Raw genomic sequence first — 115343 nt, forward strand, 5'->3', positions numbered from 1 at the left:
TGGTCAAGTACCGCGGCGGCGTCAAAGATGTGCACGTGATCACTGACCGATCGTCCTCCGACGCCTCGCCACCCGACGCTGAGCGGCTCCGGCTCGCCCAGGCCGACTCGGGTGAGCAGGACTGGCGCGCATGGGGTCCCTATCTGTCCGAACGGGCGTGGGGGACGGTACGGGAGGACTACAGCGAGCACGGTACGGCCTGGGACTACTTCCCACACGACCATGCGCGGTCCAGAGCCTACCGGTGGAACGAAGACGGGATGGCGGGCGTCTGCGACGAACGGCAGACATTCGCGTTCGCCCTCGCGCTCTGGAACGGCAAGGACCCGATCCTCAAGGAGCGGATGTTCGGCCTCGGTGGCGACGGCGGCAACCACGGGGAGGACGTGAAGGAGTACTGGTGGTACCTCGACAGCACCCCCACCCACTCGTGGATGCGCTGGCGCTACCACTACCCGCAGGCCGCCTTCCCGTACGACGAACTCGTCGCGGTGAACGCGCTGCGCGGCCGGGACGACACCGAGTACGAGCTGGTGGACACCGGGATCTTCGACGACGACAGGTACTGGGCGGTGACTGTCGACTACGCCAAGGCGTCCCCTACCGACCTGTGCATGGTGATCACCGTGGCGAACCGGGGGGACCGGGCGGCCACCCTGCACGTGCTGCCCACCCTGTGGTTCCGCAACACCTGGTCCTGGGGCCTGCCCGGCGGGGACCGGATTCCCCGGCTGGCCGGCGAGGGCGCCCGGCTGGTCGGTGATCACCGGGTGCTCGGCCAGCTGCTGCTGGAGGGCGACGGTGACCCGGTGCCGCTGCTCTGCGACAACGACACAAACGCCGAACGGCTCTGGGGGCTGCCCGGCCGGTCGCCGTACCCGAAGGACGGCATCAACGACCACGTGGTCAACGGCGCGGCCACTGTCAACCCGGCCCGGGAGGGCACCAAGGGCGCACTGCACTACGTGCTCGACGTGCCGGCCGGTGGGCAGCGGCAGATCCGGTTGCGGCTGACCCGTACCGGGTCCCCGCCGGCCGCCGCCCCGCCGCCCCGGGCCGACCTCGGCGCGGGGTTCGAGGCCGTGGTGTGGGCCCGACGGGCCGAGGCGAACCGCTTCTTCGCCGGGGTGATCCCGCCGGCCGCCAAGCCCGACGAGGCGCTTGTCGCCAGGCAGGCGATCGCCGGGCTGATGTGGGGCAAGCAGTTCTACCACTTCGACGTCAAACGCTGGCTGGAGGGCGACCCGGGCTCGTCGCCCCCGCCGGCCGGTCGCCGGCACGGGCGCAACAGCGCCTGGTGGCACATGACCAGCTTCGACGTGATCTCCATGCCCGACCCGTGGGAGTACCCCTGGTACGCGGCCTGGGACCTGGCCTTCCACTGCGTCAGCATCGCCCGCGTCGACCCGGGCTTCGCCAAGGACCAGCTGCTGCTCCTGCTGCGCGAGTGGTACCTGCACCCCAACGGGCAGATCCCCGCGTACGAGTGGGCGTTCGGCGACGTGAACCCGCCGGTGCACGCCTGGGCGGCGCTGAAGGTGTTCGAGATCGACGGCGGTCGGGACTTCGAGTTCCTGGGCCGGGTGATGCACAAGCTGCTGCTCAACTTCACCTGGTGGGTCAACCGCAAGGACACCGGTGGCAACAACGTGTTCGAGGGCGGCTTCCTCGGGCTGGACAACGTCGGCCCGTTCGACCGTTCGGCGGCGCTGCCGGTGGCAGGTGTGCTGGAGCAGTCCGACGGCACCGGCTGGATGGCCATGTACGCGCTCAACCTGCTGGACATGGCGATCGTCCTGGCCGAACACGACCGGACCTGGGTGGACACCGCCACCAAGTTCTTCGAGCACTTCGCGTACATCGCCGCCGCCGCGTACGAGCAGGGGCTCTGGGACGACGAGGACGCCTTCTTCTACGACGTGCTGCGCCTCGCCGACGGCACGAAGGTGCCGCTGAAGGTCCGCTCGGTGGTCGGGCTGCTGCCGCTGGCCGCCACCACCCGGCTCACCGCGAAGACCCTGCACCGCCTACCGGAACTCGGGGCCCGGCTGCGCTGGTTCCTCACCAACCGCCCCGAGTACGCCCAGGTGATCGGCACCCGCCGGCTCGGCCCCGACGGGCGCCAGCAGCGGCTGCTGTCCATGGTCGGCCCGGAGCAGGTGGTCCGGCTGCTCGCCCGGATGCTCGACTCCGACGAGTTCCTCTCCGAGTTCGGCCTGCGTACGCTGTCCCGCGCCCACCTGGACAAGCCGTTCTCGGTCACCCTCGGCGGGCAGGAGTTCTCCGTCGGGTACGAGCCGGCCGAGTCGACGAGCGGCCTGTTCGGCGGCAACTCCAACTGGCGCGGCCCGATCTGGATGCCGACGAACTTCCTGCTGATCAGCGCGTTGCGCGACTACGCGGCGTTCTTCGGCGACGACCTCCAGGTGGAGTATCCGACCCGCTCTGGTGTGAAGCGCACCTTGGACGAGATCGCCGACGACCTGTCCGCCCGACTGATCTCGCTGTTCACGCAGGACGACTGGGGGCGGCGGCCGATCTACGGCGCGTGCCGTATCTTCCAGACCCATCCGGACTGGCGGGACCTGGTGGCCTTCCCCGAGTACTTTCACGGTGACAACGGGGCCGGGCTGGGCGCCTGGCACCAGACGGGTTGGACGGCACTGGTCGCCGACCTGATCCTCACCCTGCGCCGCTGAAAGCGCTCGCGATCGCGCCCTCGTTACGTGGACACACCGCTCGAGAGCATTGATATTCGTCACGCTCGTGACAGCCGTTCCCCTGTTGTTACGTGCGTGACCTCCACCTAGCCTGAGCCCGCTCAAGTTCAACGGGGGAGCGGCGCGATGCAACTACAGATCAGGCTTTTGGGCACTGTGGAGCTGTGTGTCGACGGTCAGACCGTCACACCCGGCGCGGCAAAGCGGCGAGCGGTCCTCGCCGGCCTGGCCATCGAAGCGAACCATGTCGTCTCGCTGTTCCGACTGGCGGAGATGGTCTGGCCGGAAACCCCGCCGACGTCCGCCGTGGCGAATCTGCGGACCCACGCCGCCGCGCTGCGCCGTGCGCTGGGGGACCGCCTGGTCGCCCGGCCCAACGCGTACGAGCTGCGGCTGGCGCCGGGCGAGCTGGACGTCGCCGAGTTCCAGCGGCTGGCCGGGGAGGGGCGTGCCCTGGCCGCCGTCGAGCCCGCCGACGCCATCGCCACGTTCAGTGCCGCCCTGGCCTGCTGGCGCGGCCCCGCCGGTGACGGTCTGCCCCGGGGTACCGCGCTGGACAACCGGTGGACCACCCTTGACGAACAGCGGCTCCAGGTGTTCGAGGAGTTGGCCGAAGCGCGGCTGGCCGCCGGGCAGCACGGTCACCTGCTGCCCGAACTGCGGGGACACCTCGCCACTCATCCCCTGCGGGAGCGGGCCTGGGGGCAGCTGATGCTGTCGCTCTACCGCTGTGGGGACGTGCCTGCCGCACTCACCGTCTTCCGGCACGCCCGCGCGACCCTGCACGAGCAACTCGGTATCGAACCCGGCGAGGAGCTGGTCGGCCTGCACCGTGCGATGCTCGACCGGGCGCCGGAGCTGGCGTACGTCCCGGTGGCCGTGCCGACCGTCCTGGCGCCATCCGCGCCGACACAAGCCGCCCCCGGGTGGGCGGTGCCCCGCGAACTTCCCGCCACTCCGGCGACGTTCGTGGGCCGTGCCCGGGAGACGGCCGAGGTCGTGGCCGCGCTCACTGCCGCGACGCCGGCCGCCGTGGTCGTCGCGGGCGCGGCGGGCAGCGGCAAGACCGCGCTTGCGGTACGCGCGGCGCACACCGTCGCCTGTGACTTCCCGGACGGGCAGGTCTTCGTCGACCTCGGCTACGACACCGCGATGACTCCGGGCGAGGTGCTGGCCCGGGTGTTGCGCGCGCTCGGCGTCGCCCCGGCCGAGGTACCGGCCAACACCGACGAGCGGGCCGGCTGGTTCCGCTCCCTCGTGGCGAGGCGGCGGTTGCTGCTGGTCGTCGACGGGGTCACCCGGGCGGCCCAGGTGCGACCGCTGCTGCCAGCCGGCCCCGGTCCGGCCCTCATCGTCGTCGGTCAGCGGCACCTCGGCAGCCTGGACGGCGTACGCCGGGTGACGCTGCACCCGCTCGACGGGGTTCCGGCGCGCGACCTGCTGGCCGCGTTCGCGGGTCCGGAGCGGCTGGTCGCCGACCCGGCGGCCACCGTGGAGCTGGCACGGCTCTGCGCCGGGTCGGTCCTGGCGCTGCGGATCGCGGGCAGTCGCCTGGCCGGGTATCCGGCAATGCCGGTGGCCGGTCTGGTCACGCAGTTGCGCGACGGGTCGGACCGGTTGGACCTGCTGGCCTATGAGGATCTTTCGGTGCGGGCGAGCCTCGCCGCCGGTGTGGCGGCGGTCCGGTCCGATGACGAGCTGGCCGGGCGGCTCCTCGAACTGCTCGCCACCCAGCCGGACCACCCGGCCCTGCTGGACTGGGCCGCGGCGCAGCTCGGGGTCTCCATCCAGCGGTTGCACCGGGCCCTGGAGGGCCTGGTCGACGCGTACCTCGTTCATCGCGCCGCCGGTCGCTACACACTGCCCGCACTGGTCCGCGACTACGCCGCCGAACTGGCGCTGCCGCCCACGCCGACGGGCCCACTGGGCAACCGACGGGTGCATCCGCCAGCGGCGGCATGACCCGGGCGGTGCCACTGATCGTGCTCCACGGAGGCGTCGCCGCGAAGTATGCGCGCGGTATGCGGCCGGCGGGCCAGTGCGTTCGCGCTGCTCCACGGTGGGTGGCACGGCAAACCGTGAAGGTATCTGGGAGATAGCCGGCTGAGTATTCCTCGTTTCTAGCCTTCACCCGTTGTGCACACGAACGGGCGGAGGGTTACGGGTGAAACGACGATCACGAGGTCCCCTGATCGGGGGACTGGCGCTGGTCATGGTGGCCACGCTGGGCGGGATGGAGGTCCTACCGGACCGCACTCCCGAGCGCGCCCCTCAGGCGGCCGACGCGAAGGACGACGAGGGTCTGCTGTCCCGGCTGGGCGGGGCGGCCCGGCAGATGGTGAACGGCGGTCCCCGTGACGCGGAGCCGGAGGTGGTCAGCGCCGGGCTGTCCGTGAACGAGCAGCCCCCGGCGGCGAAGAAGCTGCCGGCGCCGAAGCGGGTGCGGGAGGTCCCGAACCGGCGGACCGCCAACGGGCGGGTCTTCCAGCTCTCCGACGGACGGCTCCAGGCCGAACTCTCGGCGCTGCCGGTGAACTACCGGGACGCCAAGGGTCAGTGGCAGCCGATCGACACGAAGGTCAGGCCCGTCAACGCGGGTGGCTTCGTCGCGGCCAACACCACAAACAGCTTCACCAGCCAGTTCGGCGCCAAGAGCGACAACCTGGTGCGCTTCGAGCGGGACGGCCGCGCGATCGAGCTCGGTCTGGCCGGTGGCGCCAAGGCCGCCGCGCCGACTGTCGACGGCTCGACGGTCACCTACCCCGGCCTGGCCGGTGGGGCGGACCTCGTCTACGACGTCACCGCCGGCGCGCTGAAGGAGGAGATCGTCCTGCGCCAGGCCCCGAACGGCCCGGTGTCGTACACCTTCACGCTCGACACCAAGGGTTTGGTGGCGCAGCAGCGGGCGGACGGCTCCATCGCGTTCGTCAGACCCGACGGCGGTGATCCGGAACTGGTCATGCCGCCGCCCTACATGTACGACAGCGCCAAGACCCCGGTCCACAGCACCGCGGTCAGCCAACGGGTCCAGCAGGCGTACGGCCAGACCACTGTGACCGTCTCGGCGGACGCCTCGTGGCTGCGCGACAAGGCCCGGACGTACCCGGTGGTGATCGACCCGACCATCAAGATCCAGCCGGTGCCGATCGACGGCCAGGACGTGCAGATTTCTTCGGGCGCGCCTGACACGAACTTCGCCACTGAGTACCAGCTCAAGGTGGGAACCGGCAACGATGCGACCTGGCGTTCGCTGCTGAAGTTCGACGTGAGCCAGATCCCGGCGAACACGACGATCGACGACGCCGAGGTGATGGTCTACTACGACCAGAGCCTGGACGGCATCTACGCCAACGACGTGCCGATGGAGGTCCAGCGGGTCAAGTCGAGCTGGACCGAGGGCTCGGCGACCTGGAACCTGATGAAGACGGCCGGTGACACCGCGCTGCCCGGCACCATCGTCACCGTGGACGACGGCGACACCAACGCCACGGCCAAGGGCACCTGGACCGCCTCCACCAGCAACCTCACCGCGTACGCGGTGGGCAAGGACTACCGGACCAACGGCGACGCGACCACCGGGGACACGTACACGTACACGCCGACGATCACCGAGGCGGGCGAGTACAAGGTCGAGGCGCACTATGTGGGTGCCTCCGACCGGGCGGATGCGGCACCGTACACCGTGTACCACAAGGGCGGCAGCAAGACGGTTCCGGTCGACCAGCGGACGCCGACCGGTACGGGCGGATGGACCACCCTGGGCTTCTACCAGTTCGACGCCGGCACCACCGGCAAGGTCGTGCTCGGTGACCAGGCCAACAAGGCAGTCATCGCCGACGCCGTGCGGTTCAGCAAGAACGGCGCGCTCAAGGAGGCGTCGCACTCCAGCACCTGGCTGTCGTTCCCGGTGCGCGGCCTCGTGCAGCAGTGGGCGAGCGGCACCCAGCCCAATTACGGCGTGATGCTGAAGGCCAAGAACGAGTCGCTGGCGAAGCAGGGCGGCGCGATCTTCGAGGCCTCCGAGTACAACTACATGAACGACAGGCGGGACTACAACCTGCCGAAGCTCGTCGTCACGTACGGCCGACCCGGCGTGGCGGTGAACCCGCCGACCACGATCACGTCGACCGGCGCGGTACTGGACTGGCCGAAGTACAAGGACCCGGACGGGCAGACCGGCACCGCCGACGACGTCGTCGAGTACCAGGTGCACCGCAGTCCGAACCAGACCTACACCCCGAGCGCGGCGACGCTGATCGCCCCGGTCTCGACAAGCACGTTGTCCTTCCAGGACACCACCGCCACGCCGACGCCGGCGGACAAGACCAACCCGATGGACCGGCAGTTCTACTACTACATGGTGGTGGCCAAGACGGCAGACGGGCAGCTCGTCGCGGGACCGACGGTCCCCGCCATGCTGCCCAAGGCCGGTCAGATCACCAAGGTGTTCCGGACCGGGGTCACCGACACCACCCTGTCGAAGACGTTGGACACCAAGAACGTCAACGTCTACGACGGAGACCCGTACGTCGGGGTGGGCAACAACTCGCCGACCTACGGCGTCACCCGTGGCGTGGTGAAGTGGTCCAGCTTGGCCGGGGCTATCCCGACCACCGCCCAGGTCACCGGGGCGCAGCTGCGGATGTGGAACATCTCCCTTCAACCGGGCACCGACAAGAGCCAGTACGTCGACGTCTACAAGCTCAACCGGAGCTTCGTCGAAAGTTCCGCCACCTGGAAGACGTACGACGGCACGAACGCGTGGACCGAGGGCGGTGATTACGACACGTCGTGGAAGGCCGGCTTCAACGGCTTCACCAACGACCCCGAGTGGGAGACCTGGGACGTCACGAGCCCGGTCAAGGGCTGGGTCGCCTTGCCCAACACCAACAACGGCCTGCTGCTGCGGATGCGCGACGAAACCAACCAGAACGCGCGGATGATGATGCTCGCCTCCGAGGCCGAGGACTCGATGTTCGAGCCGACGTTGGAGGTCACCTACCTGGAGCAGACTCCCGAGTCGACCTACTACGCCGCCAGGACGCCGACGAACCTGGCCCCGGCGTCGACCTACACCGCCCCGGTGTCGGTGTCCAACCCGACCCAGGCGACCTGGAAGACCAGCGACTGGGAGCTGGCGTACCAGTGGACCCGGGCCAACGGTGAGGCGGTGACCGACGCCAACGCGATGGTCGCCACCCCGCTGCCGGCGGACATCCCGGCCGGCGGCACCGTGGACCTGACCGCGCAGGTGAAGACCCCTGCCAGCACCGCCGAGGGCAACAGGCGCACCGACTACGTGCTGAACTGGCAGTTGCGCAACAAGCTGACCCAGCAGTGGCTCTCACAGGTCGCGCCGATCGCGGCCCTGGCGCAGAACGTGGCGGTGGTGGAGCCGACCTCCGATCAGCTCGGTCTGGAGAAGTTCTACTCGTACGTGGGGAAGAACACAGGTGCCGGCGGCACCCTGATGAACAACCTGTTCTCCGGCAACACGGTGTGGTCGTACGACGCGTTAAGCAACCCGTCGCGGGGCCTGTCGACGTTCGTCCGGATGTCCTACAACTCGTTGGACACCTCCGACACCGTCGCCGGGTACGGCTGGTCGTTGCAGGCCTCGTCGCTGATGCGCCTCGGCAGCCCGCTGGACTTCCACCCCAACCCGAACCCCACCAAGATCACCATGACCGATGGTGACGGCACCAGCCACTGGTTCACCTGGGACTCGACGACCTCCACGTGGAAGAGCCCGAAGGGCGTGCACCTCTACCTGGAGAAGATCACCACCTCGGACTGCAAGCCGAACACCCAGCAGCCGAAGGCCTGGCGGCTGACCAAGCCCGACCGCACACAGTTCTGGTACGACTGCGAGGGCTTCCTCACCAGCACGGTGGACAAGAACGGCAACACGATGACGTTCACCTACGAGGAGCGGAAGTCGAACAACAAGCCGACCAAGTTCCTCCGGTACATCACCGACGCGGCCGGCCGGAAGACCCTGACGATTGACTATTACGCCAAGGGTCAGACCTTCGACTACATCAACGACACCACCTGGGCCCGGGTGTCCGGGGCGACAAACCTGACCAACCAGAAGATCATCGACCACATCTCGCAGATCACCGACATCTCCGGTCGGAAGATGACCTTCACCTACACGGACAAGGGTCTGCTCGGCGAGATGGTCGACGGGTACGGCTCGAGCGGCACCATGGGCGCGCCGAAGACGTTCAAGTTCGCCTACGACATGACCCAGGGCAACAAGAACGTCAAGCTCGTCAAGGTCACCGACCCGCGCGGCAACGCCACCGAGTTGCAGTACTTCTCGCCGTCCGCCGGCGACGACCCGACGTGGCACTGGCGGACGAAGAACTACACCGACCGGATCGACAAGACCAACCTGACCCAGTTCGCCTACGTCGACCCGGATGCCACAAGCAACATCCGCACGACGGTCACCGACGCGGAGAACCACTCCACCGTCTACCTCCAGGACGGCTACGGCCGGCCGATCGAGACCACAAACGCGAAGAACCAGACCACCAAGCTCGAGTGGGACGGCGACCACAACGTCACCAAGCTCACCGAGGACAACCAGGCCGTGTCGACCTGGGCGTACGACGCCAAGACCGGTTACCCGACGGAGATCAGGGACGCCGAGGCGGTCAAGAACGGCACGGCGGGCACGGTGCTGACCTACCAACGTCAGCTCAACGGCTACGTCGCCGACCTCACCGAGAAGACCAGCCCGGAAGGCCGGAAGTGGATCTTCGCCTACGAGCCCGACGGTGACCTGGCGAGCGTCACCGACCCGGCGGGCAGCACCACCACCAACACCTACGACGCCTGGGGACAGCTCGACGTCGCCAAGGACGCCAACGAACACAGCACCAAGTACAGCCGGTACGACGCCAACGGCTACCCGCAGACGATCACGGACGCCCTGACCAGGGCGACCACCTTCGTCTACGACGTCCGCGGCCAGGTCACCAAGGTCACCGACGCGCGGGGCAAGGACATCACCCAGACGTACGACACCTTCGGCCGTCCATTGGTCAGCAAGACGCCGAAGGACCAGGCCGGCGGGCTGTTCATCACCACTCCGGCGCCGACGTACGACGCGAACGACAACGTCACCCAGTCGATTGCGCCGAACGGGGCCGTCTCCACGGCCTCCTACGACGCCGCCGACCAACTCACCTGGACCAAGGCGCCGATCGACGTGGCCGGCGACCCGGAGCGCATGACGTCGTTCACGTACGACAAGGTCGGCAACCTGCGCACCACCACCGAGCCGAAGGGCAATCTCCCCGGGGCGAACCCGGCCGACTACCGGACGACGAACGCGTACGACGAGATTTACCAGCTGGTTTCGGTTACGAACGCCAAGGGCGACAAGATCACCTACCAGTACGACAACGTCGGCAACGTGCAGAAGGTGGTGGACCCGCGTAAGAACGCGACGACCGACACCCTCGACTACACGTCGACGATGGCGTACGACCTCGCGCACCGGGTCACGAAGACCACGGACGCGCTGGGCAAGTTCACCAGCAGCACCTACGACAAGGACGGCCTGGTCACCGGCAGCACCGACCAGCTCGGCAACACCACGCTGGTGTCCCTCGACCGGCGGGGCAAGCCGACCGAGGTCAAGGTGCCGTACAAGAACGTCTCCGGCACCATCTCGTACCGGATCACGAAGTACGAGTACGACAAGGTCGGCAACACGACAAAGGTCATCAGCCCGCGGGGCGTGGCGACCAGCGACGACCCGGACGACTTCGCCCAGGTCGCGGTCTACGACGAGCTGAACCGGGTCAAGGAGACCCACTCGGCGTACGACAAGGACGACGCCCGCTACACCACTGCCGACAAGACCACCTACACGTACGACGAGGTGGGCCGGTTGGCGACGTTGTCCGCGCCGCCGTCGGCGGGGCAGTCGGTGCGCAACGACACCACCTACAGCTACTACGACAACGGGTGGACGAAGTCCTCCTCGGACCCGTGGGACATCGTCACCTCGTACGACTACGACGCGCTGGGCGCGCAGACGGCCCGGACTCTCACGTCCGCCGGCGGCTCCTCGAACCGGACCATGGGCTGGTCGTACTTCCCGGACGGAAAGCTGAAGTCCCGCTCGGACGACGGTGTGCCGGTGGGCAAGCACGTGGTCCTGGTCGACAACTCCGAGTTCAACAACACGAGCGCGACGGGCACCTGGCCGACGGCCAACACGGCCACCAACAGGTACGGCATTGACTACGCCACCCACGCGGCCGGCACGGGCACCAACGTGTTCACCTGGCAGTTGAACGTGCCCCAGGCGGGCAGCTATGAGGTGTACGCCCGCTTCCCGACGGTGTCCGGGGCGGCGACCGACGCGAAGTACACGGTCACCTCCAGCGCCGGCCCGACGGTGAAGACGGTCAACCAGACCGCCAGCGCCGGCACGTGGGTGAGCCTGGGCTCCTACAGCTTCGCCGAGGGCAACGCCCAGAAGGTGACGCTGTCGGACCAGGCCACCGGCACTGTCGTCGCGGACGCGGTGAAGCTGGTCCGGGACAACTCCACCGACGTCGACAACGAGAAGCACGACTACAGCTACCGGTACGACGCCAACAGCAACCTGACCACGATCACGGACGCCTCCCCGGGTGCCCGGGTCAACAGCTACGCGGTGACGTACACGAAGCTGAACCAGGTTGAGAAGGTCACCGAGTCGAAGTCGGGCGCGGTGGTGAACTCGACGTCGTTCAGCTACAACGAGAACAGCGCGCCGCTGACCACGACCCACGACAAGCAGTACGCGTCCTACGCGTACGACGAGCGTGACCTGGTGTCGAAGGTGACCAACGGCAAGTCGGCCGCCGACACGTCGGCGAAGGTGACGACGTACACCTACACCGACCGGGCCGAGAAGCTCAAGGAGGTCAAGGCCAACGGCAACACCGTCGACTACACGTACTTCCTCGACGGGCGGTTGAAGTCCCAGACGGAGAAGAAGGCCAACGGGACGACAGTGGTCTCCGAGTCGACCCTCGACTACGACCTCAACGGCAACCGCTCACACGACGTCACGAAGAAGATGAACGCCGACAACCACGGCGCCTATCTGACCACCACCAGCGACTTCACCTACGACCCCCGAGACCGGTTGGCCTCGCTGACGAAGACCGGTGACGGCGCCGGCACGGAAACCTACGTGCACGACGCGAACAACAACGTCACCAGTCAGACGGTGAAGGGCACGCCGACCACGTTCAACTATGAGCGCAACCGGCTGCTGACCGCGGTGACCGGGGGTGCGAAGGCGTCGTACAACTACGACCCCTTCGGCCGCCTGGACACCATCACCGCCGCCGGGACGGTGATCGAGCGGAACGTGTACGACGGGTTCGACCACATCGTCGAGAACCGTAAGAACAACGGCACCAGCACCTCGACGACGAAGTACACCTTCGACCCGATGGACCGCACGACGACCAAGACCACGGACGCCGGCGGTGCCAAGGCCAAGACCACCACGTTCAACTATCTCGGCCTGTCGGGCGAGGTCCTGGACGAGGAGGTCGCCGGGAAGCTGACCAAGTCGTACCAGTACTCGCCGTGGGGTCAGCGCCTGTCGCAGATCACTCACAACGCCGACGGCACAACCGAGGACGGCTACTACGGCTACAACCCGCACACCGACGTAGAGACAGTCACCGACAAGGCCGGGGACACCAAGGCGACCTACGGCTACACGGCCTACGGCAAGAACGACGACGCCCAGTTCACGGGCATCGACAAGCCGGACACGGCGGACCCGACGAAGGAGCCGTACAACGCGTACCGGTACAACGCCAAGCGGTGGGACCAGGCATCCGGCAACTACGACATGGGCTTCCGCGACTACAGCCCAGGTCTGAACAGGTTCCTGTCCCGGGACAGCTACAACGGCGCCCTCGCGGACATGAGACTGGGAACCAGCCCGTTCACCGGCAACCGGTACGCCTTCGGCGGCGGTAACCCCATCAGCGCTATCGAGATCGACGGTCACTCGTGGCTCAGCGATTTCGGCAAGAACCTCGTGGACTTCGGCAGTGGGTTCGGCGGAGGGGCCAAGGACACGGCCAGCGGCCTGGGTCAACTCGGCTACGACGTGTTCATCGGCAGCAGCCCCTTCGTGTCCGAGGAGACCCGCAACGAGACGAAGGCACGGGCGGAGGCACGCGGCGACGCGGTCAAGAACCCCAGCCAACTATGGAACGCGGTGAAGCAGCCCTACGAGGAGGACATCAAGAACGGCAACGATGCTCATGCGGCAGGCCGCGCTGTCTTTGACCTGACTACGCTGTTCCTCGGCGGCGGAGCGTCCAAGGGTGGTGCTGCAAGTAAAGCTGGAGTTGCCGGACGCGGTTCTCGCGTCCCGGCAATGGGTGCAGAGGCGGCTGCCCCGTTCGAGAACGGTCTGCCAGCTACTTACGGCAAGACCTATACCGCGATTGGCAGTGACAAGGCGACCACCGCGAATGCTCGCGGGCTGGTCAACGAGGGTGAACACGATGTGATCCACCATGGTGCCACGGACGGCCGGGCGATCATCGGCAACAGCCCTGTAGAGGCAGGCCAGATCGCGGACTTGGTTCGGTCGAACCCGTCCTTCACCGGACAGACGTGCAGGCTTCTGGTGTGTCACGCGGGAAGTTCAGGCTTCGCCCAGGAGATGGCGAACCTGCTGGGCGTTCCGACCCGTGGCGCGACGGACCGCGTACGCGGTGTTCCTGGAGGTGGAACCGTAGTCGACAATGGCGGTTACTGGCGCATGTTCCTGCCCATCGTCGGAGGTTGAGGTGCTGAAGAAGGTCGGATTTTTTCCGGAGCTGGACCCGAAGCGAGCTGGGGAGACGGGCGAGCCCAGCATCCACGCATCGGTGCGCGCCGTCGGGGAGGCAGACGAAGAGAGGATTCTGCAGTACCTGGATTCTGGCCACATGATCATTCCGGTCATGGAGGGTGGGCCAGACGTCATCACTGGAGAGTACGGTTACGAGGAGGCTTCAGGGTGTTCCTCGTGGATCAGCGACGGGGCTTGGGTGTGGCGCTATGACCTTGCGCATTACCTGAGAAGACATCACGTTGAACTATCAGCGGATTTCCTCTCGCACGTCAGGTCCAGTGGTTACATCGTTCCCCCGCTCAGTGACGAGGAAATGCTGGAGCTTGCAGACCAACTGGCCGCTGATTGGAAGCGCTGATTAAGTAACCACTGCGAGGCGCAACTCCGCTGTTCTCGCTTATCACAAGTAAATAATCCCGAACGCTGTGGCCCGCCGACTGCCGGCGGGCCACAGCGAGCTTCCGAGCCGAAGAAAGCACGGCGATCCTGCGGGGAGCGGAGGAGCGCGATCGAAATCGAGGTTGACTGAAATCGGTGACTGCCGCTCAACCCCGAATGTCCGAGTTGAGCGGCAGGACTTTCCGTCGGTTCGACGCCCGTAATGCTGAAGACGTCGGCCGGAGGTCGACCATCAGTGCGCCTCGTCAACGGCGCCCGGATCGGACAATCCCGTCCAGGGTCTGCTCGACATCCTGGCACCGGATGTCGTTCTGCTCGGCGACGGCGGTGGCGTCAAGCAGGCGGTGCTGCGGCCCATCGTCGGGGCGGACAAGGTGGCCCGTCTGATGGCGTCCCGCAGGGTCGAGGTCGCCGCCCTGTCGCTGCATCCGGCTCAGGTCAACGGCTGCCCGGCGCTGATCGTCCGGATCGACGGCGAACTCGACACCGTCCTGACACTGCGCATCGACGACGGCCTGGTCAGCGGGCTCTACGCCGTCCGCAACCCCGAGAAGCTGTCGCACATGCGGCACGCGACGGCGTTACGTCGCTGGGCGCGCCCCTGACCGGACGGCAAAATCCAGACGCGTACAGTCACCAATCCGTCACCCAACGACTGCGTGCGGTGTTCGCCCTTACGCTCGTGAGCGTGTCCGGACCTGCCGAGAAGGCCACCGAACAGGACCGGCGCGACCTCATCGTCAGGGTCGCGCGAGAGTTGGCCGAGACGGAGGGCTGGGCGGGGTTGAGCACCCGCCGGCTGTCCGAGCGGGCCGAGATCGACATCGGGGACATCTACCGGCACTTCGCCGATCTGGAGGCGCTGCTCGCCGCCGTCGCGGTGTGCGCCTTCGCCGACCTGGCGGCCGATCTCGCGGAGGCGCACGCCGAGGCCGCCGACGAACCCGAGGGCCCCTGGGCGGCGGTCGCGGGCGCGTACCTCGATTTCGCGTACGCGCATCCGGAGGTCTACGACGCGATGCTCGCGCTGACCCCCGACCTGGCCCTCGGCGCGGACGGGGTGCCGGCCGCGCCGCGCGCGGTCTTCACGGAGCTGCGGGCGGCCCTGGCCCCGCTCGCCGAGGGGCGGGATCCGGACACCCTCGCCGAGGTGGGCTGGAGCCTTCTGCACGGGGTGGTGATGCTCACCCGGGGCGGCCGGCTGCGACCCGAGGGGCAGGAGGAGCGGGAGGCGATGATCGCCGAACGGTTGCTGCGGTGGCCCTGCCCGGCGGGCGGAAACTCACTGGGTCCGTCGGCCGACATGCCCTAGAGTTCCGGACCGCAGTGCGCATGATCGCGAGGGGGGCGGCATGACGGTGGACGGGACGGCCCGTCGAGGGGCGCAGGTGCTGATCTTCGACGCGGACGACACCCTGTGGGAGAACAACGTCGTCTTCGAGCGGGTGATCGACGACTTCCTGGACTGGCTCGACCATCCCACTCTGGACCGGGCGCAACTGCGGGCCGTCCTCGACGACATCGAGCGCGCGAACACAGTGGCGCACGGGTACGGCAGCAAGGTCTTCCTGCGCAGCCTCGCGGACTGCCTGGAGCGGCTGCGTGAGCGACCGGCCACCGACGCCGAGCGTCAGGACATCGACAGGCTGGCCCTGGCGCTCGTCGAGCACCGGGTGGAGCTGATGCCGGGGGTGGCCGACGCGCTCGACGAGCTGGCCGGCCGGCACGAGTTGCTGCTGCTGACCAAAGGGGACCGGTCGGAGCAGCAGCGCAAACTGGACGCCTGCGGCCTGCTGCACCACTTCTCCGCGGCGCACATCGTCGCGGAGAAGAACGCCGACACGTACCGGTGGCTGGCCCGGGAACACGGCTTCACACCCGACAGCGCCTGGATGATCGGCAACTCGCCGAGGTCGGACATCCTGCCGGCCCGGGCGGCCGGGTTGAACGCGGTGTTCATCCCGAACGAGAACACGTGGGTGCTGGAGGACGACGAACTCGACCCGACCGACGGTGGGGTGCTGCGGCTCGCCGCGTTCCGGGACCTGCTGCGGCACTTCTGACGGTCCCGCACCCGAACAGCGCCCTAGATCATTGTCGCGTTACGCCGACATGCCTGTTTTTCACCTTGAGATCAGTCACGCCGCCTGACGTCCGGCAAGCCTTGTCCGGCCCGCCGGAGCCCGCCTAACCTGGGCCGGCGCTCACGGTCCTTCGGGGTGTGCCGGGGGCGCGGCGGCGTTCGGCGGGGGCACCGTGGAGCTGAGTGCACGGCGGCCGGATCGCCGGTCACCCGCGTGTGGCGTCGTGCCACGCCCGCGCGGCAGGGTGCCGGAGCTGTCCGCTCCCAAGCCGGGCAGCCGAGGGTCAGGGCCGGGTAGTTGCGGACCCGGTCCTGATCCGGCCGCTGCCGGTCACGGGGCAGACCAACAGACCAGTCAGTTGTCAGGATGGGCGGCATGAAACGCAGAAATCTCCTGCTCGGTGCGGCGGGTCTGGCTCTGCCGGCGGCTGTCGCCCCGACGATCCCCGCGCTCGGCGCGGGCGGACCGTCGACGCCGGCCGTGGGGCTGGCCTCGCTGCCCACTTCGATCCCGCCGAACCACCGGCTGGCCGCCCGGCTGGCCATCCTGCCCGCCGACACCCGACAGGCGATCATCGTCAGCGCCACCAACTACACCACCACGTACGCCACCCTTGAGACGTACGTGCGGGTCAACCGCGGCTGGCAGCCAGCCGCCGCGCCGATGCCGGCCCGGATCGGCTCCCAGGGGTTCAGCGACAACCACGTGGAGGGAGTGCCCACCACCCCCACAGGTGTCTATTCGATCGGCCCCACCATGTACGGCATCGCCGCGAACCCCGGTGTGCGGTACCCGTATCACCGGCTGGTCAGCGGCGACTGGTGGAACGAGAACCCGTCGTCCCCGCTGTACAACACCTTCCAGCACAGCTCGACCAACCCCGGTGGGGCAAGCGAGGCGCTGTGGCAGGAGGTGCCCGCGTACACGCATTTCGCGGTGATCACCTACAACATGCCGCCGAACGTGCCGACGCCGATCCCGAACGCGGGCAGCGGCATCTTCCTGCACGAGTTCAGCACCAGCGGCGGTAACGCGACCGCCGGCTGCGTCGCCCTCGCACACGACCACCTCGTCAACGTGCTGGCCTGGCTGGACCCGGCGCTGTCACCGCGGATCATGCTCGGCCCGTACGGCCAGATCGGCAGGTACTGACCGCGGGGCCCCGCGCTCAGGAGCCGTCGCCGCGGACGATCGCCACCGCCACCCGGCAGAACTCGTCCATGTCCGGGTTGAACCCGGCCGCGATGTCGGGGTGCAGCCCGGACCGCGTCTCGTCCAGCAGCCGCTGGCAGACCTGCTCGACCGGCTCGCCGGCGTAGTCGCCGCGGACCCGGTCGATGGCAGCCTGGAGCGCCGAGGTCAGCTGATCCTCCAGCGGGCCGCGCAGCTTCTGCTGCACGGGGTCGAGCCCGCGCGGGTCGAGCGTGACATGTGGCTCCGACATCGGTGCTCCCTTCGTCGGCGTCCGCGATACCCCATCGCGGACGTCGGTCAAACCCCTGTCGGTACGGCGGCGACCCGCACCTGGTACGAGAAGTCCTCCGCCGGCTCCTCGTGGTACGACAACCTGCGGATCTGCCTGTCGTCGTCATAGAGGGCGACGTCCACCAGGACGCCGAGGTGGGCCAGGCCGATGCTCGACACGCGCTTCTTGTCCTGCAACACCGCACAGACGCCGCCGAGCAGTGTGCTGGCGTCGGACGTGCGGTGCCCGGGCGGGCAGCGCAGCACCAGATCGACCTCGACGGGCCCGGGCAACGGCGTCCAGCCGGTGCGCTGGGCCGCCGTCAGGGCGGCCTGGAGCAGGGTGCGGACCCTCGTCGCCTGCCGGTGCCCGGCGGCGAAGATGGACAACGCTTCGGTCTTGACCGGTGGCAGGCCGCTCACCTCGAACGTCAGGGCGAGAGCGCGGGTGTCCTGCACGACGGCACCTCCTCGTTGGGACGATCCTGCCGAACCGGGGGAGCGGCGGTGCGACGAACCCGCGATTACCAACCGATCGGGCAGGCTGGGGTCGGCCGGAGGCGTGTCGACGGCGGCGGCGAACGCGCCGGCTGCGGCGCTGGGGAAAACGCTAGCGGACGCCGCCCGCGCTGGGTAGTCGGTCGTTCACCCGGTGGGACGGGGTGCGAAGGCGCAGAACTCGTTGCCCTCCGGGTCGGCCAGCACCCACCAGTGGGCCTCGTCGATCGGTTCGCGTAGCAGCGTCGCGCCCGCGTCGAGCAGCGCGGTCGGCTCCTCGTCGACCATCTCGACGTCCCAGTGCATCCGGTTCTTGACCGTCTTGGGCTCGGAGACCGCGACGAACACCCAGTACTCCCACGGGAACCCGGCGGCGCCGAGCACCGACGAGGCGGTCGAGTCGTCCTCGACGGCGCCGCCTGTCACGCCGGCCCACCAGGTCGCCTGCGCGGTCGGGTCGGTCGAGTCGACGACCAGCTCGAACGGGCCCGGCCGGGCACCGTCGCGAGCCGGGAACGCGCAGAACTCGTTGCCCTCCGGGTCTTCCAGCACCCACCAGGTCGCCTCGCCGCCCGGCTCGCGGACCAGTCGGGCGCCGTCCGCGAGCAGCGCCGCCGGGCCCGCGTCGGCCAACCGCAGATCCAGGTGTACGCGGGTCTTGCCGACCCGAGGCTCGGGCACCCGGTTCACCCAGATCGACTCGGCGTCGGAGCGGGCGGAGCGGGGATCGACGCGGGTGTCGCCGTCGCCGGCGTCGGCCACGTCGCCGTTGAGCATCCGCGCCCAGAAGCCACCGAGGGCGAGCGGGTCGGCGGCGTCGAGGCAGAGGTCCTTGAAGCGTGCGATCACCGCCCCAGCATGCCTGGTCCGGACGGGGTACCCGTGGAACAAGCGCCGCGTGGCGGAGTCATTGCGGCTCGAGGCCGCGTCCGGACCCTGGCCGCGATCTTGCACTTACCGTCCCGACGTAGGGGGCATTCGACGCTTTTCGGCGACAGAAACTGCAAGATCGGCGCAGGTGGTCGGGCGGGTGCCTCCGGGGTTCGCGTCAGTGCTGTTTGGCGTACCCGACGAAGGCCTTCCAGGCCGCCGGGTCGACGCGCAGGGTGCCGCCGTCGCGGTCCTTGGTGTCGCGCACCAGCACCACGGTCGGCAGGTTGTCGGCGACCTCGACGCAGGACCCGCCGTTGCCGCCGGACCGGGTCGACTTTCGCCACTGTGGGGTCAGCATGCCCATGACTTCGCCACTTCCTTGATCAGGTCGATTGACTGCCGGCGGGGGAGCGCCTCGTTCCGCACGATCTCCCACGTCTTCGCCAGCTTAGCGACGTCGGTCGGTGCATCGACGAACTGCGCGGTGAGCTGGTTGTCGGCGTGAGCCACCCGCTCACCGTCGGGCATCTCGGCGATGATGAACTGACCGGCGAGCCCCAGGTACATCCCAGCATCCACCGGCACGATGTGCACCTGGATATGCTCCGCCGTCGCCAACTGGGCCAGGTGTTCGCACTGCTCGACCATGAGACCCGGCTGGTCGAGTACCGGCCGGCGCAGCACCGCCTCGTCCAGCACGGCGATGAGCTGCGGCGGGCGCGGGCGGTGCAGGATCGCCTGGCGCTCCAGCCGGGAGGCGACGATGCGGTCCACGTCCTCGGCGTCGAACCGGCCACCGGCCAGCGTCGCGCGAGCGTACCGCTCGGTCTGGAGCAGGCCCGGGACGTACGCCAACTCGAACCAGCGCAGCGTCGTCGCCTCCCGCTCGAACTCGATCCACTCGCGCAGCCAGGCCGGCTCGGCGTCGAGCCGGGCCAACCCCTCCAGCATGCGCAGGAAGCGCCCGCCGGTCTGGTGGTGGGTGTCGACAACCCTCATGTACTCCTTCGTGGGTGGCCGCCCGCCGGTCTCCACCGAGCTGACGTGTGAACCCGAATAGCCGATGCCCCGGCCGAAGTCGTCCTGACTGAGCCCGGTTGCCGCCCGGAGCAGACGCAACTCCTCCAGCACGTAGTCGGTGACAGTCCCCATCGGTTCCCCAACCTTCGCTCAGTCTGGCTCGGCGTGTCCCTCATGAGTGCTCACCTGGACCGCTGAGCTGCACGGATGGCGCGAGCACGTATCGACGGTAGTCGCGTCATCACCAGACTGTCACCAGTGGCGGGTCCGCCGGTGGCCGGAATGGCGGCGGTGGGCTCTGCACCCGGGGTCGCTCCCGTTCCCCCCTTGCGGGAGCGGCCCCATCCCCGTTCCCGAGGAGGTCACTGTGCTCACTGCGATGGTCAAGCCGCCCTCGGCGCGGTGGCGGTGATGGTGGTCCGGCCGCCCGTCCCGCACGTCGCCATGCGCCCGCTGTGGCGGTGCCGGAACTGTGGCATCGAGTGGCCCTGCCAACCGGCCAAGCTCGCTCTGCTGACGGAGTACCGGACCGACCGGACCGCACTGCTGATCTATCTGGGCACTCTGATGCACGAGGCGACGAACCAGCTCACCCAGCTCCACCCGGATCATCCGCCGACCCGGATGACCGAGCGCTTCCTCTCCTGGGCGAGGGCCCGCAGCTGACGCTCTGCCCGCCGTCTGTGTGGGGGTGTCGGGAACGACCCGGCCTTCGCGGAGCGACAGGCGACGGGCGAGAACCGTGGCGCCCGCGAGCGTGGCGTGGGGCACAGAGGGCCGGTGGCGGTGCGCACGCTAGCCGTGACAGCCAGGTTTCGCGACTTCACGGGCGGGGCAGAGTAGCCGTTACAGAGCGTTCGCGCCGGAGTTTTCGCAGCTCACCGGCTCGGAATCGTCTCGCCGTGCGCCGGGGCACGGATGCCCTCCCCGGTCTTTCGCCGAAGAGAGGGGGAGGGCGATGACAGACCCCGAAGCGGCTCGACACCGACGGCGGCCGGTTGTCCGGCTGGGGGCGGCGGCCGCCGCGCTGGCGCTTGTCGCGCCGCTGGCGGCGTGCGGCGGCGACGACAGCGGCGGTACGCCGACGATCAACCTGTACTACCCACCGGAGCAGAACCTGCAGAAGGTCGTCGACGACTGCAACGCGCAGGCCCAGGGTCGATACAAGATCGAATACCGAGTGCTGCCGCGTCAGGCCGACGACCAGCGGGTGCAGATGGTGCGCCGGCTGGCCGCCGAGGACCCCGGAATGGACGTCCTGGGTCTCGACGTCACCTGGACCCAGGAGTTCGCCAGCGCCGACTGGATCCGGGAGTGGACCGGCCAGGACAAGGCCGAGGTCGAGCAGGGCACCCTCGCCGGGCCGCTGGACACCGCCCGCTACGAGGACAAGCTCTTCGCCGCGCCGAAGAACACGAACGTGCAGCTGCTCTGGTACCGCAAGGACCTGGTGCCGCAGCCGCCCACCACCTGGGACCAGATGATCAGCGCGGCCCAGCAGCTCAAGGACCAGGGCAAGCCGCACCAGGTGCTGACCATGGGCGCCCAGTACGAGGGACTGGTCGTGCTCTACAACACCCTGGCCGAGAGCGCCGGCGGGAAGATCCTCTCCGACGACGGCAAGCAGGCAGTGATGGACGAGGGCACCGTCCGGGCGCTGGAGCAGTTGCAGCGTTTCGCCACGTCGGGCGTGACCTCGCCGTCGTTCAGCAACGCCACCGAGGACCCGGTCCGGTTGGAGTTCCAGTCCGGCGCCGGCGCGTTCCAGGTGAACTGGCCGTTCGTCTATCCCGCCCTTCAGGAGGCCAACCCGGACCTGGCCAAGCAGGTCGGCTGGGCCCGCGTGCCCGGCGTCGACGAAGGCACCCCCAGCAAGGTCACCATCGGCGGCGTGAACCTGGCCGTCAGCTCGTACTCCAAGCACCCGGACCTGTCGTTCGAGGTGGCCCGGTGCCTGCGCAGCGCCGAGCACCAGAAGTTCTCCGCCATCAACGACGGCGTGCCGCCGACCATCGAGGCGGTCTTCGACGACCCGGAGATGACCGAGGCGTACCCGATGAAGGACACCATCCTGGAGGAGCTGAAGGAGCCGGCGACGCGGCCGTTGACCCCCGCCTACCAGAGCATCTCCACAGTCATGTCGGCGATCCTGTCCCCGCCGTCGGCGATCCGTCCGCAACAGACCGCCGACGAGCTGCGCGACGCCATCGCCGACGCCCTCCAGTCCAAGGGGGTCCTGCCGTGAGCATCAACGCCACGCCGGCCGGCGCGGACACCGTCGCCGACGAGACCGCCACGCCGACCGTCCCCGCCCAGCGCGGCGGCGGACGCCGAAAGGCGCCGCTGAGCGAGAACAAGAAGGCCGAACGCAGGCTCGGCTGGCTGCTCTGCGCACCGGCCGCGCTGGTGATGGTGGCGGTCACCGCGTACCCGATCATCTACTCGGTCTGGCTGTCGTTGCAGCGCTACGACCTGCGCTTTCCCGACCAGCGCGAGTTCATCGGGCTGGAGAACTACGTCACCGTGCTCACCAACGAGTTCTGGTGGACCGCGTTCGGGGTGACCGCGCTGATCACCGTGGTCACGGTGGCCGTGGAACTGGTCCTCGGCATGGGGCTGGCGATCATCATGCACCGCACACTTGTCGGGCGTGGCCTGGTGCGGACCTCTGCGCTCATCCCGTACGGCATCGTCACAGTCGTCGCCGCCTTCTCCTGGCGGTACGCCTGGACGCCCGGCACCGGCTACCTGGCCGACCTGTTCAGCGACGGTGCGCCGCTCACCGAGCGGGCCAGCTCCCTGGCGATCATCATGCTCGCCGAGATCTGGAAGACCACGCCGTTCATGGCACTGCTGCTGATGGCCGGGCTGGCGCTGGTCCCCGAGGACCTGCTCAAGGCCGCCTCCACCGACGGGGCGACCGCCTGGCAGAAGTTCACGAAGGTGATGCTGCCGGTGATGAAGCCGGCGATCCTCGTCGCGCTGCTGTTCCGCACCCTCGACGCGTTCCGCGTCTTCGACAACATCTTCGTGCTGACCGCCGGCGGCAACGAGACCTCGTCGGTGTCGATGCTCGCCTACAACAACCTGATCCGGGGTCTGAACCTGGGCATCGGCTCGACGATGTCGGTGCTGATCTTCATCACCGTGGCGATCATCGCCTTCGTCTTCGTGAAGTTGTTCGGTACCGCTGCCCCCGGCAGCGACGACGGGGAGAGGCGCTGAGATGGCTGTCGAAACCACCACGCGGGCGAAGCTGCGCTGGGGTCTGCTGGACGTCCTCGTGGTCGTCTTCGCGCTGGTCCCCGTCCTGTGGATCGCCTCGCTGTCGTTCAAGACGCCGGCCACCCTCACCGACGGGAAGTTCATCCCCCGGGAGTGGACGCTCGACAACTACAAGACGATCTTCGACACCGACCAGTTCGTCCGGGCGCTGATCAACTCGATCGGAATCGCCCTGATCGCCACGCTCATCGCGGTGGTGCTCGGCGCGATGGCCGCGTACGCGATCAGCCGGTTGGACTTCCCGGGCAAGAAGCTGCTGGTCGGCGTCTCCCTGCTGATCGCGATGTTCCCGCAGGTGTCGCTCGTGTCACCGCTGTTCGAGATCGAGCGTCAGCTCAAGATCTTCGACACCTGGCCGGGCCTGATCCTGCCGTACATCACGTTCGCGTTGCCGCTGGCGATCTACACGCTGTCGGCGTTCTTCAAGCAGATTCCGTGGGACCTGGAGAAGGCCGCGAAGATGGACGGCGCCACCCAGGCCCAGGCGTTCCGCCGGGTGATCGCCCCGCTGGCCGCACCAGGCCTGTTCACCACCGCGATCCTGGTGTTCATCTTCTGCTGGAACGACTTCCTGTTCGCCATCTCGCTGACCTCCACCGAGCGGTCCCGCACGGTGCCGGCCGCGCTGTCGTTCTTCACAGGCGCGTCGCAGTTCGAGGACCCCACCGGGGCGATCTGCGCCGCCGCCGTGGTGATCACCGTACCGATCATCCTGTTCGTCCTCTTCTTCCAGCGCCGCATCGTGTCCGGCCTGACCTCCGGCGCAGTCAAGGGATAGGTGAGTAGTCATGGCTGACATCGTGCTCGACAAGGTGAGCAAGAAGTTCCCGGACGGGACCGTCGCCGTGCAGGACGTCGACCTGGAGATCGCCGACGGCGAGTTCGTGATCCTGGTCGGCCCCTCGGGCTGCGGCAAGTCCACCACCCTCAACATGATCGCCGGTCTGGAGGACATCAGCTCCGGCGAGTTGCGGATCGGCGGCCAGCGGGTCAACGACAAGGCTCCCCGGGACCGGGACATCGCCATGGTGTTCCAGTCGTACGCCCTGTACCCGAACATGACGGTGCGGGAGAACATGGCGTTCCCCCTGCGGCTGGCGAAGCTGGACAAGGAGACGATCAACCAGAAGGTCGACGAGGCGGCGAAGGTCCTGGAGCTGACGCCCCTGCTGGACCGCAAGCCGGCCAACCTCTCCGGTGGGCAGCGGCAGCGGGTGGCGATGGGCCGGGCGATCGTCCGCCAGCCCAAGGCGTTCCTGATGGACGAGCCGCTGTCCAACCTCGACGCCAAGCTGCGGGTGCAGATGCGCACCGTGGTGTCCCGGCTCCAGAAGCAGCTCGGCACGACCACCGTCTACGTGACCCACGACCAGACCGAGGCGATGACCCTCGGTGACCGGGTCGTGATCATGCGGGGCGGCGCGGTGCAGCAGGTGGGCCCGCCGCAGGAGCTGTACGACCACCCGCGCAACCTCTTCGTGGCCGGCTTCATCGGCTCGCCGTCGATGAACTTCCTGCACGCTGCCGTGCAGGACGGCGGGCTGCACACCGCGCTGGGTGACGTGCCGCTCGGCGACCGGGTCCGCCGCGAGCTGGAGGCCGCCGACGCGCCCCGCGAGCTGATCCTCGGCATCCGCCCCGAGCACTTCGAGGACGCCGAACTGGTCGACGACGACACCCGCCGGCGGGGCCTGGAGTTCGAGGCGCCCGCCGACATCGTGGAGTCGATGGGCTCGGACAAGTACGTCTACTTCACTGTGGAGGGGGAGAAGGCCAGCGCCGCCGAGCTGGAGGAGCTGGCAGCCGACGCGGGCGCTGCCGACTTCGCCGGCGCCGGCGGCAACCTCGTCACCCGGCTGTCCGCCGAGTCCCCGGTCACCGAGGGGCAGACCCGTCGGGTCTGGTTCAACCTGGAGAAGATCCACCTGTTCGACCCGAGCACCGGCCGCAACCTGACCCTGCACGAGGGTCGGGCGGCCGGCGCGCTCGCCGACTGACCGCGTCCACCGCGACGGGGCCGGCGGGTTCGCCCGCCGGCCCCGTCGTGTCCTGCGCCGCGTGCCCGGTCGTGGCAAGGTGGTCGCAGGTCGCGTCGTGAAGCGGGGGACGGATGAACCGACGACTGGCCACGCTGGCCAACGCGCACGGCGTGTCCACCTGGTACGAGGACTGGCGGCACCGCCGCGTCGAGGTCGCCCCGGAAACCGTCGTGGGTGTCCTGGGTCTGCTCGGCGTGGACGCCACCAGCCCGGCCGCCATCGCCGACGCGCTCGCCGCCGCACGCGCCGTCGACGAGGCCGCGCTGCCGCCGACAGTGGTGCTCACCCACGGCGCCACCCGGGCGCTACCCGGCCCCGGCGTGGTGACCCTCGAGGACGGGGGCCGCCGGGCGGTCGACGCCGAGCTGCCGGGGGACCTGCCGCTGGGCTGGCACCGGCTGGCCTGCGACGGGCGTGAGGTGACGCTCGTCGTGGTGCCCCGACGGCTGCCGGAGCCGCCCTCCACCTGGGGTTGGATGCTCCAGCTCTACGCGCTCACCTCAGAACACTCCTGGGGCATGGGCGACCTCGGCGACCTCGGCGAGTTCACCGGCTGGGCCGGTGCCAACGGCGCGGGGCTGGTGCTGCTCAACCCGCTGCACGCCGTCGGCCCGTCGCACCCGGTCGCCGCCTCACCGTATTCACCTGCCAGCAGGCGGTTCGTCAACCCGCTCTACCTGCGCGTCGGCGCCACCGCCGCGTACCGGGCGGCGGACCCGCCGACCCGCGCGATCGTCGACGCCCTCCGCCCCGACCGTGGCGACCTGATCGACTACGACGAGGTGTGGGCCGCCAAACGGCACGCCCTGGAGCTGCTGCACCCGTACGCACAACCGGTGGACCTCGACGCGGACCCGGCGCTGGCGTCGTTCGCCACCTGGTGCGCGCTGGCCGAGCGGCACGGCAACGACTGGCGGGCCTGGCCTGCCGAGCTGCATCACCCCGACTCGGCGGCGGTCGCCGAGCAGCGCCGCCAGCTCGCCGACCGGGTGGCGTTCCACGCCTGGCTGCAACACCTGTGCGACGAGCAGCTCGACGCGGTCACGGCGGCGGCCCGCTCGGCCGGGATGCCGGTCGGCGTGGTGCACGACCTCGCCGTCGGCATCGACCCGGGTGGCGCGGACGGCTGGCAGCTCGCCGACGTGCTGGCCCAGGGCGTACGCGTCGGCGCCCCACCTGACGACTTCAACCAGCTCGGGCAGGACTGGGGGCTCGCCGCGTGGCGACCGGACCGGCTCGCCGCCACCGGGTACGCGGCCTACCGGGACATGCTGCGCCGGGCCCTGCGGCACGCCGGCGGCCTGCGTGTCGACCACGTCGCCGGGCTGTGGCGACTGTGGTGGGTGCCGCCGGGCGGTGGCGCGGCCGACGGCACCTACGTGCGCTACGACGCCGAGGCGATGCTTGGCATCCTCGCGCTGGAGGCGCACCGGGCCGGCGCGGTGGTCGTCGGCGAGGACCTGGGCACCGTCCAGCCGGCGGTGACCCGGGGCCTGCGGGAGCGCAACATGCTCGGCTCGACCGTGCTGTGGTTCGCCCGCGACGACGAGGGCGGCTTCGTCCCGCCGAGCCGGTGGCCCCGCAACGCGCTCGCCACCATCTCCACCCACGACCTGCCCACCGCACCCGGATTCCTCACCGGCGAGCACGTGCGGGTACGCGACGAGTTGAAGCTGCTCAGCACCGACACGGCTGTCGAGCGGACGCGGGCCGCCGAGGAGCGGGAGCTGTTGCTGACGATGCTGCGCGCCGAGGGTCTGCTGCCGGACGGCGAGTTGTCGCCCGACGGCGAGGAGGCTGTGGTGGCGATGCACGCGGCCCTCGCCGCCAGCCCGTCCCGGCTGCTCGGTGTGTCCCTCTACGACGTGCTGGGCGAGGTGCGCCAGCCCAACATGCCAGGCACTGTCGACGAGTATCCGAACTGGCGACTGCCGCTGCCGGCCACCGTGGCGCAGATCCGCTCCGACCCCCGGGTGGCCCGGATCGCCGCGTTGCTGACCGAGGCCCGGCCCCGGCCGGCGCGCTGAGCGACGCCACGCCACGGCCGGCGCGCTTGTCGGTCAGGCCTGCCACTCGAAGCGGGGCGGCAGACCGAGGAAGTCGGCGTACCGGCCCAGTGCGTGCTCCACCCGGGTGCGCGCCGGGGCGGTCAGGGGCGTCAGCGGCTGGATCGTCACGGTGACCGTGGACCTGCCGATCCGGCGCTTCCACACACCCACCACGCGACCGGCGTGGACCACCGTGGCCTGGAAGATCCCGTTGTTGCCCGGCACGACGGCGGCCTGGTGGGCGGGGTCGAGCATCAGCGTGCGGTCCCGGTAGCCGAGCAGGTACTCGTCGAACCCGGGCAGCGCCCGCACCTCGTCCAGTGGGGTGCGCGGCGTGTCCGCGAGCGCCACGTCCACGTACATCGGCTGGCCGTCGACCCGTACCGTGCTCAGCGCGTCGCCGGCGGCGGTCAGGCCGCGTCGCGCGTCGGTCAGGGTGAGGCCGGTCCAGCCCGCGAACTCGCGGTCGGTGACCGGGCCGTGCCCCCGGACGTAGCGGTGGGCCAGTACCGCGAGGGCCTCGTCCCGGTCCAGCTGGCGTGGCGCGGGCGCCCACTCGTCGAGCAGCGCGAAGGTCTGCTCGGTGCCGACGTTCGGGGCCACGCAGGTCACCCCTCGTACGCTCGCGAACCACAGCAGGTGGTAGCCGCGCTGACCGTCGGTGCCCAGCCCCGCCTCCCGCAGGGTGGCCAGGCACTGCGACCGGGTGAGTCGACCGCCCCCGGTCAACGCGGCACCGAGGACGTCCACCGCCCGGTCGGCGTCGACGTCGGTGAGACCGAGTTGTGCCCGGCGGGTCGCCGCGCCGGCCAGCGAGCGGACGCCTGTCACCTCCAGCATCCAGCGCGCGTCGGCGGGTGGGACGAGGTGCACGGTGCCCCGCATCGGCCAGGTGCGCAGCGCCTCGCGCCGCTCCAGCGCTTCCTGCACGTCGGTCAGGCGGGAACCGGGCAGTCGGGCGCCCAGTGACCACAACCCGCTGGCCAGGTCCTGAGCCTGCATCGCGCCGAACCACTCGACCACCTCGGCGACGGTGCCGGGCTGGGTGCCGGGATGCGGACGCAGCAGCAGGCTGGTCATCCGCAGTGCCAGCGCTTCGGCGGCGCTGAGGTCGGCAGGCATCGCACGCCCCTTTCCGGTGGCCGGGCCGCCAGCCTAGGTGGCGGCGCCGACACTTCGTGCCGGTGCGAGGCGTAACGGTGGTCGACGTGGGAAAGCGGCCGGCCGGAAGTACGCGCGCCGCGCGTGCGGAAGGGAGTCTCATGACTGCCGCAAGTGAGCCGGCCCGGGGTGCCGGCACATCGGCCGGGTCCCGGACCCATCGGGGGGACGCCCGCGCGAAGACGAGCGCGGCCGCCACCTTCGCTCTGGTCTTCGGCGTCGCCGGCCTGCTCAGCGTGCTGACCGCGATCCTGGCCTGGATCGGGCTGGTGCTGGGCATCATCGGGATCATTCTCGGCATCGTCGGCCTGAAGATGAGCCAACGGCCCGGGGTGACAGGTCGGGGCGTGTCCATCGGCGGCCTGGTGTTGAGCATCCTCGCGGTGCTCATCGGTCTGGGTCTCGCCGCGGGCATCACCACCTTCGTCAACAACGAGGGCGCGGTGGACCGTCTCCAGCAGCAGGTCGACGACCTGCGCGACAAGCTCGACTGACAGTGGGGCCCGATGGTCGGGGGCCACGGCGTGCCGTGGCCCCCGACCGGGCCTACTTGGACTCGACCCGTCCGACCGCCTCGGCTCCGGAGGTCAGCTCGGCGCACGTCGTCTGCCACGCCGAATCCTCGGGGTCCAGCGCGCTGCGGAGGTAGGCCCAGGTCAGCGCCTGGACCGCCGCCACCCGCCGCGGGTTCTCGTCAGTGGTCTCGGCAGCGTCGTAGCCGGAGATCCCGCCGAGACCGTGCTCGGCGTCGAAGATGGTCAGGAGAGACTTGGGGCCGGGGGAGAGGACGTACGGGTCGGCGTGCCACTGCGGACCCTGAACCGTCAGGTGCTCGGAGGCGTCCCTGTCACCGGCGACGACGAGCGCCGGTGTCGTCATCGTGGAGAAGTCCGTGCTCTGGAAGAACGAGAAGCTTTTCGCGTACTCGGTGAGCGCGTCCCCGCCCCGACCAGGCGCGGCGAGGAGCACCCCCGCCCGGATCCGGGGCTCGGCCAGGTTCAGAGGCGTCCCGTCCCGGGGGTCGGTGAGTCGCGCTCCCAGCAGCAGGCTCGCGGTGTGTCCGCCCATCGAATGCCCGGCCACGGCCACCCTGCTCCGGTCCAGGCGACCGTGAAGCTGCGGAGTGGCGGCCTCGATGGCGTCGAGGTGGTCGAGGATGCGTGTCATGTCCTCGGCCCGTGACCGCCAGTAGAGCGGGGCGTCCGGGTCGGCGGGATCGAGGCTCAGTGTCTTCGAGTCCAGGTGGGTCGGCTGGATAACCACGAAGCCGTGCGCCGCCCAGTAGTTGGCCAGCGGCCCGTAGCCGTTGAGCGAGGAGAGGTTGTTCGACTGCCCGTGGCCGTGCGAGAGCAGGATGATCGGTAAGTCGCTGCCGGCCATCGGTGCGGAGACGCGTACCTGCAGGTCCACGGCGCGGCCGGGAGCCGGCAGCACGATCGGGCTGACGGACAGGACCGGGGCGTTGCTGGTGTCGGCGACGTGAGTGGGTGCGTTCATGATGGTGATGCCTTCCCGGGCTGTTGGTGCGGAGCCGGCGCGGTGGGGCCGGGCAGGACGTTTCCTGCTTCCGCTACAGTCAAAGCGGATCGTCGTTCCACTAAAACTATACGGAACGCTGATCCGCTTTGCCAACCGTCCGTGTGAAGGAGAACCGGTGTCGGCGACGAGCCAGTCCCCGCAGATGCCAGCCCGAGGCAAGAGGGCCGACGCGGTGCGCAACCAGCAGGCGCTGCTCACCGCCGCCGCCGCGGTGTTCGTCACCTCCGGCGTCGAAGCCCCGATCCGCGAGATCGCGGCCCGGGCCGGAGTCGGCATCGGCACGATCTACCGGCACTTCCCGACCCGGGCGGACCTCGTCGTCGCCGTCTACCGGCACCAGGTGCAGGCCTGCGCCGAGGCCGGCCCCGCGCTGCTGGCCAGCGCCGACTCCCCGTTCGCCGCGCTGCGGCAGTGGGTAGACCTCTTCATCGACTTCCTGGTCACGAAACACGGCCTCGCCAACGCGCTGCAATCGGACACCGGCGGCTTCGACGCCCTGCACACCTACTTCCTCGACAACCTGGTGCCCGTCTGCGCGCAGTTGCTCGACGCCGCCGTCGACGCCGGCGAGATCACTGCCGGCACCGGCGCGCTCGAACTGATGCGCGGCATCGGCAACCTCTGCATCGGCGGCGACAAGGACCCCCGCTACGACCCCCGACGCCTGGTCGCCCTGCTCCTGCGGGGCCTGGCGCAACCGCGGTGACACGTGTCGGCACTCCCGGCGGGCGCCCTCGGAGATCACAGTAGTGTGGGCGGCGTGCTCCGCCAGGTCACCGCGATCCGCTACGCCACCCCGCTGCGCGAGGGCGGCTCGCTCCCGGGCGTCGTCGAGGCCGACGACCTCGGCACGTACGTGGCGAAGTTCTCCGGTGCCGGGCAGGGGCCCAAGGCGCTCGTCGCCGAGGTGATCTGCGGTGAGCTGGCCCGCCGGCTGGAGCTGCGCGTACCACCGCTGGTCGTGCTCGACATCGACCCGGTCATCGGGCGGGCCGAGCCCGACCAGGAGGTGCAGGAGCTGCTGCGCAACAGCGGCGGCGCCAACCTGGGGATGGACTTCCTGCCCGGGGCGCTGGGCTTCGACCCGGTCGCGCACCCCGTCGATCCGATGCTCGCGTCGCGGGTGCTGTGGTTCGACGCGTACGTGGAGAACGTCGACCGGAGCTGGCGCAACCCGAACCTGCTCGTTTGGCATCGGGAGCTGTGGCTCATCGACCACGGCGCGGCCCTGTACTTCCACCACAACTGGCCCCGCGCCGAAGCCGCAGTACACCGGGCCTACCGGGCCGACGACCACGTGCTCGCGCCGTACGCCGACCGGCTCGCCGACGCCGACGCCGAACTGGCCCCGCAGGTCACCCCGGAACTGCTCACCGAGGTGCTGGACCTGGTGCCGGCGCAGTGGCTGACCGCCGCCGACTTCGACTCCGCCGACGAGGCGCGGGCCGCGTACGTGGCGCACCTGTCCCGCCGCGTCGCCCGGCCGGCGGACTGGCTGCCGACAGGGGGCGTGGCGTGAGGCATCCCTTCGAGTACGCGCTGATCCGGCTGGTGCCCCGCATCGAGCGCGGCGAGCAGATCAACGTCGGCGTGCTGCTCTACTGCCAGCAGCGCGACTTCCTGTCCGCGCGTACCCATCTGGACGTCGACCGGGTCGAAGCGCTGGCGCCCGACGTCGACCTGCCGGCAGTGGCGGCGGTGCTCGACTCGTGGGACCGGACATGTTCCGGTGACGGGCCGGCGACCCGGATGCGACTGGGCGAGCGGTTCCACTGGCTGGTCGCCCCCCGCAGCACGATGATCCAGACGGGGCCGGTGCACACCGGGCTCACCGCCGACCCGGCGGCCGAGCTGGAACGGCTGATGGTGGCCCTGGTCCGCTGAGCGGACGGGCCCGTGCCATCCCCTGATCGCGCTGCGCCAGCGTCGTTGCCGGCGGAGCGCGATCCCCCGTTCAGGCTCCCGGTGCGGGGCGGCGGATGGCTTCCGTCGGCACCGGTGACATCAGGATCGCTGTCCGCGACGGTCGCGCGGCGTCCATGACCGGGAACTTGCGGAAAACTTGAGCCCGTCGTGCGGGCGGCAGCTCCCCGGTGGCGTTTGTCGGCCCGGGTCACGGGTAGTCGCGGGAGCTGAAACCGGACGAGAAGGGGAACATCTGATGGCTGCCCAGACCAAGGTAGCGGTGATCTACTACAGCGCCACAGGCATCACCTACCAGATGGCGCAGGCGGTGTGTGAGGCCGCCGGGGACGCCGGTGCCGAGGTGCGCCTGCGCAAGGTGCGCGAGCTGGCGCCGGACGAGGCGATCCGCTCCAACTCCGGCTGGCAGGCGCACCACCTGGAGACCCAGGACGTGCCCGAGGCGATGGTCGACGACCTGGCCTGGGCCGACGTGGTGATCCTCGGCGCGCCCACCAGGTACGGCATGGTGGCCGCCCAGCTGAAGCAGTTCATCGACACCACCGGACCCCTCTGGGCGCAGGGCGCGCTGGCCAACAAGGTCTACTCCGCCTTCACCTCGACGGCGACCTCGCACGGCGGCCAGGAGACCACGCTTACCTCGCTCTTCAACGTCTTCTACCACTGGGGTGGCGTCGTGGTCACCCCCGGCTACACCGACACCAGCCAGTTCATCGCCGGCAACCCGTACGGCCCGTCGCACACGAGTAACAACGGGGAAGTCGCCCCGGACGCCGTCGCGCTGGGGGCGTGCGCGCTCACCGCACGCCGCGCCGTCCAGATGGGAGCCGCGCTGAAGGCGGGCCTGGCCGCCGGCTGACCACGGCCGGGGACCGGCGACGCGGACGGGGGCTCTCGACCCGTGCGCGCCGCCGGCCCACCCAGCCGTACCCGCCCGGAGGGCTGACTACGCCCGACCGCCGGCCGTGGGCAACTCGTCCGGCCGGTTCGCCGGCAGCAGACCGCCCAGCAGTTCGGCCAGGACGGTGAGGCCGTCCGGGCTCAGCACCGACTCCGGGTGGAACTGCACCCCCGCGAAACCCTGCCCGCGCAGCGCGTGCACGGCACCGTCGCGTACGTCCCGGGCCAGCTCGACCGGCCCGTACGCGGTGTCCAGCCGGTCCGCCTGCGCCTGGGCGGTGAACGTCGAGTAGAAACCCACCCGGCGGCTCTGGCCGAACAGCGACACCTCCCGCTGCAACCCCTGGTAGGGCGCGTCCCGGCGGTGCAGCGGCAGACCCAGCAGCCCGGCCAGCACCTGATGGCCGAGGCAGACCGCGAGGGTCGGCCGGCCCTCGGCGAGCAGCCCGGCCAGCAGCTCGCGCAGCGCCACCATCTTCGGCTCGTCCGGGCTGCCCGGGTCGCCCGGTCCGGGGCCGGCCACCACCAGGTCGTAGTCGTCGACCGGGCCGCCGGCGTGCCACGGCCGCAGGGTGACGGTGAGACCCAACGCGCCCAGCTGGTGGGCCAGCATGCCGGTGAAGGTGTCCTCGGCGTCCACGATCAACGCCCGGCGGCCTACCAGCCCGGGCAGTCCCGGTGCGTCCGGCGACCGCTGGTCCAGCCAGAACCGGGCCAGCGGCGCGTTACGCGCGGCAAGCGCGTCGCGTACCGCCGGGTCGTCGGCAAGCCGCGCGACCGCCCCCCGGTCGCCGGCGGGCGCCGCCGGGCCGAGACCGAGCGCGGCCAGCACACCGGCGGCCTTGGCGTGCGTCTCGGCCACCTCACCGGCCGCCGTCGAATGCCTGACCAGTGTGGCGCCGACCGGCACCCGCAGCTCACCGGTGGGGGAGATCTCGGCGGTACGGATGAGGATCGGCGCGTCGAGCGTCTGCCGGCCGGCCTCGTCGTGACCGAGCAGGGCCAGGACGCCCGCGTAGTAGCCCCGGCCGCGACGCTCGTGGCGGGCGATCACCCGGCAGGCGTTCTCCATCGGGCTTCCGGTCACTGTCGGCGCGAACATCGTCTCGCGCAGCACCTCCCGCACGTCGCGGGTGCCGCGCCCGGCGAGCAGGTACTCGGTGTGCGCGAGGTGGGACATCTCCTTGAGGTACGGGCCGATCACCTGGCCGCCGTGCTCGGCCACGGTGGCCATCATCTTCAGCTCCTCGTCGAGGACCATGTACAGCTCCTCGACCTCCTTGGGGTCGGCGAGGAAGCGCAGCAGCGCCGCCCGGTCGGACACGCCGCCGGGGGGCCGGAAGGTGCCGCTGATCGGGTTCATCATGACGAGGCCGTCGTCGACGCTGACGTGCCGTTCCGGGCTGGCGCCGACAAGCGTCCGGGTGCCGGTGTGCACCACGAACGTCCAGTACGCGCCGCGTTCGGCGACCAGCAGCCGGCGCAGCGCGGCCAACGCGGCCACCAGCGGCGGGCCCTGCACCGTGGCGTGCAGGGTGCGGTGGATGACGAAGTTGGCGCCCTCGCCGTGCCCGATCTCCTCGGCCAGCACCTGGCCGACGATCCGCGCGTACTCCTCGTCGGTGACGTCGAACGAGGCGTCGACCGCGCGGACCGCCTCGTCGGGCAGGTCGGTCAGGACGTCGGCCAGCGGGATCCGGTGGTGCTCGCTGACCTGGAGGCACTCCAGCGGGGCGCCGTCGTCGACGCAGGCGAAGCCGCGTTCGGCGATCTGTCGGAACGGCACCACGGCCAGCGTCCGCGCCCCGGGCGTGCCCTGCGGCAGGGGAATGTCCGCCAGCCGGTCGACGGTGTCGACGGTGCCGGTGAACAGCTCCAGCTCGTCCGCGCCCTCGCGCCGCAGCAGCGCGAAGGGGCCCGGATCGGCGCCACGGGTCACGGCGGCGAGCAGGTCGGTCAGGTGGGTCATCGGAGTCTCCGTCAGGCCGGGGCGCCGCCGTTCGGGGCGGCCGTCCGGGGCCGGAGATCCGGCGGTCGCCTCAAGTGGCGGCCGCGTGGATGGAGCTACGCGCGGAGGGTGCCCGCCGGGTCGGCGGGCCACCAGCAGGTCGGATGCGCGAGCATGGATCCACCCTACGCGCCCGCGGCCGCGTTGGCACCGGGTAACTTGACCGGCGATGAACATTCTCGCGCTCGACCTGGGCACCTCCTCGGTACGCGGGCTGGTGCTGGACGCCGACACCCAGCCGCTGCCCGGTGCGCTGGCCCGGCGCAAGGTCAGCCTCACCATCGGCGACGACGGCACCGGCACGGTCTCCGGTCCCGGCTATCTCGCCTGCCTGATCGAGTGCCTCGACGAGCTGGCCGACGGCGGCCACCTGCGCGACGTCGATCTCGTGGCGGTCTCCGCCCAGTGGCACTCGGTGCTCCCGCTGGACCGCGACGGCACCCCGCTGGGACCTGTGGTCACCTGGCTGGACACCCGGCCGACGCCTGCCGACGGGGCGACCGGGCCGGCCGACGCGGACGACTTCCACCAGCGCACCGGCTGCTGGTGGCACCGCTCCTACTGGTCGGTGCGGCTGCCCTGGCTGCGGGAACGGTCCGGCACCCCGATCGCCCGGTTCGTCGGGCTGCCCGAGTACGTGCTGGGCGAGCTGCTGGAGGCGGCGCCCATGTCGGTCTCCCAGGCCTCCGGCACCGGCCTGCTGGACCTGCGGAGTCTGCGGTGGGACGAGGAGGCTCTGGCGCTGGCCGGGGCGCGACCGCAGGACCTGCCGCCGCTGGGCGAGCTGGACTGGCACGGTCGCCTGCGGCCCGACATGGCCCGCCGCTGGCCCCAACTGGCGGCTGCGCGGTGGTCACCGCCGGTGGGCGACGGCGCGGCCTCGAACGTCGGCTCGGGCTGCGTCGATCCGAGCCGGGCCGCGGTGACCGTGGGCACCTCCGCGGCGGTACGACTGATGCAGCGGGTCCCCGCCGGTGAGCCGCTGCCCCGGCTGCCCGAACAGCTCTGGCGCTACCGGGTCGACCACGACCACGTGGTGACCGGCGCGGCGTACTCCAGTGGCGGCAACCTGTTCGCCTGGGCCGACCGGGAGCTGCGGCTTCCCCGGGGCGCGGAGCTGGACGCGGCGCTGGCTCTGGTGCCGCCCGGTGGCGCCCGGCCGGCCGACCCGCGTTTCGGCGGCGACAGGCCCCCCGGCCTGGCCCCGGCGGGCTCCGGTGAGCTGCGCGGGCTCAGCTTCAGCACCACAGGCGTGGACATCCTGGCCAGCCTGATGCAGGGGCTGTGCGAACTGGTCGCGGACGACCTGACAGTGCTGGAGTCCACGATCGACAAACCGGTCGAGGTGGTGCTCGGCGGAGGCGCGGTGGCCGCGTCGGTGTGGTGGCGGCAGGCGTTCGCCGCGGCGCTCGCACCGCGACCGGTGTCGCACCAACGCAACCCGGAGATCGGCGCCACCGGAGCGGCGTTGGTGGCGCTGGGCCGCTTCGGGGACGCGGTGGAGCTCGCCGACATCGGCCGGATGGACGAACTGGCGTCACCGACGACGGCAGGAGGTTCCCACCCGCAGTATCCTTCCTGAACTCCTGCCTGGTTCGGGCCGTTGACAGCGCTCCCGAGCCTGGTTGGATGGACTGCGCTCCCCGGACCGCGGTGGACGCGGTAGGACGGAGGAGGCAGGGTGGCGGCAGGTCCCGACCCGGCGAACGGCACGGTGTCGAACCATCGCCGGCGTCGCTTCGACGTCCGCGTCGTTCCACACCGACGCCGGTCCCCGTTCCGTCTGCGGGACTGGCGGATGAGCACCAAGCTGGCGACAGTGCTGGTGGTGCCGTCGGTGGCGTTCCTGGTGCTCGCCGGTGTGCAGACCAGCACGCTTGTGGGGCGGACGACGGCGTTGAACGACTTCGCCCGTCAGGTGGGCATCGGCAGGCAGATCACCGCGGCGGTGCACCAGCTCCAGCAGGAACGCGACCGTACGGCGGGGGAGCTGGGCGAGCTGCGCCGGGGCGCCGACCGGGAGGCCGCGGCCTCCACGCTCAAGCCCCTGCAGACGGCCGCCGACCGGGCGATGGCCGACCTGAGCCGGGCGGCGCAGCCGCTTGCCGACGCCGACGCGTCCTGGCGGGTGGCCTTCTCCGAGGCGCAGGAGGCGTACGACCAGGTGATCGACATCCGTCCGGCGATCCCGCCGGCGGTGCTCAGCAACGACACCATCCTGAGCAACTACCACCGGGCCGTGGGCGCGCTGCTCGACCTGCTCGCCGAGCCGACGCCGGGGCAGGGGCGGGCGGCGTTGAACGACGCGGTGCTGCGCTACGTGCAGCTGGCCCGGGTTAAGGAGCTGTCCTCCCGGGTCCGGTCGCAGCTGTACGCCGCGTCCCGCGCCGGCAGGTATGGCACCGAGGACCGGGTGATCCTCGCCGACCTGCGCGCCCAGCAGTTGACCGCCCTCGGCGCGTTCCGGGTGGCCGCGACGACCGACCAGATCCGCCGGTACGACGAGACGTCCGTGGATCCGGTGTTCGTGGTCGCCACCCAGCTGGAGGAGCGCAGCCTCCCCAACGGGAGCGCCGCGCCTGAGGTGCTGCCGTCGGAGCAGTGGTGGTCGGCCAGCGAGCAGCGTCAGGAGCTGCTGCGACAGGTCGAGGCCGGGGTGCTGGACGACGCCGTCCGGCAGGCCGACGAGGCCAGCTCCGGGCAGCTGCGGGCCACCCTGCTGGTCGTCGGCGGGATCGTCGCGGTGCTGCTTGTCGCCCTGCTGATCTCGCTGCTGGTCGGGCGGTCGGTAGCCCGGTCGATGCGGCTGCTGCGTAGCCAGGCGTTGCGGATCGCGCAGGTCGAGCTGCCGGACGCGCTGGACCGGCTGCGTACCGTCACCGGAGGCGTGCCGCCCATCGACGTCGCGCCGGCGGTGGTCCGGTCCCTCGACGAGATCGGTGAGCTGGCGGAGGCGTTCGTGGCGGTGCACCGCAGCGCGGTCACGGTCGCCGTCGAGCAGGCCATGATGCGCCGCAACGTCAACGCGATGTTCGTCAACCTGGCCCGGCGCAGCCAGGTGCTCGTGGAGCGCCAGCTGGAGCTGCTGGACGACCTGGAACGCGAGGAGAGCGACCCGGACCAGCTGGAGAACCTGTTCAAACTGGACCACCTGGCCGCGCGTATGCGCCGTAACGACGAGAGCCTGCTGGTGCTGGCCGGCACCGACTCCACCCGCCGCTGGAACCGGCCGGTCGGCCTGGGCGCGGTGCTGCTCGCCGCCGCCGCCGAGATCGAGCAGTACCGGCGGGTGCGGATCGAGCCGGTGGGGAACGTGCACGTGGTCGGTCACGCCGTCGGTGAGCTGGTGCACATGCTCGCGGAGCTGCTGGAGAACGCCACGGCCTTCTCCCGCCCGGACACCGTGGTCGTGGTGGACGTGCGGCTGGAGGCCGCCGGCGCGCTGATCGAGATCGTCGACCGTGGCCTGGGCATGAGCTCGGCGGCGCTGGCCGAGGCGAACGAGGTGCTGGCCACCCCGCCGGCCGCGGACGTCGCGGCGGTCGAGCGGATGGGCCTGTTCGTGGTGAGTCACCTGGCGGCCCGTCTGGGTGTGCGGGTGCGGCTCGACGGGGGACAGAGCGGCCTGGTCGCCAGGCTCGCGTTGCCTGCCGCGTTGCTGGCGCCGGCGGGCGGGGTGGAGCTGGATCCGCCGGCGCCGGCCCGGATGGTGGCCGCGGGCGCAGCCCGGGGGGTGGGTGTGCAGCGGCAGCAGGCGGCCCCGACGCCGGTCATGGCGTCGCTGGACCTGCCGGTGGCCGGCCGCCCGCCGGCGACCGCCGTGCCACGTCAGGCCCGACCGGTGCCGGTACGGGCCGAGGACGTGCTCACCCCCGCCGGCGCGCCGGGCGCCGGGGGAGGCTGGTGGTCCCGCGAGGGTCCGTCCACGCCGGTGTCGCCCGGGCCGGCCGTGCCGCCGGCGACTCCGGTGACCGCCGGCACGAACGAACGGGGCCTGCCGATGCGGGTGCCCATGGCGCAGCTCTCCGCGGTCACCCGCCCGGCCCGACCCGAATCGGCCCCGGCGCGTGACGACCTGGACCCGGACGCGGTAGGCGGCATGCTTTCCCGGCTCTACAGCGGGGTACGGCGTGCCGAGGCCGAGGACACCACTGAGATACCCGTGCCACCGTCCAGGGGGCACGACGAAGGGGGACGACGACAGTGACGACGTTGAGCCAGGAGGCGCGGGACCTGAGCTGGCTGGTGAGCGCCTTCGCGGAGCGGGTGCCGGGTGTGGCGCACGCGGTGGTGGTCTCCTCCGATGGGCTGCTGGTGGCGATCTCCGACCACCTGCCGAGGGATCACGCCGACAAGCTCGCCGCGGTGACCTCCGGGCTGATGAGCATCACCGCGGGCGCGGCCCAGATGTTCGACGGCGACATTGTCAAGCAGACGGTGGTCGAGATGGGCCGGGGCTACTTCCTGGTGATGCAGGTGCGGGACGGGTCGATCCTGGCCACCCTGGCCGCCGGTGACGCGGACATCGGCGTGGTGGGCTATGAGATGGCCCGGCTGGCCAAGCAGGCTGGGGAGATGCTGACCCCGGCGCTGCGGGCGGAGTTGCAGCAGGCGCTGCCGCGCTGACGAGGGTCGACCGCTGCCCGGACGGTCACGGCTCTGCGCCGGAGCCGAGCCGTCCGGGCCCGGCCGTCCGTCCGGGTTGCCTGCCTTCAGAAGCCGCCGTCGGCGATGACCGACCGATACCAGTGGGCGCTGCGCTTGAGCACCCGCCGCTGGCTCGGGTAGTCCACGTAGACGAGCCCCCAGCGCTGGTCGTACCCCTCGTCCCACTCGAAGTTGTCGAGCATCGACCAGACGTGGAAGCTCTCCAGCGGCACCCCGTCGGTGATGGCGCGGTGCGCGGCGGCCAGGTGGTCGCGCAGGAAGCTGATCCGGCCGGCGTCGTCGATTGTGTCGTCGGCGGCCAGGGTGTCGGGGGTGGGCAGGCCGTTCTCGGTGACGGTCAGCGGGATGGGGCCGTAGTCGCGGGTGACCCGGGTCAGGATGTCGTACATCCCGTCGGGGTAGATCTGCTGCCACTGGGCCTCGGAGGTCGGCCAGCGGTGTTCGGTGCCGCCGTCGGCCGTGACGTAGATGGGCGTGTAGTACTGCACGGCCAGCAGGTCGACGGGCGAGGAGATCACCGCGAGGTCGCCGTCGCGGATGCCGCGGACCATCCGACTCCCGGGGCCCAGGTCGGCCAGGACGTCCTCGGGGTAGCTGCCCATGAGCAGGGAGTCGAGGTAGAGGCGGTTCTCGTAGCCGTCGTACAGCCGGGCGGCGGCGGCCGCCTGCGGTGAGTCGTCGGCGGGGTAGCAGGGGTGCAGGTTGAGCGCGGGGCCGATCCGGGCGGTGCCGTCGGCGGCGCGCAGCGCGCGTACGGCGAGCCCGTGGGCGAGCTGGAGGTGGTGGGCGACCAGGTAGGCGGCGTCCGGGTCCTGTCGGCCGGGGGCGTGGTGGCCGATGAGGTAGCCGTTCTGCACCACCGTCTTGGGCTCGTTGATGGTGAGCCAGACCGGCACCCGGTCGCCGAGGGCGGTGAAGACCGCGTCGGCGTAGTCGGCGAAGCGCAGGGCGGTGTCGCGCGACTCCCACCCGTCGGCGTCCTGCAACGCCTGCGGCAGGTCCCAGTGGAACAGGGTGGCCATCGGGGCGATGCCGCGGTCGTGCAGACCGTCCAGGAGGCGCCTGTAGAAGTCGAGACCACGCTGGTTGGGGGCGCCGGTGCCGTCGGGCTGGATCCGGGGCCAGGAGATGGAGAAGCGGTAGCTGCGCAGCCCGAGGTCGCGCATCAGGTCGAGGTCTTCGGCGTACCTGTGGTAGTGGTCGGCGGCGACGTCGCCGGTGTCGCCGTTGCGGGTGCGCCCGGGGGCGTGGCTGAACGTGTCCCAGATCGACTCGCCGCGGCCGTCCTCCTTGGCGGCGCCCTCAATCTGGTACGCGGAGGTGGCCGCGCCCCATCCGAAGTCGTCGGGGAAGCGCAGCGGGCCGGCGGGCCCGGTGGGTATCGACATGGATTCTCCTCGTGGATACGGGGCCACCGCCGAGATTCGGGAGCGCTCCCAGGATAGGTCAGGGGCGGCCCTCCCGGTCAGCCGGCCGTCCTGGCGGCCGACGCTGTCGGGTTGAGGCGGGTGAGGGCCCCGGACAGCGAACGAGGCCGACCGGGCGGCGCGGTGCGCCTGTCCCGTCGGCCTCTTTTCCCATCGTGTACGGGGGTTTAGTGTGGGGACGGGGGAGGGCAACCCCCGTCCCCACCGTAACTGCACACACACGGGCGGAATTTGGGTCCTGCCGTGCGTGTCGCGCGGGAGCCGGGCCACGCGAGTGGCTCTGGTTCCACCTCCCTCCGTGTGGCGGGACGATGGCTGACGGCGGCGTCCGGGCTGGCCCGCCGTCGGCCTTCGGGCTGATTCCCCGGGCCCGTCCGGAGACGGTCCCGGCGATCTTCTTGTTGGAACTTGTCGATGGAAGCGCTCCCATCGACCGATGTTGCGACTGTAACGCCCGTCACGCCTTTGTGAAAGACCCAAAACGAGATCGAAACAAGGACCTGATTCGACCCGCTCTCCGCTTGTCGTGGGAGCGCTTCCATGGCACACTGTCGATTCGACGCGACAGGAGCCACATCGCGTGAGCGCGGGTCCGCCGAGGGCAGCCGGCAGCACGACATCCGGTCACGGCACCCGAATGCGGCCGACGGGACCCCCTCCCGTGCCGGCCACACCGCCGTACCCCGGCCGGGCCCGGGGGAGACCACCTTCCCGGCGCCTCGAATCCCCCGCGACCACCACCCTCGCGGGCAGGCGCCCCGCCGGGACCATCCCGGCCTGGCCCGAGGAGACACCGCGCACATGAGACAACTGGCACGACGCCGCCGCGTGGCGATCATCGCCGCCGTCGCGCTCGCCGTCGGCGGGGTGACCCTGCCCGCCGGCGCCGCGCAGGCCGCACCCGCCTGCGACGTGGTCTACGCGACGAACGACTGGAACAACGGCTTCACCGCGAACGTCACCATCAAGAACCTGGGCGACGCGGTCAGCAACTGGACCCTCAAGTGGACCTTCCCGAACAGCGGCCAGCGGGTCACCCAGGGCTGGTCGGCCAGGTTCAGCCAGACCGGCAGCGAGGTCACCGCGACAAACGAGTCGTACAACGGCAACCTCGGCACCGGGGCGTCCACCACCATCGGCTTCAACGGCTCCCACACGGGCAGCAACCCGAAGCCCACCTCGTTCACCCTGAACGGGACCACCTGCAACGGCACCGCGGCCAACCAGCCGCCGACGGTCTCCCTCGGCGTGCCGTCCGGGCCGTTCACCGCACCCGCCGACGTGCCGCTGACCGCCACCGCGAGCGACCCGGACGGGACGATCAGCAAGGTCGAGTTCTACCGCAACGGCCTGCTGATCAACACCGACACCTCCGCGCCGTACGCGTACACACAGGAGGACCTGCCGGCCGGCAGCTACACCGTCCAGGCCAAGGCGTACGACAACGCCAACGGCATCGGTGTCGACGAGAAGTCGTTCACCGTCGGCGCCGCCACCGGCCCGACGCTTGTCGCCACCCCGTCCGCGGTGAGCGTCAGCGAGGGTGGCACCGCCACCTTCAACCTGAAGCTCAGCGCCGCGCCGACGGCCAACGTGCCGGTCACCCTCACCCGCACCGGCGACACCGATGTCACGGTCTCGCCGGCCACCGTCACGCTGACGCCCAGCAACTGGAGCACCGGGGTCACCGTCACGGTCGCCGCGGCGGAGGACAGCGACACCGCGGGCGGCGCCGCCACCATCACCGCCTCCGCCACTGGCCTCGCCTCGCTGGCGGTCGCCGCCACCGAGATCGACAACGACACCCCCGGCGGCGGCGACAACGCCTACATCAAGAAGTTCCTCGACCAGTACGGCAAGATCAAGAACTCGGGCTACTTCAGCCCCGAGGGCGTGCCCTACCACTCGGTCGAGACGCTGATCGTCGAGGCGCCGGACCACGGCCACGAGACCACCTCCGAGGCGTTCAGCTTCTGGCTGTGGCTGGAGGCCTACTACGGCCGGGTCACCCAGAACTGGGCCCCGTTCAACAACGCGTGGACGGTCATGGAGAAGTACATCATCCCGACCCACGCCGACCAGCCGACCGCTGGCTCCGCCGGCACCCCGCAGTACGCGGCGGAGTACAACCTGCCCAGCCAGTACCCCTCGGCGCTGAACCCGAACATCCCGGTCGGACAGGACCCGCTCCGCTCGGAGCTCCAGTCCACCTACGGCACCGGTGACATCTACGGCATGCACTGGCTGATGGACGTCGACAACACCTACGGCTTCGGCCGCTGCGGCGACGGCACCACCAAGCCGGCCTACATCAACACCTTCCAGCGGGGTACGCAGGAATCGGTGTGGGAGACCGTCCCGCAGCCGTCCTGCGACACCTTCAAGCACGGCGGTCAGTACGGCTACCTCGACCTGTTCGTCAAGGACACCGGCGCCCCCGCCAAGCAGTGGAAGTACACGAACGCCCCGGACGCCGACGCCCGCGCCGTGCAGGCCGCGTACTGGGCGCTGACCTGGGCCAAGGAGCAGAACAAGCAGGCCGACGTCGCCGCCACCGTGGCCAAGGCCGCCAAGATGGGCGACTACCTGCGGTACGCCATGTTCGACAAGTACTTCAAGAAGATCGGCAACTGCGTCGGGGCCAGCACCTGCCCCGCCGGCAGCGGCAAGGACTCGGCGCACTACCTGCTGTCCTGGTACTACGCCTGGGGTGGCGCGTACGACACCAGCCAGAACTGGTCCTGGCGGATCGGCTCCAGCCACAACCACTTCGGCTACCAGAACCCGTTCGCGGCCTGGGCGCTGACCAACACCCCCGAGCTGAAGCCGCAGTCGGCGACAGCCGTCGCCGACTGGACCAAGAGCTTCGAGCGGCAGCTGGAGTTCTACACCTGGCTCCAGTCCGCCGAGGGCGGCATCGCCGGTGGCGCCACCAACAGCTGGGACGGCAGCTACGCCCAGCCGCCGGCCGGCATCAGCACCTTCTACGGCATGTTCTACGACGTCGACCCGGTCTACAACGATCCGCCGTCGAACCAGTGGTTCGGCATGCAGGCGTGGTCGATGCAACGGATCGCCGAGCTGTACCTGCAGACCGGCAACGCAAAGGCCAAGGCGCTGCTGGACAAGTGGGTGCCGTGGGCGATCGCCAACACCACACTCGGCACCAACTGGTCGATCCCGTCGGACATGAAGTGGACCGGCCAGCCGACCACCTGGAACCCGTCCAGCCCACAGCCCAACACCAACCTGCACGTCGAGGTCACGGTCAAGGGTCAGGACGTCGGAGTCACCGCCGCCTACGCCCGCACCCTCATCGCGTACGCGGCCAAGTCGGGCGACACGGCTGCCAAGGACACCGCGAAGGGTCTGCTCGACGCGCTGTCCGCCGCCAGCGACGCCAAGGGTGTCTCCACCACCGAGTCGCGGGGTGACTACCGGCGCTTCGACGACACCTACGACGCGTCCACCGGGCAGGGCCTCTACGTCCCGCCGGGCTGGACCGGGAAGATGCCGAACGGCGACGCCATCGCCGCGGGCAAGAGCTTCCTGGACATCCGTTCCTTCTACAAGAACGACCCGGACTGGCCCAAGGTGCAGGCGTACCTGGACGGCGGCCCGGAGCCCACGTTCAACTACCACCGCTTCTGGGCGCAGGCCGACGTCGCCATGGCGTACGCCGACTACGGCAACCTGTTCCCGAACGGCTGACAACGACCCGGGGTGGGTGGCGCCCCCGCCCACCCCGGGGGTTCGGCCGGGTCCGGGGGAACGATGGGACCCGGCCGGCGGACGGCCTGACACCCACGGTCAGGCCGGGGTGAGCCGGCCCTCCGGACAACGCAGCGGATCGGCCGGCTCACCCCACCCGCCCGGACTGGAGGAAGCCGCGAAAAAGCCCAGAAATTCGGGCCCAGGCGGGATCACACAAAGGACCGTGACGGAGTAACGTACGTCACCGGAGAGGCCGCTCCCCCCGTGGCGGCCTCTCCACTATTTTGTCCCGGACCGGCGCCCGGCTCACCCGCCGGAAGGCTCACCGGTGGCCGGATTCCGCAACCCCGGATGCCCGGCCGGCAACGACCGGCGCAGCACCAGCCAGCTCACCGCGAGCGCCGCCGCGACAAGCGGCCACGTCAGCGCCACCCGCGCCACCACCAGCCCGAGGACCTGCCCGCCCAGGTACAGCGGCACGAACACCGCCACCCGCAGCAGGTACGTCGCCGTCCACACCCAACTGGCCCGGCCGTACCCGCGCAGCAGCGCCGGGTCGCGCCGCCACCGGGTCCGCTGACCGAGCACCGCGCCGACCAGCACCCCGAGCAGCGGCCAGCGCACCACGATGCTCACCGTCCACAACAACGCGCTCGCGGCGTTGGAGAGCAACTGGATGAGAAAGAAGTTCTCCGCCCGGCCCGTCCGCACCGCGATCAGCGCCGCGACGCAGACCGCCAGAAGGCCGATCAGCACCGAGCGCGGCCGGTCACCCCGACGCAGCCGTACGCCTGCCACCGTCGCGCCGACGGCAAGCGCCGCGCCCACCCCGGCCCACAACGACTCGCCGCCGAGCAGCCAACCCGCCGCGAACGCCAGCGGCGGCAGCGTGGCGTCGACGGCCCCGCCCCGGCCGCCCAGCAGGTCCGCCAGCGACTCGGCCCGCGCCGGACCGCCACCCGGCCCGTCACCGACCGGCCGCCGATCGCCGCGTTCCACCTGGCCCGCGTCGCGCTCCGGTGTGTCGCCCACCGCCACCTCCTCACCCGAGCCCAACCTAACCATCGACAGGCGGCGGGCCACCGGTCGGCCGGCCGACCCCTGCCGCTACGGTGTGCGGATGCGCGCGACGGCACGGGGTTGGACTGCGGTCTGGTTGGTCGTACTGGCCCTCGTCCAGGCGGCCGCCTTCCTCGCCGTCTGGCGGGTGGCCGTGCACACCGAGATCGGCCAGTGGGTGGACACGGTCGCCCTGACCGGCAACCGGATCGGGCAGGACCGCATCGACGGCCCCGTCGACCGGATCCTCAACGCGATGTCTGTGGTGTCCCTGGTGGCCGCCACCGCCGTGATCGGGTTCATCGCCCTCATCCGGGGGCGGATCGCGCTGGCCATCACCGCGACGCTGCTGATCGCCGGCGCGAACGTCTCCACCCAACTGCTCAAGTACGGGCTGAACCGGCCGGACTACGGCCTCGACCCGGAGCGGGCCGCCGTCGGCAACAGCCTGCCCAGTGGACACACGGCGGTGGCCGCGTCGGTGGCGGTCGCGCTGGTGCTCGTTCTGCCCCGCAAGGTGCGCGCGGTGGGCGCCTTCCTCGGCGCCGGCTACGCCGCCCTCGCCGGGGTGGCCACCCTCTCCGCCGGCTGGCACCGGCCCAGCGACGCGGTCGCCGCGTACCTGGTGGTGGGGGTGTGGGCGGCGCTGGCCGGTCTGCTCCTGCTCGTCACCCAGCGGGAACAGGCCGAGGTCGCGCCCGGCGACGCGCACCGGATCGCCGCGCTGGTGCTCGGCGTGGCAGGTGTCCTCGCCCTGATCGCCTGCGGGCTGGCGCTGTCCTGGCTCGTCGACCTGCGCGGCACCGGGCCGGACGAACTGAGCCGCCGTCCGCTCTTCGTCGGGTACGCGGGCAGCGCCGCCGGCATCGCCGGCACGATGGCCGTGGTGATGGCGCTGGTGCTGACCGTCGTGCACCGCCTCGTCCCCCGGGTCAAGGGCTGATCCCCGCGGTGGAGCCGGTCCGTGTGGCGTTCCGTGCCGAGTGCGCCCGGCTCACCGGCGTCCTCCACGAGCTCGACGAAGCGGACCTCGACCTGCCGACCGACTGCCCGCCGTGGACGGTCCGGGAGCTGATCGCCCACGTGCGCACGGGCGCCGGACGGCTGGCCGACATGCTGGCCGCGCCCGCACCGCCGCGCGCCGAGGTGGACGCCGCCGGCTACTTCGGTGCGTCGAAGTTCACCGCGCCGGTGGACGCCGAGCGGATCGCCGGCGGCCGTCGCGACGCACGACAGGTACCGTCGGCGGCGTTGCCTGCCGAGTTCGAGCGCGCCTGGCAGGCCGCCGACGCGGCCGTCGCGGCCGCCCCGCCGGAGCGGGTCGTACGCACACGGCACGGCGACGCGATGCGGCTCACCGAGTTCCTGCGGACCCGGGTGGTCGAGGTGGGCGTGCACGGCCTGGACCTGGCCGCCGCCCTGGGCCGGCCGCCGTGGCTCACCCCGCAGGCGGCTACCGTGATCGGCGATCTGCTCACCGGCGGACGACCGGTGCCGGCCGGGCTGCGGTGGGACACGCTGACGCTGATCCGTAAGACCACCGGGCGGCTGCCCCCGACCCCCGCAGAGCCTGCCCACATCGACGCGGCGGGATTCCGCTGGCTCGCCTTCGGCAGTTGACGTGGAACGGCCACCGGCTGCTCGGCCGGCGACGGTCCGCTGGCCCGCCCGGCCGCCGGCTGCTCGTACGGCAGGCCGGGTCAGGTCGCGGAGCGGGGGGCGGGGACGTGCGGCGCGACGCGGCGCAGGTGCGTCAGCACCACCGGGTCGATCCGCCCCGGCACCAGGCGCTCCTCCAGATTTTCCAACCCCGCCCAGGAGACCAGCGCCGCCTCGGGCCCGTCGCCGGCCACCTGGTGGCCGAGCGCGGTGAGCAGGGCCGCCACCTCGTCGGCGACCGCGCCGCTCAGGTCCAGGAGGGTGGCCGGGTCGGGCCTGCTGAACAGCATTGTGTGCACGGCCAGCAGCCGACCCAGCTCGGTGATCGGGTCGGGGTGGTCGTCCACCCGCAGGTCGACGAGCACGTCGCTCCGGCCGCCGTACCCGCCGCCGCGCTCGACCACCAGCAGCCCGGCGCTCTGCCGGCCCCGCCGGTCCCCGCCGGCCTCGTCACCGGCGCGCAGCGCGGCGACCAGCCGCTCGGCGAACGGCAGCGTCGACCCGGCCAGCCACGCGTCGGCCAACGCGTCGACCACCTCCGGGCCGGTGAGGATGTTGCCCTGCGCGGCCCAGCCGTCGCCGGTCCGCCCGCCGGCCCACGGATGGCAGGCCGACCCTGTCCAACTCTCGCCCGGACCGGTGGCGGCCACCACTCCGAGCTGGCGGTGCTCCCGTTCGGGGTCGGCGGCGGTCAGGCCGGCCACCACGTCGGCGGCGGCCACCCCGGTGCGCAGCAGGGTCAGCCCCTGGGGACGGTAGGCCAGGTTGACGTGCGCCTGGGCGGCCAGCGCGCCGACCTCGGCCTCCGCCGCGGGCACCAGCGCCCCGGCGGCGAGGAACTTGCTGGCCACGACCACACCGTGCAGGCGGCCGTCGGCGGAGCGGGCGACGAGGGAGAAGGTCACCCGCCGAGATTAGCTGGCCGCACCGCGCGGGCAGTGCCGTACGCCGATGGGTCAGAACGGTGGCGCGGCGGGCTCCGGCGGGGCGCCGCGTGCCCGGCGGGCGTCGGCGACCGCGACGGCGCCGAGCGCCAGCACCGCGACGGCGGCGGCGGCGATCCCGGGCACGTACCGCAGCGGCACGGCCGCCGCCACCAGGACCAGGATGGCGATCCACCGGGACCGGGAGACCCTGCCGAACACCTCGTACTCGAAGCGGGCGCGGCCGGCCAGGAACAGCGCCGGTCCACCGAGCACCAGGGCCAGCCACGCCGCCGGAAACCGGTCCACCGGATGCTCGATGAACAGCTCGTAGCCGATCGCGGTGGCGGAGAGGCCGACCACCATGACCAGGTGGGTGTCGGCGGCCGAGCGGCCGATGGTGGCGGGATGTCGAGCCTTCACCACCGCCTCACCCAGGATCCGACCGGCGCGCTGGACGTAGATCCGCCACAGCAGGATCGAGGTGGCAAGGGCCAGCCCGAACGCCCACGCGTGCGCCGACTCGTACTCCCCCCTGCTGTACGCGAAGCCGGCCACCAGGATCGTCTCGCCCAGGGCGACGAGGAAGAACTGCTGGTACCGCTCGGCCAGATGCTCTCCGGCGATCTCCCACTTCGAGATCGTCGACCTACCCAGCCCCGGCACCGGCCAGCCGTACCGCGCGGCCAAATACTCGATGGCAAGCGCCGCCGCCCAGAGCACCACCTGCGGGTTGGTCGGCAACATCGCCCCACCGATCCACAACACCCCGGTGAAGGCGAAGATCACCGCCATGCGGACCTTCAGCCGGCGGTACGGGTGCGGGCCCAGCGCCAGCGACAGGATCACCGGCCGGGACACCTGTGCCACCACGTACGCCACCGCAAACATCAACCCGGCTTCGGAGAACGCCCGCGGGATCGCCACACCCATCACCATCCCGGAGACCAGCGCGGTCAGGACGACCGTCTGGAGCGGGATCTTGTACGGGTCGTACCTGCTTGTCGTCCACGCCGTGCCCTGCCAGACGTACCAGAGCGCCAGCAGCAACAGCAGCGTCTTGCCGCCTCCGGTGACCGCCGCCCAACTGTGCTCACGGGCCGGCGCGCGGGTCAGGTCCTCGAACGCCCGCGCGGAGATCCGGGTGAGCGCGAAGACGTACGCCAGGTCGAAGAAGAGTTCAAGGAAGGTGGCCCGGCCCGGCGCAGCCGCCGCCGGGACCGGCTCCAGGCGGCCCGCCGCCCTGGAACCCATGATCAGCGGCCTGCGCCGGTGGTCCGTTCCACCTCGAAGTCGTAGCACCCTTCGCGGACGCGACAGCCGGAAACCGGCGATTCTGCCCAGTACGAAGATCTTGCTCGGGCACCCCGTCAACGGGCACGATCGATCGGTGACGAATCGATGGGGCATGACCGTGCCGTTCGGCGGGCTCGCACTGAGCGACCACGAGGCCGCCTACACGGCTCTCGACCGGGCCGGGTTCACCGACGTGTGGTCGTCCGAGGTTGCCGGGGCCGACGCGTTCACCCCGCTGGCGCTCGCCGCCGCCTGGCAGCCCCGGCTGCGGTTGGGCACCGCCATCGCCCCGGTGTTCACCAGAGGCCCGGGCCTGCTCGCGATGAGCGCCGCGGCGCTTGCCGAGGCCGCGCCGGGCCGGTTCGCGCTCGGCATCGGCGCGTCCTCGCCGGTGCTCGTACGGGACTGGAACGCGCTGCGCTTCGACGAGCCGTTCCGGCGTACCCGGGACGTCCTGCGCTTCCTGCGCGCCGCGCTGCGCGGCGAGACCGTCGACGAGGTCTACGACACCTTCACCGTGCGGCGGTTCACCCTCGAACGGCCGCCCGCCGTGCCGCCGCCGATCGTGCTCGCCGCGCTGCGTCCCGGGATGCTCCGGCTGGCCGGCGCCGAGGCCGACGGGGTCATCCTCAACTGGCTCAGCGCCGACGACGTGCCACGCGCCCTCGGCGAGCTGGGTGAGCGCCGCGCCGGCTTCGAGGTGGCCGCCCGGATCTTCGTGTGCCCCACCGAAGACGCCACGTACGCCCGTGCGCTGGGCCGCCGGCTGATCACCAGCTACCTCACCGTCCCCGCGTACGCCGAGTTCCACCGCTGGCTGGGCCGCGACGAGGTGCTGGCGCCGATGTGGCAGGCGTGGGCCGCCGGTGACCGGCGCGGAGCCAGCGCGGCGGTGCCGGACGAGGTGGTCGACGCGTTGGTGCTGCACGGCACTCCGGATCGGTGTCGTGCCCAGGTGCGCCGCTACGCCGACGCCGGCGTGGACGTACCGGTGATCGCGCTGCTGCCCACGCCTGAGGTGACCGCCGGCGGCGCGACGGCGCTGCTCACCCTCATCGCCCAGCTGGGCACGGACACGGCAGGAGCCTCCGCGTGAACCTCACCGACCGGATCGTGGTGGTCACCGGCGGCGCCGGCGGCATCGGAGCGGCCCTGTCGCGCCGGTTCGCCGCCGAGGGCGCCGCCGCGGTGGTGGTGGCCGACCTGGACGCCGAGGCGGCGGACGCGGTGGCCGAGGGCATCGGCCCTGTCGCGCACCCCATCGCCCTCGACGTCACCGACGAGGAGCAGGTCCGCGACCTGGTCGCCGACACCGAGGAGCGCTACGGCCGGATCGACCTGTTCTGCGCCAACGCGGGCGTGACCACAGGTGGGGGAGTGGAGGTCGACGACGCCGGCTGGGACCGGGCGTGGCGGGTCAACGTGCTCGCCCACGTCTACTCGGCCCGTGCGGTGCTGCCCGGGATGCTCGCCCGGGGCGGCGGCCACCTGCTGCACACGTGCTCAGCGGCGGGCGTGCTGACGGCGGTGGGCGACGCCGCGTACACCGCGACGAAACACGCCTCGGTGGGGTTCGCCGAGTGGCTGGCGATCACCTACCGGGACCGGGGCATCCGGGTCAGCGCGCTGTGCCCGCAGGGCGTGGACACGCCGATGCTCGCCGAGGGCATCGTCGAGGGTCACCTGGGCGCTCGGGTGATCGCCGCCTCCGGCGCGGTGCTCACCCCGGACCAGGTCGCCGACGCGGCAGTCGCCGGGCTCGCCGAGGAGCGGTTCCTGATCCTGCCGCACCCGGAGGTCGCCGACTACGCGCGCCGCCGCGCCGAGGACCCGGACGGCTGGCAGGCCGGCATGCGCAAGCTGGTCCGCCGCCTGAGCGCCTGATCGGTGCGGCTACGCCCTGGCGACCCGCGGGCATCGGCGCGACCCCCGAACAGGTCTTGCTCAGCGCGGGGGTCGGCCGGCCCGGCGTAGGGGGGCCGGGTGGACGGACCAGAGGAGGCGGCGCCACCAGGGGCGGGCGGACCGCAGGGTCGCCACGTAGGCGGTGGCCATCTCGGCGGCCCGGCCCGCCTGGTCGGGCGTCACGGCGCCGGGGGCGAAACCCACCTCGTTGAGCAGGACCGCCAACTCGTCGACGCCGTCCGGCTTTCCGGCGGCCGCCGCGCCGTCGCCCGTACCCGCGACACCGTCCGGGGCGGACGGCCCGCCGCCGGTGTGGCGGACCCGGGCGTCGGCGAGGGCCCGGCGGGCGTGCCCGGCGACCTCGGTGGCCGCCAGGTCGTCGCCGACCGGTCGCCCGGCCAGCCGCAGCGCGTCGGTGACCTCCCGCCAGGCGCCGGCGACGCGCTGGCCGGGGTCGCCCCGGACGAGCCGGTTGCGGGTGAGGGAGCGGCGCATCGCCAACAGGGTGAGCAGGAGAGCCCCCACCACCAGCACCAGGCCGCCGCTGCCACCGGCGACCAGAACGGGCGTGGAAACCCCGCCCCCGCCGGGCGGCCCGTCGGCGGCCGCCACCGGCTCGGGCGACGCCGTCGGCTCCACGGTCGGCGCCGGCGCCTCCGAAGGCGGCGGGTCCTCAGGTGTCGGTCGGAAGTCCTCCTCCACAGGCCTCGGCTCCTCGTTCGGCCGGGGCAGCGGGTCGAACGGCACCCAACCCAGCCCGTCGAAGAGCACCTCCGGCCAGGCGTACGCGTCACCGGCCCGTACCGTCCCCTGCCCGCCCGACCGGAAGCCCACCACCACCCGAGTCGGCAGGCCGCTGAGTCGACCGAGGACCGCGAACGCCGCCGCGAACTGCTCCGACGTGCCCTCCTGGCCACCGGCGTTGCGCGGTCCGAAGAGGAAGAAACCCAGATTCGGGTACGCGTGCCCGCTCGGCGCGTCGGCCACCACCCGGTAGTGCTCGGCCAGGAACTGCTCGATCGCCAACGCACGCGCGTACGGGGCGCCGTTGTCCTCGGCAAGCTGGGTGGCGAGCCTGCGCAGCGTGTCGGGTACGCCGTCGGCGACCCGCAGCACCCGGGCAACCTCGTCACCGGCGGGCACGTTCGCGGTGGTGAGCAGGTTGGTGTCCGGCCGTTCCCGCACCGAGGTCACCGTGTAGCGCAGCCCCGGCGCCAACCCCTCCGGCCGGATCAGCGTCCCGGTCGCCGGGTCGTACGCCACCCGCGCGCCACTGACCTCGCGCGGCGTCGCCACGGCGGGCAGCAGCCGACCGCTCAGGTCCGCCACGGTGATCTGCTGCCTGACGGTCTGCACCGTGTTGTCCGACGCCGGCGTGGTGGCCGGCAGGATCCGCCCCGCGTTGCGGTACGTCGCGCCGACCCGCCAGGTCACCCCGTCGTAGTCGCTGAGCACCGCCAGCCGGATCCGCGGGCTGTCGCCTCCGTCCGCGGCCGGCCCGGCATCCCCGGCCGGTTCGTCGGACGGCACCGTGCTCACGTCGAGGAGCTTCTGCTCCGGGTGCAACGCCCAACCGGAGATCCGGATCAGCGGGTTCTCGTCGAGTGACTGCACCTGCGGCGGCTCCACGTACCGGCGCGGGTCCACCGGCCGGCCGTCGACCTGCGCGGCCACCACCGGGCCGAGCAGCGCCACGAGCCCGAGCACCAGGGCCACCCCCAGCGCCGAGGTGACGGCGAGGCGCAGTCGCACCGCCGCGCGTACCCCGGGGGTCAGGTCGGCGCTCGGATCGCCGCCGGCCGGTGCCACACCCGCCGGTACCGCCAGACCGACCGCCGCTACCGCGACGAACGCCAGCGTCGGCCCCACCGCCGGTTCGGCGTTCGGGCCGACCACGTAGAGGGCGGCTGCGTACAGCCCGGCCGCCGGCAGGTAGCCCAGCAGCACCCGACCGGTACGCAACGCCACCTCCGCACCGGCCAGCCCGGCCAGCCAGGCGGCGACCACAGGCACCAGCACCGTGTCCGGTGTGGGCTCCACCGGGATCATCGCGGTGAGCAGCCGGGGGATGCCGTTGCGCGCGGCGTCCGAGGTGACCTCCAGCAGGCTGCCCGGCAGGTCGGCGCGCGACGCCGCCAGCCGCAGCGACAGCAGCGTCCACCCGGCCATCGCGGCCACCGACACCGGCGCCACCAGCCACGACGGCAGCCGTCGGGCGGCCACGCTCACCAGCACCGACCCGACCGCCGCGCCGATGACCAGCCGGGTGAGCAGGTCACCCGCGTACACCCGGCCGAGCACCACCCCGGCGAGCGCGGTCAGCCCGATCAGCGCCAGCGGGACCACGGCGGCCCGGAGCGTCCCCGCGAGACGGGTCACCACCGGCGCACCCCGTCCCACTCGGCGGCGAACTGCGCGCCGTCGGCCGCGTCGACCACCACCAGGCCCGCCGCGCCCGGAGGCGTCGGCTCGGCCGCGCCGAACACCCCGACCACCACCGACGGGTACGCCCCGCGCAGCGCGCCGACATGCCCCAGCTCGTCCCGACCACCCGGCCCGGTCAGCACGATGAGCGTGTCACCGAGCCGGTCCTGGCGCAGCCGGGTGGTGGCCGCGCGCAGCGCGTCACGGTCGTCGGAGAGTTCGGCGGCGGCGAGCCGGTCCAACGGGGCGGGCGAGGCGTCCGCGTCGCCGTCCCCGCGCTCGACAAGTTCCGGGCCGACCAGCAGCAACAGCACCGGCAGGTCGGCGCGGTGCGCGGCGGTGACTACCGACGCCGCCGCCTCGCAGGCCGACTCGAACGAATCCGCCACACCGTCCACCTGCTGCGGATGCGCGACCGCCCGGTTGTCCAGCAGGACGACCAGACGCGGCAGGCTTGTGTCCACGTTCTCCCGGACCATCAGCTCACCGACGCGGGCGCTGGTCCGCCAGTGCACGCGGCGTAACTCGTCACCCACCACGTACTCCCGCAACGAGTCGAAGGTGATCGACCCGTGCGGCACCCCGTCGACCCGGCCGTCGAGGCTGCGCCCCGCGCCGGTCGGCACCGCAGTCAACGGATGGATGCGCGGGTGCACCCACACCGGGGTCGTCTCGCCGTACGGGCGGGCCAGCGCCACCAGCCCCAACGGGTCACGCCGCGTCACCCGCAGCGGCCCCACCGGCACCACCCCCCGGCGGTCGGTCGGCACCTCGTACCGGACCTCGGTGTCCCGACCCGGCCGCACCCGCAGCAGCGGCACCGGCACCGACCGCTTCCCGCACCGGTCCTCGGCCAGCAGGTTCGCCGACCGCAGCCGCCCGGTGTTGCGGACGGTCACCGTCATGGTCGCCGGCTCGCCCCGCGCCACCCGGTCCGGGTCGGCCCGCCGCGTCACCGTCAGCCGGGGCCGCCAGGCCGCGACCAGCGCCGCGTAGCCGACAGCCGCTCCGGCTGCCGCGCCCAGCAGCGTCAACTCGGGGTACGCGAACCGGAAGCCCACACCCAGCAGGACGACGGCGGCGACGAGCAGCCCGACCCCTCGGGCGGTGATCCCCATACCGCTGCTGCCGGTCAGCCCTGCACCGGCGCCGGCTGCCCCGACGGCAGCGGGACCGGCACCGACGCGATGGCCTGGCGCAGCACCTCCGCCGCGGTCACCCCGCGCACCTGGGCGTCCGGGGTGAGCAGCAGCCGGTGCGCGAACACCGCCTCGGCGAGCGCCTTCAGGTCCTCCGGCATGATCCAGCCCCGCCCGTCGATGAGCGCGTACGCGCACGCCGCACGGGTCAACGCGATGACCCCCCGGGGACTGACACCGACCCGCACCTGCGGGTGGGTACGTGTGGCGGCGGCCAACCGGACCGCGTACGCGTAGAGCGGCTCGGCGATGTGCACCCGACGGGCCATCCGGACCATCTCCCCGACTGTCGTCGTGTCGGTGACCGGGGCGAGCGCCTCCGGGGACCGCACGGTCGCGCCGCGCAGCACCTCCACCTCGACCGCCTCGTCCGGATAACCGACGGAGAGCTTCACCAGGAACCGGTCCAACTGCGCCTCGGGCAGCCGGTAGGTGCCGTCCATCTCCACCGGGTTCTGGGTGGCCACCACGAGGAACGGCGACGGCACCGGATGCCGGACACCGTCCACCGTGACCGTGCGCTCCTCCATCACCTCCAGCAGCGCCGACTGGGTCTTCGGCGACGCCCTGTTGATCTCGTCGGCGATGACGATGTTGGCGAAGACCGGCCCCGGATGGAACTCGAAGTCCCTGCTCGCCTGGTTGAAGATGGTCACGCCGGACACGTCCGAGGGGAGCAGGTCGGGCGTGAACTGGATGCGCCGCCACTCGCCCTTCACGGTGGCGGCGATGGCCCGCGCCAGTGTCGTCTTACCGACCCCGGGCACGTCCTCCAGCAGCACGTGACCCTGCGCGAACAGCGCCGTCAACGCCAGCCGCACCACCTGCGGTTTGCCGAGCACCACCGCGTTGACGTTCTCGGCCAGCCGGGCGGCCAGGGAGGCGAAGCCCTGCACCTCCGGCTGGGTGAGCGGCTCGTGAATGTTCACGGTCGGCGGTGCTCCTTGGCTGGTGGCTCAGCAGGTGGGCAGGACGTTGATGTTGTCGCCGCCCTCCAGGTTGAGCCAGGCCCAGGGAATGTAGTTCTTCCCTTCGAACTCGACCTGCACCCACCAGGTGCTGCGCTTCTGGTTGTTGTAGATCCACGAGTCGACGTCCTCGCCCGACTTCTTGCAGTACGCCTGGAGCCGGCGGCCCGGCTTGGCCCAGCCCACCTGCTTGTCGTTGTCCTGCCGAGGGACGGAGAAGACCTCGTTGCCGTTGCGCTTACCGGCGATCTCCTTGTTGCAGTAGGTGCGCTGGTCGCCGTCCGGGCCGTTGTTGCAGGTGGCGATGCCGAACAGCGGCTCGGTCTGCTGCGCCCTCGTGGCCGTGCCCTTACCGGCGGCGTTGCTCGCCGTCACCGTGAACGTGTACTTCGTGCCAGGCGTCAGCCCGGGGACCGTGATGCTGGAACACGCCCCGGCCTTCGCCGGCTCCCCAGGCGTACTCACCGAGCAGGTGGCCCTTCCGCCGCCCGCGTCCACAGTGAACGTCACGGTCGCCGACGTGGCGGTCGCCGACGAGCCGGTCACCGTGACCCTCGGCTCGGCGACCGTACGCGCCGTCGTGGTGGCCTCCGGGCCAGGCCCCGCCTCGTTCACCGCCTTCACCTTCACCGCGACGTTCTGGCCGTTGCCCAGCCCGGTGACAGTGGCACTGGTGTCCGTCGCCTCGCTGACCCGCCCGCCGACGTCCACCAGGTACTTCGTCACCGGACGGCCGTTTGCCTGCGCCGGCGCCCACTGAACGTTCACCGCGCCCGGCTGGTCGGCGACCGTACCGGCGCGCAGGTCGAGCGGCTTGCCCGGGGCCGCGAACGGCACCACCGTGTTGCTGACAGGTGAGGCCGCCGAACCGGCGCCCTTGCTGTTGACCGCCACCACCGTGAACGCGTACTGGGTGCCGAACTCCAGCTCCCCGGCGGGCACCACCAGCTCGGTCTTCGTCGACTCACCAGCCGGCGCGTTCGTACCCGCCGAGCTGGCCGTCACCGCGTACTTCGCGATCTTGTTGCCCTGCCCGTTCGCCGCCGGCCACTTCACCACCACCGTGCCGTCCGGCCGCGCCTGCGCGGTGACGCTGGCCGGCGGGTCGGGCACGGCGGCGGTCGGGGTCACCGGATTACTGCTGCGCGAGGGGCCCTCACCCTTGGCGTTGACGGCGTGCACCGCGAACCGGTACGTCTCACCGTTCGTCAGGCCCTTGACCTCCACCGCGCGCTGGTTGGCGCCCACCTCCAGGCGCTGACCGGCGCCCTCCACCACGTACTTCATGATCTCGGCGCCGTTCGCGGCGGCCGGCCGCCAGCTCACCCGGGCCTGGGCGTTGCCGGCGGCGGCGGTGACACTGCGCGGCGCGCTCGGCTTGCCCACCCGGGGCTTCTTCGGCGGGGGCGGCGGCGGAGGAACGGGCGGCGGGTCACCGCCGAGCACGTCGTTGGCGTACTTGTCGACCTCGCGCACCTGGTGCTTGTCGTCCACCACCCGGGCGGTCGACGCGTCGGGGGAGTTGATGAACAGGTGGTTCTCGCGGACCTCCAGCTCCAGCGGCCCGTTCGCCCGGCCACGAATGGTGTCGACCAGCTGGCCGCCGGCGTCGAAGGAGTAGATCGTGCCGGTGGCCTCGTCGGCGCAGTAGAAACGGTCCGCCCACGCCACCGCCGGGCTGAGCCGGTCACCACTGCCCGGGACCGTGAACTCCCGCTCCTGCCCACCGTCACCCACCACCAGCACCCGCCGGTCCCCGGTCACGGTGACCGGGACGCGCGACCCGCTGGTGCGAGCGGGCAGCGCCGCCGGCCCGGGCAGCGTCAACGGCGTCGGGCGCACCTCACCGCGCCGCACCCGCACCAGCTTGCCGGCCGTACGGTCGAGCACCGCCACCCCGTCGTCCAGGGTGGAGACGACAAGCTCGTGGCTGGGCTCCGCGACGTCGTACGTCTCGACCCGCTCCGGGCTGAGTCCGCCGCCGGCCGGCGTGCCCGACGCCGCCGCGGACGGCAACTTCGCGGCGGTCACCGCCGACACGGTGCCCTCGCTGGGCACCGCGATCCACAGTCGCCCCTCGCCGTCGAACGTGCCGCCGGTGATGCCCGGGGGATAGCGCACCGGCTCGCCGACAGGCGTCAACGAACGCGGATCGAGCTGCCGGACGATGCCCTGCACGGCGTCGACGACGAACGCCGCGTCCTCGTGCAGAGCCACACTCACGCCGAGGCCGGGGGTGGTCGGGGTCGTCGCGGTGAGTTGCAGGGTGGCCAGGTCAAGTGAACTGACCTGCCCGCTCTGCAGGTCACGCAGGATCAGCAGTCGATCGGTCTGGGTGACCTGCATCGGGTGCCGGCGCGTGCCCGCGACCTCGGTGCGGGTGTCGACCCGGGCCGTGACCCCGTTGACCCGGGCCAGCTCCCCGCGCGCCGCGCTCCACAGCCAGGAACTCGCGTCGTAGTTGGCCACCGCGTTGTCCGCCGCCCCCAACCCGAGGACGGTCAACCCCATGGCCGCCAACAGCGCCGTCACCGTGCCGACGGTCACCAGCCCACCGCGCAGCCGGGACCGGGAGCGGGGGGCGTCAGTCCGCATGGCGTCGTCGATGCTGGCCACAGCCGGCTGCCTCCCCTGAGTCGTGGCAGGTGGCGCGCCTCGCGGCAACCCCTCCCCTGAGCCGGGTGCCATCATATGGCCCGGCCGGGGCGGGGGGAACCCGCACCGTCACCTCTGTGGATACCCAGCGTGTGCGGTGTGGACGACCAGGTCAGCTCGGGGGCGTGGACCGTTCCCGCGTCGTGCACACCTGCCCCGAGGTCGCGAAGTTGTCAGTGGAGTACACCGCCAGCACCGTGAAGCAGTAGTCCACCCGCGGGCTCAACCCGTTGACCGTGTAGCTGGTCCGGCCCGGGTCCACCGTGGCCATCACCCCCAACGCCGACCCGGCCCGACCGCCGGCCACCATGAACGGCACCGCCCCGTCGCTCGGGTCCGTCCAGCTCAACGTGATCGTGACCGAGTCGTCGCGAAGCTTGAGGTCACCCGGCGGCGGCCCGGTCGCCGTCACCGCCACCGTCGGCGCGGGCGCCCCGGTCCCGGCCGGGGGCGGGTCGTCGCGCGTCAACACCACCGCACCCAGGCCGGCCAGCGCCACCGCTGCCACCCCGCTCGCCACGACCGCGCCAATCAGCGTCGCCCGGTTCCGGCCCGTCGACCCGCCACCCTCATCGGCGTACGCCTGCCGGTACGGCTGGTACGGCTCCTGGACGGGGTACGGGTGCTGCTCGGCCGGCGCGTTCGCCCGGAAGTCGCCCCCGGGCGAGCCGCTACTCGCCGGCTGGACGGCCGGCATCACGACAGTCGCGTCGGACATCGCGACGTCGGCCGGGTGAGGTGGTGACACGTCCCCACCCCCGGCGGCTGGTCCGCCATCGGCGGTGTCCGCCGGAGCGGCGCTCACCGGGGGCTGGGCCTGCGCCGCCGTGCCGCCGCCGCTCCACGACGGTGCGGTCAACCCCCACGGAGGTACGGGAGGCGCGCTCACCGGCGGCGCCGAGATGGGGTGCTGGTACGGCGGCCCGGACACGGGTCCGTAGCCGGGCGGCGCGGACACCGGGTAGGGCTGCTCCTGCGCGGGTGGCCCGGAGACGGGGTGACCATGCCCCGGCGGCCCGGACACCGGGTGGCTGTGCCCCGGCGGTGCGGACACGGGGAACATCTGGGCGGGTGGCCCGGAGACCGGATAGGGGTGGGCCGGTGGTGCGGAGACGGGATGGGGGTGCGCGGGTGGACCGGACACCGGATGGGCCGGTGGCGCGGAGGTCGGTTGCGGGAAGGCGGGTGGAGTGCCGGCCGTGGGGGAGGGCGGTCCGCTGGCCGGCCGCACTGGTCCGGCCTCGTGCTGCGTCCTGTCGGATTCGCTTCCGCTGACGGGTCCACCCGTACCTGATCCGCTCGTCCCGCCGGGCCGGGCTGCGGTGCGGGCGGCCTCCTCGGCGAGTAGCGGTTCGATCTGCCGTACCTGGACCGTCGGATTGTCCCAACGGGGTGCTGGCTCCGGCGGTACGGCGACCGAGTTCGGTGCCGGTGGGGTCGACGGCCCGGGCGGCGCGCCGACGGCTGGGCGGGGCGCCGGTTCCGCTGTGCGCTGGCGTGGCGGGACGGCCGGTCCGGACGGCCGGTGTGGGGGCGGCTGGCCCGTTGGCTGCGTCGCCTGGACTCCGACCTGGGCCGGAGTCGCCGGTCCAGTCGCCGGCGGCGCGGGAGGAGTCGCGTGGACGCGTTGACGCGGCGGTAGCGCGGGCGCGGTTGGTTGCTGCGGGATCGGGGCGGACCGGAGCTGCGCCGGTGCCGTGGGCTGTGCCGGTGCGGGGGTCTGCCCCGGGGCGGTGCGCTGCGCTGGCGTGGTGGTCTGTGCCGGGGCGGGTGCGGCGGGTGGCGGCTGGACGGGTGCGGATACCGGTGGTGCGGTGGCGCCCGTACGGGCGGCGGGTGCGGCGGGTGCGCGTACCCCCGGAGATGTCGGTGGGGACGTAGCCGGCGGCTGCGGGGGAGCCCACCGTGACGCGGGCCCGGGGGCACCGCCCGCCGCCGGCCGCATCGCGGCCAAGGTCGCCAGGGACAGCGTCGGACCGGAGAGCGCCGACTGGCTGCCTGTCTCCGTCCGGACCGTGCCCGTCGCCGACGCGGGGGCGGCGTCGCCGAGGTAGGCGCGGGCGGCACGTACCGCCGGGTGGTGCTCACCGAGCGCGGCGGGCCCGGCGGTGACCACCCGGGTGTAGTTGCGGCGGGCCTCGTGCCGGTTGCCCAACTCCTCGGCCACCTCGGCCAGCTCGAACGCGAGAGCGAGCAGCATCGGGTCGGAGTGCTCCCACCGACGCTCGCCCGCCGCGAACGCCTCCTCCAGCACCCTGCGGGCCGCGAGCGGGTCGTCCGCCTCCCGGTGCAGACGGGCCAGCAGATGCGCGGTGTGCAGCATCTCCGGGTGGTCCTCGCCGAACATCGGACGCGCCGATTCGACGGCATCGGCCAGCAACTGCCGGGCGGCGCTCAGATCGCCCGCCGCGCGCAGGGCGAGGGACCGGTGCTGGGCGGCCGCCAGGGGAGAGGGATGGGGCACGCGCCCATGCTGCCGGCAGAGGGTGGCCGGCCGCTACCCGGACCTGCCTTCGGCCGGCGCGGATGACCTCGACGAGCACCCCTGAGCTGCGGTGGGAGCACTCAGGCGAGGCGGGTGCATGGCGATGTGCATGATCCACGAGCGGCGTGTACAGTAACTCCCCGTGCGGCCCGCTGGGCCGGCCCTCCGGTGAAAGATCATCAGGGTCGGCGAGGTAGGCTGAACGTGTAGGTCCGGGTGGCGGAATGGCAGACGCGCTAGCTTGAGGTGCTAGTGCCCGTATAGGGCGTGGGGGTTCAAGTCCCCCCTCGGACACCAAAGATTTGCTCCACGGTGCGTGTTGAGATCGAATTCAACGCGCACCGTTTGCGTTGTCGGGCTGGTAGGTGAGTCGCAGTCCGAGTTGCCGGTAGACCTCGGCTTTGTCGTCGGGGTCGACGTCGCGCAGCACGGCGACGATGTCGCCGAGCGCTCGGACTAGGTCAGCGATCTGGGAGCGGCTCATCCGGCGCGGCTCTGTCTGCTGGGTGGTTTGAAGATCAGCTTCGGCTCGTGTCCGTTCGGCCTGCTCCACGCTGCTCACCTCGAACAAGAGCTTCGGCGAGAAGTCCGGGCTGCCTGAGCTGGCGCCAGGTGATGACCCGGACGCGGGCGGGTCGTCGGCCGAGCGCGAGAGTCGCTCACCTCGAGCTCTCGCCCGGGATGCGGCCGGGCGGTGGCGTGCCGCGTGCGGGGACCTGGGCGAGAATGGGCCAGTTCGAACTCCGTGCAACCCTGGAAGGACCTCCCCTTGGCGGGTGGACTCGTAGCCCTGCTGGATGACGTGGCGGTGCTGGCCCGGGCCGCTGCCGCGTCGATCGATGACATCGGGGCGGCCGCCGCGAAGGCCGGCGCCAAGGCTGCGGGCGTCGTCGTCGACGATGCTGCCGTCACGCCGCAGTACGTGCGGAGCCTGGCGGCCGAGCGCGAGTTGCCGATCATCAAGCGCATTGCCCTGGGGTCACTGCGCAACAAGTTCTTCATCATCCTGCCGGCGGTGCTGCTGCTCAGTCAGTTCGTGCCCTGGCTGCTCACTCCGATCCTCATGCTCGGCGGCGCCTACCTCTGTTACGAAGGCGCGGAGAAGGTGTGGGCCAAGATCGCCCATCATGATGCCTCCGGCGCGGGCGAGGAGAAGGTGCAGGACGAGACGACACTGGTGTCGGGGGCGGTACGAACCGACCTGATCCTCTCGGCGGAGATCATGGTCATCAGCCTCAACGAGGTGATCGATCAGGCGTTCTGGTCCCGCCTGGTGATCCTGGCTGTCGTCGCCGTCGTCATAACCGCCCTGGTGTACGGCGTGGTGGCCCTGATCGTAAAGATGGACGACGCCGGGCTGCGCCTGTCGCAACGTTCCGGCGCCGTCGCCACGTTCGGCCGCGGTCTGGTGAGGGCGATGCCTGTGGTCCTCACCGTGCTGACGGTAGTCGGCACCGCGGCGATGCTGTGGGTGGGCGGGCACATCCTGCTGCTAGGCACGAACGAGCTGAACCTGCACTTCCTGTACGAGGCCGTGCACCACGTGGAGGTCGCCGCCCACGACGCCACGGGTGTTCTCGGCGGGCTCGTCGGCTGGCTCGTCAACACGGTGGCCAGCGCGATCCTCGGGCTGATCGTCGGAGCGCTGGTCGTGCTGGTCATGACTCTCACGCTCCACCGCCGCAAATCCAAGGCTGCGGCGGCCACGACTCGTACTGACGGCACCATCCCCGCCCCGCCGAGCCGTGCAGCTCAGCGTCGCAACGTTCCTGCGGACCGAGCGCCGCGAGGTTGACCGCAAAACCATCGCAACTCGACCACGGGGTCAAATGTTCTGGTGCTGAACGGCGCTTGGTACTCCAGCCACACCTGGTGGAGTCATTCTTCGCTGGTAGTGGGCCGCACATAGGGCGGTGATCGTTTGGTCGAGGTGGTCGTACAGGTACCGCACCGGTGCCGAGGTGTCCGGGTCGGGCCGCGGCGCGTCGGGCAGGTCGACGTACCCACCGGGGAACGTCTACAGCCGCGGCCGGAGCCGGTCGACGACTTCGGCGACGGAACTGCGGCGGACTCCAAAAGGGTGAGCCGTAACGCTTTACATAGGTCTGCGCACGCCTACGGACGTGGCCTCAGGCAACCGAGACGCCGGCCGGCGCCAGCCATCCCGGGAGCAGCAACGCCTGACCACTGGGGTGGGGTCTTCTCGTAGGTGGTTGCGACACTGTGGCGTTGCGGGAGTCGGATGGCGTCATTCCCGCACCACGGGGCCCTCGTCCACGTGATCCGGGTCGCCACATGTTTCGCCCCTCGTAGCGCGTTCCCCGATCAGCGGGCGGCGGTGCATGATGATCTCTTCCAGCACGCTCACTCCGGCGACCACCGCGAAGAGGGTCGCCAGGGTGGCCAGGGCCGGCACGAGGGGCGCTAGTGGCAGCAGGACCACGCAGAGCAAGCTTGCGCCGATCTGCCGTCTCGCGATTTGTCGATGGATCCGCCAGTGGGTGTAGGCGAAGGTGCCGAGGAAGAGCGCGGCGCCGCCGAAGAGCACGGTCCCCTCGCTGGCCCGAGACGGCTCGAGGGGCTCCATCACTACCTCGGACAGGCCGACGGCGACCATGATGATCGCGAAACTGAACAGCAGGTGACCGTAGACCATGACGGAGCGGCGGATGTCTGCCTGCTGTGCGCTCTGGGCCACCGCTTGCCGGAAGGCCCGAAGACCGTAGATAAAGTACGCCCACCAGAGTGCGCAGACCAGCGAGTAGGAGAGGCATACGGCGACCAACCGGGCGAGGGTCAGCGGCTCGCCCACGGCTACCATTCCGACCTGGATTACCGACTCGCCGAGCACGAGGATAATCAACAGTCCATAGCGGTGTGTGTAGTGCAGCGGCCGAACTCGGACCTTATCGAGCGTCCGTCGGCCCAGCGCGGTGCCCACCACATCGGCGAGCACCGCGATCGACCAGAGCACTATTCGCGTCGAACCGCTGAACAGGCCACCCGCCAGTTGCAGCGGACCAGCCACCAGACCCGACCCGTAAGGGCGAAAGACCGGAGACCGCCAGCCGCCTGGGGTGCGCAAGGCCAATGCCGCCAGCAGTACCCGCATCGCCAGGTAAACACCGACGAACAGCAGGCCCTGATCATCAAAGGCGCCGGGGATCGTCAGGGCCAGTAGCAGACTGCCGAGTCCGAGGGCGAAGACCCCAGCCCGGTCGAGCGCGTTGCCGACATGACGTTGGTCGGTATAGATGGTGGTGCCGGCCCAGGCCCAATAAATGGTTACGAACAGGAGCAACACCCTGCCGATGCCCGCCCAACTGTGATCCTCGTGCAGCATGTGGGAGAACTGGGTGAGCGCGAACACGAAGGCCAGGTCGAAGAACAGCTCTTCCCAGATAACCCCCTTCTCGGGAGGCGAGGTCGGCACTCCAGCAGCATATCGACGATGGAGCCGTGAAGATCCTGCTTCACCGCCGAGCGGGGTTGCGGCTGGCCACCCCGGCCGAGCTGGAGCAACCGAATCGGATCGGTTCCTTCGGCGGCTCGCCGACGAAGAACGCGAGAACTGCGTTGCGGTCGACCTCTGGGGCGCAGGTGTCAGTCGGTGACGGTGGCGGCCTCCGACCGACAGGTCGGGCTCGCCCAGCGCGGAGACACCCAGGAGAGTGATCGGCTTGACGCGGTCAATCCCCAGCTTCGCGGCCGCCCTGGCCACGCCTTCGCCCAGCGCGCGAGCGGCCGATAAGTGCCACTGCCCGACCGCGGATTCGTTGTCCCACACCAGCACGTCGGCACTCGCCCCAGCCGGAGATCAGCGTCCAGGGTCCGACCAGCAGGTCTGTCCGGCGACTGCCTGGTCGGGATCATCACCGCCGACAACCACCGCGAATACCCGGACACCATCACCAGGACCGGCGGTCGGCCGACCTGCCCGAAACCCAACGCACGTCCGCCGGCGGGAACCACAGCTCGCACTGCGCCAGCTCACCAGGCAGATACTCCGTCCGCTGAGCCGGGTCCGGGCGGCGGAACAACGGCCGCAGCTGCTGCGGATCTGCGGCTCGACCGCGTCCACGATCGAGCCCTTCGCCGCCCGCTGATAGCGAGGCTTATGGAGTGTGGCCGACAGGTGCGGGCGACTCGTGGCTTCGATGTAAGGTCCTGCGCGTGACTGATCCACTCCTGCCGGGTGATCCAGTGGACCTGGGGGGCTACCGGTTGATCGGACGGCTCGGCCAGGGCGGTATGGGCGCGGTCTATCTCGGGCAGGACGCCAACGGCCGGCTGGTCGCGGTCAAGATGATCCGGCCCGAGTACGCCGACGACACCGAGTTCCGCGGCCGGTTCCGCAGTGAGGTCAACCGGGCCCGGCAGGTCCCGCCGTTCTGCACGGCCGAGGTGCTCGACGCCGACCCCGACCATCCGACGCCCTACCTGGTGGTCGAGTACGTGGACGGCCCCAGCCTGGCCGAGGTGATCACCCGCAACGGCCCGCTCGGCGGGGGCAGTCTGCACAGCGTCGCGGTCGGGGTGGCGACAGCGCTGGCCGCAATCCACGGCGCCGGGGTGATCCACCGGGACCTCAAGCCGGCCAACGTGCTGTTCGCGCTGGGCACCCCCAAGGTCATCGACTTCGGCATCGCCCGGGCCTTCGAGGTGACCAGTCAGCACACCCGTACCGATCAGATGGTCGGAACGGTCGCGTACATGGCGCCGGAGCGCTTCGACACCGAACACCGTGCCGTGGTTGGCCCGGCCGCGGACGTGTTCGCCTGGGGCGCGGTCGTCACGTACGCCGGCACCGGGCGTACCCCGTTCCGGGCCGATTCGCCCGCGGCGACTGCGGCCCGCATCCTGACCCAGCCGCCGGAGCTGTCCGGGTTGCCGGACCGGCTGCGCGAGGTGGTGGCCCGTACCCTGGCCAAGGACCCGGCGGAGCGGCCCACCGCGCACGAACTGCTCGACCTGCTGCTGGACCTGGATACCGACGTGAAGACCAAACTGATCCGCCCGGAGCTGCTCCAGGCAGCCACGGCGGCCCGGCAGACCAGGCGGCTCGGCTTCGGCCGCCGACGGCCGGGCCGGGTGCGGCGGATGGTCCTGGCCGGTGTGGCAGTGCTGGCGCTGAGCGTGACCGGGGTCCTCACCGCTCAGCTGCTGCCCCGGCTGGGGGTGGCCGGGAATGGGCAGAGCGGCGCTCCGACCGCGACGGGAGGCGCGGGCACACCCGGGCCGACGTCATCGTCGAGCCGGGTCGCGGGACGTCCGGCGATCATCGACCGGCTGGACCGGCCTGGCCAGTGGACGGAGAGCCGCGGAGAGCCCGAGGGTCGGTGCGTCTTCGGCGACGGGCGGCTCGAGGCCCGGACCGGGATGTCGGCGGTGTACCGCTGCCACGGTCCGCAGGACTCCTTCAAGGATCAGACGGTCAGCGTCGACGCGACGGTCCTCACCCCGGGAGCGTGTGCGGCGATCTGGTTCCGGGTGGCCGGTGCGAACGCCTACCTGGTGTCGCTCTGTGAGACCGAGGTCCGACTGGGCGTGGACACCGACGACCGCGTCACCCAGGAGACGCGGGCCGCAGTTGCCGGAGCCGTCCTGGGACGTGCACGCCGGGTCGGAGTCGTCGTGCAGGGCGACAAGGCGACTGTCGAGGTCGACGGTGCGCCACTGATCACCACCACGCTCGGGCCGCCGTCCCTGACGTCCGGCCGGATGACACTCGGTGTCATCGATGACGTCATCAGCGGCGACGCCCGCGCCGCGTTCGCCCGTGTGGAGGTCACGAAGCTATGAGACGCAAGCTAATCGGCTCGCTGCTTTTGGTCGTGGTGGTCGGCGGATGCGGCACCGGCTCGCCGGACGCCTCCTCCACACCCACCGCGTCACCGTCGACCGTCTCGGGTGTCGGCGGGCCCGCGAGCGACCCGCCGGGCACCCCCACAGGTATGCCGTCAAGCAACGCGACCGTACCGCAGCCCCGCTTCGCCGACCTCACCCAGGGCAGCACCACGTCGGTGGTGACGCTGCACTCGTACGACCCGGCGAACGCATCCGCCGTCGTGGAACCGGTCATCTTCATGACCGGCGACGCGTACTGCCGGGCCTTCAAGATCGAACGATCGGACGGCCGGTGTACGCACCAGGCGTTCATAACGGAGGAAAGTCATACCAAGGTCACCGTTCCGCTCGCCGACGAGGTCGACTACTTCACGTGGGAGGACGCCGAGGGGGACGTGTGTATGGACGCCCCGGAGAAGGGGGGCACGTGTCCCATGACGGGCAAACAGTTCGCCGCGTGGTTCGCGCTCAACAAGCGGCCCATGGTCGCGGTCGCCACCGAGCTCGGCGCCATCACCCGCATGGCGATCGTCTACACGCCCTGACTGTTTTCCCGATTCCGGCCAGCTCTTCCGGCCCTGGGACAGGCAGCATGGCGCCCACGGTCAGGCGAAGTTGCTCGACCGCGAGGCAACCGTGGCGGCTGGTCAGCGACGTTCCATGCCACTGTCACTGTCGCCGTACTCCAATGCTGGTGAATCTGTGCAGACACGGCCTGGCCGGGCCAGTCCGCAGAGCGCGGTGCCGAGGTACGTCTGCTTCCGAGTCAGCGGCGGCCGCGCTCGATCTGGTGGCGGGCGCGGGAGCGGGCGGCGGCGGCCGGGGTCGAGCCGGTGGCGTGGGCGATGCGCAGGATGTCGGTGAGGGTGTCGGCGATGCCGTGGACCCGGGCGGCGGCCTGGGCGGACGTTTCCCGGTGTAGCTCGACGGCGGTGGCGTGGATGATGCCGCCGGCGCTGACGATGATGTCCGGTGCCCAGAGGATGCCGTGCTGGTGCAGCAGGTCGGCGGTGGCCGGGGCGTCGAGTTGGTTGTTGGCCGGTCCGGCGATCGCGGGCGCGCTACGCCATGAGCACCGCGTTCGGGCCAGGCTCAGGCGGGAAAGCACCGGCCCGGAGCAGAGCGCCCGGAAGCCGATTGCCGAGTCTCCGCTCCAACCAGGAGACGGTCGAGGTGAGTTCCTCCAGGTCCAGGCCGGTGGGCTGCCCCATCCGGTCGAAGAGGTAGACGAGATCCTCAGTGGCGACGTTTCCGGTCGCCGCCGGTGCGAACGGGCAACCGCCTGTTCCTCCGATGCTGGCGTCGAGGGTGGTGACGCCCGCCTGGATCGCCGCGACCGCGTTGGCCACGCCGGTGTGCCGGGTGTCGTGCAGGTGCAGCCGCAGCGGTGTGCGGGATTCCGTGACCTCCCGGGCGAGTGCCAGTCGGTCGGTGACGTCGGAGGGTACGGCCACTCCGATGGTGTCGGCGAGGGCCAGCTCATCCGGACCCGCGTCCCGCACCCGGCTGAGCACCTCCCGCAGCCGGCCCAGCGGGACCTCACCCTCGAACGGACATCCGAACGAGGCGCCGATGGTCACCGCCGCGAACACCCCCGCCTCGCGAGCCGCCCGCACCAACGCCGCCGCCGTGTCACAGGCCTGGGCCGTGGTCATGCCCTGGTTGCGGCCACAGAAGGTGTCAGTGGCCACGACGACGACGTTGATCTCGTCGACGCCCGCGGTCAGGGCCCGGTCCAGGCCGCGGCGGTTCATCACCAGGCCCGCGTACCGGACGCCGTCGTGGCGGGGGAGCGTGGCCATCAACTCGTCCGCGTCCGCCATCTGCGGTACGCGGGCGGGGTTGACGAAGCTGGTCACCTCCACTCGCCGCGCTCCCGCCCGCACCGCCCGCTCGATCAGCTCGATCTTGTCGGAGGTGCTGAGCAGCGTCGCCTCGTTCTGCAGGCCGTCGCGGGGCGAGACCTCGACGATGTCGACCATGACCGTCATCGCTCCTCCGTCAGGTACGCGACGGCCCTGGCCTCGCTGATCACCTCGGCGTACTTGGCTTGCAGGTCGTACAGGCTCGCCTCGTGCGGTCCGTCGGCGCGGTCCGCCACCGCCTCCCGGACGACCAGCGGGACGAGACCGTGCTGGATCGCGTCCACCGCCGTGGCGCGGATACAACCGCTCGTGCTCACGCCGACCAGCACGACGGTGTCGATGCGTTGCGCGCGCAGGGTGGACGCCAGCGACGTGCCGAAGAAGGCGCTGGCGTATTGCTTGACCAGCACCAGTTCGTCCTCGGCGGGGGAGACCTGCGGCATCAGCTCACCCATCGCGCCACCGCCGGAGAAGAGCTGCCGAAGGGCGGTGACCTTCCGGACGAACAGCCCTCCGTCGACGCCGCCGGGCCCGTATGCGACGCGGGTGTGCAGCACGGGAAGCCGGCGATCACGGGCTGCGGCGATGACCCGGCCAGCCGACCGCAGGCAGTCGGCGGACGGCAGGCACAGAGGGCTGTCCGGGTCGAAGTAGGCCCGCATCAGGTCGATGACGAGCACCGCGGGACGGGCGCCGGGCAGGAGCGCGCCCCCGAATCCTTCGTCGCTGCCGTCCGGCACGGGGTTCATCGGGCGACCGGGGGACGAGGAGCGGGAAGACCGGTCTCCTCCAGGCAACGGTCCAGGATGGTTTCCATCGGCGGTCCCATGTCGAACGTGGGCAGCGGTTCCGGGCGTCCCTGGCGCAGCTCGGCCCGTACCTCCTCGGTGGCCGCGACGTCGACGGTGCCGGCCTCGTCGCAGATCACGCCGAAGCGGCGGGCGCCCGTGGGGCTGACCAGGCCTCGGCGGACCTCGAGGCCGACGAGTTCCGGGTCGCGGGCGAGCGGGTCGCCCCACCCGCCGCCACCCCAGGTGACGAAGTGCAGCACGTCCCCGGGGGCTACGGGCACGTCGTGCACCTTGCTGCCCAGGATCTCGGTGCCGCCGTCGGCGCGCTCGAGCCACTTGCGGCCCCGGGCGCCGGGCTCGCCGCCGTTGACCCCCCACGGATAGGTGAGCCAGCGGTCGTCGTGGATCGCGATCGTGCCGGCCTCCAGGAACCGGTAGGCCACGTCGACGCCGTTCCCGCCGCGGTGCAGCCCGGCGCCGCCGGTGTCCGCGATGGTCTCCCAGCGTTCGATTCGCAGCGGGTAGTAGGACTCCAGGTACTCGCACGGGATGTTGACGAACGACGGCCACAGCGAGTGGCCGTCCGGGCCGTCGCCCACCGGCCGGCCGGGAATCCCGCCGAATCCGATCGAGTACAGCTGGAACCACTCGCCCTTGCGCTCACCCGGCCCGTAGGTGCCCGAATACATGAAGTGCGGTGACGACGAGAAGCCGGCGGCGTTGAGCAGCCCGGGGTTCGTCTGACCGAGCAGGCCGCCGAACAGGTCGAAGACGCGACCGATGCCGTGGTTACGCGCGTTGAGGGCGGCGGGGTACGCGGGCTTCCAGAACGAGTCGTCGGGGATCGTGACGTCGACCAACGGGTAGAAGCCGTCGTTCCAGAGGATCTGTGGATCGGCGACGGTGATCATGTAGATGCCGAAGAACATCCGGACGAGGTTCTCGTTGATGTAGTAGTTGATCGGACCTTGCGCCTGTGGGCTGCTGCCGGTGAAGTCCAGCAGCACCTTGTCACCGGTACGGGTCAGGCTGAGCTTGAGCTCGTAGGGGCCGTAGCCGAGGCCGTCGTCGCAGATGTAGTCGGTGAACGACAGCGTCTCGCCGTCGGCGAAGACCGCTGCGAGCAGGACCTTCATCGCCCGGTGATTGCGGTCCAGGAGTTGGTCGAGCGCCGAGTCGTAGGTGTCCACCCCGAACCGGGCGCACATCTCCTGGACCCGACGGGCAGCGGTCCGGCACGCCGCGACGATGCCGTTGAGGTCGGCGCGGTTCCAGTCGGGCTTCCGCACCTGGTTGAGAATGATCCGCAGGGCGTCTTCGGCGATCACACCCTTTCGGTACAGCTTGAAGGGCGGGATCACCACACCCTCCTCGAAGATGGTGCGGGCATCAGTCGGCATCGACGCCGGCGTCTTGCCGCCGACGTCGGACATGTGCCCGAACATTGCCGCCCAGCCCACGATGCGGCCTTCGAAGAAGATGGGCAGCACCACGAGCCAGTCGTTCGCGTGGCTGATCGCCGCACCGCAGGAGTACGGGTCCGACGTCAGCAGGACGTCGCCCTCCTCGATGTCGCCGTCGAAGTTCTCCAGGAAGTCGGGGATGGACAGCCCGAACTGCCCCACCATCATCTTTCCGTCTCGGTTGGCGATCAGCGGAAACTCGTCGTGCTGTTCACGGATCCCCGGCGACAGCGCGGTCCGGAACAGCACCTCGTCCATCTCGTAGCGGGCGTTGCGCAGTCCGTTCTCGATCAGGTCGATGGTGACCAGGTCGACGTCCACGGAGCGAAGCGGTCCGGTAGCGGTCTCGATGAGGCGTGCCATGGTCAGTTCTCCCGGTGGGTGTCGGCGGGGCGGATGAGGAGGCTGCCGCTCGGGTGCACCGTAGCCGTGTGCCCGGGCAGCACGAGGGTGGTCGAGTCCATCTCGGTGATGATCGCCGGACCGGGCACGACGTTGCCCGCTCGCAGCAGGGCCCGGTCGTAGATTCCGGCTTCCACGTCGGCGCCCTCGACCCAGATGCGGTGGTGTGCCCGCAGTGCGTGGCTCGCGTCGGCGTCACCATGCCCCAGCTCGGGCGCGGCAACCTGGGGCCGGGGACCGTGAGCGGTGGCCCGGACGGTCACCAGCTCGTGTTCGGCATCGAGGACGAAGGAGAACAGTCGTTGGTGATCGGCGTCGAACGCCGACCGCAGGGCCGCGAGCCCACCGCCGGCCCCGTCGAAGGTGTCGATGTCGACTGCCACCGGGATCTCGAAACCCTGTCCGTGGTAGCGCAGGTCGGCGGAGTAGACGACGTGCTGCTCATCCTCGGGGACGCCCTGCTCGCTGAGCGTGGAGCACGCCTTGCTCGCGAGTTCGGTGAGGACCGCGCGAAGGCTCTCGTCGGTCATCTCGTTGAAGCGGCGCACCAATGTCCGCACCGACTCGTCGCGCAGATTGGTCGTCGCGTCGCCGTAGGCGCACAGCACTCCCGGCGACGGCGGGATGATCACCGGCCAGGCCCCGGTCAGCCTGCCGAGAGCGTTGGCGTGCAACGGGCCGGCGCCACCGAAGGCCACCAGCGCGTAGTCGCGCGGGTCGAAGCCCTGCTGTACCGACACCAGCCGCAACGCCCCGAACATGTTCTCGTTGACGATGTCGATGATGCCCGCGGCGGCGGCCTCGACCGACTCCAAGCCGGTGGCGTCGGCGATCGACTTCACCGCCGCTCGCGCCGCCGCACGGTCCAGCGTGATCTCGCCCCCGGCCAGATCGGTGGGCAGGTAGCCGAGCACCACGTTCGCGTCGGTCACCGTCGGTTGCTCACCGCCCGCCGCGTACGCGGCAGGGCCGGGTGCGGCACCTGCCGACTGCGGCCCAACCCGGAGCGCCTGGGTCAGCGGCGGTACGTGGGCGATGGATCCACCGCCGGCACCCACGGTTCGTACGTCGACGGAGGTGGCGCGGACCTTGAGGTCCCCGACTGTGGTCTCCCGACCAACCCGCGGCGTGAGCCCCTGCACCAGGGCGACGTCGGTGGACGTGCCGCCCATGTCGAAGGTCAGGAAGTCCGGGTAGCCGGCCTGCTCCGCCACCCAGGTCGCGCCGGTGACCCCTCCGGCAGGCCCGGACAGCAGCAGGTTCACCGGGTTGTCCGCGGCGACGGCCGCGGAGACCAGGCCACCGTCGCTGCGCAGGATGCACAGCCGGCCATCCACCCCGGACTCGCGCAGCTGCGCCTCGAGGTTGGCCACGTAGCGCGCCACCTGCGGCTGTACGGCCGCGTTCGCGACGGTGGTGATGGTCCGCTCGTACTCGCGAAGCTCCGGCAACACCGAGGACGACAGCGACACCGGTACGCCCGGAAGCTCCTCGGCGGACAGCTCGGCCACCCGGCGCTCGTGCCGCGGGTTGGCGTAGGAGTTGATCAGGCTGACGCTCAACGCCTCGATGCCCTGCGCGCGGAGCTTGCGCAGCTTCGCACGGACGTCAGCCTCGTCGAGTTCGGTCACCACCGCGCCGTCGGCACCGATCCTGCCGACGACCTCCACTGTGTCCTCCAGCGCCGCCAGCGGCTCCGGCTTCGGCCAGATGATCCAGCCGGCCAGGCCACCCGGCACGAAGGAACGGGCGATCTGGAGCACCTGCCGGAAGCCGTCGGTGGTGACCAGCCCAACCCGGGCGCCCTTGCCCTCGAGGATCGCGTTCGTGGCGACAGTGGTGCCGTGGAACACCTCGGTGATCTCCGACATGGGCACGCCGGCGGCCTCGCAGGCCCGCTCGATGCCCCGCAGCACCCCGATGGACTGGTCCTCGGGCGTGGAGGAGGTCTTGGCCCGGTAGGTCTCTCCGGTCGCCTCGTCGATCAGCAGGATGTCGGTGAACGTTCCCCCCACGTCCACGCCGAGTCGGTAGGTCATGGTTCCTCCTCAGATGACGCCGGCAGAACGCAGCGACGCCATCGCGTCGTCGCCGAGCCCCAGCAGGTCGCGATAGATGTCCTCGTTGTGTTCACCGAGCTCGGGGCCGACGTGCCGGACCCGGCCCGGGCTGTCAGAGAGCTTGGGTACGACGTTGTGCATGGCGAACTCCCCGAGACCGGGGTGGGTCAGCCGGACTATCGCCTCGCGCGAGGCGAAGTGCGGGTCTTCGAGCATGTCCCGGGCCCTGAAGATGCGGCCTGCCGGAACGCCTTGGGCGTGCAGCCGTTCGAGTAGATCGTCGGCCGTCAGCGTGGAGCTCCATTCGGCGACCAGGCCGTCCAACTGCTCCATCCACCGGCCCCGGGCGCCGTGGGTGGCGTACTTCTCGTCGGTGGCCAGCTCCGCCTGCCCCATCGCCTCGGCGAGCCGTCGGAAGACCGTGTCCTGGTTCGCCGCGATCAGCACCATCTCGCCGTCGGCCGTCGGGTAGACGTTGCTCGGGGACACGTTCGGAAGGGTCGTACCGGTCCGCTCCCTCTGGTAGCCGGCGATCTGGTACTCGGGGATGAGCGACTCCATCATCGCCAGCACGGCCTCATAGATGGCCGAGTCCACCACCTGGCCTCGACCGGTACGTCCGCGCTGGTGCAGCGCCACCAGGGTGCCCAGGCAGGCGAAGGTCGCCGCCAGCGAATCTCCCAGCGAGACGCCGGCCCGGGCCGGAGGGCGATCGGGGTCGCCGGTCACGTACCGAATTCCGCCCATCGCCTCGCCGATCGATCCGTATCCCGCACGTGACGAGTACGGGCCCGTCTGCCCGAAGCCGGTCACGCGGGTGACGATCAGACCGGGATTGATCTCCCACAGCTGCTCCGGGGCCAACCCCCAGCGCTCCAACGTGCCGGGCCGGAAGTTCTCGATCAACACGTCGGCCCGCGCGATGAGCTGTCGTACCAGATCCTGACCCTGCTCGGTCCGCAGGTTCGCGGTCACGGCCTTCTTGTTCCGCGCCACGACCGGCCACCAGAGCGACTTGCCGTACGGCTTCTCGCGCCCCCACTGCCGCATGGGGTCGCCCTGTCCCGGGTCCTCGACCTTGATCACCTCGGCGCCGAAGTCACCCAGGAGTTGACCGCAGAACGGCCCCGCCAGCAGTTGCCCGAGCTCGATCACCCGGATGTCGTCAAGCGGCAGTGGAGTGCTCATGAGCCCCTCAATCAACGTCTCTTTGCATGCAATTCACAGGTTTGTGACTCTCGTTACAGCATGTTGTGCTGGGAAAGTAGGCCGCTGGGCCTCGGGTGTCAATGCCCTGCGGAGTGATTGCATACAACCTGCGGTGTTGCTACGGTGCCGAGCATCATGAGCGACCACACGCCACCGCGGGAGGCCGACAACGGCCACGCCGCCGACGACGCCTACCGGCTGATCCGGGAACAGATCCTGTCCGGGCAACGGTCGGCCGGCGCGTGGCTCCGCGAGGGCGAGTTGGCCGAGTCGATCGGGGTGAGCCGAACGCCCGTCCGGGAGGCGCTCAGACGGCTGACCGCGGAGGGGCTGGTCCGTCACGAACGCAACCGTGGCGTACAGGTCCAGGCGTGGAGCATCCACGACCTCGACGAGATCTTCAGTCTGCGGGCCGTGCTCGAGCCGTGGGGCTGTCGACTGGCGGCGACCACGGGCACCATCGACGTAGACGCGCTCGACGCGCTGGCCCACCGCATGGACGAGGTAGCGCCAGACGGACGACCGACCGATGTGGACGAGCTCACCGAGCTGAACAACCGGTTCCACCGGATGATCCTCGAGGCGTCCGACAACAGCCGACTGGCCGGCGTCGTCTCATCGGTGATCCAGATGCCGCTCGTCTGGCGTACCTTCTCCCGCTACAGCCCGGACGCTCTGCGCCGCAGCCTGGCTCACCATCACGAACTGGTGGCGGCCCTGGCCGCGCCCGACCCCGACTGGGCGGAGTCGGTCATGCGCAGCCACGTACGCGCCGCATGGCATTCCATCCGGCTGCGAGACGACGGCGACCGGGCGTCCGGCCCGGAACTACCGGACCAGGTCAGCGCGACCGCAGGTCAACCGCCACTTTGATCATCAGGTCGGGTTCGATGATCGCGCGAACGGGCCTCGACACCCTCGACATGGACCAGGGTGCCCCGTGACCGCCGGAGGTCAGAGATAGCGGACTCCGGTCAGTTCCTCGGCCGCCGCCCACAGCCGCCTGCCGACGGCCGGATCGGCGGCCTCCCGGCTGAGCCGGGCCTCGGTGACCCGGCCGCGCGTCTCCCAGAGCTGGACGGGCCGAAGAACCCTCCGAATGGCCGAACCGGCGCGCAACGACTCGGTCGGTCACGGCCGCCATCTCCACCTCGCTCAATGCGGCAGCGGGATACACCGGCGTGTCGATGTATCCGGGGCTGATGGAGTTCACGCGGATGCCGCGCGGGCCGAGTTCCACGGCGAGCGTGCGAGCCAGGTTGTGTGCCGCCGCCTTGGTCGCCGAGTACAGCGTGAGGATGCCGTTGCCCCGGTGCAGGGTCCAGGAGGCGTTGATGACGATGGGACAGCCGCCCAACTGCACCCCTCTGTCGCCACCGAGAGTGCCTGCCGTACGCCGGTCATGATGCGCGGACTCGCCGCCGGGAGGATCAGCAGCCACAGTTGTTCCCACTGAGGTAACCGGATGTCCGTACGGTCGTCGGCGACGTGCGGTTTGGCACGGCCTGCCGCGGTCCGACGCCACGGGTCGGCCAGAGATGCCGATCTACAGGATTCGATCTGAGATGAGCGGGAACTTCGATATGGACCGTACGCCGGGCACCGCCGGTCGGTGCCCGGCGCCACGAACGATCGAGAGTGAAACGCATGACCTTCCCCGCCAGGCTCGTCGGAGCCGCACTCGTCGGGACGCTCGCCGCCGGCGGGTCGGCAGCGGCAGCGGCCACCGCGGCCACCGCGGCCAGTGCGCAGGCTGAACCCTGCGTCGAGCGCATCACCGTGGTGAACAACGCCGCGTTCGTGATGTCCTTCAGCGTCGCGGCGAGCAATGGTCTGGAGACGTCCAACACCGACACCTACCCGATCAACCAGTCGCGGACGATCGATCTCACCACCACCGCGCTGCCGGTGGGCGCCGATGTCCGGCCGGTGGTGGACGCGGTGGCCGGAGCGCAGGGCACGCCGAGCAGCTTCGTGTCGTACTGCCAGAACGGGCAGAGCGCGACCTATTCGGTGACCGGGACGACGTACAACTACTCGGTCACGCTGATCGGCTGACCCAGGCCGTGGAACGTTCGGGGCGTCCGCCGTCGTGGCGGGCGCCCCTGTTCCCCGGCCACCGCCCGCCGACGTGCCTGGAAACGCTTTCGGCAGAGGTCGTCGGGGCCGCCGTTCTGACGCGACACAGCAGGGCCGCCCGGTGACCGCCCACCTCATCGCGGGGTACGAGCGCCAACCGACCGGCGGCCCTCCGACTCCCCACCGAGGGTCACCTTGAGGGAGGTCGGCGATCTGGGAGCGGCTCATCCGGTGTGGCGCTGTCTGCTGGGTCGTTTGAAGATCAGCTTCGGCTCGTGTCCGTTCGGCTTGGGTTGGGTGATCCAACCGGTGACTAGTGCGGGGTCTGCGCCGGCGTCGAGGGCGGCCCGGTACTGGACGAGCTTTGGGTCACAAGCTGCGATCGTGGCCTGTGCTGCGGCCGTCTGTGGCGTTGTGTCCGTTGGTTGGGCGTCGCACATGGCGGTGATCGTTTGGTCGAGGTGCTCTGGCCGGGGCTATCCACTCCTGGACCCGGACCGGGCTTCTACAACCCTCGCCGCCGGCGCAGCGTCTGGGTAACGTCAGCCCCGACACCTACGAGAAGAACCACCAGGAATCCCTTGACACACATCGAAGAGTCCGGCCCGCAGGGGTCATTTCAAGGGTACGTGCGCGCGGGGCCAGGACGGCTCTTGATCTGGTGAAGCAGTTTCTAGCCCGGTGGGTCGCCGGTGGCAGGGCTGCTGGGCTACGCCTTGGGTTGCGCCGCAGCAGCAGGCGCTGATGGCCTTGGCTCACCTGCGCAACGGTGACACCCTCGCCAAACAGGCAGACCGCACCACCTCAACCACTATTCGAGAGGGGCGCTGGACAGTGGAAAACCGTCTCCACTGGGCCCGAGACGTCACCTTCGACGAGGACGACTCCCAGCTCAGAACCGGTACCGCTCCTCGCAACCTGGCCGCCTTCGGCAACCTGGCCCTGAACACCTTCCGCCTCGCCGGACGCGCCAACATCGCCCACGCCCGCCGCGATCTGCACGACCGCGCCGACACCTTCGCCGCCTACGGCATCTAACAAACCATGATCGAACCGGGCATAGAACAACAACGCCAGGGCCGCGAGATCAAGGGCACTTATTCGATCGGATAGGTGCCCTTGATCTTTGTGTGCCTGAGCGGATGACTCGGCAGACGCCGCTCGCTAGGATGCTCATTGTGATCGATGCGCCGGAGGCAACACCGCGAAGCGACCGCTGGCGATGATCGATGACGGCGCCCCGCTCGCCTTCGGCCAGGAGGCGCTGTGGCTGCATCAGCAGGTCAGGCCGTCCAGCAGCGCATACAACGTGCCGGTGGCGTACCGGCTCACCGGACCACTTCGAATCGACCTGCTGCGCACCGCGCTCGAAGTGATCGTCCGCCGCCAGGAAGCGTTGCGGACCGTCTTCCCGGAGGACGAGTCAGAAGAGCCCTTCCAACAGGTGCTCCCGGTCGACGAGCTGTATCTGTCGCACCACGACCTCACGGGTGCCGACGCCCAGGAGGTGCGGGAGGCGGTCGACGACCTCGCGCGAAAGCCGTTCGATCTGCTGGTGGACAGGCCGCTGCGGGCGGCGGTGTTTCGTCTCGGTGACGAGGACCACGTGGTCGTGTTCGTCATGCACCACATCGTGAGCGACGGGTGGTCTCTGCGCATCCTGCTGAACGAGCTGTCCATGGCCTACCAGGCGCTGTGGCGCGGCGCCGATCCGCTGGCGGTCCTGCCGAGGTTGCCGGTGCGGTACACCGACTACGCCTGGTGGCAGCGCGAGTGGCCGCATCCGGCCGAGCTGGACGCCCGGCTGGCGTACTGGGAGGGCGCGCTCGCCGGCGCGCCGACCCTGGACCTGGCGAACGGGCGGCCGCGCTCGCCCCGCCCGTCCTTCGCCGCGGACCGGTTGATAGTCCCGGTCCCCGCCTCCGCGGCCGACAACGCACGGCCCCGGGCCGCGGCGGCGGGCACCTCGCTGTTCGCACTGCTCGCCGCTGCCTTCGCGATGGTTCTGCGGCGGCGCACGGGTGAGTCGGACGTCGCGTTCGGAACCATGCTCGTCGGTCGGGTGGAACCCGAGTTCGAGCCGCTCATCGGATACTTCGTCAATCTCGTCGTGTTGCGCTGTGCCGTGAGCGACGACGCCGCGGTCGAGGCCGTGGCCCGTTCCCTCGGCCCAACCATGCTTGCCGCGATCGACCACGAGGTGCCGTTCTCGTCCCTGGTGAAACGGCTCGCCCCGCGCCGCACCAGCGGGCGGAACCCGATCGTCCAGGTCGCAATGCAGCTGCGGACCGGCGGTAGTGCGCCCGCGACGCTGGACCTGCCCGGTGTCAGCCCGGTGGAACTCGACGTCTACCAGGGCGAGCACACATTCGACCTTATTTGTACGTTCCTCGACACGACGAGCGGACTGGCGATCAGCCTCGAGTACCCCACCGAGGTCTTCGACCACTGTTGGGCGACCGAATTCGCCGACGACCTGATCGAGCTGCTGAACCGACCGGAAGGGGACGCCACAGATGGTGGACCGCGCTGATCCTGTCTATCCCGCACTCTGGACGGCCGGGCCGGGCAGGTCGGCGACCGTTCCCGTCGGGCCGGCGCGCACGGCACCGGGCGACTTCGTGGCCGCGGTGGGGACACTGCTGGCCCGCTACGGCACGATGCCCGCGGAACTGCGGGTCCGGGACGCGGGGGCCGCGTCGTGGCGATCGGTGCCGGTCGCCAGCACCGCCGAGACGATGGGCGGATGTCGGGCCGGCGTACGGGTCGACGACGTACGAGGCCCGGCCGTGGAAGTGGCCGCGGACGACGCCGTGACGTTCCGCTTCGAGCCCGCCGACGACGCCTGGACCACGACGGTACGGACAGCCGCGGCACCCGACGACGAGGAAGCGCCGGCCCGGATCGCCGGTCATGTGAACGCGTTCCTGGCCGCACCGGACGCCGCGCTCGTGAACGACATCGATCATCGTACCGATGCGGAGCGCGACCTGGTCGAGGCGGTGAACCGGACGGCCCAGCCCGTCGTCGCCCCGTTCCTGCTGCATCGCCGCATCGAGCAGGTGGTGGACGCGATGCCGGACGAGCTCGCCCTGGTGCAGGGGGACCTCGCGCTGACCTACGCCGAGCTCGACGGCCGGGCCAACGCGTTGGCCGAGCGGATCACCGCAGCCGGCGTCGGTCGGGGTGACCGGGTGGGCGTGGCCGCGGCCCGCGGCGCGACGCTGGCGGTGGGGATCTACGCGGCGCTGAAGGCCGGCGCGGCCTTCGTGCCGCTGGACCCACTGTTGCCCCCGGCGCGCCAGCAGACACTGCGCCGCCTCGGTCGCGTGGCCCTCGTCGTCGCGGAGGCGGGTCACGACGTGACGGCGGACGGTTCGGCGCCCGTTCTGACTCTGGACCCGGTCGAGCGGATGCCGAGCGCGTCGCGGCCGGCGCCGGTGCCGGTGGACGGTGCCGACCTGGCGTATGCGATCTTCACGTCGGGCACCACGGGCGAACCCAACGCGGCGCTGCTCGACCACGCCGGCCGGGTGAACTCTCTCGACGACCTCAATCACCGGATCGGCCTCGGCCCCGGCGACCGCGTGCTCGCGGTCTCGGCGCCGAGCTTCGACATGTCGATCCAGGACACCGTCGGCACGCTCATGACCGGCGCCGCCATCGTGTTCCCGGAGCGTGGGCGAGAGAACGATGTCGGGCACTGGGCGGATCTCGCCGAGCGGCAGCGCGCGACGGTGCTCCAGTGCGTCCCGACCGCGCTGACGCTGTTCCTCACCGCGTGGGGAACCGGTCGCCAAGGCGCGTTGCGGATCTTCCTGGTCGGCGGAGACTGGTTGCCGCTGACCCAGCCGGACGCGGCGCGGCGGGCGTTTCCCGGGGCGCGCTTCATCAGCATGGGCGGCGCCACGGAGGTGTCCGTCTACAGCACGACCTACGAGGTCGGAACGGTCGACCCGGCCTGGCGATCCATCCCGTACGGCCGGCCCATGGTCAACCAGACCGCCTACGTCCTCGACTCCGCGGGCCGTCCGGCGGCCGTCGACCAGGTGGGGGAGCTGTATTTCGGCGGCATCGGGGTGGGTTGGGGCTATCAGGACCGACCGTTGCTGACGGCCGCCAAGTTCCTCCCGGACCCGTTCCGGGCGGAACCGGGTGCCCGGATGTACCGCACCGGCGACCTGGCGCGGCTGCGTGCCGACGGCGAGCTGGAGCTCATCGGACGGGTCGACCAGCAGGTCAAGATCGGCGGACTCCGGGTCGAGCCGGGTGAGATCGAGGCGCGGCTGCGCGAGCACGCCGGCGTACGCGAGGCGGTCGTGGTGCCGTTGCGCGACGACGGGGGCCGCGCCCGGTCGCTGGCGGCGTTCCTGGTGCCGGCGGAGCCGGACGTCGAGCCCGAGGGGCTGATCCGTGACGCCCGCCGTCACCTGAGTTCCTGCCTGCCCGCGGCGATGGTGCCCGCACGCATGGAGGTGCGAGCGGAGCTGCCGGTCAACGCGAACGGCAAGGTCGCCCGCCGGCAGTTGGCCGAGTCCGCGGCCCGGCAGGGGCCGGCCCCACAGGTGGATGACGAGCTGCTCGCCGTCGTGGGCAACGCCTGGCGGGAGGTGCTGGGCCTCCCGGCCTTGCCGGCGACCGACGACTCGTTCGTCGCGCTGGGAGGCAGTTCGCTGGCTGCCATGCAGGTGGTCAGCCGGCTGAATCGTCAGCTGGTCGCGGACATCAAGGTGGCCGACCTGCTGGCCGCGGACACCGTGGCGCGGGTCGCGAACGTGGTGGCCGCCCACCAGGGCCGAGCCGCCCGCCCGCCCGTGAAGCGGCGCGCAACGGGCTAGGAGGCGGGCGGCCGGTCCTCCCCGGCCAACGGGTCACGGCAGACTTGTTACGGCCTCGTTCAGGCGGCGCAGGATCTCGGTGAGGACCTTCGGCTCCGTGGCGAAGTTGAGCCGCACGTGCCCGCGTCCCTCCGGTCCGAAGTCGCTGCCCCGGAACAGCATGACGCGGGCCTCGCGGGCGAAGAACGCGGCCGGGTCGTCGCCGAGACCGGCCGGGCGGCAGTCGATCCAGGACAGGAAGGTGGCTTCGGGCAACCGGTGCACAAGCGGGGAGGGGAGATCCCGGTGGACCTGCCGCCGGTTGCAAGCGATGACCCCGAGGACGCTGTCGAGCCAATCGTCCCCGGAGCTCCACGCCGCCTTGAGCGCGGTCATGGCCAGCACGCTGACCTGCCCGAAGAGGATGCCGCGATGGGCGTCGACGGCCTCGCGGACCCGCGGGACGCCGATATGGGCGACGGCGCAGCGGATCCCGCCCAGGTTGAAGGCCTTGCTGCCCGAGGTGAGCGTGACGGTGTGTGCCGCCGCCTCCGGCGACAGCGAGGCGAACGGAACGTGACGGCCGCCCTCGTGAACCAGGTCGGCGTGGACCTCGTCGGAGATCACCAGTAGGTCGTGCTCGACAGCGAGATCGGCCAGCCACTTCAGTTCGGCGCGACGAAACACGCGTCCGGTCGGGTTGTGCGGGTTCACCAGGAGCAGCGCGCGGGCGCCGCGCCGGACCTCGTCGGCGACCCGGTCCAGGTTCAGCTGCCAGTCGCCGTCGCGGTGGACCACCGGTACGAGGCGCGGCGGCCGGCCGAGCCGGGCCAGCACGTCGGCGAAGGGCGGGCAGGCGGGGGAGTGCAGCACCACCGGATCGCCCGGCGTGGTGCCCAGGTGGAGCACGACCTGCATCGCCTGGTTGATGTCGGTGAACGTGCGGACGTGGGTCGGGTCCGCGGCCCAGTCGAACCGGCGGCGCATGCGGTCGGCGAAGGTATGCCCGAGCGGGCCGCCGTCCGACTCGTCGTATCCGGTGGCGTAGCCGAGGTCGGTGTCGACGCGGTGCAGCAGGGCGTCGCGCACGGCCGGGGCCACCGGGAAATCCATGTCGGCGATCCACGCGGGCAGGACCCCGTCGTCGACGGCCGCCCACTTTTCCCCGTCCCGCCGCCGCAGCGCCGCCAGATCGATCGGGTCGGATCTCGTCACAAGCTCACCTCGTACCGATCAAGTGGAGTCGCCGTGTTGTCGTTGCGTGCCGTGCCCCATTGGCGCGTCGTCTCGGTGTGGATGTACCACAGGTCGTCCTCGGTCAGCGCGGTGGAGACCACGCCGGGGAACGCCTCCTCGAAGTAGATGTAGGGCGGGCGGTTGTCGATGTGTGGCGAGTGGTAGTCCAGCTTGTCGGTCATGCCGTGCAACCTGGTGATCGGTGTGGCGGGGTGGTAGGTGAGGATGTTCGGACTGGCCACATCGATGAGACCGTCGGCGACCAGGCCCGCCACCCCGGTGATGGTCTCCTCGATGCTGGCCCGCGTCTCGCCGTCGAGGCCGAACAGGACCGCCGAGCCCACCCGCAGACCGGCTGACTTCACCAGCACCGCGGCCTCGCGGACCTTCGTGGCCCAGCCTCGTCCCTCGACGCGTCGCAGATTCTTGTGAATGTTGTCCATCACCTGGTCGGACAAGCTCTCGATGCCGATGTAGACGTAGCTGCACCCGACTTCCCGCATCGCTGCCAGGACCTGGCGGGACCTGTCCGCCGCGTTCAGGGCGGCGAGGACGTCCACCGTCAGCTGTGCGCCCCACTCCAGCCTCCGCAGCCGATCGATGTCGGCGGCGGCGGGCAGGCTGCGGCGGTGGCGCTCCGGGAGCGCGTCCGCCGGCGCGGAGCGCAGCTCGCGCAGTTCGGCGCAAAAGTCGAGAATGTCGCGGTATGTCCCGCTCCAGAATATTGAGTCGTCGAAGAACATCGCCTCCGCGCCGTAGCCGACGTACTCGACGACCCGGTCGACGCCCGCACTGGTCCTGCGGAACTTCTTCAGGCCGCCGGCCAGGTTCGCCGTCTCCGAACAGAAGTTGCACTGGTAGGGGCAGGCGTTGGAGATCATGATGTGGGCGGTCCGCCGGATGTCACCGGTGCACGGGTCGACGAAGATGGGGAAGCGGGAGCGGATCGCGAAGCCCTCGTAGGGTGCCGGGAGCGCGGCCAGGTCGATCTGCGTACCGTGCTGTGGATAGGCGACCGTGTGGGCCGGCGTCATCAGCGTGATCAGGGACCGCCCGGGTGCCGTCCCCCACGCGGCGAGCATCTCCTCGAGCGAGCCGCGTACGGCCTCCGGGTCGACCGCGCCGGTGTCCAGATCAACAGTGGACGCGATGGCCCGCATCAGCAGGTCGAGAGAGTGGTAGGACTCCCCGGAGATCGTGGCGTCCACGACGTGTGGCACCTCGCCGGCCCGCATCACCGCCAGGGTGCTGCTCGCGGCCACCGTCAGTGTCTCGCTGCGCGGCGCGCAGGTGATGGTCTCGTCGACGTGTCGGCCCCCGAGCACGACGAACACGCCGGGTGCCTCCGCCTTGGCCATCTCGGCGATCTCGAGCGCGTAGCGGTGAGCGGGGGAGACGCTGGAGATGAGGACCACCGATGGTCGCGTCTGGCGGACGAGGTCCCGCCAGCGCCGCTTGGCGTTCTGGTCCCAGACGCGCGGGTCGAAGACCGTCTCGTCGGTGTTCGGATCGTCGCCGTAGGGGCGGTAGCCATCGTGGCTGACGGCGTTGCGGTAGGCGGGGTCCGGAAATCTGGTCCAGCGCGGCGCGAGGTCGTTGTAGTGCTTCGCCTGGTCCAGGGGCACCGCGTCGTGGACAGCGTTGTGCACGGCCACCGACAGAGCCGCGTACAGGCACATCGGGTCACCGGGGTAGGTGATTTCACCCTCCGCCTGAGTCATGACCGGCGCGAGCACCGAGAGCACCGGAAACCAGCGATGGGTACGCCGGCCGGTCGTCAGCTGCTCGGCGAGCCGAGCCCGGCGTTCGGTCAGTAGCTGGGCGAAACCTGGCGAGAGGCCGGTACGCGGGATCCGTCGGACGTCTGTCGCGTCTGGCATTGAGAATTCTCCCTATCGCCGCCCCCGTTTCCTCCTGATCGGTGCCAGGTTTCAGGAGGCATGCTGATCGAGGATATAGACTGTCGCCGTGGTACAGCGACCCAGCGAAGCCGGCTTGGTCGCGTTGTTGCCGAGACCGTCGACGCGGCCACCGACCATCCACCGTCGACAATGGTCGCCGCTCGGTTGCCGTCGTAGCAGTCCGTCACGACCAAGATCGTTTTGGCGTCCGGTCAGGACGCTTCGTGCTATAACATCGATCATGATAAGTGAGACGCCAGAGTTCGGCGCGTCGACGGCGGACTTCCTGGGGGCCCATACGTACAAGGGGGTTCCCTGGTCCCAGGCGCTGATCCCGCGGCCTTCGTTGATCGAACGTGTGGCAGAACAGGCGGAAGTGCGGCGAGACGCGCCCGCGATCACCGTGCTTCGACCTGATGGCGACGAGTCATGCTCCTACGCCGAACTATGGGCCCGGGTGTCGGCCGGGCAGCGTGAGCTTGCCGGATCTCGCGTCGGAACCGGCGACATCTGTGGAATCCACGTCAGCAACTCGATAGAGAGTGTCGTTTCCATCCTCTCGGTCATCGCGGCCGGCGGTGCGGCACTCCTGGTCGACGCGAACGAGCCGGAGGTGCGCGCGAACGAGATAATCGCGAGCGCGGCAACGGTCGACCTGAGGCTTGGCAACGGCCGGAAACGGATTCGTCCGCCACGCGTCGGTGACGAAGAGCCGGCCATGCATCGACCGTGCGTGATGGTATGCACGACAGGGTCGACAGCGGCTTCCAAGGTGGTCATCCAGGCCGAGTACTCGATCGTGATCAACGCGTTGGCCGTCGCACGCCACCACAGGATGACGCACGTTGACGTCGTCGCATGTCCGTTGCCGATCTCGCATGTCAACGGCCTCGAATTCGGACTGTTCGCGACCTTGTTGCGCGGAGCGCACTGCCTCTTGTACGGAGAATTCGACCCGTTCCACTTCATCTCCACCCTTCATCGCCAGGAGGCGACGCTCGCAACGACGGTTCCGCCGCTTCTGCGTGCGCTGTCGAGCATTCGGGATTGGCCCAGCCTCGAACGTCTGCGCTACTTCGTGTCGGCGGCTGCGCCTCTGCCGTCGGAGGTCCTGGAGGGCATCCATGAGCGAGGCAAGTGCGCCGTTCAGGGCTACGGACTTTCCGAAACCATGAACTTCTCGACCGTGATGCCCTACGCGAGCCGTGGGGGTGTGCTGCACGGTTGTGAGTTCGGCGCCAGTTCTCCGCATATTCCGTCGGTCGGATCGGCGATACACGGGAACGAGATCGCGATTCGATCCAACGGAGCTTTCGTGCCCGCGGGGGAGGTCGGAGAGGTCGTCGTTCGCGGGCACTCGGTGATGTCGGGCTACGCGGACAACCCTGCCGCGACCGAAGAAGCCTTCGCCGGCGGTTGGTTCCATACCGGCGACCTGGGGCTCGTCGAGCCAAGTTCGCGGTACCCAGGGCATTCGCTCTTGTACCTCACCGGGAGAATCAAGAACGTGGTCAAGTGCGCCGGCGCCTCGATCTCACTGGATGAACTCGACCGCGTCGTCCTGAGCGTCGTCGGGGTCGACGACGCATGTGCGGCTGCCCGGCCCGACGTGCATCGCGGCGAGGCCGTGACGGTGTTCTACGTGACTCGAGCGGATCATGAGCTGAACCAGCAACTCGTCAGAGATGCCTGCGCACGGGTCGCTTCCCCGTCTCTGCTGGGGTTGCGAATCGTGCGGCTACCAGCCATACCCCGGCTGCGCTCGGGAAAGCCGGACCGGAGGCAGCTCGCGTCGCAAGCGGCCGCGAACGTGGGTTCGCGGTGACTCAGGACGGGGATGACAGCAGCCTGGTTGGGCTTGTGTCCCGATACCGTCGATCGGCGGCGGAACTCCGTCCGCCGGGCCGTTGTGGCGCAGGGAACGGCAAGCTGTTGCTCACGGGTGTGTCCGGATTCTTCGGGCGCAGCTTGCTGAAGCAGATTACGACAGCCATGCCCGATCAGGAGATCTACTGTTTGGTACGCGACGTCACCCCCAGGATCGGCGCCACCGGCCAGGTCCAGTCGTTGGTGGGAGACTTGTCGCTGCCATTTCTGGGCCTCTCGGCGCGGAAGTGGGGGGAGCTGGGCCGGGAGGTGGCCACCATCGTGCATGCGGGGGCGTTGGTGAACCACTCCCTTCCGTTCGAGCGGCTGGTCGACGCGAACGTCTCGGGGACTCTCGCGCTCCTGCGCCTGGCCGGCGAATCTCGCAGCAAGCGCATGCACTTCATATCTTCAGTGGCAGTTCTCGGTCGGAGCAGGGCAGGGAGCTACGCCGAAAAGCTGCCATTCCAACCTCCGTCCGGCGGTTACGCTCAATCGAAATGGTTGGCGGAATCCCTGATCGAGATCTGCCAGACGGCGGGGTTCTCCGTCAGTACGTACCGGGTGGGTGGTCTGGGCCCCGACACGGAGACCGGCGAGGTGAATCTCAAGGACTGGCGGTGGCTCACCATGCGAGCCGGCCTCGAATCCGGGTGCTGGCCGGCCGGCCGTGGCGGTCCACGATGGCTGCCAGTCGATGTGGCGGCCAGAATGGTGGCGAATGTCGTCGCGCATGATTCCGATCCGGCCGCCCGTTATGGCCTTCTGGCGCCGGCCAGCCCGACCTGGGATGCGGTCTTCGAGGAGCTGGTCCGTCTCGGTTACGACCTGGACAAGGTTGACCGTGAGACGTGGTTCGACACGATGCGGGATCGTGCCAGGGTTCGCGACGAGACGTCGATGAGAGTCCTCGCGCTGAGGTTGCCACACCAGCCCGAGACCGAGAACGGCGGCGATGTGGAGCCTGTGGGAGGTGTGCCTTCGCAGTCGTGGAATGTGGCGAACCTCCCGATGACGATTCGCTGGGCCACTGAGCGCGGCTTCCTACGAGCTCCGGGCGGTCGAAACCGGTGAGTCGGCCAGCCCCGCACGAGCCGGTTCGTCCAGCTCGGGCCAGCCGTGCAGGTTTCCGTGGCGGTCCTGCCGCAACGACCGGATCCGGGGGACCAGGAGCACGGCGACCACCGAGAGGCATACGCACGCCGCGCCCAGCAGCAGTACCTCGGTTTCGCCGATCCGGCCGCTCAGCGGACCGACCGCCACGAAACCCAGCGGCGCGACGGTGAAGGACACCAGCCAGTCGTACGAGCTCACCCGGGAGAGCACTTCCTCGGGGATGAGGCGCTGAATGGCTGTCAGCCAGACGTTGTTCACGAACGAGACTCCGGCCATCGCAGCCACGGCTGCGGCCACGCTCACCAGGATCGGCGAGGGGCCGATCAGGGCCGCGAGCTGGAGAGCGGTCAGCGCCAGGCCCAGGTGGGCGACGGTCAGCGGGTGCCGGGGACGCCAGCGCAGCGAGAGCGCCCCACCGGCCAGCGCGCCGACCGCCATGCTGGTGCTGATCAAACCCCAGGCGGACGCGCCGCCGGCCTGCCGGTCCAGGATGACCGGACCGAGCACCATGAAGGCACAGTATCCGAGGTTCCAGATCGCGTGACAGCACAGGGCGATCCAGTACCAGGAGCGCGAGGCCATCTCGCGCCAGCCCACCGCCAGGTCAGTGAAGAAGCTGGTGCGTCCACGAGGCCGGCTGGGCGGCAGTTTGAGCAGGCCGACGGCGACGGCGCTGACCAGGAAGGTGACGGCGTCCAGCAGATAGACCCAGCCGACTGCGGTCGTGGCTACGAGGATGCCCGCCACCAGCGGCCCGAGAATCTCGGCGGTGCTGCGGGAAATGCCCATCAACGCGTTGGCCTGCTGCAGGCGTGGTGAGCTGACCGTCTGGGGGACCATCCCGGTGAAAGCGGGCTTGCCGATCGCGGCCGCCGCGCCGTAGCAGACCGCGGCACCCGTCAGTACCGCGACGTTCGGTCGACCGGCGAGGAGAAGAACGCCGACGCCTGCCTGGATGACCAGCAGGAAGGTGTCGCTGCCCACGAGCAGTAACCGGCGGGACATCCGGTCGGCGAGCGTGCCGCCGAGCATCAGCAGTACCACCTTGGCCACGGTGGAGGCGGCCAGCACGGTGCCGATGTCGGACGCCGAGCCGCCCACCGACAGCACCGCGAAGGCGAGGGTGACGGGCATCAGCGCGTCGCCGAACGACGACGTCGTCCGTCCGATCCAGAGCATGCGGAAGGGCCGCTCCACGAGCGCCCCAAGGCGGTTGGTCGCGTTCACGCACTAGGCCCCCAGCCAGATCGCGCGCGTGAAGCAGCGGACCGCTCCGTCGACGGCGACGAGGACATAGATGTTGTGCATGTCGGGAATCGTCCGTTCCCGTTCGCTCTCTCCGGCCAGCTCCACCGTGTGGCCGGCGCCGGCGGCCAGCTCGACCGACTCGATTCCGTCGAGCCGGCACCGCAGCAGATCCTGCCTGCGGAAGGCGGCGCCGACCGTCACGGCGACGGCCCGGTCCGCCGAGGCGGTGACCTCGACGCCGAGGCGGAACCGCTCCCCACGGGCCACCTCGACGGGGGCGGTGATCCCGACCGTCGCGTCGAACTCCGCCGCACCGCAGAAGACCTCGCCGCAGCGGGAGCAGACCAGGTAGCACAACCGGGGACCGGTGCCCGCGGCCGGGATGATGTCGTGACGGACGGCGGTGACGTCCATGCAGAAGAGACACCGCTCCGCGTCGTCGGCCGTCCGCAGCACCTGCCAGGGCTCCGGCCAGCCGCCGTAGGAGTGGTAGAAGGAGCGAGCTACGACGGTCAGCTCCTGCTCGATCGCGGCGTGCTGCACGGCGAACAGTCCCGCGCGGGCTGACGCGTACGCCTCCGCCGCCTCTCGGGCCGCGCCCAGATGCTCGGCCGCGGCGCGCTGCTCCACCGCCGTCCGCGCTGCCTGGTCGAGCGCGTCCAGCTGGTCGCCGTCGACCCGCATGCCGATCTCGGGGAGCTCGCGCAGCCGCTGTGACCACGGCCGGAACCTGTCCCGCCAGGACACGTCGAGTGGCCCCGGCGCGGGCGCGACCGGGCCGATCGACCGCCCGTACGCCTCGGTCAGGGCCCAACTGGTCGTGCCGTCCGCCCGGCTCACCACCACGGGGCCGCCGGGGCGCAGCGGAAGCAGGCCGGTCCCGTCCAGCAGTGTCGCCGCGGGGCCGGCGGGGATCTCCGTCGTCCCGTCGGCCGACGCCGTCACGCGGACGGCCGTGGCGCCGGGCATCGGCGCCAGACCGGCGTCGCCGTAGAGAACCAGTCGGCCCAGGCCCGTCGGGTCCACCGCGATCGCCTGGTTGACCTCGGCCAGCGCCGTGCCGAGCGGCAGGCCGGCGCGGAGCAGCCCCCGCAGCAGCGGCGCCGCCCAGGAACTGCCGCCACGGGTGCCTACGGCACAGATCACGGCGAGGGAGGAGCCGGCGAGCATGGTCAGCGGGACCGACACGTCGGTGCGCACCGCGCCATCGCCGCTGGCGGCGATGCGGCAGGCGTCGAACACCACGAAGGCCGCGTGAACGTCCGTGGCGCGCAGATTGTCGCTGATCTTGTAGCCGAACCTGCAGCACTGTTGGCTCTGCTGACAGGCGGTGAGATGCCCCGACCAGCGGCCGGGCCGGACCGGCTCGACGGGCAGCAGAGCCTGTTCGTCGAGTCGGCCGCAGATCATCCCGTCCAGCAGGTTTATCGAGCAGTTCTTGGCGTGCCCGCGGCCGGTGAGGATGGCGACGCCGCTTCGCGTGGCCGCCCGCAGCCCCGCCGTCGTGATGTCGAGCCCGGTCAGCCGGTCCGGCCCGTCGACCTCGGTGACCGTGTCGAAGGAGAGGTCGGCCGACCTGGCGGCCACGGTCGGCCCGTGGAGAAGCGTTCGGGCGGCGAGCCCGCTGGCCGTGGCCGGGTCCCGGGCCACGAACAGGCCGAGTCGGGAATGGGTTGGCAGCGCGGCGAGCACCGCCGAGGTCACGCCGTCGACGGCACCCACCAGGGTGACCGGGACGTCCGTACTGAGCCGGACCGCCTCGGCGAGGGTGGCGCGCCGCATCGGCCGCCCCGATCCGCGGGCCAGCACCTGGCCGACGGGTTCGAAGTCGTCGTCGGTCACCAGCACCACGCCCTGCCAGGCGCGCGGGCCCGGCATCGCGGTCGCCGGCTCGGAGACCACCGCGGATGGCGCGTCCGGCGGAGCCAGGACCGGAACGAGCGCGAGGTCGGGCTCCACCCGCTGCGCGAGCGCGGCGTAGGACTGCGGATCGGTGACCGTCGTGATCCGGCCGCCGTTGGGCGACGTGGTCACGTCAAGATGGCGTTCATCGGCGGAGAACCCTTCTTTCAGTCCTGCGGTGCCGGTCAAGGGTAGGTCAAGGCCGGCGAGGACCTTGCGTCCCATCGATGCGTACACGTATCGTAAATCGCCCGTGGACGGCTTGATCGTCGACATCGGGCAGTGCAAAGACCGGGGGATCCTTTGCTCGTCGAGCCCGCCCATGGCAACGACAGCGTCCACCATGGAGTGGGCAGCCAACACGAGCATGCCGTCGCGCTGATCCACCGCGCGCTCGACGTCATGATGCGCGAGGCCGATCGCAGCGACCCGCTCGTGGAGAGCCTGGTCGCGCTGACCGAGGCCATCGAGCAGCTGGCCCACGTCGCTCTGGTCTCGGACGGACTGTCCGACGAGAAGCGTGTGAAGGCGTTGCGGGACGCGATCGACTGCGCGCGTGCCGCGACCGTCGCGGCCCGGTTCGGCATGACCGCCGGGACTGGCCACCACTCACCCTGAGAAGATGTCGCGCAGGTCGTGGGTGGGTGTGCGCCCGCTGACGCCGGCGTCGGTGCGGGCCTGTCCCACCACGGAACAGGCCCGATCGACGAGCGCGCCTCGGTCATTCACATCTCATAGCGCAGAGGGAACATCGGCCGCGTCGGACCGCCGCCGTAGCGTTCGATCAGTTCGGCCACCAGTGCGATGGTGCGGATCGGCTGCTTGCCGACCGTGGTCTCGAAGGCCAGCATGAGCCCGTCAACGTTCTTCTCGATCAGATGCGACAGGTAGGCCAGCTCCGACCGGTTCGGGAGCCACCCGACGGACATGCTCGGCATGAGCTGTGTGCCGACGATCACCGGGACACCGGCTTTCGAACACGTCTTCAGGACCTCCTTTCCGAGGTCGTAGAAGTCCAGCTCTCCGCAGTCCATCAGCAGGTCGCCCCGGCCCAGCAGCACGGCGTCCGACGCCCCGGCGATGTCGCGCGTCGCCGCCACTCCGGCTCGGGTCTCCACCTTCGCGATCACCGCCGGCTGGCGGTCGGTCGGCGTGCCGGCGGCCATCGCCGCGCGCACCATCTCAATCGTCTTCGCGTCTTCTACGAAGGACACGACGACGGCCGAGTACGGTGTGTCGCCGATCGTCGCCAGGGCTTCGAGGTCCGATTCGGTGAGCGACACGTACGACTGCCGCTTGCCCGCGACCGTGGCCCCCTTGCGACGCCCCAGGTTCCCGAAGGTCAACGGCTGTGCCATGCAGTGGTCGTCGGCGACGCTCTCGACCCGCAACGCGTCCTCGCCGTCGCCCGCGATGAGGACGTCGCCGGGTTCGATGATGGCACCGAGGTCGTCTCCGGTGAGCCCGATCTCGGGAACGGCGATGTCGCGGCGGGCCGGCACCGGCTGGTACCAGATGCGTACACGCTCGACACCGGCCAGCGAGAAGAAGTCGTCGTTGGTGAACCGACTCTTCGAACCGGGCAGGTCCAGCAACAGATCGACAGGGCGTTCCAGTTCCTTCGCCGCGGCCACGACAGCGTCGGCCTTCTGGGCCAACACGTCCAGCGGATACTTCGACGCCGACACGCGGATGGCTGAGGCGCCGGCGGCGATGGCCTTGCGGAAGTTCTCCGGGCTGAAGATCGACGGTCCGGCGCTCGCGATCAGGCTGGCCGTACGTGGTCCCTCGGTCGGTGACATCATTCGCCCCGGACGTAGAGGGTTCCGTCGGACCAGATCAGCCGGATCCGCCCCCACTCCATCGCCGAGCGCACGTCCGGGAAGAAGCCCGAGCCGTTGAAGTTCGCGCTCGTGTTGCACAGCAGCGGGATCCCACTGAGCGCCTCGTACGCGGTCAGGAGCTGGAAGATCGCCTGGTTCTCTTCGGCGGTCACCGTCTGCAGCCGGGCGGTGCCGTCCAGATGGCAGATCGCCGGAACACGGTCGACCCACTCGGCGCGTACCTGGTGGTCGAAGAGCATGTAGGGATCCGGGCTGCCCGGCGCGAACACCTCAGGGGCCCGCTCCTGCAGACAGATCGGCGCGACCGGACGGTAGGAGGCCCGCTCCTTGTATTCGTTGAGCAGATCCTTCATCTTCGCCGAGCCGGCCGGCGCGAGAATGCTGCGGTTGCCGAGCGCGCGGGGACCCAGTTCGGCCAGCCCGTTCAGGAACACCACGGGCTCGTCCTGCTCGTGAAGAATCAGCGCCAGGTCTTCGAGTGTGCACGGCTGCTGCTTCCACGACGGCAGCGGATCCGGGGCGTTCAGCGGCGGTCCGGAGTAGACGTTCCACGACAGGCTGGCCCGGTCGCTCTGGCTCAGCATGGCCGCCGAGGCGGTGCCGAGCGCGCTGCCGGCGTCGTTGGGGAACGGCGGCACCCAGACGTGATCGAAGACTTCACTGTCGCGCAGGGCGCTGTTCCACTTGATGTTCAGGGCACACCCGCCGACCACCACCAGATTACGGTCCGGGAACGGCGACTCGGCTACCACCCGACGGACGCCCTCGACGAGCTTGCGCTGGAGGAACACGTGGAGGGAGGTGAGCATGTCGTCGGCGCTCACCCCCTGCACGGCGGTGGTCTTCTTCATCTCCTTGAGAATCTTCTTGCCGTTTTCCACGGTGTAGAAGTGGTCGTCGTCCCTGCCCGCACCCAGGACGTGGCGGAACGCTGCCTCGGTGACGTTCCCCAGGTGCTCGATGACTTCCTCCCGAGCCTGGCCGAGGGCGACGTACGCCATGATCTTCCCGGCCTGCGCGAGCACGTGGGGGTACTCGATCGGCTCATCGAACGGCGGGAACAGGCTGCCGAGTTGGTTGTAGGCCTCGCCGATGAGCGGCATGACCGGACCGCAGCTGGTCACCTGGCGGGTCTCGCCGTCGATGTAGTAGAGGAACGGGAACATCCAGCCGTCCCAGCTGAGCACGTACGATCCCTGACCGGCCTGGGCGAACGGGCTCGTGACGTACCCCGAGGCCACGTGGCCGGCGTAGTGGGTGAAGCTCAGATAGGACAGGTCCTGCGTCTGAAATGAGTACGGCCGGAGCACGTCGGTGTCGATCAGCCCACGCCGATAGGGTGCGAGGGTGATTTCGACCTCCTGGCCCTGCCAGGAAAGAACCTTGTGGGTCTTGAACCAGCCGTCCAGGACGTAATGGTCGACGTCCTCCGGTCGGTATCCGTGCTCAATTAACAGATCGAACACGATGGACAGGTCTTCGATTTTCGCGTACCGGTGGTTGTTGTTCAGCTTCTCCATCTCGTAGGAGAAGACCAGCCGGCCGTCGTCGATGAGCGCGACCCCGCCGTCATGGGTGGTCTTGATTCCGCAGATGAGCATGTGGCTACTCCTTCGGCTCAGACGCCGTGCGGCGCGGTCGGAAGTCGATGACGAGTGACTCCACGTCCTCGTAGTCGAGCAGGATGTTCCGCGTGATCTCGATCCGCTCCGGGAACCGGGACCGGACCCGAACCAGCGGCTGCTCGATGCGGTTCGAACCGATCACTTTGGAGTCGGCCTCGATCTGGAAGATGAAGTCATCGACCCAGTCCAGGTGGGCGAACAGCGGGATGTAGCGGTTCATTCGCTCGACTGCTTCCTCGCGGGAATAGCCGATGAACTCGATTGCGGGCATGACTGCTCCTCGTCTCCCGGATGGTGATCCAACGATGCGGTCGGGTAGCTTTATTCGCCAGCCGTGACAGTGCTGGGCGCGGCCAACATGGACAATTGCGGGCAGCGGCGCAGCAAATGGTCGCGCAGCTCATCGGCGACGGAAAGCCCGACGGCGACTGCCTCGCCTGTGCCGGCGGACGGCCGCGTGCGAATCATCTCGATGACCCGGGCGACCCCGGCTGCCTGGAAACCGGCGTCGAGCCGGCGCGCCAGCCGGAGATGCCACCGCCGGCGCGGGTTCGTCTCGCCCGCCGCGGCCAGCGCCCCGGCCAGGATCACCTCCAGGCATTCGAGCAGCATCCACTCGGCGTTTTCGGCGTCACCGTCCTGCATCTGCTGCAACACGTTGCGCCTGCGCGCGGCGTACCGCAGCAGGTATAACGTAGCCACGTAGAGGTGGAACTGGTCGACCCGCAACGTCTCGCGCCACGACTGGGCGATCGAGGCGTTGGTCAGCACGATCCCGTTGCGTACCTCGTGCAGCAGAACCTGGGCGGGCTCCTCCAGATGCGGCAGGTTCGCCCACGCCGACGGTTCGATGAGCGCCTGGCCGAAGTGGTCCACCGTCCCGGCGATCCGATACAGCTCCTCGTCGCTGCAGAATCTGACCTTCACCGCCCGGCCTGACCCCGTCCGGTAGAAGCTGGAACTCATCGACGAGACGGTCGCGGACACACCCGCGCTGGGTACGCCACTGCCGAGCAGGAGCAGGTCGAGCTCGGTCGAGCTGCTGCCCAGGCCGTTGACGAGCGAGCCGACGGCCAGCAGCGTGTCAGACGGGCGTACGGCCGCGACGAGGCCACCGATGTCGGCGGTGACATCGGCCGCGAGGATGTTGGCAACTGACACGCCCATTCAACCCCCCACCGGGATCCGCAGCAGGCCCGCCGCGGCACGGGCCGGTTCGGCACGCAGCCGGGCCAGCCCCTCCGTCGCGAAGCCGAGACTCAACCGGAAGATCGAGCCGCCAAAGGACTCGCCGGCCGGCCGGGCGAACACGAACGCCTCGCCGACCTGGTCCGGACCCCATGAGGCGAGGCGGGACAGGTCGTCGGCTGGCACGAGGGTCAGCGTCATCAATCCGTAGCGCAACAGTGCCAAACAGCTCAGCAGCTCCAACCGGGCCAGTTCGACATCGGTCGCCGGCCGGCCCAGATAACGGGTGACGAACCGGTCCGCGCGCTCGTCCCGCAGATCGAGCGCCTTCATGGCCGTGGCGACATCGAACAGCGGATCACCCAACCCGACGTGGTCGAAGTCGATGAGCCAGGGGGTGTCGCCGTCGAAGAGCACATTCGTCGGGTTGAGATCGTTGTGGCACAGCGCTCGCGGACTGTCGAGCATGGCCAGACCGCCGCGCAGCCCGTCGAACTCGTCGAGCACCGTCCGGTAGAGCGTCAGGTGGTCGTGGGCCGCGGTCAGTTCACGGACGGTCGCTTTCGCGGCTTCCCGTTTGCTCGCGTACAGCCGCAGGTCGACGTGCCAGTCGGCACCATGCAACCGGGCGAGGGCGTCGGCCAACGCCAGCGCCTGCGGTGCGCTCGGCGGCCGTGCCGGCGCGCCGCCGATGAAGTCCATCACCAGAACACCGGCGGCGGGGTCGGCCATCCGTACGCCGGGCCCGACGCCGATCTCGGCGAACCGCTGTGCCGCGGCGAACTCGACAGCCGTCTCGGCCGGATCCGCGTTGCCGTCGAGGATTCGGACCACGCATGAATCGCCGAGGTCGGGCCAGTCCACGCGATAGGTGGCGGCCCACGGTGTCGGCGTCGGCGGGAACGCGGTTGTCTTGGCGACTGCCGATGGCCGCAGGGCCTTGACGACGTGCGCGATGCGCTCGTGCTTAGTCCCCTCGCGCATCAGATGAACGCCGCGTCGGTCTCGGAACCCATCAGCAGCTGTCCGGACGATTCGGCGATCCGGTGTTGCCCGACGGCGTGCTGACAGGCGGTGATCATGTCGCGCGCGTGGCGGTCCAGCGGCGTACGCCGGCGGTAGATCGCATCACCACCGACGAGGTCGAACAACATCGACGTGATGTCCTTGGCGGCCCGGAAAGCGTTGTAGCGCGCCAGCGCCGCCGCGGCGCGCTCCTGCTTCGTCAGCGGCTGGCCGGCGGCGAGGCGCTCCCATTGGCCCTCGACCGTCGCGAACACGGCGCTGCGGGCGGCCAACAGTCTCGTCTCGCACTCGGCGACCACCATCTGCACGCGTTGCGACCGGCGCCAGCTGACGCCCGGCTGGTCGGTCTTGCGGTCGGCGATCTCGTAGACGTAGTCGATGGCGGCCCGTGCGACGCCGAGGGGAACCCCGGGCATCTTGCGCAGGATGGCGTCCGAGCGCCGATGCAGCGGCCCTTCGCGGTAGGGCTCCTGAAACGAGAACGAGTGCTCTTTCGGGACGAACAGGTCCGTCGCCTTGTAGTCGCAGCTACCTGTGCCGAGGAGGCCGGTGGTGTCCCACGACGCCTCGTCGATCGCATAGGAGCCCGGGTTGGCCATCATCACCCGCCAGGTCGGCTTGCCGTGCTCGTCGAGCAGCGGGGCACCGTCCCGGAACACGGTGCAACCGCCGCTGAGGACGTCGGCGTGGAGGCAGCCGCTCCCGAACCGCCAGTGGCCCTCGACACGGTAGCCGCCCTCGACCTCGTGGGCGCGGCCCATCGGCGGTGTCCAGCCGGCGGAGATCATGTCCAGCCGCGGGAACATCGTCCGCGCGACATCGGGCCGCAGATAACCGGAGTAGATGCCGGAGTCCATGCCGATCATGGCGCACCACCCGACCGAACCGTCAGCCCGGGCCAGCTCCTCGATCAGCAGGATCTGCTCCATAGAGCTCAGCCCCGGCCCGCCCCAGGCGGTCGGCATCGCCGCGCGGAACACCCCGGTGTCGCGCAGGGCGGCGACCAGATCGGGCGGCAACCGCCGGCCGTTGTCGATCTCCTCGCGGCGGTCCGCGATGGATGGCGTGAGCTGGCGGATCCGGTCGAGGATGTCGGAGAAGCCGAGCTTCACCTCGTCCGGGGCTGTCGTCCCGGTGTCCACTCCGATCATGCCCTGGCCTCCCTCACGTCGACAGCGCCCGGCCGATCGGTCCGGCGCGGGTTCACTCCGCACAGCTGTGCCAGGACCGCCATGCGGATGTGGAGGGACTCGCGCACCTGGTCGAAGTAGAGCCCGTTGGGCAGGCTGTCGACCTCGGGGTGCAACTCGTCCTTGCGCGGGCCGGGATGCAGCACCAGCGCCTTGGACCCGGTGGCGTGAATCTTGGCCGCCGTGACCCGGAACTGCTCCGGCGTGACGCTGTGCTGCTTGCGCAGCGACGCCGGAACGGCCTCGAGCGCCGGGATGTCGATCGGCATCAGCTCGATGGCGTCCGCCTCGGCCAGCAGGTCGCTGACGTCGGAGCGGAAGTCGTACTCGATGCCGTGGGCGTGCAGCGCCGCCCGCAGATCGCCGGGCAGCGTGGTGTGCACGAACGACGACGAGGCGTACGCGGACATCAGGGGCGCGCTCGGCGGCACCAGGAAAAGCATCCGCTTGACCTTCAACATGGCCAGCAGGAGCGTGAGCGACCGGAGCACCCGGGTGCCGGGGTCGCCGACCAGCCCGATGACCGCGCCCTCGAGGTCCCCCAGGCGCGATGCCATCACCCACGAGTCGGTGAGGGCCTGGGTCGGGTGCTCGTTCGAGCCGTCTCCGCCGTTGAGGACCGGACGCGACGACACGGCCGCGGCCCGGCTGGCCGCACCGGCCAGGAAGTGGCGCATCACGATCGCGTCGCTGAGTTCGGCGACGACGTTGATCGTGTCTTCGAGCGTCTCGCCGATGTAGTCCACCGACCGGGTCGTCGACGGATCGGCGAAACCCATGACCGAGGCACCCAGGCGCAGCGCCGCGGCTTCGAAGCCCAGCCGTGTACGGGTGCTCGGTTGGTAGAACATCATCGCGACCACGTGGCCGCGCAGTAGCGTCACGGCCTCGGCCCGAGGCATGTCCCGGAAAGCCGCCGCACCCGAGAACAGGTCCCGGACTTGGTCGTGGTCCAGGTCTCGGACCGATACCAGATGCGCGGGAAACGATCTGTGGCTACTCATAGCGCCCCCTGGAGATGAGGGCCGACGGGTCGAGCACGGCTTTGAGGCGACGAAGGATCTCCTCCTGGCCAGGGTCGCCCCGCAGGCCTGGTGCCCCCCGCATGTGCTCGATGTCCAGCCGGTAAGGGTGAAAGCCCGACGCCGCGAGGCGTTCGTGCAGGGTGTCCAGAAGCTCGTGGGCCCGGGTCTCGTCGGCGGGGGTGCGCGCGAAGCGCATGGACACCACGGCGTCGACCCAACCGTCGGGCAGCACGTTGAGCGTGTGGCCCAGGACGATGTGCGGAGCGGCCTGCCGCGCTTGCTCGTTCAACAGTCGCGAGACACTCGTGATCGCGGTCGCGGTGAACGGCACGACGGGCACGCAGAACAGCCAGCCGTCGGCGCCGGCCGAGTCGACCTGGTCGGCGGGCGTACCGAAGATCCCGCTGACCATCGCGTCGTTGGCGTCCGGGTCGCCGAGATAGCCGCGCAGCGCCGCCCGCTCGGCGACGGACTCGCCCGGGTCGACCTCCGGATCCAGCACCCGGCTGTCGGCGAAGACGCCGTCCTCGACGACGGCCTTGCCCAGCTCGTCGACGGTCGCGGCGACCAGCGCCTCCGTCCCTCGCACATGCAGGTACGCGTAGTAGCCGGTGCCGCCTTCGCCACCGTACGCCGCTTGCGCGCCGGCGCTGAAGATTTTGATGATGCCGCTGGTCAAGCCGTTGGCCTGAAACGTGCGCAGCCGGTCGATGGCGTCGGCCAACCGCGCGGCGTCGAAGCTCAGGCGCACAACGCGGCGTGCTCGCGGGCGCGGCAGGAGGCGCACCGCGGCGGCGGTGACCACACCGAGGTTGGATTGCGTGAACAGGTGCAACGCGTTGGGGCCGGGCTGGAAGGCGTACGGCGCCGTCGCGACGTCCGGCCGAGGCCATCGTCCCACGTGGGCGACGGTGCCGTCGGCCAGCACGACCTCCAGCCCGATGAGGTCGTCGGTGCGCTGCCGGTGCAACCCGATGCCTCGGTCCAAAGTGTTGCCCACCACGCTCGTGGTGGCGGATGACGCCGTGACGTTGAGGAAGTGGTCCGTATCGCGCAGGCGCGCGGCCAGTTCTCCTTGGCTGACACCGGGTTCCACCACGGCCACGCCTGTCTCGATGTCAAGCAGGCGGATGGTGGCCAGCCCGCTCATGTCGAGCACGATCGCGCCGTCGCTCACCGGCTCGGCCGATCCGAATCCCCAGTTTCGCCCGGAACTGACCGGGTGCAGGTGCAGGCGACCGTCACCCAGCCGCGCAAGATCGGCGACCAGGGCACGGACCTCGGTCACGTCGGCCGGTCGGACCATGGCAAGAATGCGGCGAGAGCGGAACGCGCCACTGTTGCGCCCGACATCGGACGGCAGACGGATCTGTTCGGGCCGGACGGTTCGGTGTAGGATCTCGATCGCCAGTCGGCCTAGCTCGTCGTGTCCGTCCTGGTCGAGCTCATCGCCCACAGCTGTCATGCATGTTCTCCCCGTGCTTGCACCGCTCACGATGTACAGTCAGGGCAAAGGCGTTGGTGCACCTCGGTTCATCGCGTACGGCATGAGCGCATCGTGAGATGACGATCCATAACGAACGTATCGACGTATCGAAGATCGTCTCACGCTTAATTGAACCTAGTTACCCGCTCTGCGGGTGTCAAGGTGTCCGGATCCCGCGCCGATCGTCGTAGAGGGGCTCGGTGACGTGCTCCTGGCCGATGGACTTGGCGAACGTACGCGGCCGATAGGTGCGGTAAAGGTCGGTGTCACCTGTCTCGCTTCCAATCGACCGAGCGGCTTGTCCTGGCTGCCATTGGGTCCTGAGAGGTTCACGATATGCACGCCGTACGGCCGCGCCGCCAAACCACCCGACCCGGACCTCAGCACAGGCCGAGGCGCGGGTCAACGAACTGACCCTCCTGCGGGCTGTCCACATCGGAGCGAAAGTTGCGCTTCACCGGGCGGATCACACGTTCGTGATCACGGGTTGGAGGAGTTGCGGAATGGTCAACCGGCCGGCGTTGACCAGGGACACGATCCGTTGGCCGGCGTCGGTCGCCTCGTCCGGCGTGACGTCGCTGAAGCACAGGCGGACCTGCTCCGGGCCGGCCAGGAAATCCGGTCCCGGCCCGACCAGGACGCCGTGGTCGCGCAAAACCGCCGCAGCATCCGTCTGGGCCGTGGACAGCAGCAGCGAGGACCCACCGGCCGCGCGGGCGCGATCGTCGAGCACGCCGTCGGCGACCGTCACGAAGGCGGCCCGGGCCGCGTGGCATCGCACGACATAGACTTCCCGCACCTCATCCAGCCCGCCGCGCCTGAGGAACAGGGTCCAGGCCAGTTGGCTGAGGGTGGCGGGCCAGGCGAGATGCCGGCCGAGCAGGGAGTCGAGCTGATCTGGCGGGACGGTCAGCCAGCCGAGCCGGCTACCACCCCCGGCGACCTTGGACAGGGAGGCCAGCCGAATGTCCGCGTCCACGACCGCGGCGTCGGGTTCATAAGGGCGGTAGATCTCGTTCACCACGAGCCGGTGCGGGCCGATCCGTTCGGCCATGGTGGCTGGCAGGGTCGCGCCGTCCGGGTTGCGGCCCGGTGACGTCACCCAGCACCGGGCCTCTCCCGCGGCGGCGGCTTCGGCGGGCATCCGTTCCCACGACGTCAGGGTGACGTCAGCGCCCATGGCCCGCAGGGTGGCCGGGAGGCCGCTGAACCCCGGGCTCTCCACCAACGCCACGTCCCCCGGCCGGGTGAGCAGCGCGGCGGCTGCGCACACGCCGGTGGTGACCACCATCCGCTCAGGGTCCATTCCCCATCGCTGACCGAGCTCGGCCCGAAGCTCGGCCAGCCCGGCGCGAGGCGGGGTGCGGCTGTGGCGATCGTCCCGGATGGCCTCGGCAACGCACTCGCTCCAGAGCTGGGTGGCGTTGGCCGGCCAGCCCGGCTGGCGACCGGTGAGGTCGATCGTGGCGGTCACGCCACGCTCCGCACCAGGCTCTCGTTCAGGTTGTAGTCCAACGTGGGCACGAACACCGTGTCGGGCGTGCGGACCAGGTCACCGGCGCCGGTCCGGACGATCTCGATCTGCTTGCCGAGCGGGTCGCGGGCGCCGTCCGGCTCCTCGGTCGAGCGCGGCGGAGCGGGGCTCACCAGCTCCGCGGCCACCTCGGTCGGGACCAGGCGGATGCACTCCCAGCTCGTCAACTGCGCAAGACGCAGCGGTTCGGCGTCCTTTCGGACGGCCAGCTTCAAGCGCGGACGGTAGTAGCGCGCCGCGCTGACGCCCAACCGCACGCCCTCCTTCAGCGATCGGCGGCGGCCGAGCTCGAAGGCGTGCAAGGAGGTGCCGATCCACCGGCGTCGCCAGTGTGACGCGCCCCAGTAGTCGGCTGTCGCGGGCCGCAGACGCTCGGCCGGGCAGCGGTCACGGAGCCGCTGAGCCTTCGCGAGCAGCGGCTCGTCGAGCGCCTGGAAAGCGATCACCTCGCCCAGGAGGTATCCGAGATATCCAGTCAGGGCGACCGCGTCCAGGTTGCTCAGCACGACGTCCCAGTCGATGCGGTCGTCGCTCAAGGCGGCCGCCAGGTCGTTGAGGTCTTTGGCCAGGACGAAGTAGTCACCGGCCGAGTTGGCCACAACGTGTAGCACGGTGCCGGTGGGGGAGTAGGAGTGGAGCCCGGGCGGTGGAGTCGGCCCGATCAAGGGCAGCCAGCCACAGTGTCGGACCGAGTATCCGCCGAAGTGGATGTCAACACTCGGTATTTCAGGGTCAGGGTGGCTCAGGTTGACCTGACCGTAGACATCGCCAGCGGCGGTCGCCTTCAACCAGGGCAGCTCCTGGCGGGTGTAGTCGTATCCCTGGGTCGATCGCAACCACGTCGTCAGTGTCATGGCGTGGTCCACATCGGTGACCATGACGTCGACGTCGCAGCCGATGTCGCGCGCGTAGGGATCCTGGTACCACTCGAGGGCACCCAATCCCTTGATGGTCCAGATCGGCATCCCCATCCGACCGGCCGCCTCGTCCATCTTGGCGCAGAGAGCGGGGAACCGCTGGCGGCTGGCACCCACCAGGTCGAGCCGGGCAGCCAGATCCGTGACCGTGCGTAGTCGTTCGATGCGCTCCGGGGCGATGGCGGCGAGTCGGTTCATGGCCAGCGTCGCCGCCTTCTCCTTGGCGATGGCGAAGCCGAGTTGCTCGTCGTCGACCTTGGCGATGGCCGCGGCCAACTGCGCGTCGTCGTCGCGCGGGTAGAGGGCGCTCAACCGCTTGACCAGCGATCCGATCGGCGCCGCGCTCATCGAACAATCCCGAGTTGCACTGTGGTCCCCTCGCCGTGCGCCGTCAGTCTGCGGGCAGTCTCTCGGCCACGATTCTAAGTGAGATGATATCGCATAGCTAGACATCAGTGTCTGTAACATCGATGCGGGAGCCGACCAACCGTCCGCTCTGGACGGTCGGCCGGAGTTAGGGTGTCCGATACGACGTCGAACCTCTGAGGAAGCGCATCTATGACTGAGAATGGCGAACTCGCCGATCCCCTCGCCGGCATCCCGGCCGACAAGGCCACCATCCTTCGGCTCGCTCGTGCTCATGTCTTCCACTCCTGGTCAGCGCAGGCGCAGATCGATCCGCTGCCCATCGCGTCGGCATCGGGGTCTTACTTCGTTGACTATGACGGCAAGCGTTATCTGGACTTCTCCAGTCAGATGGTCAATGTCAATATCGGCCATCAACACCCGCGGCTGGTCAAAGCGATCCAGGACTACGCCGCACACCTGACCACCATCCAGCCCGCGTTCGCCAACGGCGCTCGCTCGGAGGCGGCCCGCCTCATCTGCGAGGTGGCGGGGCCAGGATTCCGCAGCGTCTTTTTCACGAACGCCGGCGCGGAGGCGAACGAGAACGCCATCCGGATGGCGCGACTGCACACGGGCAGATCAAAGATCCTCGCCATGTATCGCAGTTATCACGGCGCGACCCATGGCGTCATCGGCGTGACGGGCGACGAACGGCGCTGGGGGACCGAGCCGTACACGGCCCCCGGGGCCGTGCACTTCTGGGGCCCATATCTCTATCGCTCAGCCTTCCACAGTGACAGTCCCGAGCAGGAAACCGACCGAGCACTCGCGCACCTGCGAGACACCGTCATGGCCGAAGGTGGCCACACGATCGCGGCGATCATTCTCGAGCCGGTTGTCGGCACCAACGGCATCCTGGTGCCACCGCCCGGTTACCTCGCCGGCGTACGCGAGATTTGCGACCAATACGGGATTCTGCTGATCGCTGATGAGGTGATGGCCGGATTCGGGCGCTGTGGGGAATGGTTTTCCATCCAACACTGGAATGTCAGGCCGGACCTGATCACATTCGCCAAGGGCGTGAATTCCGGCTACATCCCACTCGGGGGCGTCATCGTCTCCGAGCAGGTCGCGGCGACGTTCGACGATCGGAGCTACCCCGGCGGGTTGACCTACCAGGGCCACCCGCTCGCGTGCGCCAGCGCGGTCGCCTCGATCGAGATCTTCAAGGACGAACACATCCTGGAGAACGCCCGGAAGCTGGGCAGTGAGGTCATCGGGCCAGAGCTGGCCAAGATCTTCGCCCGGCACCCGTCAGTCGGTGAGGTAAGAGGGCTTGGTGTGTTCTGGGCTCTGGAACTCGTTCGCGACCGTGCGACCCGCGAACCGCTCGTGCGTTCCAGGACCGGTGCAGGCGCCGCAGCGATGAAGGCTGTGACCGCCGCCTGCAAGCAGCGCGGGCTGTGGCCGAGGACCAACCGCAACCGAATCCACATCGTCCCGCCGTGCACCACGACCGAGGCCGAGGCACGCGAGGGCCTGGCCATTCTGGACGAGGCCCTCGACACCGCCGATCAGTACTACGCCACGTGATCTACACCGGACAATGTTCGCGCGTTCCCGCATTAGATCTCTGTCTGACCTGCAAGGGCGCCTGGACACTACGAAACCTTGACGGCGCCATAGCCGCTACCTAAGATCGTTACTCGTACGATCCGCCCATCCAGGATCGTCCGATAGTCCGGACATCAAGCGGTGGATTTGGCGAAACGGGGATCCAACGTGTCCAATATCGTCGTAACGCTGGGGCCATCCAGTATGGAACCTGGCGTCGCGGAGCGGCTCGTGGTCGCCGGCGCGAACGCGTTCCGGTTCCCGGCATCCAAACTGTCGATCGACGAACTGTCCCGTCTGGCGGTGGAGATCGCGTCAACCGCCGAGAAGCTGGGGCGGCCACAGGACCTGTTGCTGGACCTGCCCGGAGCCAAGAGCCGGTTCACCAACGACATCGAGTTCTCGCTCGCGGGCATCCCGAAGATCCGCGTGGACTTCACGCCGACGCCGTCGGACGAGCACGCGGCGGTGCCCCGGCTCGGCCTGTCCGGCAACGACATGGGCCATTTCCTCGAGCCGGGTGACGTGATCCTGATCGGCGACGGTGAGGACGCGCTGCGGGTCGACGAGGTGCACGGCGACCACTGCCTGACGACACCGCTCACCGGCGGCATGCTCGCCCGGCGTCGGGGCGCGGTGGTCAGCGGCAAGATGCCCCGCTTCGACGACCTGACCCCTAGCGACGCGGCCGCGCTGCGCCTCGCGCCGTCCACCGTGTTCTCGGCGGTGATCCTGTCGTTCGTCGAGTCGGCGTCCATCGTCGAGCAGGCCCGCACTCTCATGCGCGAGAGTGGCCGCGACGACCTGCCGGCTGTGGTCGCCAAGGTGGAGACCCGGGCCGGCGCGCTCGCCGTGGCTGACATCGCGCGCAGTGCCGATGCGATTCTGCTCGGCCGGGGCGATCTCCTGCTCGAAGCTGGTGAAGTCGACTTCTACGCACTCTGCCGTGACGTGATCAAGACGGCGGCCGACCTGTCCTGCCCGGTGATCGTGGGCACCCAGTTGTTCGACAGCCTGGCCGACAGTTGGCTTCCGCATCGTTCGGAGCTGGCGTACATCTCGCAGCTGTGGGAGGCCGGCATCGACGGTCTGATGCTCGCCTACGAGACGACGGTCGGTGCGCAGCCCGTGCGAACAGTGGAGGCGCTGTCGACGTTGCGGTCACGGTATGCCCCGTCGCCCGATGGCAAGCCGATGTTCCCGACCCGCCTGCCCTGAACGCCCGCCCCCGAATATTTCTCGAAAGGCTTCGACAATGAGTGTTCCGAGTCGCGTTGAAATCCGAGGCGTGTTGTTCGAGGGCCTCAACTTCGGCGGAAAGACCACCACCACCGGTCGGGTGTACGAACTGCTCGAAGCGAGAGGCGACCGCGTCGAACGCCGGCGTTGCCACATCACCAAGAGTGAGATCACCGACTCGCTGGAAGTCGCGGCGAGGCAGGCGGTGCAGGACGGCACGAGCCGGGTGTTCCCGAATCCCGACCTCCTGCGCCCATTCCATGTCTTGAAGTCAGCGCAGATGATCGTGGATGCCGAAGCGGCGGCGACCTCACCCTACGCCTCGGACGATGGCCCGATCCTGGTTCAGGATCGGCATTGGCTCAGCGTCTTCTGCGGCAACGAGTTCTTCAACCCGGGCGAGGGATACCTGTCCCAGCAGTGGCGTGCCCAGTGCACCCCCCGGTTCACGGCCCAGATCTATCTGACTTGTTCGCCGGCCGAGCGTAAGCGCCGGTCCTTGTCCCGAGACGGCGACGCCCACGGACTCAACGCGTACTTCCGCACCAACCTCGACCAGCTCGACAGGTTCGACTCCTTCTGCCGGGAGTCGATCGCCGACGATCCGACGTGGTTGATCCTTTCGACAGACGGCCTTTCCCCCGATGAGGTCGCCGCCGCAGCCGTGGCGGAATTCGACCGGGCCGCGTCGTCGGTGCGCTCCGCAGCGATCTGACCGGAATGGCGACGCCGCTGATCTGTCTGCCATTCGCCGGCGCGGGCACGTCCTATTACCACGCGTGGCGACCGCTGTGCGGTGACCGCTTCGACATTCGGCCCGGTCTCCTGCCCGGTCGGGAGCGGCGCATCGACGCCGAACCGTTGCGGGATGTGCACGCGGCGGTCGACGACCTCCTGCCCACACTGGCCGTGGCCGGCGAGGTGGTGCTCTTCGGGCACTGTCTCGGCGCCCTGATCGCGTTCGAGTTGGCCCATCGCCTCGTCGCGGAACCGGACGTCACCGTGGCCGCGCTGTTCGTCAGCGGGGCCGCCGCCCCGGCCGAAGAACGCTCGCTGGGGGCCACCGGGCTGCCGGATGACGCGTTCCTCGACCGGGTGGCGGGGTTCGCCGGCTTCACCGACGCGGCGATGTCCGACCCCGAGCTGCGCGAGCTGATCCTGCCGACGTTGCGGGCCGACGTGGAGATGTTCGAGCGCTACGCGCCGAGCACCGCAGAGCTGTTGCCGGTCCCGATCACCGCGGTGGTCGGCAGGGACGACGTGCTGGTCCCCCGGGACAAGGTGGCGGGCTGGTCGAGGTCGACCAGCAAGGACTTCGCCATGATCGACCTGCCCGGCGGACACATGTACCTGACCGACAGCGTCGAGCAGGTACTGTCGCTCATCGACGTGACCGTGCACGGAGGGGGATCGGGTGAACCCCGCGTCTGACCGGCGCGAACTGTTCCGCGGCGACCCTCCGACCGCCGAGTTGATCGCGCTCGGGGCGTCGCCGCGGTCCGTGAACGCCGATCCCAGGACGATCACCTCGGCCTTCGACCGGGTCGCCGCCGGCACGCCTGACGCGGTCGCGGTCACCGACGGCGCCAGAAGCATGACCTTCGCGGAACTGGCGCGCCAAGCCGGGGAGGTGGCGCGCGGGCTGATCACCCTCGGGGTGGCTCCGGGTGACATGGTGGTCGTATGCCTCGACCGATCTGCCGATCTGGTCGCGGTGCTGCTCGGGGTGCTGAAGGCGGGCGCGGTGTACGTGCCGACCGACCCGTCCTACCCGGTGGGCAGGTTCACCCACATCATCCACGACACCGGGGCGAACATCATGATCACCCGGCTGAACGGCATCGAGGTCCCGGCGAGAACCGCGTCCCCCGAAGCGCTGCGCGGGCTCGCCAGCCCCGACCGCCCCACCCCGGACCGCGCTCCGGACGACCCCGCCTACGTCATCTACACGTCCGGATCCACCGGGGAGCCGAAGGGTGTCGTCGTCCCGCACCGGAACGTGACCTGGCTGATCGAGGCCACCAGGGGCGAATACCAGTTCGACGAAGGCGACGTGTGGACCCTCTTCCACTCCAGCGCGTTCGACTTCTCCGTCTGGGAGATCTGGGGCTGCCTCCTGACCGGTGGCCGGCTCGTCGTCGTGTCCGGCCTTGACTCCCGGAGCCCCGAGCGCTTCCGCGACCTGCTGGTCGGCGAGTCGGTCACCGTGCTCAACCAGACGCCGTCGGCGTTCGCTCAACTGCTCGCCGTACCCCATGACGACGTCGACGTGCGGTTGTTGATCTTCGGCGGGGAACCACTCGACACCCGGAGCCTGTTGCCCTGGTTCGACGCACACCCGGAATGCCGCGTTGTCAACATGTTCGGCATTACCGAGACCACCGTGCACGTCACCGAGCAGACGATCACCCGGACGCTCGCTGAAGCGGGCTCCCGATCGATCGGGAGGCCATTACCCGGTTGGTACGTCTACCTTCTCGACGAGTCCGGGTCGCCCGTCGAGCAGGGCCGGACCGGAGAGATCCACGTCGGTGGTGCGGGCGTCGCGCTCGGCTACCTCAACCGGCATGAACTGACCGCGCGACGATTCCTGCCGGATCCGTTGCGGGGTGGAGTCGCATATCGCAGCGGCGACCTCGGCAGGTTGCTGCCCGACGGCGGCCTGGAACACCTCGGCAGACTGGACAACCAGGTCAAGGTTCGAGGCCATCGCATCGAGCTCGACGAGATCCGCGCCGTGCTGCAACGTCACCCTAGCGTGGGCGCTTCGGCGGTGGTGGTGCGCAGGGCGGCCGCGGACGATCCGAACACAGCCCGGCTCGACGCGTACGTCGTAGCGGCGGGAACGGCCACCGTGGACACTGACGACGTCGCCTCGCATGCGAGCGCCTCGCTGCCCGCGTACATGAGCCCGGCCACCATCACCGTGCTGGGTGCGCTTCCGTTGACGGTCAACGGGAAGCTCGACGTGTCGGCGTTGCCGGAGCCCACGGCCGGAACGCCCGGTCCCACCTCGCCGGACGGCGACCTCACCAGTCGCATCCAGAACATCTGGACCCGGATGCTGGGCACCGAGATCGGGCCGGACGACGACTTCTTCGTCGTCGGCGGCAATTCGGCGCGCGCGGTGAACGTCCTCGTCGAGATGCGTGCCGTCGGCATCACACTGCGACTCGTGGATCTGATGCGCAACCCGACTCCGCGCGCCCTGGCCACCGCGTTGGCCAGCACCTGACCGGAACATCGATGGAACAAGGAGCAGAGGCCATCGACATCAACTCCGTTGAGGACCTCCAGGACCGGATCGGCGCCATCTGGCGGTCCGTCCTCGGCACCTCGGACTTCGGCTACGACGATGACTTCTTCGCGGTCGGGGGTGATTCCTTCAAGATGCTGATGGTTCGTGCCGAGATCGAGGAGACCATCGACGGGTGTGAGGTCGCGATCGTGGAGCTGTTGAGGTTCCCGACCGTCGCCTCGCTCGCGTCGCAGCTCCACCAGAGGCTGGCCTCCAATCGATGACGCGTGCCGCACCCGAGCGGTCCGGTGCGGCACGCGTCGCTCCCCTGGAGCTACCGGGCGCCGACCACCGCCACCGGGAGGCTGTTCACACCCAGGATGAAGTTCGACCTCAGGTGCTGTGGAGCGCCGGCGGGCTCCAACCGCAGTTGTCGAGCGATGATCGCGTCGAGCAGAACGGTGAGCTCGGTGTGCCCGGTGACCGCCCCGGCGCAGCGATGGATGCCACTTCCGTATGACACGTGGCGATTGGGCTGGCGGGTCACGTCGAAGCGGTCCGGGCTCGTGAATTGCTCCTCGTCCCGGTTCGCCGAGACGTTCCACAGTGTCACCGAGTCGCCCGCCCGGATCAGCGTGTCCCTGATCGGGACGTCACGCGTCGCTACGCGTTGCACGTAGGCGTTGGTCGAAGCCCAACGGAGGAACTCCTCGATCGCGGTGTCTCGCACTCCGTGGTCCTTCAGCAGCCTGTCGTACTCACCGGGATTCTCCATCAGGGCGATCATTCCGCTCGACGCCGTGTAAGAGGTCGTCTCGTTGCCGCCGACGGCGACGTTCATGCAGTTGTAGAGGATGTCCTCCTCTCGCATCGGCCGCCCGTTCAACTCGGCGCGCAGCAGCATGCTGACGACGTCGTCGCCGGGCTTCTGCCGACGGGTCCGGACGAGGTCGGTGAAGAAATCGAAGATCTGGCTCTGGAAGTACGCGAGCCGGAGTTGCGCGGAGTCGATCCCACCGTCGTACATGGGGTCCCGGAAGCCGATCATCTGTCGAGTCAGACCGACCAGCTCGTGGGCGGTGTGGTAGTCGACGTCCATCATCGCCATGACCGCACCGGCCGGCAGTTGCGGCACGATTCGCTCCGCGAAGTCACCCCCGCCGTCCTCGACCAGGCGCGTCAGCGCCTCGTCGACCAGTTGACGGATCTGGCGCTCGACCTTCAACACCATGTCCCGGTCGAACGCCGGGTGCAGCGCCCGCCGGATCATGCGGTGCCGCGGCGGGTCTGAGGCGACCAACATGCGACCCGCGGCGGTGTCCTTCTCGCTGCGGAACGAGCCACCGAGCACGGCGCCGCGTTGCGAGCTGAAGGAGGCATGGTTCCGGTAGGCCATCAGGACGTCGTCGTGGCGCGTCAACGCCCAGAACGCCAAGCCGTCGGGAGATTCGTTCCAATAGACCGGCGAGTGCTGCCGCAGGTAAGCGAAGGCACGGTGGTGCTCCTGCCGCACGAACATGTCGACGTCGGCCAGGTCGATGGCGGTATCCGGATGCGTCATCGGCTGCCGTCCCCCTGGAGCTGAAGCTCGATTACCTCGGCCAATGACCGCAGGACACCGTTCTCGAGGATGGCCCGGAACTCGACCTTGATGCCGAGGTCGCGCTGGATGGCGCGCTGCACCCGGAAGGCCAGCAGCGAGTGGCCACCCAACTCGAAGAAGTCGTCGGCAGTGCCGATGTTCTCGGCCGCCAGAAGTTTCTCCCACAGATCGGCGAGGTACTTCTCGTGGGGCCGGCTCGGCTCCACCCAGCGTTCACGGCGGGACTGGTGCTCCGCCAGCAGGCGGTGGAGATGGCTGAGATCCCGCTTCCCGTGGTCATCGCCGGGGATCGCGGGGACGATGATGAAGTCACTCGGCACCAGGTAGTCGGGTAACGCCTTTTCGGCGTGGGCCCGGACGCTCTTCGGTGACGCGGTCTCGTGGGGAACGACGAATGCCACGAGGTGGCGATTGTCCGCGGTGCCGGCGACGAGCACAGCCGCGTCGCGTACGTCGGGGTGGTGGTAGAGCGCGCGTTCGGCCTCCCGCGGCTCGACCCGGTAGCCCCTGATCTTCACCTGGTCGTCGACCCTGCCGAGGAACTCGAGCTGGCCGGCCGCGTTGACGCGTGCCAGGTCACCTGTGGCGTACATCCGTCGCCCCTCCCCAGCGAAGGGGTCGGGCAGGAAACGCTCGGCGGTGAGCGCCGGGTCGTTGACGTAGCCCCTGGCCACACCGTCGCCGCCGATGTGGATCTCGCCGGCCGCACCGTCCGCGACCGGGTCGAGGGCGGAGTTCAGAAGGTAGATCCGGACCCCCGCCAGGGCTGCTCCGATCGGCACGGTGTCGGCGTCGTCGGGCACCTCCCGCACCTGGTACGCCGTGCAGGCGGTCGTTCCCTCGGAGGGCCCGTAGAGGTTGAAGAACTCGCCGCTGAAACCGCTGTCGAGCAGATCCCGGCTGGCAGCCGGAAGCAGGACGTCCCCGCCGGTGTGCAGGATCCGCAGGCCAGTGAACGTGTCCCGGTCCTCGCGAAGCACCTGGTTCACCGCCATTGTCGGCGCGAGCATGGCGGTGATGCGCCGCTGCCGCAATTCACGCTGCACCTCGCCGCCGATCAGGTCCGGGAAGGACGGCAGGACGACGATCTCCGCGCCGTGGGCGAAGCTGCACCAGGTCTCGAAGTGGAACGCGTCGAACGAGACGCTCGATACCTGAGCCACCCGGTCGTCCGGGCGCAGAGCCGGGAGCGCCGGATTGGCCCCGAACGCCACCAGGTTGCGGTGTTCGAGCGCGATGGCTTTCGGGCTGCCCGACGTGCCCGAGGTGAAGAGCAGGCACGCGAGGCTGTCGGGGGCGATCGCGGGGGCCGGGCCTGCCGCCTCCTCGGACACGGGCGCGCTCCGAAACTCCTCCACGGTGACGTCCAGGTGGGTGATCCGGGTGGACCAGCCGGGCGTGGTCAGGACGAGCCGGGCGCCGCTCGCCCCGATCATCAGGTCGCGACGGTTGTCCGGATACCGGGGATCGACCGCTACGTACGCCGCACCGGCCTTGAGGACGCCGACCACGGCGACGAGGAAGTCCACGCCGCGTTCCAGGTAGAGCGCCACCCTGTCCTCGACGCCAATGCCACGGTCGGCGACGAGTGTCGCTAGCGCGGTGGACCGGGCGTCGAGTTCCCGGTAGGTGAGCCGTTGGTCGTCGTCGCTGACGGCGGGACGATCCGCGTGCTGGGCGACTGTGCGACGGAAACTCTCCAGCAGCGTCGCCGGCCGGCCCTCGGTCGGCTGGGGCACCGGTCCTCGCGGACGGATGTCGAGCCAGCTGGTAGAGATCGACCGCAGACAGTCCTCGCGGGATGCGGGCCGACCCACCGGCCGCCATCCGGAGGGAAGCGGGCGGGCCTGTTCCCAAAGGCTGTGCTGGCCATGGTCGTTGACGACAACCTGGCACGTGTCATGTTCCTTTTCGGTTTCCCCGTTCATGCTGTGGCTCCTGTTTCTCTGTGCTGTGGCGGAGAAGTCACGACCGGCGGACGGGCCGATGGTCCAGCAGCGTGGCCAGCGGCGCGGGCTGCTCGGCCGTTACCGCGCGCAGGATCGCCAGGTACCGCTCCGCGAAGGCCGCGATCGTCACCTGTTCGAAGATGCTCGTGCGATATTCGACCGCGACGGTGAACGCTTGCCGCTGCTGACGAACGGCCAGGGTGAGGTCGAACTTGGCCGTGCCGAACGGAAGCTCGAGCGCGGTGGCCGAGATGTCACCGAGTTGGAGGTCTGAGCGCTCCACCATGGTGTAGCTGAAGATCGTCTGGAACAGTGGATGGACCGTGGGGTCCCGCTCCGTAGCGGCAGCCGAGACGATGGTCTGCAGGGGAATGTTCCGGTGCTCCAACGCGTCGTAGAGCGCGTCCCGGACCCGGTCGAGGACCCCCGGGATCTCGTCGTCCCTGGACAGCTGGACCCGGATCGGCAGCGAGCTGACGAACACACCCACCACGTCCTGCAGCTCCTCGGCGTCGCGATGCTGCACGGGTACGCCCGTGACGATGTCGTCGTCGCCACAAAAAGCCGCCAGCGCGATCATGTGGGCAGTGAGCAGCAGCAGGAACGGGGTGGCGTGCTGCCGTCTCGCCGCGGCGAGGACGGCAGCCGCGTCCTCGGCGGCCAACGGGAAACTGAGCGTCGCGCCACGGGGATCGAGGCGGTCGCCCGCTACCCGGTCCAGCGGGAGCTTCGTCCGGGTCGTTCCGGCCATGGTTTTCCGCCAGAATTCGATCGTTCCCTCCGGCACCTCTTCGTCGTTCACCAGCGGCGCCCGGAAATCGGAACTCGTCGCCAGCGTCGGCAGGTCCGAGGCGCCGCGGTAGAGGGCACCCAGGTCGCGGTTGATGACCCCCTCCGAGCCACCGTCCACGGCGATGTGGTGCATGGTCAACAGCAACACGGCGCTGGTTGGGCCGTCGACGTAGAGGTGAGCTCTGAAGATCGGGCCCCTGCGCAGGTCGAACGGCTTCCGCAGCTCACCCTCGATGTGGGCCATCGGGTCGGTCGGCACGGCTGCCGTCGCCGATTGGGTCAGGTCCCAGATGTGCAGATGGCCGCCCTGCGGCGGGTGGACCACGGCCTCGATGCGGTGTTGGACGCGGTCGAACGTCGTCCTCAGCGCTTCGTGGCGGGCGACCAGTCCGTCAACGGCGGCCGCCAGCCTCTCCGGATCGATTCGTCCGCTGAGGCGCCAGGCAAAGCCGGCAACGTACGCCCCGGGCCCGTCCTGAAGCTGGTCCAGTGCCCACATCTGCCGTTGAAGGGCGTTCGCCCGATAACGCTTCGGTTGACCTGCGGCCGGACGCTTTACCTGTTCGCCGGGTGAAAAGAAAGACTGGAGTCGATCCTGCCTGTCTGCCGTCACGCCGCTCCTTTGCCTACCACCGCCGCGTCCACACCCGATTTGGTTACGGCCCCACGTCACCCGCCCGCCACAAAGCGAATGTGTCCACGGTGGGTGTTCTGCCACCCACATCCAACCTGCCCGCTGACAGAGCGGCGGACGTGTCAGCGGCCACGCGGGGTTTGGCGCGTCGCTCGAGAGGCGGCGCGGAAAAGCCTCCACTGTGGGATAACACAGGAGGCCTTTGCGGGAAAATGTATGCGGTGGCGTCCATCCCCCCGACGAGTGTGGGTCGCGTGTGTTGCGCGGCATCAAGGGATCGACGGGCATCGACCCGGCTGCTGAGGCATCAGTATCCATGATTCCAGCGGAGGCTGCAAGGTCACGTCTTGTCGGCGACGGATGAGCCGTCGTCGGTCCACGCTGGAGGGCCAGCTGACCAGTGTGGTTCCGCCTGGGCTGGTCGGGTCGGCGGCCAGAACGTAGACTCGCCCGGCGGAAGATTGTCGATCGCTTCATGGGGGCGAGGAAATCGTGACCGACAGGCTCAAGGCTGACCCTGACTCGACAAACGAAGTGCATGATCTCACGGAGTTCACCGACCAGGCGTCGTGCCGGTTGACGCCTGTGATGACCCTGGAACCGCACGTCGCCCAAGCCATCGTCGACGCCCTCGGAAACCTGGTCCGCGCCGCCCACGCTTCGGGCAGCGCGAGCGTTCCGGACCGCGAGGGAGTCGTACGCGCGCAGACGTTCGAGGAGGGGGACGTCTACATGCTCGAGTCACCCTTCACGGGATTCTTCGCCGACAGATATCTGATGGACTTCTTCGATGTGACGTCGCGTGGGATCTGTTCGCGTATGCACTTTCACACCGGTCTGCGCTTCGTCCGCATGATGACCGGTCGCGACACGTGTATTCAGGTGTCGAGCCTGTCTCCGCTGCACGTCCTGAGCGGGCCGGTCGGAAGCGACCCGATCGAGTTCGAGTCATTCACGGACCAGCTCCCGGACAGCCTCGGCGAATCGACTCGCTATAACGTGGTCGTTCCGCCCAACACGTGGGCAGATTTGCAGATTCCGCGCGGTACTTCCCATCAGTT

The 115343-nt window shown here is 70.1% G+C and carries 88 protein-coding genes, 1 tRNA gene and 3 pseudogenes (2 of these 92 only partly in view); 46 read left to right on the top strand and 46 right to left on the bottom strand.

Annotated elements, in window-relative coordinates:
- From AB0N27_RS03770 to AB0N27_RS03805, 8 genes are all read left to right on the top strand, one after another.
- On the top strand, window positions 1-2699 hold the 3' portion of the coding sequence (locus tag AB0N27_RS03770) for a glucosidase (RefSeq protein ID WP_364362833.1). The gene continues 10 nt to the left of window position 1, outside the view; 2699 of the gene's 2709 nt are visible here — the last part of the coding sequence; its start codon lies beyond the left edge, outside the window; the stop codon is at window positions 2697-2699.
- 147 nt (window positions 2700-2846) lie between these two features.
- Window positions 2847-4682 (top strand): BTAD domain-containing putative transcriptional regulator, encoded by a 1836-nt coding sequence (locus AB0N27_RS03775; protein ID WP_364362834.1) that lies wholly within the window; start codon window positions 2847-2849, stop codon window positions 4680-4682.
- 271 nt (window positions 4683-4953) lie between these two features.
- A complete protein-coding gene (locus AB0N27_RS03780; protein ID WP_364362835.1) occupies window positions 4954-13557 on the top strand; it encodes a DNRLRE domain-containing protein in 8604 nt (2867 codons plus the stop codon).
- A 1-nt stretch (window position 13558) separates the two neighbouring features.
- Entirely contained in the window at window positions 13559-13963 is a 405-nt protein-coding gene (locus tag AB0N27_RS03785; RefSeq protein ID WP_364362836.1) for a hypothetical protein, read from the top strand.
- Between the two features lie 427 nt (window positions 13964-14390).
- Window positions 14391-14609: a hypothetical protein gene (locus AB0N27_RS03790; RefSeq protein WP_364362837.1), complete on the top strand. Its 219-nt coding sequence runs from the start codon at window positions 14391-14393 to the stop codon at window positions 14607-14609.
- 83 nt (window positions 14610-14692) lie between these two features.
- Window positions 14693-15316: a TetR/AcrR family transcriptional regulator gene (locus tag AB0N27_RS03795; protein ID WP_364362838.1), complete on the top strand. Its 624-nt coding sequence runs from the start codon at window positions 14693-14695 to the stop codon at window positions 15314-15316.
- A gap of 46 nt (window positions 15317-15362) precedes the next feature.
- Entirely contained in the window at window positions 15363-16067 is a 705-nt protein-coding gene (locus AB0N27_RS03800; RefSeq protein ID WP_364366030.1) for an HAD family hydrolase, read from the top strand.
- Between the two features lie 396 nt (window positions 16068-16463).
- Complete coding sequence (locus AB0N27_RS03805) at window positions 16464-17240, top strand: L,D-transpeptidase family protein (protein WP_364362839.1); 777 nt, start codon at window positions 16464-16466, stop codon at window positions 17238-17240.
- A 16-nt stretch (window positions 17241-17256) separates the two neighbouring features.
- Here the strand turns inward: AB0N27_RS03805 and AB0N27_RS03810 are convergent, their stop codons facing one another.
- From AB0N27_RS03810 to AB0N27_RS03830, 5 genes are all read right to left on the bottom strand, one after another.
- A complete protein-coding gene (locus AB0N27_RS03810) occupies window positions 17257-17532 on the bottom strand; it encodes a hypothetical protein (protein ID WP_139585144.1) in 276 nt (91 codons plus the stop codon).
- 47 nt (window positions 17533-17579) lie between these two features.
- The gene (locus tag AB0N27_RS03815) at window positions 17580-18011 is read right to left on the bottom strand and encodes a hypothetical protein (protein WP_278122004.1); all 432 of its coding nucleotides are present in this window, start codon (window positions 18009-18011) and stop codon (window positions 17580-17582) included.
- Window positions 18012-18197: 186 nt separating this feature from the next.
- Window positions 18198-18899: a VOC family protein gene (locus AB0N27_RS03820; RefSeq protein ID WP_364362840.1), complete on the bottom strand. Its 702-nt coding sequence runs from the start codon at window positions 18897-18899 to the stop codon at window positions 18198-18200.
- Window positions 18900-19098: 199 nt separating this feature from the next.
- Entirely contained in the window at window positions 19099-19281 is a 183-nt protein-coding gene (locus AB0N27_RS03825) for a DUF397 domain-containing protein (RefSeq protein WP_354823334.1), read from the bottom strand.
- Entirely contained in the window at window positions 19275-20075 is an 801-nt protein-coding gene (locus tag AB0N27_RS03830; RefSeq protein WP_364362841.1) for a helix-turn-helix transcriptional regulator, read from the bottom strand. Before AB0N27_RS03830 ends, AB0N27_RS03825 begins: the two co-directional genes overlap by 7 nt.
- Window positions 20076-20354: 279 nt before the next feature.
- Between AB0N27_RS03830 and AB0N27_RS03835 the strand changes: the two genes are divergently transcribed.
- The 6 genes from AB0N27_RS03835 to malQ all read left to right on the top strand — a co-directional run bounded on the left by AB0N27_RS03835 (window position 20355) and on the right by malQ (window position 27294).
- A complete protein-coding gene (locus tag AB0N27_RS03835) occupies window positions 20355-20609 on the top strand; it encodes a flavin reductase (RefSeq protein ID WP_364362842.1) in 255 nt (84 codons plus the stop codon).
- Window positions 20610-20901: 292 nt separating this feature from the next.
- Window positions 20902-22188 (top strand): ABC transporter substrate-binding protein, encoded by a 1287-nt coding sequence (locus AB0N27_RS03840; protein WP_364362843.1) that lies wholly within the window; start codon window positions 20902-20904, stop codon window positions 22186-22188.
- Window positions 22185-23168, top strand: coding sequence for a sugar ABC transporter permease (locus AB0N27_RS03845; RefSeq protein ID WP_364362844.1), 984 nt, complete (start codon window positions 22185-22187; stop codon window positions 23166-23168). Before AB0N27_RS03840 ends, AB0N27_RS03845 begins: the two co-directional genes overlap by 4 nt.
- A gap of 1 nt (window position 23169) precedes the next feature.
- The gene (locus AB0N27_RS03850; protein ID WP_364362845.1) at window positions 23170-24006 is read left to right on the top strand and encodes a carbohydrate ABC transporter permease; all 837 of its coding nucleotides are present in this window, start codon (window positions 23170-23172) and stop codon (window positions 24004-24006) included.
- Between the two features lie 10 nt (window positions 24007-24016).
- Complete coding sequence (gene ugpC, locus AB0N27_RS03855) at window positions 24017-25225, top strand: sn-glycerol-3-phosphate ABC transporter ATP-binding protein UgpC (RefSeq protein ID WP_364362846.1); 1209 nt, start codon at window positions 24017-24019, stop codon at window positions 25223-25225.
- Between the two features lie 113 nt (window positions 25226-25338).
- A complete protein-coding gene (malQ, locus tag AB0N27_RS03860; protein ID WP_364362847.1) occupies window positions 25339-27294 on the top strand; it encodes a 4-alpha-glucanotransferase in 1956 nt (651 codons plus the stop codon).
- A 33-nt stretch (window positions 27295-27327) separates the two neighbouring features.
- On the opposite strand, the gene AB0N27_RS03865 is transcribed toward malQ, so the two are convergent.
- Window positions 27328-28437, bottom strand: coding sequence for a winged helix DNA-binding domain-containing protein (locus AB0N27_RS03865; protein ID WP_364362848.1), 1110 nt, complete (start codon window positions 28435-28437; stop codon window positions 27328-27330).
- Window positions 28438-28577: 140 nt separating this feature from the next.
- Between AB0N27_RS03865 and AB0N27_RS03870 the strand changes: the two genes are divergently transcribed.
- Window positions 28578-28970 carry a hypothetical protein gene (locus AB0N27_RS03870; protein WP_364362849.1) on the top strand — a complete coding sequence of 131 codons (393 nt, stop codon included), beginning with the start codon at window positions 28578-28580 and terminating at the stop codon, window positions 28968-28970.
- Between the two features lie 52 nt (window positions 28971-29022).
- On the opposite strand, the gene AB0N27_RS03875 is transcribed toward AB0N27_RS03870, so the two are convergent.
- Window positions 29023-29973, bottom strand: coding sequence for a chlorophyllase (locus tag AB0N27_RS03875; protein WP_364362850.1), 951 nt, complete (start codon window positions 29971-29973; stop codon window positions 29023-29025).
- Window positions 29974-30157: 184 nt separating this feature from the next.
- Between AB0N27_RS03875 and AB0N27_RS03880 the strand changes: the two genes are divergently transcribed.
- The 4 genes from AB0N27_RS03880 to wrbA all read left to right on the top strand — a co-directional run bounded on the left by AB0N27_RS03880 (window position 30158) and on the right by wrbA (window position 32797).
- Entirely contained in the window at window positions 30158-30721 is a 564-nt protein-coding gene (locus AB0N27_RS03880) for a TetR/AcrR family transcriptional regulator (RefSeq protein ID WP_364366034.1), read from the top strand.
- Between the two features lie 54 nt (window positions 30722-30775).
- On the top strand, window positions 30776-31534 hold the full coding sequence (locus AB0N27_RS03885; protein WP_364362851.1) for a HipA family kinase: 759 nt from the start codon (window positions 30776-30778) through the stop codon (window positions 31532-31534).
- Window positions 31531-31899 carry a DUF3037 domain-containing protein gene (locus AB0N27_RS03890; RefSeq protein ID WP_364362852.1) on the top strand — a complete coding sequence of 123 codons (369 nt, stop codon included), beginning with the start codon at window positions 31531-31533 and terminating at the stop codon, window positions 31897-31899. Before AB0N27_RS03885 ends, AB0N27_RS03890 begins: the two co-directional genes overlap by 4 nt.
- Before the next feature lie 277 nt (window positions 31900-32176).
- Window positions 32177-32797: an NAD(P)H:quinone oxidoreductase gene (gene wrbA / locus AB0N27_RS03895; RefSeq protein WP_364362853.1), complete on the top strand. Its 621-nt coding sequence runs from the start codon at window positions 32177-32179 to the stop codon at window positions 32795-32797.
- An 87-nt stretch (window positions 32798-32884) separates the two neighbouring features.
- Here the strand turns inward: wrbA and AB0N27_RS03900 are convergent, their stop codons facing one another.
- The gene (locus AB0N27_RS03900) at window positions 32885-34807 is read right to left on the bottom strand and encodes an anthranilate synthase family protein (protein WP_364362854.1); all 1923 of its coding nucleotides are present in this window, start codon (window positions 34805-34807) and stop codon (window positions 32885-32887) included.
- A 208-nt stretch (window positions 34808-35015) separates the two neighbouring features.
- Between AB0N27_RS03900 and AB0N27_RS03905 the strand changes: the two genes are divergently transcribed.
- The 3 genes from AB0N27_RS03905 (at window position 35016) to AB0N27_RS03915 (ending at window position 39472) form a co-directional block, all read left to right on the top strand.
- Entirely contained in the window at window positions 35016-36428 is a 1413-nt protein-coding gene (locus AB0N27_RS03905) for a gluconokinase (RefSeq protein WP_364362855.1), read from the top strand.
- A gap of 216 nt (window positions 36429-36644) precedes the next feature.
- On the top strand, window positions 36645-39053 hold the full coding sequence (locus AB0N27_RS03910) for a nitrate- and nitrite sensing domain-containing protein (protein ID WP_364362856.1): 2409 nt from the start codon (window positions 36645-36647) through the stop codon (window positions 39051-39053).
- Window positions 39054-39058: 5 nt separating this feature from the next.
- Entirely contained in the window at window positions 39059-39472 is a 414-nt protein-coding gene (locus AB0N27_RS03915; RefSeq protein ID WP_197281421.1) for a roadblock/LC7 domain-containing protein, read from the top strand.
- 86 nt (window positions 39473-39558) lie between these two features.
- Here the strand turns inward: AB0N27_RS03915 and AB0N27_RS03920 are convergent, their stop codons facing one another.
- Window positions 39559-40902: a GH1 family beta-glucosidase gene (locus AB0N27_RS03920; RefSeq protein WP_364362857.1), complete on the bottom strand. Its 1344-nt coding sequence runs from the start codon at window positions 40900-40902 to the stop codon at window positions 39559-39561.
- Between the two features lie 840 nt (window positions 40903-41742).
- Between AB0N27_RS03920 and AB0N27_RS03925 the strand changes: the two genes are divergently transcribed.
- Window positions 41743-44652 carry a glycoside hydrolase family 48 protein gene (locus tag AB0N27_RS03925; RefSeq protein ID WP_364362858.1) on the top strand — a complete coding sequence of 970 codons (2910 nt, stop codon included), beginning with the start codon at window positions 41743-41745 and terminating at the stop codon, window positions 44650-44652.
- 309 nt (window positions 44653-44961) lie between these two features.
- Here AB0N27_RS03925 and AB0N27_RS03930 read toward each other — a convergent pair whose 3' ends face one another.
- Window positions 44962-45654: a DUF3159 domain-containing protein gene (locus tag AB0N27_RS03930; protein ID WP_364366038.1), complete on the bottom strand. Its 693-nt coding sequence runs from the start codon at window positions 45652-45654 to the stop codon at window positions 44962-44964.
- Between the two features lie 115 nt (window positions 45655-45769).
- On the opposite strand from AB0N27_RS03930, the gene AB0N27_RS03935 reads away from it, so the two are divergent.
- Entirely contained in the window at window positions 45770-46657 is an 888-nt protein-coding gene (locus AB0N27_RS03935) for a phosphatase PAP2 family protein (RefSeq protein WP_364366041.1), read from the top strand.
- Between the two features lie 8 nt (window positions 46658-46665).
- Window positions 46666-47334 (top strand): maleylpyruvate isomerase N-terminal domain-containing protein, encoded by a 669-nt coding sequence (locus AB0N27_RS03940; RefSeq protein WP_364362859.1) that lies wholly within the window; start codon window positions 46666-46668, stop codon window positions 47332-47334.
- A gap of 80 nt (window positions 47335-47414) precedes the next feature.
- Here the strand turns inward: AB0N27_RS03940 and AB0N27_RS03945 are convergent, their stop codons facing one another.
- Together AB0N27_RS03945 and AB0N27_RS03950 are read right to left on the bottom strand one after the other, a co-directional pair.
- Window positions 47415-48278 carry a DUF1028 domain-containing protein gene (locus tag AB0N27_RS03945; protein ID WP_364362860.1) on the bottom strand — a complete coding sequence of 288 codons (864 nt, stop codon included), beginning with the start codon at window positions 48276-48278 and terminating at the stop codon, window positions 47415-47417.
- Between the two features lie 51 nt (window positions 48279-48329).
- Entirely contained in the window at window positions 48330-49550 is a 1221-nt protein-coding gene (locus tag AB0N27_RS03950) for a low temperature requirement protein A (RefSeq protein ID WP_364362861.1), read from the bottom strand.
- 154 nt (window positions 49551-49704) lie between these two features.
- Between AB0N27_RS03950 and AB0N27_RS03955 the strand changes: the two genes are divergently transcribed.
- Window positions 49705-50688 (top strand): LLM class F420-dependent oxidoreductase, encoded by a 984-nt coding sequence (locus AB0N27_RS03955; RefSeq protein ID WP_364366044.1) that lies wholly within the window; start codon window positions 49705-49707, stop codon window positions 50686-50688.
- Window positions 50685-51476: an SDR family oxidoreductase gene (locus AB0N27_RS03960; RefSeq protein ID WP_364362862.1), complete on the top strand. Its 792-nt coding sequence runs from the start codon at window positions 50685-50687 to the stop codon at window positions 51474-51476. The genes AB0N27_RS03955 and AB0N27_RS03960 overlap by 4 nt, the downstream gene beginning before the upstream one ends.
- A gap of 60 nt (window positions 51477-51536) precedes the next feature.
- Here the strand turns inward: AB0N27_RS03960 and AB0N27_RS03965 are convergent, their stop codons facing one another.
- The 5 genes from AB0N27_RS03965 to AB0N27_RS03985 form a co-directional block, all read right to left on the bottom strand.
- Window positions 51537-53879 carry a transglutaminaseTgpA domain-containing protein gene (locus tag AB0N27_RS03965; protein ID WP_364362863.1) on the bottom strand — a complete coding sequence of 781 codons (2343 nt, stop codon included), beginning with the start codon at window positions 53877-53879 and terminating at the stop codon, window positions 51537-51539.
- The gene (locus tag AB0N27_RS03970; protein ID WP_364362864.1) at window positions 53873-55039 is read right to left on the bottom strand and encodes a DUF58 domain-containing protein; all 1167 of its coding nucleotides are present in this window, start codon (window positions 55037-55039) and stop codon (window positions 53873-53875) included. The genes AB0N27_RS03965 and AB0N27_RS03970 overlap by 7 nt, the downstream gene beginning before the upstream one ends.
- 14 nt (window positions 55040-55053) lie before the next feature.
- Window positions 55054-56049 (bottom strand): MoxR family ATPase, encoded by a 996-nt coding sequence (locus tag AB0N27_RS03975; protein ID WP_364362865.1) that lies wholly within the window; start codon window positions 56047-56049, stop codon window positions 55054-55056.
- Window positions 56050-56076: 27 nt separating this feature from the next.
- Window positions 56077-58683: a fibronectin type III domain-containing protein gene (locus tag AB0N27_RS03980; RefSeq protein WP_364366047.1), complete on the bottom strand. Its 2607-nt coding sequence runs from the start codon at window positions 58681-58683 to the stop codon at window positions 56077-56079.
- Between the two features lie 172 nt (window positions 58684-58855).
- A complete protein-coding gene (locus AB0N27_RS03985) occupies window positions 58856-61207 on the bottom strand; it encodes a tetratricopeptide repeat protein (RefSeq protein ID WP_364362866.1) in 2352 nt (783 codons plus the stop codon).
- A gap of 231 nt (window positions 61208-61438) precedes the next feature.
- On the opposite strand from AB0N27_RS03985, the gene AB0N27_RS03990 reads away from it, so the two are divergent.
- A tRNA-Leu gene (locus AB0N27_RS03990) sits at window positions 61439-61525 on the top strand.
- Between the two features lie 34 nt (window positions 61526-61559).
- Here the strand turns inward: AB0N27_RS03990 and AB0N27_RS03995 are convergent.
- Window positions 61560-61781, bottom strand: coding sequence for a hypothetical protein (locus AB0N27_RS03995; protein WP_364362867.1), 222 nt, complete (start codon window positions 61779-61781; stop codon window positions 61560-61562).
- Between the two features lie 216 nt (window positions 61782-61997).
- On the opposite strand from AB0N27_RS03995, the gene AB0N27_RS04000 reads away from it, so the two are divergent.
- Window positions 61998-63023: a DUF808 domain-containing protein gene (locus AB0N27_RS04000; protein WP_364362868.1), complete on the top strand. Its 1026-nt coding sequence runs from the start codon at window positions 61998-62000 to the stop codon at window positions 63021-63023.
- Between the two features lie 453 nt (window positions 63024-63476).
- On the opposite strand, the gene AB0N27_RS04005 is transcribed toward AB0N27_RS04000, so the two are convergent.
- The 3 genes and pseudogenes from AB0N27_RS04005 to AB0N27_RS04015 all read right to left on the bottom strand — a co-directional run.
- The gene (locus AB0N27_RS04005) at window positions 63477-64661 is read right to left on the bottom strand and encodes a low temperature requirement protein A (RefSeq protein ID WP_364366050.1); all 1185 of its coding nucleotides are present in this window, start codon (window positions 64659-64661) and stop codon (window positions 63477-63479) included.
- A gap of 195 nt (window positions 64662-64856) precedes the next feature.
- Window positions 64857-64961 (bottom strand): annotated as a pseudogene (locus AB0N27_RS04010) (RidA family protein); the annotation flags it as partial.
- 21 nt (window positions 64962-64982) lie between these two features.
- A pseudogene (locus AB0N27_RS04015) lies at window positions 64983-65342 on the bottom strand (IS21 family transposase); the annotation flags it as partial.
- Between the two features lie 59 nt (window positions 65343-65401).
- Here AB0N27_RS04015 and AB0N27_RS04020 point away from each other — a divergent pair.
- Window positions 65402-67030, top strand: a complete 1629-nt coding sequence (locus AB0N27_RS04020) for a serine/threonine-protein kinase (protein WP_364362869.1) — start codon at window positions 65402-65404, stop codon at window positions 67028-67030.
- Complete coding sequence (locus tag AB0N27_RS04025; protein ID WP_364362870.1) at window positions 67027-67620, top strand: hypothetical protein; 594 nt, start codon at window positions 67027-67029, stop codon at window positions 67618-67620. The genes AB0N27_RS04020 and AB0N27_RS04025 overlap by 4 nt, the downstream gene beginning before the upstream one ends.
- 221 nt (window positions 67621-67841) lie before the next feature.
- On the opposite strand, the gene AB0N27_RS04030 is transcribed toward AB0N27_RS04025, so the two are convergent.
- Genes AB0N27_RS04030 through AB0N27_RS04055 form a run of 6 tightly spaced genes read right to left on the bottom strand, consistent with a single transcriptional unit; the run spans window position 67842 to window position 74844 of the window.
- Window positions 67842-68183, bottom strand: a complete 342-nt coding sequence (locus AB0N27_RS04030) for a hypothetical protein (protein ID WP_364362871.1) — start codon at window positions 68181-68183, stop codon at window positions 67842-67844.
- Complete coding sequence (locus tag AB0N27_RS04035; protein ID WP_364362872.1) at window positions 68137-69066, bottom strand: hydroxymethylglutaryl-CoA lyase; 930 nt, start codon at window positions 69064-69066, stop codon at window positions 68137-68139. The genes AB0N27_RS04030 and AB0N27_RS04035 overlap by 47 nt, the downstream gene beginning before the upstream one ends.
- Entirely contained in the window at window positions 69063-69689 is a 627-nt protein-coding gene (locus AB0N27_RS04040) for an isochorismatase family protein (protein ID WP_364362873.1), read from the bottom strand. The genes AB0N27_RS04035 and AB0N27_RS04040 overlap by 4 nt, the downstream gene beginning before the upstream one ends.
- Window positions 69686-71557 (bottom strand): hydantoinase B/oxoprolinase family protein, encoded by a 1872-nt coding sequence (locus tag AB0N27_RS04045; protein WP_364362874.1) that lies wholly within the window; start codon window positions 71555-71557, stop codon window positions 69686-69688. Before AB0N27_RS04045 ends, AB0N27_RS04040 begins: the two co-directional genes overlap by 4 nt.
- A 2-nt stretch (window positions 71558-71559) precedes the next feature.
- Window positions 71560-73635 carry a hydantoinase/oxoprolinase family protein gene (locus AB0N27_RS04050; protein ID WP_364362875.1) on the bottom strand — a complete coding sequence of 692 codons (2076 nt, stop codon included), beginning with the start codon at window positions 73633-73635 and terminating at the stop codon, window positions 71560-71562.
- Between the two features lie 9 nt (window positions 73636-73644).
- Window positions 73645-74844, bottom strand: a complete 1200-nt coding sequence (locus tag AB0N27_RS04055; RefSeq protein WP_364362876.1) for a CoA transferase — start codon at window positions 74842-74844, stop codon at window positions 73645-73647.
- Window positions 74845-75000: 156 nt separating this feature from the next.
- On the opposite strand from AB0N27_RS04055, the gene AB0N27_RS04060 reads away from it, so the two are divergent.
- Window positions 75001-75738: a GntR family transcriptional regulator gene (locus AB0N27_RS04060; RefSeq protein ID WP_364362877.1), complete on the top strand. Its 738-nt coding sequence runs from the start codon at window positions 75001-75003 to the stop codon at window positions 75736-75738.
- Here AB0N27_RS04060 and AB0N27_RS04065 read toward each other — a convergent pair.
- A complete protein-coding gene (locus tag AB0N27_RS04065; RefSeq protein WP_364362878.1) occupies window positions 75707-76390 on the bottom strand; it encodes an SDR family oxidoreductase in 684 nt (227 codons plus the stop codon). The genes AB0N27_RS04060 and AB0N27_RS04065 overlap by 32 nt on opposite strands.
- 122 nt (window positions 76391-76512) lie before the next feature.
- Between AB0N27_RS04065 and AB0N27_RS04070 the strand changes: the two genes are divergently transcribed.
- From AB0N27_RS04070 to AB0N27_RS04085, 4 genes are all read left to right on the top strand, one after another.
- On the top strand, window positions 76513-76923 hold the full coding sequence (locus AB0N27_RS04070; RefSeq protein WP_364362879.1) for a hypothetical protein: 411 nt from the start codon (window positions 76513-76515) through the stop codon (window positions 76921-76923).
- Window positions 76924-77688: 765 nt separating this feature from the next.
- Entirely contained in the window at window positions 77689-77982 is a 294-nt protein-coding gene (locus AB0N27_RS04075) for a hypothetical protein (protein ID WP_364362880.1), read from the top strand.
- 184 nt (window positions 77983-78166) lie between these two features.
- A complete protein-coding gene (locus AB0N27_RS04080) occupies window positions 78167-79477 on the top strand; it encodes a condensation domain-containing protein (protein WP_364362881.1) in 1311 nt (436 codons plus the stop codon).
- The gene (locus AB0N27_RS04085) at window positions 79461-81782 is read left to right on the top strand and encodes a non-ribosomal peptide synthetase (protein ID WP_364362882.1); all 2322 of its coding nucleotides are present in this window, start codon (window positions 79461-79463) and stop codon (window positions 81780-81782) included. Before AB0N27_RS04080 ends, AB0N27_RS04085 begins: the two co-directional genes overlap by 17 nt.
- A gap of 33 nt (window positions 81783-81815) precedes the next feature.
- Here AB0N27_RS04085 and AB0N27_RS04090 read toward each other — a convergent pair whose 3' ends face one another.
- Window positions 81816-82976, bottom strand: a complete 1161-nt coding sequence (locus tag AB0N27_RS04090; protein ID WP_364362883.1) for an aminotransferase class I/II-fold pyridoxal phosphate-dependent enzyme — start codon at window positions 82974-82976, stop codon at window positions 81816-81818.
- Entirely contained in the window at window positions 82973-84877 is a 1905-nt protein-coding gene (locus tag AB0N27_RS04095; RefSeq protein ID WP_364362884.1) for a radical SAM protein, read from the bottom strand. The genes AB0N27_RS04090 and AB0N27_RS04095 overlap by 4 nt, the downstream gene beginning before the upstream one ends.
- 262 nt (window positions 84878-85139) lie before the next feature.
- Here AB0N27_RS04095 and AB0N27_RS04100 point away from each other — a divergent pair, with 262 nt between their 5' ends.
- The gene (locus AB0N27_RS04100; protein ID WP_364362885.1) at window positions 85140-86723 is read left to right on the top strand and encodes a class I adenylate-forming enzyme family protein; all 1584 of its coding nucleotides are present in this window, start codon (window positions 85140-85142) and stop codon (window positions 86721-86723) included.
- A 119-nt stretch (window positions 86724-86842) separates the two neighbouring features.
- Window positions 86843-87838: an SDR family oxidoreductase gene (locus AB0N27_RS04105; RefSeq protein ID WP_364362886.1), complete on the top strand. Its 996-nt coding sequence runs from the start codon at window positions 86843-86845 to the stop codon at window positions 87836-87838.
- On the opposite strand, the gene AB0N27_RS04110 is transcribed toward AB0N27_RS04105, so the two are convergent.
- Together AB0N27_RS04110 and AB0N27_RS04115 are read right to left on the bottom strand one after the other, a co-directional pair.
- Window positions 87809-89077: an MFS transporter gene (locus AB0N27_RS04110; RefSeq protein ID WP_364362887.1), complete on the bottom strand. Its 1269-nt coding sequence runs from the start codon at window positions 89075-89077 to the stop codon at window positions 87809-87811. The genes AB0N27_RS04105 and AB0N27_RS04110 overlap by 30 nt on opposite strands.
- 33 nt (window positions 89078-89110) lie before the next feature.
- Window positions 89111-91162, bottom strand: a complete 2052-nt coding sequence (locus tag AB0N27_RS04115; protein WP_364362888.1) for a hypothetical protein — start codon at window positions 91160-91162, stop codon at window positions 89111-89113.
- 171 nt (window positions 91163-91333) lie between these two features.
- Between AB0N27_RS04115 and AB0N27_RS04120 the strand changes: the two genes are divergently transcribed.
- Complete coding sequence (locus AB0N27_RS04120) at window positions 91334-91648, top strand: hypothetical protein (protein ID WP_364362889.1); 315 nt, start codon at window positions 91334-91336, stop codon at window positions 91646-91648.
- A gap of 107 nt (window positions 91649-91755) precedes the next feature.
- Here AB0N27_RS04120 and AB0N27_RS04125 read toward each other — a convergent pair whose 3' ends face one another.
- The 10 genes from AB0N27_RS04125 to AB0N27_RS04170 all read right to left on the bottom strand — a co-directional run bounded on the left by AB0N27_RS04125 (window position 91756) and on the right by AB0N27_RS04170 (window position 103213).
- Window positions 91756-92835 (bottom strand): pyruvate kinase, encoded by a 1080-nt coding sequence (locus AB0N27_RS04125; protein WP_364366053.1) that lies wholly within the window; start codon window positions 92833-92835, stop codon window positions 91756-91758.
- Window positions 92832-94475, bottom strand: a complete 1644-nt coding sequence (locus tag AB0N27_RS04130; protein WP_364362890.1) for a carbamoyltransferase N-terminal domain-containing protein — start codon at window positions 94473-94475, stop codon at window positions 92832-92834. The genes AB0N27_RS04125 and AB0N27_RS04130 overlap by 4 nt, the downstream gene beginning before the upstream one ends.
- A gap of 4 nt (window positions 94476-94479) precedes the next feature.
- Entirely contained in the window at window positions 94480-94770 is a 291-nt protein-coding gene (locus AB0N27_RS04135; protein ID WP_364362891.1) for a hypothetical protein, read from the bottom strand.
- A gap of 50 nt (window positions 94771-94820) precedes the next feature.
- Window positions 94821-95660, bottom strand: a complete 840-nt coding sequence (locus tag AB0N27_RS04140) for a hypothetical protein (protein ID WP_364362892.1) — start codon at window positions 95658-95660, stop codon at window positions 94821-94823.
- Between the two features lie 6 nt (window positions 95661-95666).
- Entirely contained in the window at window positions 95667-96671 is a 1005-nt protein-coding gene (locus AB0N27_RS04145) for a phosphotransferase (RefSeq protein ID WP_364362893.1), read from the bottom strand.
- Window positions 96671-97825, bottom strand: coding sequence for an acyl-CoA dehydrogenase family protein (locus tag AB0N27_RS04150; protein ID WP_364362894.1), 1155 nt, complete (start codon window positions 97823-97825; stop codon window positions 96671-96673). The genes AB0N27_RS04145 and AB0N27_RS04150 overlap by 1 nt, the downstream gene beginning before the upstream one ends.
- A 35-nt stretch (window positions 97826-97860) precedes the next feature.
- On the bottom strand, window positions 97861-98907 hold the full coding sequence (locus AB0N27_RS04155) for a hypothetical protein (protein ID WP_364362895.1): 1047 nt from the start codon (window positions 98905-98907) through the stop codon (window positions 97861-97863).
- A complete protein-coding gene (locus tag AB0N27_RS04160) occupies window positions 98900-100393 on the bottom strand; it encodes an FAD-binding oxidoreductase (protein WP_364362896.1) in 1494 nt (497 codons plus the stop codon). The genes AB0N27_RS04155 and AB0N27_RS04160 overlap by 8 nt, the downstream gene beginning before the upstream one ends.
- A gap of 487 nt (window positions 100394-100880) precedes the next feature.
- Entirely contained in the window at window positions 100881-101888 is a 1008-nt protein-coding gene (locus tag AB0N27_RS04165; RefSeq protein WP_364362898.1) for an aminotransferase class I/II-fold pyridoxal phosphate-dependent enzyme, read from the bottom strand.
- Window positions 101885-103213, bottom strand: a complete 1329-nt coding sequence (locus AB0N27_RS04170) for a hypothetical protein (RefSeq protein ID WP_364362900.1) — start codon at window positions 103211-103213, stop codon at window positions 101885-101887. The genes AB0N27_RS04165 and AB0N27_RS04170 overlap by 4 nt, the downstream gene beginning before the upstream one ends.
- A gap of 210 nt (window positions 103214-103423) precedes the next feature.
- On the opposite strand from AB0N27_RS04170, the gene AB0N27_RS04175 reads away from it, so the two are divergent.
- The 6 genes from AB0N27_RS04175 (at window position 103424) to AB0N27_RS04200 (ending at window position 109588) form a co-directional block, all read left to right on the top strand.
- Entirely contained in the window at window positions 103424-104806 is a 1383-nt protein-coding gene (locus AB0N27_RS04175) for an aspartate aminotransferase family protein (protein WP_364362902.1), read from the top strand.
- Window positions 104807-104995: 189 nt separating this feature from the next.
- Entirely contained in the window at window positions 104996-106045 is a 1050-nt protein-coding gene (locus tag AB0N27_RS04180) for a pyruvate kinase (protein WP_364362904.1), read from the top strand.
- Window positions 106046-106115: 70 nt separating this feature from the next.
- Window positions 106116-106781, top strand: a complete 666-nt coding sequence (locus AB0N27_RS04185) for a hypothetical protein (protein WP_364362906.1) — start codon at window positions 106116-106118, stop codon at window positions 106779-106781.
- A 5-nt stretch (window positions 106782-106786) separates the two neighbouring features.
- A complete protein-coding gene (locus AB0N27_RS04190; protein WP_364362908.1) occupies window positions 106787-107497 on the top strand; it encodes an alpha/beta fold hydrolase in 711 nt (236 codons plus the stop codon).
- Entirely contained in the window at window positions 107481-109301 is a 1821-nt protein-coding gene (locus AB0N27_RS04195) for a non-ribosomal peptide synthetase (RefSeq protein WP_364362910.1), read from the top strand. The genes AB0N27_RS04190 and AB0N27_RS04195 overlap by 17 nt, the downstream gene beginning before the upstream one ends.
- A gap of 11 nt (window positions 109302-109312) precedes the next feature.
- Window positions 109313-109588 (top strand): phosphopantetheine-binding protein, encoded by a 276-nt coding sequence (locus AB0N27_RS04200; RefSeq protein WP_364362912.1) that lies wholly within the window; start codon window positions 109313-109315, stop codon window positions 109586-109588.
- Between the two features lie 50 nt (window positions 109589-109638).
- Here the strand turns inward: AB0N27_RS04200 and AB0N27_RS04205 are convergent, their stop codons facing one another.
- From AB0N27_RS04205 to AB0N27_RS04220, 4 genes and pseudogenes are all read right to left on the bottom strand, one after another.
- Complete coding sequence (locus AB0N27_RS04205) at window positions 109639-110865, bottom strand: cytochrome P450 (protein ID WP_364362914.1); 1227 nt, start codon at window positions 110863-110865, stop codon at window positions 109639-109641.
- The gene (locus AB0N27_RS04210) at window positions 110862-112646 is read right to left on the bottom strand and encodes a non-ribosomal peptide synthetase (protein ID WP_364366056.1); all 1785 of its coding nucleotides are present in this window, start codon (window positions 112644-112646) and stop codon (window positions 110862-110864) included. Before AB0N27_RS04210 ends, AB0N27_RS04205 begins: the two co-directional genes overlap by 4 nt.
- A 48-nt stretch (window positions 112647-112694) precedes the next feature.
- Window positions 112695-112835: pseudogene (locus tag AB0N27_RS04215) on the bottom strand (MbtH family NRPS accessory protein); the annotation flags it as partial.
- Between the two features lie 37 nt (window positions 112836-112872).
- Window positions 112873-114261 (bottom strand): condensation domain-containing protein, encoded by a 1389-nt coding sequence (locus AB0N27_RS04220; protein ID WP_364362916.1) that lies wholly within the window; start codon window positions 114259-114261, stop codon window positions 112873-112875.
- Between the two features lie 513 nt (window positions 114262-114774).
- On the opposite strand from AB0N27_RS04220, the gene AB0N27_RS04225 reads away from it, so the two are divergent.
- On the top strand, window positions 114775-115343 hold the 5' portion of the coding sequence (locus tag AB0N27_RS04225) for a hypothetical protein (RefSeq protein WP_364362918.1). It continues 187 nt past the right edge of the window; the window shows 569 of its 756 coding nt (coding positions 1-569); its start codon is at window positions 114775-114777; the stop codon falls past the right edge of the window.

It is taken from the genome of Micromonospora sp. NPDC093244, assembly GCF_040683695.1.
Lineage (GTDB): Bacteria > Actinomycetota > Actinomycetes > Mycobacteriales > Micromonosporaceae > Micromonospora.

Excerpts from the sequence above, each read along its gene's own strand:
- AB0N27_RS04075 (WP_364362880.1), top strand. The coding sequence starts at position 77,689 with ATGGCCTTGGCTCACCTGCGCAACGGTGACACCCTCGCCAAACAGGCA.
- AB0N27_RS03830 (WP_364362841.1), bottom strand. The coding sequence starts at position 20,075 with ATGGGGACTGTCACCGACTACGTGCTGGAGGAGTTGCGTCTGCTCCGG.
- AB0N27_RS04190 (WP_364362908.1), top strand. The coding sequence starts at position 106,787 with ATGGCGACGCCGCTGATCTGTCTGCCATTCGCCGGCGCGGGCACGTCC.
- AB0N27_RS04160 (WP_364362896.1), bottom strand. The coding sequence starts at position 100,393 with ATGACAGCTGTGGGCGATGAGCTCGACCAGGACGGACACGACGAGCTA.
- AB0N27_RS04095 (WP_364362884.1), bottom strand. The coding sequence starts at position 84,877 with ATGCCAGACGCGACAGACGTCCGACGGATCCCGCGTACCGGCCTCTCG.
- AB0N27_RS04040 (WP_364362873.1), bottom strand. The coding sequence starts at position 69,689 with ATGAACCCCGTGCCGGACGGCAGCGACGAAGGATTCGGGGGCGCGCTC.
- AB0N27_RS04100 (WP_364362885.1), top strand. The coding sequence starts at position 85,140 with ATGATAAGTGAGACGCCAGAGTTCGGCGCGTCGACGGCGGACTTCCTG.
- AB0N27_RS03790 (WP_364362837.1), top strand. The coding sequence starts at position 14,391 with ATGGCGTCCCGCAGGGTCGAGGTCGCCGCCCTGTCGCTGCATCCGGCT.
- AB0N27_RS03925 (WP_364362858.1), top strand. The coding sequence starts at position 41,743 with ATGAGACAACTGGCACGACGCCGCCGCGTGGCGATCATCGCCGCCGTC.
- AB0N27_RS04050 (WP_364362875.1), bottom strand. The coding sequence starts at position 73,635 with ATGACCTACCGACTCGGCGTGGACGTGGGGGGAACGTTCACCGACATC.
- AB0N27_RS04170 (WP_364362900.1), bottom strand. The coding sequence starts at position 103,213 with ATGAGCGCGGCGCCGATCGGATCGCTGGTCAAGCGGTTGAGCGCCCTC.
- AB0N27_RS03910 (WP_364362856.1), top strand. The coding sequence starts at position 36,645 with ATGAGCACCAAGCTGGCGACAGTGCTGGTGGTGCCGTCGGTGGCGTTC.
- AB0N27_RS04145 (WP_364362893.1), bottom strand. The coding sequence starts at position 96,671 with ATGCGCGAGGGGACTAAGCACGAGCGCATCGCGCACGTCGTCAAGGCC.
- AB0N27_RS03905 (WP_364362855.1), top strand. The coding sequence starts at position 35,016 with ATGAACATTCTCGCGCTCGACCTGGGCACCTCCTCGGTACGCGGGCTG.
- AB0N27_RS04035 (WP_364362872.1), bottom strand. The coding sequence starts at position 69,066 with ATGACGGTCATGGTCGACATCGTCGAGGTCTCGCCCCGCGACGGCCTG.
- AB0N27_RS03805 (WP_364362839.1), top strand. The coding sequence starts at position 16,464 with ATGAAACGCAGAAATCTCCTGCTCGGTGCGGCGGGTCTGGCTCTGCCG.
- wrbA (WP_364362853.1), top strand. The coding sequence starts at position 32,177 with ATGGCTGCCCAGACCAAGGTAGCGGTGATCTACTACAGCGCCACAGGC.
- AB0N27_RS04130 (WP_364362890.1), bottom strand. The coding sequence starts at position 94,475 with ATGCTCATCTGCGGAATCAAGACCACCCATGACGGCGGGGTCGCGCTC.
- AB0N27_RS04125 (WP_364366053.1), bottom strand. The coding sequence starts at position 92,835 with ATGATGTCACCGACCGAGGGACCACGTACGGCCAGCCTGATCGCGAGC.
- AB0N27_RS04155 (WP_364362895.1), bottom strand. The coding sequence starts at position 98,907 with ATGAGTAGCCACAGATCGTTTCCCGCGCATCTGGTATCGGTCCGAGAC.
- AB0N27_RS03840 (WP_364362843.1), top strand. The coding sequence starts at position 20,902 with ATGACAGACCCCGAAGCGGCTCGACACCGACGGCGGCCGGTTGTCCGG.
- AB0N27_RS03955 (WP_364366044.1), top strand. The coding sequence starts at position 49,705 with ATGACCGTGCCGTTCGGCGGGCTCGCACTGAGCGACCACGAGGCCGCC.
- AB0N27_RS03780 (WP_364362835.1), top strand. The coding sequence starts at position 4,954 with ATGGAGGTCCTACCGGACCGCACTCCCGAGCGCGCCCCTCAGGCGGCC.
- AB0N27_RS03865 (WP_364362848.1), bottom strand. The coding sequence starts at position 28,437 with ATGCCTGCCGACCTCAGCGCCGCCGAAGCGCTGGCACTGCGGATGACC.
- AB0N27_RS03900 (WP_364362854.1), bottom strand. The coding sequence starts at position 34,807 with ATGACCCACCTGACCGACCTGCTCGCCGCCGTGACCCGTGGCGCCGAT.
- AB0N27_RS04080 (WP_364362881.1), top strand. The coding sequence starts at position 78,167 with ATGATCGATGACGGCGCCCCGCTCGCCTTCGGCCAGGAGGCGCTGTGG.
- AB0N27_RS04070 (WP_364362879.1), top strand. The coding sequence starts at position 76,513 with ATGACCTTCCCCGCCAGGCTCGTCGGAGCCGCACTCGTCGGGACGCTC.
- ugpC (WP_364362846.1), top strand. The coding sequence starts at position 24,017 with ATGGCTGACATCGTGCTCGACAAGGTGAGCAAGAAGTTCCCGGACGGG.
- AB0N27_RS03950 (WP_364362861.1), bottom strand. The coding sequence starts at position 49,550 with ATGGGTTCCAGGGCGGCGGGCCGCCTGGAGCCGGTCCCGGCGGCGGCT.
- AB0N27_RS03835 (WP_364362842.1), top strand. The coding sequence starts at position 20,355 with ATGGTGGTCCGGCCGCCCGTCCCGCACGTCGCCATGCGCCCGCTGTGG.
- AB0N27_RS03920 (WP_364362857.1), bottom strand. The coding sequence starts at position 40,902 with ATGTCGATACCCACCGGGCCCGCCGGCCCGCTGCGCTTCCCCGACGAC.
- AB0N27_RS04175 (WP_364362902.1), top strand. The coding sequence starts at position 103,424 with ATGACTGAGAATGGCGAACTCGCCGATCCCCTCGCCGGCATCCCGGCC.
- AB0N27_RS04045 (WP_364362874.1), bottom strand. The coding sequence starts at position 71,557 with ATGGCACGCCTCATCGAGACCGCTACCGGACCGCTTCGCTCCGTGGAC.
- AB0N27_RS03825 (WP_354823334.1), bottom strand. The coding sequence starts at position 19,281 with ATGCTGACCCCACAGTGGCGAAAGTCGACCCGGTCCGGCGGCAACGGC.
- AB0N27_RS03875 (WP_364362850.1), bottom strand. The coding sequence starts at position 29,973 with ATGAACGCACCCACTCACGTCGCCGACACCAGCAACGCCCCGGTCCTG.
- AB0N27_RS03775 (WP_364362834.1), top strand. The coding sequence starts at position 2,847 with ATGCAACTACAGATCAGGCTTTTGGGCACTGTGGAGCTGTGTGTCGAC.
- AB0N27_RS03880 (WP_364366034.1), top strand. The coding sequence starts at position 30,158 with ATGCCAGCCCGAGGCAAGAGGGCCGACGCGGTGCGCAACCAGCAGGCG.
- AB0N27_RS04135 (WP_364362891.1), bottom strand. The coding sequence starts at position 94,770 with ATGCCCGCAATCGAGTTCATCGGCTATTCCCGCGAGGAAGCAGTCGAG.
- AB0N27_RS04060 (WP_364362877.1), top strand. The coding sequence starts at position 75,001 with ATGAGCGACCACACGCCACCGCGGGAGGCCGACAACGGCCACGCCGCC.
- AB0N27_RS04200 (WP_364362912.1), top strand. The coding sequence starts at position 109,313 with ATGGAACAAGGAGCAGAGGCCATCGACATCAACTCCGTTGAGGACCTC.
- AB0N27_RS03870 (WP_364362849.1), top strand. The coding sequence starts at position 28,578 with ATGACTGCCGCAAGTGAGCCGGCCCGGGGTGCCGGCACATCGGCCGGG.
- AB0N27_RS04205 (WP_364362914.1), bottom strand. The coding sequence starts at position 110,865 with ATGACGCATCCGGATACCGCCATCGACCTGGCCGACGTCGACATGTTC.
- AB0N27_RS04055 (WP_364362876.1), bottom strand. The coding sequence starts at position 74,844 with ATGAGCACTCCACTGCCGCTTGACGACATCCGGGTGATCGAGCTCGGG.
- AB0N27_RS03850 (WP_364362845.1), top strand. The coding sequence starts at position 23,170 with ATGGCTGTCGAAACCACCACGCGGGCGAAGCTGCGCTGGGGTCTGCTG.
- malQ (WP_364362847.1), top strand. The coding sequence starts at position 25,339 with ATGAACCGACGACTGGCCACGCTGGCCAACGCGCACGGCGTGTCCACC.
- AB0N27_RS04025 (WP_364362870.1), top strand. The coding sequence starts at position 67,027 with ATGAGACGCAAGCTAATCGGCTCGCTGCTTTTGGTCGTGGTGGTCGGC.
- AB0N27_RS03980 (WP_364366047.1), bottom strand. The coding sequence starts at position 58,683 with ATGCGGACTGACGCCCCCCGCTCCCGGTCCCGGCTGCGCGGTGGGCTG.
- AB0N27_RS03810 (WP_139585144.1), bottom strand. The coding sequence starts at position 17,532 with ATGTCGGAGCCACATGTCACGCTCGACCCGCGCGGGCTCGACCCCGTG.
- AB0N27_RS04085 (WP_364362882.1), top strand. The coding sequence starts at position 79,461 with ATGGTGGACCGCGCTGATCCTGTCTATCCCGCACTCTGGACGGCCGGG.
- AB0N27_RS03970 (WP_364362864.1), bottom strand. The coding sequence starts at position 55,039 with ATGGGGATCACCGCCCGAGGGGTCGGGCTGCTCGTCGCCGCCGTCGTC.